General features: G+C 67.9%; 112 protein-coding genes and 1 tRNA gene (1 of these 113 only partly in view). 49 read left to right on the top strand and 64 right to left on the bottom strand.

Annotated features, from left to right (window positions below; all coding sequences use genetic code 11):
- Positions 1-149: 149 nt before the first annotated feature.
- Positions 150-788, top strand: coding sequence for a hypothetical protein (locus A4F85_RS30670; RefSeq protein ID WP_156517033.1), 639 nt, complete (start codon positions 150-152; stop codon positions 786-788).
- A 28-nt stretch (positions 789-816) separates the two neighbouring features.
- Here A4F85_RS30670 and A4F85_RS31185 read toward each other — a convergent pair whose 3' ends face one another.
- Positions 817-999, bottom strand: coding sequence for a hypothetical protein (locus tag A4F85_RS31185; protein WP_231890616.1), 183 nt, complete (start codon positions 997-999; stop codon positions 817-819).
- Positions 1,000-1,187: 188 nt separating this feature from the next.
- On the opposite strand from A4F85_RS31185, the gene A4F85_RS31180 reads away from it, so the two are divergent.
- Positions 1,188-1,406 (top strand): hypothetical protein, encoded by a 219-nt coding sequence (locus tag A4F85_RS31180; RefSeq protein ID WP_231890566.1) that lies wholly within the window; start codon positions 1,188-1,190, stop codon positions 1,404-1,406.
- A 12-nt stretch (positions 1,407-1,418) separates the two neighbouring features.
- Here the strand turns inward: A4F85_RS31180 and A4F85_RS16105 are convergent, their stop codons facing one another.
- Complete coding sequence (locus A4F85_RS16105; protein WP_063327143.1) at positions 1,419-2,078, bottom strand: hypothetical protein; 660 nt, start codon at positions 2,076-2,078, stop codon at positions 1,419-1,421.
- A gap of 223 nt (positions 2,079-2,301) precedes the next feature.
- On the opposite strand from A4F85_RS16105, the gene A4F85_RS16100 reads away from it, so the two are divergent.
- The 3 genes from A4F85_RS16100 (at position 2,302) to vapC (ending at position 3,542) form a co-directional block, all read left to right on the top strand.
- On the top strand, positions 2,302-2,754 hold the full coding sequence (locus A4F85_RS16100; protein WP_231890565.1) for a helix-turn-helix domain-containing protein: 453 nt from the start codon (positions 2,302-2,304) through the stop codon (positions 2,752-2,754).
- 156 nt (positions 2,755-2,910) lie between these two features.
- Positions 2,911-3,144 (top strand): antitoxin, encoded by a 234-nt coding sequence (locus A4F85_RS16095; protein WP_043824440.1) that lies wholly within the window; start codon positions 2,911-2,913, stop codon positions 3,142-3,144.
- On the top strand, positions 3,141-3,542 hold the full coding sequence (gene vapC / locus A4F85_RS16090; RefSeq protein ID WP_063327141.1) for a type II toxin-antitoxin system tRNA(fMet)-specific endonuclease VapC: 402 nt from the start codon (positions 3,141-3,143) through the stop codon (positions 3,540-3,542). Before A4F85_RS16095 ends, vapC begins: the two co-directional genes overlap by 4 nt.
- A gap of 290 nt (positions 3,543-3,832) precedes the next feature.
- Here the strand turns inward: vapC and A4F85_RS16085 are convergent.
- The 6 genes from A4F85_RS16085 to A4F85_RS16060 all read right to left on the bottom strand — a co-directional run bounded on the left by A4F85_RS16085 (position 3,833) and on the right by A4F85_RS16060 (position 13,033).
- Positions 3,833-3,907: transfer RNA gene (locus A4F85_RS16085), tRNA-Arg, on the bottom strand.
- A gap of 78 nt (positions 3,908-3,985) precedes the next feature.
- Positions 3,986-8,308 carry a translocation/assembly module TamB domain-containing protein gene (locus A4F85_RS16080; RefSeq protein ID WP_063327140.1) on the bottom strand — a complete coding sequence of 1,441 codons (4,323 nt, stop codon included), beginning with the start codon at positions 8,306-8,308 and terminating at the stop codon, positions 3,986-3,988.
- 2 nt (positions 8,309-8,310) lie between these two features.
- Entirely contained in the window at positions 8,311-10,233 is a 1,923-nt protein-coding gene (locus A4F85_RS16075) for an autotransporter assembly complex protein TamA (protein ID WP_197485495.1), read from the bottom strand.
- Positions 10,234-10,237: 4 nt separating this feature from the next.
- Positions 10,238-11,425 carry a vWA domain-containing protein gene (locus A4F85_RS16070; protein ID WP_063327138.1) on the bottom strand — a complete coding sequence of 396 codons (1,188 nt, stop codon included), beginning with the start codon at positions 11,423-11,425 and terminating at the stop codon, positions 10,238-10,240.
- Positions 11,426-11,456: 31 nt separating this feature from the next.
- Positions 11,457-12,167, bottom strand: a complete 711-nt coding sequence (locus A4F85_RS16065) for a GNAT family N-acetyltransferase (protein WP_063327137.1) — start codon at positions 12,165-12,167, stop codon at positions 11,457-11,459.
- A gap of 11 nt (positions 12,168-12,178) precedes the next feature.
- Positions 12,179-13,033, bottom strand: coding sequence for an AAA family ATPase (locus A4F85_RS16060; protein WP_012203589.1), 855 nt, complete (start codon positions 13,031-13,033; stop codon positions 12,179-12,181).
- A gap of 116 nt (positions 13,034-13,149) precedes the next feature.
- Here A4F85_RS16060 and A4F85_RS16055 point away from each other — a divergent pair, with 116 nt between their 5' ends.
- A complete protein-coding gene (locus A4F85_RS16055; RefSeq protein WP_012203590.1) occupies positions 13,150-13,824 on the top strand; it encodes a c-type cytochrome in 675 nt (224 codons plus the stop codon).
- A 92-nt stretch (positions 13,825-13,916) separates the two neighbouring features.
- Here the strand turns inward: A4F85_RS16055 and A4F85_RS16050 are convergent, their stop codons facing one another.
- Positions 13,917-14,375, bottom strand: coding sequence for a DUF1841 family protein (locus A4F85_RS16050; protein WP_012203591.1), 459 nt, complete (start codon positions 14,373-14,375; stop codon positions 13,917-13,919).
- Positions 14,376-14,453: 78 nt separating this feature from the next.
- Complete coding sequence (locus A4F85_RS16045; RefSeq protein WP_012203592.1) at positions 14,454-15,053, bottom strand: short chain dehydrogenase; 600 nt, start codon at positions 15,051-15,053, stop codon at positions 14,454-14,456.
- A gap of 106 nt (positions 15,054-15,159) precedes the next feature.
- Between A4F85_RS16045 and A4F85_RS16040 the strand changes: the two genes are divergently transcribed.
- Positions 15,160-16,050, top strand: coding sequence for a LysR family transcriptional regulator (locus A4F85_RS16040; RefSeq protein WP_012203593.1), 891 nt, complete (start codon positions 15,160-15,162; stop codon positions 16,048-16,050).
- A 10-nt stretch (positions 16,051-16,060) separates the two neighbouring features.
- Here the strand turns inward: A4F85_RS16040 and kefC are convergent, their stop codons facing one another.
- Complete coding sequence (gene kefC / locus A4F85_RS16035) at positions 16,061-17,941, bottom strand: glutathione-regulated potassium-efflux system protein KefC (RefSeq protein WP_063327136.1); 1,881 nt, start codon at positions 17,939-17,941, stop codon at positions 16,061-16,063.
- Positions 17,942-18,238: 297 nt separating this feature from the next.
- On the opposite strand from kefC, the gene A4F85_RS16030 reads away from it, so the two are divergent.
- Together A4F85_RS16030 and A4F85_RS16025 are read left to right on the top strand one after the other, a co-directional pair.
- Positions 18,239-18,868 (top strand): LysE family transporter, encoded by a 630-nt coding sequence (locus tag A4F85_RS16030; RefSeq protein ID WP_012203595.1) that lies wholly within the window; start codon positions 18,239-18,241, stop codon positions 18,866-18,868.
- A gap of 76 nt (positions 18,869-18,944) precedes the next feature.
- Entirely contained in the window at positions 18,945-19,409 is a 465-nt protein-coding gene (locus A4F85_RS16025; RefSeq protein ID WP_034390662.1) for a MaoC family dehydratase, read from the top strand.
- Between the two features lie 156 nt (positions 19,410-19,565).
- Here the strand turns inward: A4F85_RS16025 and A4F85_RS16020 are convergent, their stop codons facing one another.
- From A4F85_RS16020 to A4F85_RS16010, 3 genes are all read right to left on the bottom strand, one after another.
- Positions 19,566-19,871: a DUF4148 domain-containing protein gene (locus tag A4F85_RS16020; RefSeq protein WP_013803990.1), complete on the bottom strand. Its 306-nt coding sequence runs from the start codon at positions 19,869-19,871 to the stop codon at positions 19,566-19,568.
- Positions 19,872-20,054: 183 nt separating this feature from the next.
- Entirely contained in the window at positions 20,055-20,552 is a 498-nt protein-coding gene (gene trmL, locus A4F85_RS16015; RefSeq protein WP_043824427.1) for a tRNA (uridine(34)/cytosine(34)/5-carboxymethylaminomethyluridine(34)-2'-O)-methyltransferase TrmL, read from the bottom strand.
- A 52-nt stretch (positions 20,553-20,604) separates the two neighbouring features.
- Entirely contained in the window at positions 20,605-21,339 is a 735-nt protein-coding gene (locus A4F85_RS16010; protein ID WP_012203599.1) for a ComF family protein, read from the bottom strand.
- A gap of 89 nt (positions 21,340-21,428) precedes the next feature.
- Here A4F85_RS16010 and A4F85_RS16005 point away from each other — a divergent pair, with 89 nt between their 5' ends.
- The 7 genes from A4F85_RS16005 to A4F85_RS15980 all read left to right on the top strand — a co-directional run bounded on the left by A4F85_RS16005 (position 21,429) and on the right by A4F85_RS15980 (position 27,820).
- Positions 21,429-22,331, top strand: coding sequence for a class I SAM-dependent methyltransferase (locus A4F85_RS16005; protein ID WP_012203600.1), 903 nt, complete (start codon positions 21,429-21,431; stop codon positions 22,329-22,331).
- Positions 22,332-22,995: 664 nt separating this feature from the next.
- Positions 22,996-24,177, top strand: coding sequence for a cytochrome c oxidase subunit II (coxB, locus tag A4F85_RS16000; protein ID WP_013803986.1), 1,182 nt, complete (start codon positions 22,996-22,998; stop codon positions 24,175-24,177).
- Positions 24,178-24,212: 35 nt separating this feature from the next.
- Positions 24,213-25,883, top strand: a complete 1,671-nt coding sequence (gene ctaD, locus A4F85_RS15995) for a cytochrome c oxidase subunit I (RefSeq protein ID WP_012203603.1) — start codon at positions 24,213-24,215, stop codon at positions 25,881-25,883.
- Between the two features lie 23 nt (positions 25,884-25,906).
- Positions 25,907-26,014 (top strand): cytochrome oxidase small assembly protein, encoded by a 108-nt coding sequence (locus A4F85_RS31175; protein WP_012203604.1) that lies wholly within the window; start codon positions 25,907-25,909, stop codon positions 26,012-26,014.
- Between the two features lie 24 nt (positions 26,015-26,038).
- Positions 26,039-26,659 carry a cytochrome c oxidase assembly protein gene (locus tag A4F85_RS15990; protein ID WP_082848220.1) on the top strand — a complete coding sequence of 207 codons (621 nt, stop codon included), beginning with the start codon at positions 26,039-26,041 and terminating at the stop codon, positions 26,657-26,659.
- Positions 26,656-26,868, top strand: a complete 213-nt coding sequence (locus A4F85_RS15985; protein WP_013803984.1) for a DUF2970 domain-containing protein — start codon at positions 26,656-26,658, stop codon at positions 26,866-26,868. Before A4F85_RS15990 ends, A4F85_RS15985 begins: the two co-directional genes overlap by 4 nt.
- Positions 26,869-26,938: 70 nt before the next feature.
- Positions 26,939-27,820: a cytochrome c oxidase subunit 3 gene (locus A4F85_RS15980; protein WP_013803983.1), complete on the top strand. Its 882-nt coding sequence runs from the start codon at positions 26,939-26,941 to the stop codon at positions 27,818-27,820.
- A 70-nt stretch (positions 27,821-27,890) separates the two neighbouring features.
- On the opposite strand, the gene A4F85_RS15975 is transcribed toward A4F85_RS15980, so the two are convergent.
- A complete protein-coding gene (locus A4F85_RS15975) occupies positions 27,891-28,133 on the bottom strand; it encodes a twin transmembrane helix small protein (RefSeq protein ID WP_013803982.1) in 243 nt (80 codons plus the stop codon).
- A 29-nt stretch (positions 28,134-28,162) separates the two neighbouring features.
- Here A4F85_RS15975 and A4F85_RS15970 point away from each other — a divergent pair, with 29 nt between their 5' ends.
- From A4F85_RS15970 to A4F85_RS15950, 5 genes are all read left to right on the top strand, one after another.
- Positions 28,163-28,936 (top strand): SURF1 family protein, encoded by a 774-nt coding sequence (locus A4F85_RS15970; protein WP_063327135.1) that lies wholly within the window; start codon positions 28,163-28,165, stop codon positions 28,934-28,936.
- A complete protein-coding gene (locus tag A4F85_RS15965; protein WP_063328002.1) occupies positions 28,923-29,612 on the top strand; it encodes an SCO family protein in 690 nt (229 codons plus the stop codon). The genes A4F85_RS15970 and A4F85_RS15965 overlap by 14 nt, the downstream gene beginning before the upstream one ends.
- Before the next feature lie 178 nt (positions 29,613-29,790).
- A complete protein-coding gene (locus tag A4F85_RS15960) occupies positions 29,791-30,405 on the top strand; it encodes an SCO family protein (RefSeq protein ID WP_063327134.1) in 615 nt (204 codons plus the stop codon).
- A gap of 161 nt (positions 30,406-30,566) precedes the next feature.
- On the top strand, positions 30,567-32,144 hold the full coding sequence (locus A4F85_RS15955; protein ID WP_063327133.1) for a methyl-accepting chemotaxis protein: 1,578 nt from the start codon (positions 30,567-30,569) through the stop codon (positions 32,142-32,144).
- 17 nt (positions 32,145-32,161) lie between these two features.
- The gene (locus A4F85_RS15950) at positions 32,162-33,898 is read left to right on the top strand and encodes a putative bifunctional diguanylate cyclase/phosphodiesterase (RefSeq protein ID WP_231890564.1); all 1,737 of its coding nucleotides are present in this window, start codon (positions 32,162-32,164) and stop codon (positions 33,896-33,898) included.
- A 16-nt stretch (positions 33,899-33,914) separates the two neighbouring features.
- Here A4F85_RS15950 and A4F85_RS15945 read toward each other — a convergent pair whose 3' ends face one another.
- From A4F85_RS15945 to A4F85_RS15900, 10 genes are all read right to left on the bottom strand, one after another.
- Entirely contained in the window at positions 33,915-34,223 is a 309-nt protein-coding gene (locus tag A4F85_RS15945) for an addiction module antidote protein (protein WP_063327131.1), read from the bottom strand.
- Complete coding sequence (locus A4F85_RS15940; RefSeq protein ID WP_063327130.1) at positions 34,220-34,516, bottom strand: type II toxin-antitoxin system RelE/ParE family toxin; 297 nt, start codon at positions 34,514-34,516, stop codon at positions 34,220-34,222. Before A4F85_RS15940 ends, A4F85_RS15945 begins: the two co-directional genes overlap by 4 nt.
- 47 nt (positions 34,517-34,563) lie before the next feature.
- A complete protein-coding gene (locus A4F85_RS15935) occupies positions 34,564-35,247 on the bottom strand; it encodes a Crp/Fnr family transcriptional regulator (RefSeq protein ID WP_063327129.1) in 684 nt (227 codons plus the stop codon).
- A gap of 235 nt (positions 35,248-35,482) precedes the next feature.
- The gene (locus A4F85_RS15930) at positions 35,483-36,487 is read right to left on the bottom strand and encodes a DUF6999 family protein (RefSeq protein WP_063327128.1); all 1,005 of its coding nucleotides are present in this window, start codon (positions 36,485-36,487) and stop codon (positions 35,483-35,485) included.
- Positions 36,487-38,439: a StlD/DarB family beta-ketosynthase gene (locus A4F85_RS15925; protein WP_063327127.1), complete on the bottom strand. Its 1,953-nt coding sequence runs from the start codon at positions 38,437-38,439 to the stop codon at positions 36,487-36,489. Before A4F85_RS15925 ends, A4F85_RS15930 begins: the two co-directional genes overlap by 1 nt.
- Before the next feature lie 15 nt (positions 38,440-38,454).
- Positions 38,455-39,390 (bottom strand): fatty acid desaturase, encoded by a 936-nt coding sequence (locus A4F85_RS15920; protein ID WP_063327126.1) that lies wholly within the window; start codon positions 39,388-39,390, stop codon positions 38,455-38,457.
- On the bottom strand, positions 39,387-40,133 hold the full coding sequence (locus tag A4F85_RS15915; RefSeq protein ID WP_063327125.1) for a sterol desaturase family protein: 747 nt from the start codon (positions 40,131-40,133) through the stop codon (positions 39,387-39,389). Before A4F85_RS15915 ends, A4F85_RS15920 begins: the two co-directional genes overlap by 4 nt.
- Positions 40,134-40,152: 19 nt before the next feature.
- A complete protein-coding gene (locus tag A4F85_RS15910; protein ID WP_034390683.1) occupies positions 40,153-41,145 on the bottom strand; it encodes a Bug family tripartite tricarboxylate transporter substrate binding protein in 993 nt (330 codons plus the stop codon).
- 97 nt (positions 41,146-41,242) lie between these two features.
- Positions 41,243-42,187: an RNA polymerase sigma factor RpoH gene (gene rpoH / locus A4F85_RS15905; protein WP_012203622.1), complete on the bottom strand. Its 945-nt coding sequence runs from the start codon at positions 42,185-42,187 to the stop codon at positions 41,243-41,245.
- Between the two features lie 186 nt (positions 42,188-42,373).
- Positions 42,374-43,162, bottom strand: coding sequence for an IclR family transcriptional regulator (locus A4F85_RS15900; RefSeq protein WP_063327124.1), 789 nt, complete (start codon positions 43,160-43,162; stop codon positions 42,374-42,376).
- A gap of 276 nt (positions 43,163-43,438) precedes the next feature.
- Here A4F85_RS15900 and A4F85_RS15895 point away from each other — a divergent pair, with 276 nt between their 5' ends.
- From A4F85_RS15895 to A4F85_RS15880, 4 genes are all read left to right on the top strand, one after another.
- Entirely contained in the window at positions 43,439-44,416 is a 978-nt protein-coding gene (locus A4F85_RS15895; protein ID WP_063327123.1) for a tripartite tricarboxylate transporter substrate binding protein, read from the top strand.
- A 33-nt stretch (positions 44,417-44,449) separates the two neighbouring features.
- A complete protein-coding gene (locus A4F85_RS15890) occupies positions 44,450-45,241 on the top strand; it encodes an enoyl-CoA hydratase/isomerase family protein (RefSeq protein WP_043824655.1) in 792 nt (263 codons plus the stop codon).
- Positions 45,242-45,245: 4 nt separating this feature from the next.
- Positions 45,246-47,348, top strand: a complete 2,103-nt coding sequence (locus A4F85_RS15885; RefSeq protein WP_063327122.1) for an acetate--CoA ligase family protein — start codon at positions 45,246-45,248, stop codon at positions 47,346-47,348.
- A 71-nt stretch (positions 47,349-47,419) separates the two neighbouring features.
- A complete protein-coding gene (locus tag A4F85_RS15880) occupies positions 47,420-48,757 on the top strand; it encodes an MmgE/PrpD family protein (RefSeq protein ID WP_063327121.1) in 1,338 nt (445 codons plus the stop codon).
- A gap of 35 nt (positions 48,758-48,792) precedes the next feature.
- Here the strand turns inward: A4F85_RS15880 and acs are convergent, their stop codons facing one another.
- From acs to A4F85_RS15760, 24 genes are all read right to left on the bottom strand, one after another.
- Positions 48,793-50,763 (bottom strand): acetate--CoA ligase, encoded by a 1,971-nt coding sequence (acs, locus tag A4F85_RS15875; RefSeq protein WP_063327120.1) that lies wholly within the window; start codon positions 50,761-50,763, stop codon positions 48,793-48,795.
- A 77-nt stretch (positions 50,764-50,840) separates the two neighbouring features.
- Positions 50,841-51,752: an acyltransferase domain-containing protein gene (locus A4F85_RS15870; RefSeq protein ID WP_063327119.1), complete on the bottom strand. Its 912-nt coding sequence runs from the start codon at positions 51,750-51,752 to the stop codon at positions 50,841-50,843.
- Positions 51,749-52,609, bottom strand: coding sequence for a triphosphoribosyl-dephospho-CoA synthase MdcB (gene mdcB / locus A4F85_RS15865; RefSeq protein WP_063327118.1), 861 nt, complete (start codon positions 52,607-52,609; stop codon positions 51,749-51,751). The genes A4F85_RS15870 and mdcB overlap by 4 nt, the downstream gene beginning before the upstream one ends.
- A complete protein-coding gene (gene mdcG / locus A4F85_RS15860; RefSeq protein ID WP_231890563.1) occupies positions 52,606-53,316 on the bottom strand; it encodes a malonate decarboxylase holo-[acyl-carrier-protein] synthase in 711 nt (236 codons plus the stop codon). The genes mdcB and mdcG overlap by 4 nt, the downstream gene beginning before the upstream one ends.
- Before the next feature lie 14 nt (positions 53,317-53,330).
- Positions 53,331-54,032: a biotin-independent malonate decarboxylase subunit gamma gene (locus A4F85_RS15855; RefSeq protein ID WP_063327116.1), complete on the bottom strand. Its 702-nt coding sequence runs from the start codon at positions 54,030-54,032 to the stop codon at positions 53,331-53,333.
- A 5-nt stretch (positions 54,033-54,037) separates the two neighbouring features.
- Positions 54,038-54,955 (bottom strand): biotin-independent malonate decarboxylase subunit beta, encoded by a 918-nt coding sequence (locus tag A4F85_RS15850; protein ID WP_063327115.1) that lies wholly within the window; start codon positions 54,953-54,955, stop codon positions 54,038-54,040.
- A complete protein-coding gene (mdcC, locus tag A4F85_RS15845) occupies positions 54,952-55,284 on the bottom strand; it encodes a malonate decarboxylase acyl carrier protein (RefSeq protein ID WP_063327114.1) in 333 nt (110 codons plus the stop codon). The genes A4F85_RS15850 and mdcC overlap by 4 nt, the downstream gene beginning before the upstream one ends.
- A gap of 10 nt (positions 55,285-55,294) precedes the next feature.
- Positions 55,295-56,977, bottom strand: coding sequence for a malonate decarboxylase subunit alpha (mdcA, locus tag A4F85_RS15840; RefSeq protein WP_034390705.1), 1,683 nt, complete (start codon positions 56,975-56,977; stop codon positions 55,295-55,297).
- A gap of 64 nt (positions 56,978-57,041) precedes the next feature.
- Complete coding sequence (locus A4F85_RS15835) at positions 57,042-58,415, bottom strand: SLC13 family permease (RefSeq protein ID WP_012203696.1); 1,374 nt, start codon at positions 58,413-58,415, stop codon at positions 57,042-57,044.
- A gap of 167 nt (positions 58,416-58,582) precedes the next feature.
- Positions 58,583-59,497 (bottom strand): LysR family transcriptional regulator, encoded by a 915-nt coding sequence (locus tag A4F85_RS15830; protein ID WP_012203697.1) that lies wholly within the window; start codon positions 59,495-59,497, stop codon positions 58,583-58,585.
- Positions 59,498-59,598: 101 nt separating this feature from the next.
- A complete protein-coding gene (gene ssuD / locus A4F85_RS15825; protein ID WP_012203698.1) occupies positions 59,599-60,753 on the bottom strand; it encodes an FMNH2-dependent alkanesulfonate monooxygenase in 1,155 nt (384 codons plus the stop codon).
- Positions 60,750-61,910 (bottom strand): sigma 54-interacting transcriptional regulator, encoded by a 1,161-nt coding sequence (locus A4F85_RS15820; RefSeq protein ID WP_063327113.1) that lies wholly within the window; start codon positions 61,908-61,910, stop codon positions 60,750-60,752. Before A4F85_RS15820 ends, ssuD begins: the two co-directional genes overlap by 4 nt.
- A gap of 9 nt (positions 61,911-61,919) precedes the next feature.
- On the bottom strand, positions 61,920-63,101 hold the full coding sequence (locus tag A4F85_RS15815) for an acyl-CoA dehydrogenase family protein (RefSeq protein WP_063327112.1): 1,182 nt from the start codon (positions 63,099-63,101) through the stop codon (positions 61,920-61,922).
- On the bottom strand, positions 63,098-63,727 hold the full coding sequence (msuE, locus tag A4F85_RS15810; protein ID WP_012203701.1) for an FMN reductase: 630 nt from the start codon (positions 63,725-63,727) through the stop codon (positions 63,098-63,100). Before msuE ends, A4F85_RS15815 begins: the two co-directional genes overlap by 4 nt.
- A gap of 271 nt (positions 63,728-63,998) precedes the next feature.
- Complete coding sequence (locus A4F85_RS15805; RefSeq protein ID WP_063327111.1) at positions 63,999-65,309, bottom strand: acyl-CoA dehydrogenase family protein; 1,311 nt, start codon at positions 65,307-65,309, stop codon at positions 63,999-64,001.
- An 88-nt stretch (positions 65,310-65,397) separates the two neighbouring features.
- On the bottom strand, positions 65,398-66,762 hold the full coding sequence (locus A4F85_RS15800) for an LLM class flavin-dependent oxidoreductase (RefSeq protein ID WP_063327110.1): 1,365 nt from the start codon (positions 66,760-66,762) through the stop codon (positions 65,398-65,400).
- 25 nt (positions 66,763-66,787) lie between these two features.
- Positions 66,788-67,612 (bottom strand): MetQ/NlpA family ABC transporter substrate-binding protein, encoded by an 825-nt coding sequence (locus A4F85_RS15795; RefSeq protein WP_012203704.1) that lies wholly within the window; start codon positions 67,610-67,612, stop codon positions 66,788-66,790.
- A gap of 25 nt (positions 67,613-67,637) precedes the next feature.
- Positions 67,638-68,915: an SfnB family sulfur acquisition oxidoreductase gene (locus A4F85_RS15790; protein WP_063328001.1), complete on the bottom strand. Its 1,278-nt coding sequence runs from the start codon at positions 68,913-68,915 to the stop codon at positions 67,638-67,640.
- 5 nt (positions 68,916-68,920) lie between these two features.
- Positions 68,921-70,213 (bottom strand): SfnB family sulfur acquisition oxidoreductase, encoded by a 1,293-nt coding sequence (locus A4F85_RS15785; RefSeq protein WP_063327109.1) that lies wholly within the window; start codon positions 70,211-70,213, stop codon positions 68,921-68,923.
- Between the two features lie 83 nt (positions 70,214-70,296).
- Complete coding sequence (locus tag A4F85_RS15780) at positions 70,297-70,959, bottom strand: methionine ABC transporter permease (RefSeq protein WP_012203707.1); 663 nt, start codon at positions 70,957-70,959, stop codon at positions 70,297-70,299.
- Positions 70,931-72,124, bottom strand: a complete 1,194-nt coding sequence (locus tag A4F85_RS15775) for a methionine ABC transporter ATP-binding protein (RefSeq protein WP_063327108.1) — start codon at positions 72,122-72,124, stop codon at positions 70,931-70,933. Before A4F85_RS15775 ends, A4F85_RS15780 begins: the two co-directional genes overlap by 29 nt.
- Before the next feature lie 23 nt (positions 72,125-72,147).
- Positions 72,148-72,954 carry a MetQ/NlpA family ABC transporter substrate-binding protein gene (locus tag A4F85_RS15770; protein ID WP_013803953.1) on the bottom strand — a complete coding sequence of 269 codons (807 nt, stop codon included), beginning with the start codon at positions 72,952-72,954 and terminating at the stop codon, positions 72,148-72,150.
- A gap of 47 nt (positions 72,955-73,001) precedes the next feature.
- Positions 73,002-73,817, bottom strand: a complete 816-nt coding sequence (locus tag A4F85_RS15765; RefSeq protein WP_016449091.1) for a MetQ/NlpA family ABC transporter substrate-binding protein — start codon at positions 73,815-73,817, stop codon at positions 73,002-73,004.
- Between the two features lie 267 nt (positions 73,818-74,084).
- Positions 74,085-74,657: a MarR family winged helix-turn-helix transcriptional regulator gene (locus A4F85_RS15760; RefSeq protein ID WP_016454129.1), complete on the bottom strand. Its 573-nt coding sequence runs from the start codon at positions 74,655-74,657 to the stop codon at positions 74,085-74,087.
- 152 nt (positions 74,658-74,809) lie between these two features.
- Here A4F85_RS15760 and A4F85_RS15755 point away from each other — a divergent pair, with 152 nt between their 5' ends.
- From A4F85_RS15755 to A4F85_RS15740, 4 genes are all read left to right on the top strand, one after another.
- Positions 74,810-75,268: a VOC family protein gene (locus A4F85_RS15755; RefSeq protein WP_012203712.1), complete on the top strand. Its 459-nt coding sequence runs from the start codon at positions 74,810-74,812 to the stop codon at positions 75,266-75,268.
- Between the two features lie 39 nt (positions 75,269-75,307).
- Positions 75,308-75,994: a flavin reductase family protein gene (locus A4F85_RS15750; RefSeq protein WP_046986902.1), complete on the top strand. Its 687-nt coding sequence runs from the start codon at positions 75,308-75,310 to the stop codon at positions 75,992-75,994.
- A 10-nt stretch (positions 75,995-76,004) separates the two neighbouring features.
- The gene (hpaH, locus tag A4F85_RS15745) at positions 76,005-76,808 is read left to right on the top strand and encodes a 2-oxo-hept-4-ene-1,7-dioate hydratase (protein WP_063328000.1); all 804 of its coding nucleotides are present in this window, start codon (positions 76,005-76,007) and stop codon (positions 76,806-76,808) included.
- 138 nt (positions 76,809-76,946) lie between these two features.
- The gene (locus A4F85_RS15740) at positions 76,947-77,717 is read left to right on the top strand and encodes an SDR family oxidoreductase (protein ID WP_013803947.1); all 771 of its coding nucleotides are present in this window, start codon (positions 76,947-76,949) and stop codon (positions 77,715-77,717) included.
- A gap of 18 nt (positions 77,718-77,735) precedes the next feature.
- On the opposite strand, the gene A4F85_RS15735 is transcribed toward A4F85_RS15740, so the two are convergent.
- Positions 77,736-78,743 carry an AraC family transcriptional regulator gene (locus A4F85_RS15735; protein ID WP_063327999.1) on the bottom strand — a complete coding sequence of 336 codons (1,008 nt, stop codon included), beginning with the start codon at positions 78,741-78,743 and terminating at the stop codon, positions 77,736-77,738.
- Positions 78,744-78,935: 192 nt separating this feature from the next.
- Between A4F85_RS15735 and A4F85_RS15730 the strand changes: the two genes are divergently transcribed.
- The 8 genes from A4F85_RS15730 to cutA all read left to right on the top strand — a co-directional run bounded on the left by A4F85_RS15730 (position 78,936) and on the right by cutA (position 85,913).
- Positions 78,936-79,727 (top strand): SDR family oxidoreductase, encoded by a 792-nt coding sequence (locus A4F85_RS15730; RefSeq protein ID WP_063327107.1) that lies wholly within the window; start codon positions 78,936-78,938, stop codon positions 79,725-79,727.
- Between the two features lie 36 nt (positions 79,728-79,763).
- The gene (locus A4F85_RS15725) at positions 79,764-81,059 is read left to right on the top strand and encodes a styrene monooxygenase/indole monooxygenase family protein (RefSeq protein WP_063327106.1); all 1,296 of its coding nucleotides are present in this window, start codon (positions 79,764-79,766) and stop codon (positions 81,057-81,059) included.
- Positions 81,060-81,073: 14 nt separating this feature from the next.
- A complete protein-coding gene (locus A4F85_RS15720; protein WP_047472692.1) occupies positions 81,074-81,601 on the top strand; it encodes a flavin reductase family protein in 528 nt (175 codons plus the stop codon).
- Positions 81,602-81,660: 59 nt separating this feature from the next.
- Positions 81,661-82,896 (top strand): dienelactone hydrolase family protein, encoded by a 1,236-nt coding sequence (locus tag A4F85_RS15715; RefSeq protein WP_013803943.1) that lies wholly within the window; start codon positions 81,661-81,663, stop codon positions 82,894-82,896.
- 150 nt (positions 82,897-83,046) lie between these two features.
- Complete coding sequence (locus A4F85_RS15710) at positions 83,047-83,592, top strand: MarR family winged helix-turn-helix transcriptional regulator (RefSeq protein ID WP_016454136.1); 546 nt, start codon at positions 83,047-83,049, stop codon at positions 83,590-83,592.
- Positions 83,585-84,418 carry a class II aldolase/adducin family protein gene (locus A4F85_RS15705; RefSeq protein WP_269447122.1) on the top strand — a complete coding sequence of 278 codons (834 nt, stop codon included), beginning with the start codon at positions 83,585-83,587 and terminating at the stop codon, positions 84,416-84,418. Before A4F85_RS15710 ends, A4F85_RS15705 begins: the two co-directional genes overlap by 8 nt.
- An 18-nt stretch (positions 84,419-84,436) precedes the next feature.
- Positions 84,437-85,462: a 2-dehydropantoate 2-reductase gene (locus A4F85_RS15700; protein ID WP_063327104.1), complete on the top strand. Its 1,026-nt coding sequence runs from the start codon at positions 84,437-84,439 to the stop codon at positions 85,460-85,462.
- Positions 85,463-85,514: 52 nt separating this feature from the next.
- On the top strand, positions 85,515-85,913 hold the full coding sequence (gene cutA / locus A4F85_RS15695; protein WP_013803939.1) for a divalent-cation tolerance protein CutA: 399 nt from the start codon (positions 85,515-85,517) through the stop codon (positions 85,911-85,913).
- On the opposite strand, the gene A4F85_RS15690 is transcribed toward cutA, so the two are convergent.
- On the bottom strand, positions 85,900-86,889 hold the full coding sequence (locus A4F85_RS15690; protein WP_063327103.1) for a Bug family tripartite tricarboxylate transporter substrate binding protein: 990 nt from the start codon (positions 86,887-86,889) through the stop codon (positions 85,900-85,902). The genes cutA and A4F85_RS15690 overlap by 14 nt on opposite strands.
- A 237-nt stretch (positions 86,890-87,126) precedes the next feature.
- The gene (gene ftsY, locus A4F85_RS15685) at positions 87,127-88,347 is read right to left on the bottom strand and encodes a signal recognition particle-docking protein FtsY (protein ID WP_013803937.1); all 1,221 of its coding nucleotides are present in this window, start codon (positions 88,345-88,347) and stop codon (positions 87,127-87,129) included.
- A 28-nt stretch (positions 88,348-88,375) separates the two neighbouring features.
- Here ftsY and A4F85_RS15680 point away from each other — a divergent pair, with 28 nt between their 5' ends.
- The 4 genes from A4F85_RS15680 (at position 88,376) to coaD (ending at position 92,581) form a co-directional block, all read left to right on the top strand.
- Positions 88,376-89,854, top strand: coding sequence for a M16 family metallopeptidase (locus A4F85_RS15680; protein WP_013803936.1), 1,479 nt, complete (start codon positions 88,376-88,378; stop codon positions 89,852-89,854).
- 26 nt (positions 89,855-89,880) lie between these two features.
- Positions 89,881-91,242, top strand: coding sequence for a M16 family metallopeptidase (locus A4F85_RS15675; protein ID WP_013803935.1), 1,362 nt, complete (start codon positions 89,881-89,883; stop codon positions 91,240-91,242).
- Positions 91,239-91,949 carry a 16S rRNA (guanine(966)-N(2))-methyltransferase RsmD gene (gene rsmD / locus A4F85_RS15670; RefSeq protein WP_012203729.1) on the top strand — a complete coding sequence of 237 codons (711 nt, stop codon included), beginning with the start codon at positions 91,239-91,241 and terminating at the stop codon, positions 91,947-91,949. Before A4F85_RS15675 ends, rsmD begins: the two co-directional genes overlap by 4 nt.
- A gap of 131 nt (positions 91,950-92,080) precedes the next feature.
- Positions 92,081-92,581 (top strand): pantetheine-phosphate adenylyltransferase, encoded by a 501-nt coding sequence (coaD, locus tag A4F85_RS15665; RefSeq protein WP_013803934.1) that lies wholly within the window; start codon positions 92,081-92,083, stop codon positions 92,579-92,581.
- Between the two features lie 91 nt (positions 92,582-92,672).
- Here coaD and A4F85_RS15660 read toward each other — a convergent pair whose 3' ends face one another.
- From A4F85_RS15660 to A4F85_RS15645, 5 genes are all read right to left on the bottom strand, one after another.
- Positions 92,673-93,794: a zinc-binding metallopeptidase family protein gene (locus tag A4F85_RS15660; protein WP_043824679.1), complete on the bottom strand. Its 1,122-nt coding sequence runs from the start codon at positions 93,792-93,794 to the stop codon at positions 92,673-92,675.
- Positions 93,795-93,966: 172 nt separating this feature from the next.
- A complete protein-coding gene (locus A4F85_RS15655) occupies positions 93,967-94,287 on the bottom strand; it encodes a BON domain-containing protein (RefSeq protein WP_013803932.1) in 321 nt (106 codons plus the stop codon).
- 72 nt (positions 94,288-94,359) lie between these two features.
- Positions 94,360-94,749: a hypothetical protein gene (locus A4F85_RS15650; protein WP_013803931.1), complete on the bottom strand. Its 390-nt coding sequence runs from the start codon at positions 94,747-94,749 to the stop codon at positions 94,360-94,362.
- Positions 94,750-94,861: 112 nt separating this feature from the next.
- Positions 94,862-95,023, bottom strand: coding sequence for a DUF1328 domain-containing protein (locus A4F85_RS29760; RefSeq protein WP_013803930.1), 162 nt, complete (start codon positions 95,021-95,023; stop codon positions 94,862-94,864).
- 360 nt (positions 95,024-95,383) lie between these two features.
- Positions 95,384-96,763 (bottom strand): sensor histidine kinase, encoded by a 1,380-nt coding sequence (locus tag A4F85_RS15645; RefSeq protein ID WP_013803929.1) that lies wholly within the window; start codon positions 96,761-96,763, stop codon positions 95,384-95,386.
- Between the two features lie 143 nt (positions 96,764-96,906).
- On the opposite strand from A4F85_RS15645, the gene A4F85_RS15640 reads away from it, so the two are divergent.
- Positions 96,907-97,539, top strand: a complete 633-nt coding sequence (locus A4F85_RS15640) for a response regulator (protein ID WP_012203736.1) — start codon at positions 96,907-96,909, stop codon at positions 97,537-97,539.
- An 88-nt stretch (positions 97,540-97,627) separates the two neighbouring features.
- Here the strand turns inward: A4F85_RS15640 and A4F85_RS15635 are convergent, their stop codons facing one another.
- The 4 genes from A4F85_RS15635 to gpmA all read right to left on the bottom strand — a co-directional run bounded on the left by A4F85_RS15635 (position 97,628) and on the right by gpmA (position 101,276).
- Positions 97,628-98,026 (bottom strand): response regulator, encoded by a 399-nt coding sequence (locus A4F85_RS15635; RefSeq protein ID WP_013803928.1) that lies wholly within the window; start codon positions 98,024-98,026, stop codon positions 97,628-97,630.
- A gap of 119 nt (positions 98,027-98,145) precedes the next feature.
- On the bottom strand, positions 98,146-98,898 hold the full coding sequence (locus A4F85_RS15630) for a HesA/MoeB/ThiF family protein (protein WP_063327102.1): 753 nt from the start codon (positions 98,896-98,898) through the stop codon (positions 98,146-98,148).
- Between the two features lie 76 nt (positions 98,899-98,974).
- Positions 98,975-100,411, bottom strand: coding sequence for a S41 family peptidase (locus A4F85_RS15625; RefSeq protein ID WP_013803927.1), 1,437 nt, complete (start codon positions 100,409-100,411; stop codon positions 98,975-98,977).
- 121 nt (positions 100,412-100,532) lie between these two features.
- The gene (gene gpmA, locus A4F85_RS15620; RefSeq protein ID WP_034390756.1) at positions 100,533-101,276 is read right to left on the bottom strand and encodes a 2,3-diphosphoglycerate-dependent phosphoglycerate mutase; all 744 of its coding nucleotides are present in this window, start codon (positions 101,274-101,276) and stop codon (positions 100,533-100,535) included.
- 98 nt (positions 101,277-101,374) lie between these two features.
- Here gpmA and A4F85_RS15615 point away from each other — a divergent pair, with 98 nt between their 5' ends.
- The 4 genes from A4F85_RS15615 (at position 101,375) to A4F85_RS15600 (ending at position 103,844) form a co-directional block, all read left to right on the top strand.
- Positions 101,375-101,782, top strand: a complete 408-nt coding sequence (locus A4F85_RS15615; protein ID WP_013803926.1) for a rhodanese-like domain-containing protein — start codon at positions 101,375-101,377, stop codon at positions 101,780-101,782.
- Between the two features lie 88 nt (positions 101,783-101,870).
- Positions 101,871-102,128, top strand: a complete 258-nt coding sequence (gene grxC / locus A4F85_RS15610; RefSeq protein WP_034390758.1) for a glutaredoxin 3 — start codon at positions 101,871-101,873, stop codon at positions 102,126-102,128.
- A 129-nt stretch (positions 102,129-102,257) separates the two neighbouring features.
- Positions 102,258-102,713 (top strand): protein-export chaperone SecB, encoded by a 456-nt coding sequence (secB, locus tag A4F85_RS15605; RefSeq protein ID WP_013803924.1) that lies wholly within the window; start codon positions 102,258-102,260, stop codon positions 102,711-102,713.
- A 120-nt stretch (positions 102,714-102,833) separates the two neighbouring features.
- Positions 102,834-103,844, top strand: coding sequence for an NAD(P)H-dependent glycerol-3-phosphate dehydrogenase (locus tag A4F85_RS15600; RefSeq protein WP_013803923.1), 1,011 nt, complete (start codon positions 102,834-102,836; stop codon positions 103,842-103,844).
- A gap of 178 nt (positions 103,845-104,022) precedes the next feature.
- Here the strand turns inward: A4F85_RS15600 and lysA are convergent, their stop codons facing one another.
- Positions 104,023-105,276, bottom strand: coding sequence for a diaminopimelate decarboxylase (gene lysA, locus A4F85_RS15595; protein WP_061288232.1), 1,254 nt, complete (start codon positions 105,274-105,276; stop codon positions 104,023-104,025).
- Positions 105,277-105,378: 102 nt separating this feature from the next.
- Between lysA and A4F85_RS15590 the strand changes: the two genes are divergently transcribed.
- Positions 105,379-106,308 carry a LysR family transcriptional regulator gene (locus A4F85_RS15590; RefSeq protein WP_063327101.1) on the top strand — a complete coding sequence of 310 codons (930 nt, stop codon included), beginning with the start codon at positions 105,379-105,381 and terminating at the stop codon, positions 106,306-106,308.
- A gap of 12 nt (positions 106,309-106,320) precedes the next feature.
- Here the strand turns inward: A4F85_RS15590 and A4F85_RS15585 are convergent, their stop codons facing one another.
- A complete protein-coding gene (locus A4F85_RS15585; protein WP_082848279.1) occupies positions 106,321-107,277 on the bottom strand; it encodes a LysR family transcriptional regulator in 957 nt (318 codons plus the stop codon).
- Positions 107,278-107,405: 128 nt separating this feature from the next.
- Here A4F85_RS15585 and A4F85_RS15580 point away from each other — a divergent pair, with 128 nt between their 5' ends.
- The gene (locus tag A4F85_RS15580; protein WP_231890562.1) at positions 107,406-108,377 is read left to right on the top strand and encodes a Bug family tripartite tricarboxylate transporter substrate binding protein; all 972 of its coding nucleotides are present in this window, start codon (positions 107,406-107,408) and stop codon (positions 108,375-108,377) included.
- Between the two features lie 8 nt (positions 108,378-108,385).
- Positions 108,386-109,579 (top strand): M20 aminoacylase family protein, encoded by a 1,194-nt coding sequence (locus A4F85_RS15575; protein ID WP_063327100.1) that lies wholly within the window; start codon positions 108,386-108,388, stop codon positions 109,577-109,579.
- Here the strand turns inward: A4F85_RS15575 and A4F85_RS29755 are convergent.
- On the bottom strand, positions 109,564-109,697 hold the 3' portion of the coding sequence (locus A4F85_RS29755) for a DUF3079 domain-containing protein (protein WP_082848219.1). It continues 82 nt past the right edge of the window; only the last 134 of its 216 coding nucleotides appear in the window; its start codon lies beyond the right edge, outside the window; the stop codon is at positions 109,564-109,566. The genes A4F85_RS15575 and A4F85_RS29755 overlap by 16 nt on opposite strands.

The raw sequence follows: 109,697 nt of genomic DNA, 5'->3' as shown, positions 1-109,697 counted from the left end.
CCGATTGCTTGGCCCATTTTCCCTCTTGAAGGCTGATGGGCTCATGTTTAGCCACCCTGCGGTAAAGCAGTTCATTTAAATAAGAATTTTTTATTTCTGTGGGCTGATAGGCGATATTTCATGTTTGTTAATATTTCTTGGAGGATATTATGAAAGGTTTGCTTGCTTTTTTCTTGGCACTATTGAGTGCGATTTTTCCCGGTGCCGTCCTTGCAAATGACGAGGTCGTGCAGGTGAAAATATCAACCAATTTCAAAGGTGAGGTGGTGAAGAGAAGTGCCGTCGTAGGTTTGGGAGAATCGATAAAGCTCACATCCAGTCAAGGGGGAATGATTGTCGCCATAGAATATGTAATAAGAACTATTCAAGTGAATGGTCTTAAAAATTACAGCATATCTGCGACTTTATATTCGGGTGTGGAGAGCGCTGAAGCCTGGTTGTCCAGGCGTGATGTTTTTGCGGTTGTTGAAAAATCAGTTCCTGCCTTTTTCAAGTTGGATGATTCATCTGACGAGATGCAGGTCGAGGTGACCATCGCTGATATCCGTGAAGAAGAGGAATATTTGAAAAATATGCCTAGAAAAATCTGCGATTTGAGCTTGGAAAGTCCTAAACTTCTGAAGTCTCAGACCGCATCAGGAACTTATGGCTGTTGTGATATCCGCTGCCAATCAGTTAATGGAGCTTGTTGTGGCGCAATTATGTGCTGTCTCAGGGATCCAGATAGCTATCCTGCGTGGCAGCATGATATTGCTAATGATTGCTGCTGTTATCCACCTCAGTATTAAGTAAAGATAGTTTGAAAAAATCCACTATCTAGTTGCAAACCGTCAAGAGGTTATTTGCAAATTTGAACCTGGACATCGAAGCGATGTGAACGATACCGCTGTGCGACCTGTGCCTGTGGTAGTAGTGCTGACAGCTCGCCAGGGCATTGGCTCGCTCGGCTGAGTTCTGATACGTCCACCCATAGGCCCACTCGCGCAGCGCCGATTGGATGAACCGCTCGGCCTTGCCATTGGTTACGGCCGATACGGCTTGGTGAACTTGTGCGGCGCACCCAAGTCTATACAGGCCGCAGGAAAATCCTTGGACCAGAAAGCTGCGCCGTTGTCAATTAGCAATCGTTTGAGGAGCACTCCCAGTTGCACCTAGTGCGCCGTGCTGTACTGGAACGCGATGGTTTCGTGCTTCTTCTCGTCTGGATGTATGGCGGTGCGGGCGATGCGCGCGTGGGCGTCGATAGCCACGAACAACGTCTCCCGGCCTGCTCCATTGAACGAGTCGCGCTGGTTGTCAGTCACTCGGTGTCTGGCCCTGACGATGCGCCTGAAGCGCAGGACACGCGCCTGAGCGAGGTGCGCGAAGCCGTGTTGAGGCTGGAGAACGTCGTCGTCCAGAGCTGAGCTGCGCCCCGCTCATCCCAGGCGGCCCATGCCGCCTTCAAAGACATCGCGCACGTCACGAAGGGTCTGCGAGCCCCATTCATCACGGTGCTCGCCATGCAGGGCGGCTGCCACGTAAACGATCTCCGACAACTGCGAGATGCGTGCCGCCATGCCGTGCGCCACGATATGGCTCTCCGTGTTCTGGTGGTCGCCCATTTGCATCAACACCTGCGCCAACTGCTGGACCTCGTAGTTGGCCTCGCGGGCCAGTTCGCGCCACTGCGATGGCGTTGCGCCGGTGTCCAGCCTGGCTTGCAATTCATACAGCGTGGTGCGCGGAAACACGATCCCGTCCACCGGCGTCTCTGATATCTGCGCCAGCGCCTGGGCCGCTTCTGCCAGCAGGCGAGTGCGTGGGCCGGACTCCGCATCGCCGGGCACCAGCCGCGCCGAATTGATGCAGGCGGCCACATCAAACGCCGTGTTCTGCAGATCGCACGTCGAGCCGGGCTGCGCCGCGTGGCGTGCCACATCGCTGGCAATGCGCAGCAGGCGGTCGGATTCCCCGCTGTGCCGGTGCGTCTCGTCGGTCATCGCGGCCTGCTTGAGTGCTTCAGCGGCCTGCAGGAACAGCGCGCGGTCCGCCTTGGCGAGCTTCTTGCGCGATGGTTTTGCGGCAGCGTGCTTCATGGACCTCCTTCGAGCAACGTACAGGGCGCAGCAAAGGAGCCGCCTGAGTGGTCAGGTAGTATTTGGCGCTTGTAGTGACAACGCTCCATAGACTATCAAACAAAAATTTGATCGTCAATAGTTTATATAAAAAATGTTTGACTTCTCTGCGCGCCTGACGGAGGAAAGAAATAGGCTGGGCCTTAGCCAAGAGGCGTTTGGCGCTATCGCGGGAGTGTCAAAGATGTCCCAACTCAACTATGAGAAGGGCGTCAGAAAGCCAGATGCGGGTTATCTCATGGCTGTCGCCGAGCAGGGCGTGGACGTCGCCTACCTGCTAACAGGTCAACGTTTGTTTGACCCGAACGCCATCCAGCATGAGTGCCCTGAACCCACCCTCGCCGCCCGTCTGCAACAGGAACGCCAGCGCCTGAACCTCAGCGAAGCCGAACTGGCCCGCAAGGCCGGCCAAGCCAAACAGCTCCTGCAGCAATTCGAGTCCGGCGCCCTCGTCCCCGACGCCACGGCGCTGCAGCAACTGCACCTTGCCGGCGTCGATATCGGCTACGTGCTGCTGTCCCTGCGCTCCCATGCGCCCGACGCCGATGTGCAGGCACTGCTGGCGCATTACGGCAAGGCGACGGACGCTGGGCGTGCGCTGGTGCGAGGGGTGGCGGAGCTGGCCGGGCGGGGGTGAGGCTGGAGGCCTTCAACGCTCCCGGCCTGCGCGGCACATATCTGAAAAGCGTCAATAGCTACTGAATGAATAGCAAAATTGCAGCGCACACAAGCCGTGCTGGACAGAGTGAAAAGCGGTAGCTACCATTGGTGGCTACCAGTCAAGGAGCCCGCCATGGACACCGCACGCCTTTTCCAATCCGGCCGCAGTCAAGCCGTGCGGCTGCCCAAGGAATACCGTTTCACGGGCACTGAAGTCGTGGTGAAGCACTTCGGCAACGGCGTGTTGCTGCTGCCCGCAGACGACCCTTGGCAAACACTGCAAGCCGGGCTGGCTGAGTTTGAACCGGGCTTTGTGCTCGAGCGCGAGCAGCCTGATGCCCAGCAGCGGGACGAGATCAGCCCATGATCCTGCTCGACACCAACATCTGCATCTACATCATCAATGCCAAGCCCCCGGAGGTGCTGGCCCGCTTTCAGCAGTACCGCATGGGCGAGGTGGGATTGTGCAGCGTGGTTGCTGCCGAACTGGCCTTTGGCGTGGCCAAAAGCGGCTCGGCCCGTAACCGCCAGGCCCTGGAGATGTTTCTCGCCCCGCTCACCATCCTCCCGTTTGACGAGGCGGCCGTGTGGGCCTATGGCGACCTGCGTGCCGATCTGGAGCGTCGAGGCAGTCCCATAGGCGCGTTTGACACCATGATCGCTGCCCACGCCCTCAGTCAGCGGGCCCTGCTGGTCACCAACAACACCCGCGAATTCGCCAAGGTGCCCGGCCTGCAGTTGGACAACTGGGCTGTCGCTACCTGATTCCCTGGGTAAATCCGATCCTAGTGCTTGCTGTATGAGCGCAAGCAGCTATCAAATGTGAAGTAATCGATATCTTTTCATCGAAACCCGGCTACCCAGTTCGCGCCTCTGGACAGCGCCTGCATGCATGCTGGCTGGCCAGCTCGCACTGACCCTGGACCGAACGCAAAAAGCCCCTCGGCACCTTTCTGATGCCGAGGGGCTTTTCTTGTTTCTACGCCACCTGTGTCCCCGGCATGTCCCCGGGAGCCAAGTGCAATTCGCAAGCCATTGATACAGAAGCAATTCAATGGTCCCTCCGACAGGAATCGAACCTGTATCTGGCGCTTAGGAGGCGCCCGTTCTATCCATTGAACTACGGAGAGGAGCAAACGGCGATTGTAAACCCACGCCGGACCCGCCCCGCGCACCGCCGGGAGGGCGGCATGCGGGGCGCTGGGGCGTCAGTCCTTGCGCACGGTGTAGATGAGGTCCAGCGCGCTGGTTTCCCCGGTCTGGCCGCGCAGGGTGAGGCGGCGCGAGAGGTCGTAGAAGATGTACAGCGTGCCCATGGCCCCCGAGAGGCTTTGCTCGTAGGTGACGTAGAGATCGCTGGACAGGCGCTTGCCCAGGGTGAGGGCGGCGCCGGTGGAGCCTTCGCCGCCCGGTCCCTTGAAGCCGATTTCGTCCAGGCCCAGGTTGCTGGCGATCTTGCCGCTGTTGTTGCGCCCGCCGCTGAGCAGGGACAGCGCGGCCTGCTGGAGCAGGGCGCTTTCGGCGCCGCCCGTGGCGGGGTCACGGCCCATGACCACCCAGGAGAGCTTTTCGGCATCGGGCATTTCGGGGTCGGAGTACAGGCGCACGCGCGGGGCGTTGGCCGTGCCCTGCACCTGCACGCCTGCGCGCACGGCGATGTTCGGGCGCAGCGCCAGGATGTCCAGCGAGGGGTTGGCGTAGGGGCCGTTGAAGCGGATGAGGCCGGTCTCCACGTCCAGCGACTGGCCCCAGGCGCGGTAGCGGCCCTGCACGGTGCGGATCTCGCCCGTGATGCGCGGCGGGCCGCCCGCCACGGTGGGACCCTGCACTTCCAGCGCGCCTTCCAGGCGGGTGGTTATGCCGTAGCCCTGCAGCGCGAAGTCGCGGCCCAGGTCGAGCTTGACGAGGATGTCGGGCAGCTTGATGGTTTCCGCGCGGGCCTGGGCCTTGCGGTCGGCCTGCTGCTGTTTGCGCGCCGCTTCCTGCTCGGCCTTGCGCGAGGCGGCCGAGTGCACGACCACGTCGGAGTCCAGCGAGGGGGCGGATTCCTCGGGCAGGATGATGGTGGCGCGGTCGGTGGTGAGGTCGCCGCGCAGCGTGAACTGCCCTTGCTCCAGCTTGGCCTGCAGGCCACCGGAGATGCTGACCTGGCGGTCTGCGCGCACCAGCACCTGCAGCCTGGTGGCCTGGGCGCGCAGGTCCATGCTCAGGCCGGAGTTGCTGCCATCGGCGTTGGGCGGGTCCCAGCGCACGAAGCCCGAGCCTGTGAGTTCGCCGCCTTCGCGCGGGGCCGTGGTGAGGTTGCCGCTGTAGCCCAGGATGCGCGCATTGCTGCCGCGCCCGCCCTGCATGCGCAGTTCGGTCAGGTCCAGCCGGTTGCCTTGCAGGCGGGCGCGCAGCACGCCGTTTTGCAGGTCGATGCCGTCCAGCGCGGACAGGATGCTCAGGCCGTCGGCCGAGAGATTGCCCTGCCACTGCGGGTTCTGGCGGTCGCCGCTGATCTCGGCCTTGGCCTGCAGCGAGCCGGTGACGCGCCAGCCGGGCGGGGCGAACAGCGCCCAGATGCCGATGTCGGGCATGCGGGCGTCGATCTGGCCGGACAGCGGGGCCTTCTCGGGCCAGGTCCAGGTGCCGTCCTGCTGGGCCAGGCGCGTGCCCAGTTGGGCGGTCAGGGTGCCGGCGCGTTCGCTGTCCCAGTCGAGCTTGGCCTGCACGTCGTCGCCCTGGGCGCGCACGCTCAGGCGGGCCTGCTTGATGTGGGCGCGCATGCCGGCGCCGCGCACGGTATGCGTGCGCACTTCACCGGGCTTGCTGGAGCGCGGGCCGGTGGTGTGGATGACGGTGGTGCCCGAGCCGTCTTCCACGGCCAGGCGCAGGTCGCCGGCGGCACGCTCGACCAGCAGTTCGGCCTTGAGCGCGGGGCCGGTGGTGTCCAGGTCCCAGCGGGCGTTGAAGCTCAGGTCGCCGCTCAGGCCCATGGCGGCCAGCGGGGGCTCCTCGGCCATGGAAAGGGCATCGACCCAGGCCAGCGGCAGGGCCTGCGCGCGGCCGGTGCTGCGCAGGGCCCAGCGGCCGTCGCCGCCCTGGGTGGCGCGGGTGTCGTCCCAGGCCAGCAGCACGGGCTGCGGCGCCTCGGCATTGGCGCGGCGCTGGGCCAGCGTGGGCGGCGTGACCTGCAGGCTGCCGGTCGACGCCGTGAAGGTGGTGGACAGGACGGTACGGCCCGTGGTGCGCTGGGCGATCTGCACGGGCTGCTTGCCTGCCAGTTGCACCTGCCATGGGCCGGGCAGGTCCTGGCCCGGATTCAACCGGGCCTGCAGTTTGTCGATGCTGGCCTGCCAGTCCAGGGGCGCGGCACCGCGCGCTGTGGCAAGGCCGGCCTGCAGGGCCGTGTCGATCTGCGCGGTCTGCGTGCCGCGCTTCGCCTGGCCGGTGAGGGTCAGGCTGGCCTGCTCGGGCGAGCCCTTGAGGGCCAGGCGCAGCTCGGGCAGCTCCAGCGCCTGCTCGGGCGGCGTGTTGGCGGGCAGGTAGCGCAGCTTGGCGGCCTGCAGGTCGGCCTGCAGTTGCAGGCCGCTGGCGGGAAGCGGGTCGCCCACGGCGGCCTTCATGCGCTTTTGCAGGGCGCCCCATCCGCCGCGCCAGCTGGCATCCAGCTGGGCCTGGCCTTCGATCAGGGCACCGGCCAGCGGGTCCTTCATGCCGGGCAGCTTGCGCAGCCACTGCGTGAGGGCGGTGAGTGACGACAGCTTGAGCTGGCTGCTGCCCTGGCCTGCGGCGGGGCTGATGTGGCCGTCCAGCGAGAGCTCGGCGCCGGGCAGCTCGGCCTTCAGCACGGTCTGCAGTTTTTGCTGTTCGGTGTCGAACTGCAGGCTGCGGCTGCGCACCGAGGCCTGCAGCGCATCAAGCTGCAGGTTCTCCAGCGACAGCACGGGCTGGGCCCAGCGGCCCTTGGTGGCGAGTTTCTCGATGCGCAGGGGCTGGCGCTTGCCACCTGCGGGCGCGGCTGCGGCCTGGATGTCCACGCTGAAGTCCACCTGCTGCTCGGCCGTGGTGCTGGCGCGCAGCTCGCCCTGCAGCGGTGCGGCTTCCAGAATGCTGTAGAGCGCGGCGGGATCCAGGCGCTGGACCTTGGCCTGGCCTTCGAAGACCTTGGTGGCGGGCTCGAAGCGGCCCTGGGCGTCGATGCTGCCCGAGCCTATGGCGATCTGCGCCTGCTCCAGCAGCCACTGCTGGCCGTCATAGCGCACCGCAGCCTCGATCTGGTCCAGCGGCAGGCGCTGGCGGTCCCAGGGGCCGGGCATGGCGTTGTTCAGGCGTGTCGTCAGCTGCCAGGCGGTGGTGGCGATGGCCGAGCCTGGTGCCTGGTCCGATGCCTGTTCTGTGGCGGGTGCCTGGGCTGTATCAGCTGCCTTGCCATCCGGCCCGGCCTGCAATTCGCCGCTGATACGGGTGCGCGGTCCCTGGGGCCAGAAGGCGGCGATGTCGATCTGGCTGAGCTGGGCGCGCGCGGTCTGCAGCGGCTGGGGCTGCCAGGGCCGGATGCTGGCCTCGATGTCCGCATGCATGGGTTCGGACACGGGGGCGGCTTCCTTGCGCTCCCTGGCCTTGCCGTTCTTGCCATCGGCCTTGGCGGATTTCTGTACGGCGGGAGGGGCAGGCGTTTCCTCGGACACCGTCCCGGGCTTGGCATCAACCTGGAGCTTGATGCCCAGTTGCGCAGCGGCGGTGGCCAGGGTGCCGTCGATCTGTGCCTTGGCCTGCACGGCCAGCGGTGCAGGTTTGGGGGCCTTGGCCGTGGAGGCCTCGTCGTCCGAAGCCAGGGCCGGCGCCTGCAGGTCGCCCTGCAGCTCGGCCTGGATGGCCATGGGCGCACGGGCCTGCAGGCGCAGCCTGGCCTGGTAGTTGCCATCGGCCCATTGCAGGTCGCGCACGTCCAGCTGGTGCTCGCTGCCGTCGTAGACGTAGTGGCCTTGCAGGCCCAGCACCTCGGCCTGGGGCGGGCCTTGCCAGACGATGCGCTCCACATGGAAGGGCACGTCGATCTTCACGGGCAGCACGAGCTGCTGCAGTGGCTCGACGGGTTTCTTGTCCTCGGGGTCGGGGGTGCTGGCAATGCTCAGCTCGGCGATGCGCACTTCGCCCAGGCGCACGGTGCGCGACAGCAGGGGGCGCAATTGCCAGCCGATGGTGGCGTCGCGCAGCTCCACCTTCATGGTGGGGCTTTGCCATTGCAGCCAGCCGATGCGCCCGCCCTGGCGCACGGTGCCGGTGACTTCCTTGGCCTGCAGGCTCTGGCCTGCGGGCAGCCAGCCGGCCACACGCTGCAGGGTGTAGGCCAGCGAATCGGCACGGCCGGCCCACCACCATGCGGAACCCAGCAGGGCGGCCAGCAGCAGGACCAGGACCAGGAAGAACCAGAGCAGGGCGCGCAGCCAGCGGCGGCGCCGGGGCGCAGGCGAGGAAGGGGACGCCTGGGGGCTTTGATCTGGCGCGGCGGAGGAGGCAGGGGTATTCAAGCGGGAATCCACCATGGTCAGAAGTTGAAGCCCAGGCGCAGGTGCAGGCGCAGCTGTTTTTCCTGGGCGCCCCAGGCGATGTCGGCCTGCACGGGTCCCACGGGGCTGCGCCAGCGCAGGCCGGTGCCCACGCCCACGCGCATGTACATGGAGTCGGGCGCATCGCCCACGGTGCCGGCGTCCAGGAAGACGGCGTGCTCCCAGTCCTGTGTGTTGCCCTTGATGACGATGGGCCGCTGCCACTCGATGCTGCCCACGGCCATGTAGCGCCCGCCGATGACCTTGCCGCTGTCGGTGCGCGCACCGATGCTCTGGTAGCCGTAGCCGCGCACGGTGTTGTCGCCGCCGGTGATGAACAGCTGGGTGACAGGCAGGTCGGCATCCTTGCGGGCCAGCACGGCGCCCCCGGAGGCGCGCAGCGCCAGGCGGCTGCGGCGCTTGGTCTCGGGATCGACCTCGCCGATGGGAATCAGGCTGAGCCAGCGGCCGGAGACGCGGCCGAACGGCGTGCGCTGGGGCGTGAGCGTGGTGCCCGCGCCGACTTCCCAGGCAAAGCCGAAGCCCGAGGAGGGCGCCAGCGTGCTGTCGAAGTAGCGCCCGGTCCAGCCGTAGTTGGCCGTGACCGACGAGCTGGAGGGCGGCGCGCCCTCGCCCTGGGTCTTGGCGTAGTCGTACTGCAGGTAGTAGTTGCGGTCGATGTGGTCTTCGGACTTGGTGCGGCCGGCGCGCAGCTGCAGGCTGTTGACATCGAAGTCGCCCGAGGGCGCGCGCTCGGCCTTGGCCGTGGTGAACCAGCGCCACAGGGTTTCATCGGGCAGGGCGGTCCACTGCGTGGAGATCAGCGGGTTCTTGCGGTCGAAGCGCATGCGCGTGACGGCGCGCCAGCCCAGCCAGGGCAGGCGGTTGTGGATGTGGTCCACGCTCAGGCGCGGGCCGGTGTCGGTGCTCATGCCCACGCCGAAGACCCATTTCTGCATCTGGGCCTCGCGCACCTGGGCGATGACGGGCGTGGTGACCTGGGCGCCCTTGCGCTTGAGGGCCTCTTCATCCTCGGCGGCGCTTTCTCCCTGCTGGGGTACGTTGGCCAGCGTGAGGAAGACGGAGTCGTAGTAGCCGCTGCTGGCCAGGCGCAGCTGGGCGTCGACCAGGGCGGTCTGGTCGTATTCCTCGCCCTCGGGCAGGCGTGCGATGCGGGCCGTGCCCACGGGGTCGTAGCGCTGGGCGCCTTCGATGCGCAGCGGGCCGAAGGTGTAGGCCGGGCCGGGCGCATAGGCCACGCTGACATCGGCCTCATGCGTGTCGGCGTCGATGTCGGCCAGGCTGGAGTCGATGCGCGCCAGCGGGTAGCGGCGCGACTGCAGCGTGCGCAGGCCCTGGCTCTTGGCCTGGCTCCAGTTGGCCTGGCTGAAGCGCTGGCCGGGCTGCAGCGGCCAGTCCTCTTCGATGGTGGCGCGCTGGGAGGCGCCGTCGGGATCATCGGCATTGACGCCCGCAAAGCGCACCTGGCTGCGCGCAATGGTGGCGGGCTCGCCCGGGTCCACCTTGACGGTGACCTGCAGCGGGGCCTCTTCGGATTCGGGCGTTTCCTTGATCTCCACCGTGACCGTGGGGCTGAAGTAGCCCAGCGTGCCGATCAGGTCGCGCACGTTGGCGTCGGTGGCGCCCAGCAGCCGCGTGAGCTCGCGCCGCTGCAGATCGCTCTGGTAGCGGTAGCGGCGCAGTTCGAGGTGCTTTTCCAGCAGCTCGCGCACTTCCTTGGGCGCATCGACGACGAGCGAGAAGGCCGGGTCGCCGGTCGCTGCAATCAGCGACGGGTCCGTGTCCTTGTCATCATTCTTGGACGGCAGGAGGCTGCAGCCACCGAGCATCAGGGCTGCACTCAACAGAAACAAAAACGCCGGCCCTTGGGCCGGCGCTGTCGCGGGGGGGAGCTTGGGCATCGGCCTATTTTGACAGCAGGCGCATGGCGTCTTCCAGACCTTTGAGTGTCAAAGGGTACATGCGGTTGCCCGTGAGCTGCTGGATGATGCTGATGCTCTGGCGGTACTGCCAGACGCCAGGCGGCTCGGGGTTGATCCAGGCAAAGCGCGGGAAGGCATGCGTCAGGCGCTGCAGCCATTCGGCGCCGGGCTCCTCGTTCATGTACTCCACGCTGCCGCCGGGCTGCAGGATCTCGTAGGGGCTCATGGTGGCGTCGCCCACGAAGATCAGCTTGTAGTCCTTGTTGTACTTGCGGATGATGTCCCAGGTCGGAAACTTCTCGGCGAAGCGGCGGCGGTTGTTCTTCCACATGAAGTCGTAGACGCAGTTGTGGAAGTAGTAGAACTCCAGGTGCTTGAACTCGCTCTTGACGGCGGAGAACAGCTCTTCCACGCGCTGCACATGCTCGTCCATGGTGCCGCCCACGTCCATGAGCAGCAGCACCTTCACGTTGTTGTGGCGCTCCGGGATCATCTTGATGTCCAGGTAGCCCGCGTTGGCGGCCGTGCTGCGGATGGTGTCGGGCAGGTCCAGCTCCAGCTCGCCGCCTTCGCGGGCGAACTTGCGCAGCCGGCGCAGCGCGACCTTGATGTTGCGCGTTCCCAGCTCCTGCGTGTCGTCGTAGTCGCGGTAGGCGCGCTGCTCCCAGACCTTGACGGCGCTCTTGTTGCGGCCCGGCCCGCCGATGCGCACGCCGGCCGGGTTGTAGCCGCCGTGGCCGAAGGGGCTGGTGCCGCCCGTGCCTATCCACTTGTTGCCGCCTTCGTGCCGCTCCTTTTGCTCTTCGAGCCGCTTCTTGAGCGTCTCCATCAGCTCGTCCCAGCCCATGGCCTCGATGGCGGCCTTTTCCTCGGGCGAGAGCTCGCGCTCCAGCAGCTTCTTCAGCCAGTCCTGGGGAATTTCGCGCGTGAGGTCGGCCACCATCTCCACGCCCTTGAAGTAGGCGGCAAAGGCGCGGTCGTACTTGTCGTAGTGCTTCTCGTCCTTGACCAGCACGGTGCGGCCCAGGTGGTAGAAGTCGTCCAGGCTCCAGGCGTCCTCGCTCTTGGGGCCGACCACGCCGGCCTGCAGTGCCTCCAGCAGGGTCAGGAACTCCTTGACCGAGACGGGCAGCTTGGCCGCGCGCATGGTGTAGAAGAAGTCGATCAGCATGGCATCTCCCGAAGGCCCGGCGTACGCGCCCTCATGTGCGCGCCACGGCGGTGCTGCCGTCCGAATGGCGCTGCAGCTGGTCCAGCAGCTGGGCGCGCGACTCGGGCCATTCGCCGCTGCGCAGGCTGTACATCACGGTGTCGCGGATGGTGCCGTCGCGGCGCAGCGCGTGGCCGCGGATCACGCCGTCCTTCTTGGCGCCCAGGCGCTCGATGGCGCGCTGGCTGGCGAAGTTGAAGCAGTCCGTGCGCCAGCCCACCACATGGCAGGCCAGCGTGTCGAACGCATGGCCCATGAGCATGAGTTTGGCCGAGGTGTTGACATGGGTGCGCTGCACGCTGCGCGCGTACCAGGTGTAGCCGATCTCCACGCGGCGCACCTCGGGCAGGATGTCGTGGTAGCTGCTGGTGCCCAGCACCTTGCCGCTGTCGTCGTCCAGCACGGCAAACGCGAAGCGCTTGCCCAGGCTGCGCTGCTCCAGCGCGGCCTCTATATAAGCGCGCACATCACCGGGCTCGGGCGCCGAGGTCACGCGGATGCGCCACAGCTGGCCGTCCTGCACGGCCTCGCGCAGCCCGGCTTCATGGGCGAGGGCCAGGGGCTCCAGCCGCACGCCGTTGAAGCGCATGACCACGGGTCGCACAAAGCCCTGGTGCGCCACCGCGCCGGCCACGGGAATGGTCGTCACCTGGCCGGTGAGGGCCGGCACGCCCGTGTCGTTGGTGTGTTCTGGATGGGGCATGGGCGCAGGCCTCAGCGGTTGCGCTGGTTCATGAAGACCAGCTTCTCGAACAGGCTCACATCCTGCTCGTTCTTGAGCAGTGCGCCCACCAGCGGCGGCACGGCGACCTTGCCCTCGGCGGTCTGCAGCGATTCCACGGGAATGTCCTCGGCCACCAGCAGCTTGAGCCAGTCGATCAGCTCGCTGGTGGAGGGCTTCTTCTTGAGGCCGGGCAGGTTGCGCACGTCGTAGAACACCTTCATCGCGGCGGTCAGCAGCTCGCCCTGCAGCTTGGGGAAGTGCACGGCCACGATCTGGCGCATGGTGTCGGCGTCGGGGAACTTGATGTAGTGGAAGAAGCAGCGGCGCAGGAAGGCGTCGGGCAGCTCCTTTTCGTTGTTGGAGGTGATGAACACCAGCGGCCGGTGCTTGGCGCGGATCATCTCGCGCGTCTCGTAGCAGTAGAACTCCATGCGGTCGATCTCGCGCAGCAGGTCGTTCGGGAATTCGATGTCGGCCTTGTCGATCTCGTCGATCAGCAGGGCCACGGGCCGGTCTGCCGTGAAGGCCTGCCACAGCACGCCCTTGATGATGTAGTTGTGGATGTCCTTGACGCGCTCGCCGCCGTCGATGTCGGACAGTTGCGAGTCGCGCAGGCGGCTGACGGCGTCGTATTCATACAGCCCCTGCTGCGCCTTGGTGGTGGACTTGATGTGCCACTGCAGCAGCGGCATGTCCAGCGCTGCGGCCACTTCCTCGGCCAGCATGGTCTTGCCCGTGCCGGGCTCTCCCTTGACCAGCAGCGGGCGCTGCAAGGTGGCTGCGGCATTCACCGCGAGCATCAAATCCTGGGTGGCGACGTAGTTCTCGGAACCTTGAAATTTCATGGGCGGTATCAGCGTAAGTATTGATGGGGACGCTTGACGGTGACTGCCATAATCGTTCGCGCTACCCGCTCAGCAGTAGGCATCCGTCAGAACTCTTGAAGGATTGTGCGCGCAAAATGATAAAAACTTTGACCACGGTATTGGCGCTGACTGTCGCATCTGTGACCCCTGTGGCACAGGCCCAGCAAAGCAAAGGTGACGCAAAGGCAGGGGAGGGGAAGATCGCCATGTGCATTGGCTGCCATGGCATCCAGGGCTACCAGGCCAGCTTCCCCGAGGTGTACAAGGTCCCCAAGATTTCAGGACAGGGCGCACCCTACATCGTGGCCGCGCTGCAGGCCTACCAGAAGGGCGAGCGCAAGCACCCCACCATGCGCGGCATCGCCGATCCGCTGACCGAGCAGGACATGGCCGACGTGGCCGCCTACTACGCCGAGCATGGCGTGGCCAAGGCCGCCGACGCCAAGGTCCGCGAGCCCAGCACCCAGGTTGCTGCGCTGCTGCAAAAAGGGGCCTGCGTCTCCTGCCACGGCCAGGGTTTTTCCAAACCCATCGACCCCAGCTATCCGAAGGTGGCGGGCCAGTATGCGGACTATCTGTACTCTGCCCTCAAGTCCTACAAGACCGAAGGCAACCCCCACATCGGCCGCAGCAACGGCGTGATGGCCGGCATTGCCAAGCAGTTCACCAACAGCGAACTCAAGGCGCTGGCCAACTACATCGGCAGCCTCGATGGCGAGCTGCAGACCCTGCCCCAGCCCCATTTCCGCCTCGGCCAGAAATCGCAGTAGGTCGCGCCTTTCCTCCAAAGCAAAAGCCCGCAATTGCGGGCTTTTTTCGGGCTTTGTTTCGGGCTTTGTCTTGAGGCGCTGAACGGCCCGGACTATGCGCCGCCCGTGGCCTTGGCGCCGTCGCTGGTGGCGCGGCGCTGCACGGCGGCAATGTAGGCCTCGCCATCCGGTGGGCGGCCCGAGCGCTGGCTTTCCCAGAGCATCTGCCCCAGGCATTCCATGGTGGCGTGGTGGGCGTCGTGCAGCGAGTCCAGGCGGCGGCTGAGCAGCTCCACGGCCTGGCGTATGCCGCGCGGCTGGTCGATGCTGCACTGCTCGCTGATGGACAGGTGCATGGACAGGTGCAGGAAAGGATTGGTCACGCCGGGCGTGGCGTCGTAGTCGCGCAGCAAGGCGGCGTCCACGTCGGCGAGATCATCGAAATACTCGGGATGCTCGGCAATCCAGAGGCTGGCCAGCGTCTCTATGGCCTCCATCGGCGCGCCGTTCAGCATCTTGGTGCGCACGCCGCAGAAAAAGCGCCGCACATCGGCTTGGGTGGGGTTGAACATGGTGGCGCGCAGCGTAGCACGCAGCCCTTTTGGGCGGGCACGCAAGGACTTTGCCGAGGGCCCGCCGCAAGACAGGGATCAGAGCACTTCGAAGACCCTGCCGGTCTGGGCGCCTTCCACGCTGCGTTGGTAGGCCAGGGCCACGCGCGCGGCGGGCACGGTCTCGAAGCCGGGGAAGACCGAGCCATAGGCCTGGGCCGATTCGGTCAGCAGGGTGGGGCTCACGGCATTGATGCGCAGGCCGCGCTGCAGTTCGACCGCAGCGCCGGTGACGAAGCCGTGGAGGGCGGCATTCACCGTCGATGCATTGGCGCCGTGGCGGATGGGCTCGGTGGCGGCGACGCCGCTGGTCAGCGTGATGGAGCCGCCGTCGCGCAGCCAGCGCTGGCCCAGCAGGGCGAGCCGCACCTGGCCCAGCAGCTTGTCCTGCAGGCCGGAGTTGAACTGCTCGGCCGTCATCTCGGACAGCGGGCCGAAGTGCAGCTTGCCGGCCGTGCTGACGATGGCGTCCACCTGACCGGCGGCTTCGAACATTTTCTGCAGCGTCTCGGGCTGCGTGAAGTCGGCGCGCAGGTCGCCGCTGTTGCGGCCCACGGTGACGATCTCATGGCGCGGGGCCAGCAGGGCGTGGACAGCGCGGCCAATGGTGCCGGTGGCACCGATGAGCAGGATCTTCATGCGGTTTTCTTTCGGAAGGAGTGAACAGGCCTCCAGTGTTTTGCAAATCGCTCATGCCATAAAGTAGCGAAATCTTTTTGTACTACTAAGCATTGGTTAGCAATCCATGGACAAGCTGCGCAATATGGAGGTCTTCATGGCCGTGGTCGAGGACGGCAGCTTTGCCCAGGCCGCGCGGCGCCTGGATATCTCGGCCGTGATGGTGGGCAAGCATGTGCAGCAACTGGAAGCCCACCTGGGCGCGCGCCTGCTGCAGCGCACCACGCGGCGCCACAGCCTGACCGAGGTGGGCCGCAGCTTCTACGAGGACAGCCGCCAGGTCTTCGAGCAGTTGCGCTGGGCCGAGTCTGCCGTGGAGCGCAGCCGCAGTGCCCCGCAGGGCCTGCTGCGCATCAGCGCGCCGACCACGCTGGGCAACCATGTGATCGCGCCGCTGGTGGCCGACTACCAGCTGGCCAATCCGCTGGTGCGCGTGGACCTGCAACTGAGCGACAGCATGGCCGACCTGGTGGGCGAGAACATCGACGTGGCCGTGCGCATCGGCCCCGTGGGCGGCGAAGGCCTGGTGGCGCGGCCGCTGCAGCCCTATCGCATGGTGATCGCGGCGGCGCCCTCGTACCTGCGGCGGCGCGGGCATCCGCGTGGCGTGGACGATCTGGCGCGCCATGACTGCCTGAGCTACGCGGTCTGGCAGCGCCGCTCGGAATGGATTCTGCGCGGCGACGGCTCGGGTTCGGTGCAGTGGCCCGAAGACGCCCGCCTGCGCTGCAACAGCGGCGATGGATTGCGCCATGCGGCGCTGCGCGGCCTGGGCCTGATCCTGCAGCCCGAGGTGCTGCTGGCCGCCGACATGGCCGCGGGCCGGCTGGTGCCCGTGCTGCAGGACTGCGTGCCACTGCCGCGCCCGGTGCACCTGGTCTATCTGCCGGACCGCCGCCAGCTGCCCAAGCTGGCGCAGTTCGTGGACCACATGGTGCGGGCGCTGGGCGCGGCCTGAGGCCCGGTTTTCAGGGGCCGGGCGGCGGCGCTTCCTGCGGCGCCTGGTCCTTCTCCTGCTGCGCCTGGGCCTCCTGCCGCTCCTTGGCCATCTGCTCGACCAGCTGCTGGCGGCCCTGCTTGGCCACGGCAATGAGCTGGGCCTGGTCCTTGTGGTGGGGGTACATGCGCTCGATCAGCTCCAGGTTGTGCTCCCGAAAGCGCGTGGTGGTGCGCTGGGCCTCGGCAGGGCTGTGGCCCGCAAGTTCCAGCACGGTGCGCGCCGACACCAGGCTGGACTCGAAGACTTCGCGCTCGACATGGTGCACGCCCAGGTCGCGCAACTGGTACCAGTGGGCCATGTCGCGCGCGCGGGCCACGATCTCCAGGTGCGGAAAGCGCTTGCGCACGCGGGCGGCGATCTTCAGCGATTGCTCGGAAGAGTCCACGGCAATGACCAGCACCCGCGCCTTGTCCGCGCCGGCAATGCGCAGCAGGTCCATGCGCGTGGCATCGCCGAAGAACACGCGGTAGCCGAAGGTGTGGGCCACTTCCAGCATCTCCACGCTGTGGTCGAGGATGGTGGCCGGCACGCCCTGGGTCAGCAGCACGCGTGCCACGATCTGGCCGTAGCGGCCAAAGCCCGCAATGATGATTTGCGCGTCCTGCGGCTCCGATATTTCATGGGGCCTGGCAGTCTGGCCCGCGCCGTCGACCTGGCAATCCTTCATGTCGGCAAAGCGCTTGAGCAGCAGCTTGTCCATCAGCACCAGCACCAGCGGGCCGATCAGCATGGACAGGGCCACGGCGGCCACCAGCATGGACGAGATGCTGTGGTGGAACACCTTGTACTGCGCCGCCGTCTGGAACACCACGAAGGCGAACTCCCCGCCCTGGGCCAGCAGCAGGGCGAACACCGGGCGCTCGCGCCAGGGCAGCTTCAGCACGCGGGCCAGGGTGTAGAGCACGGCGCCCTTGAGCGCCAGAAAGCCCAGCACCATGGCCGCCATGGCCCAGGGCGCGCGCAGCAGCACGCCGAAGTCGATGCTCATGCCCACGGCCATGAAGAACAGGCCCAGCAGCAGGCCCTTGAAGGGCTCGATGTTGGTCTCCAGCTCGCTGCGGTACTCGCTGTCGGCCAGCAGCACGCCGGCCAGGAAGGCGCCCAGCGCCATGGACAGGCCCACCTGCACCATCAGCATGGCAATGCCCACCACCAGCAGCAGCGAGGTGGCGGTGAAGATCTCGGGCGTGCGGCTGCGCGCGATCCAGCGCAGCAGGGGGCGCAGCAGCAGGCGGCCGCCCACCACCACGGCGGCGATGGTGCCCACGGTCTTGAGCACCTGCAGCCACAGGTGGCTGTCGGTGTGCGTGGCATTGGCGGCCTTGACCGCGCCCAGGATGGGGATCAGCGCCAGGATGGGAATGGCGGCCACGTCCTGGAACAGCAGGATGGAGAAGCCGGCCTGGCCGCTGGGCGTGCGCATGAGGTTGCGCTCGGCCATGACCTGCAGGCAGATGGCCGTGGACGACAGGGCCAGGCCCATGCCCGCGATCAGGCTCACGCGCCAGGAAAAGCCGAAGGCCCAGGCCGCCAGGAACAGCACGCCCGTGCAGGCCAGCATCTGCGCCAGCCCCCATCCCAGGATGGGCCGGCGCAGCTCCCACAGGCGGCTGGGCTGCAGCTCCAGCCCGATCACGAAGAGCATCAGCACCACGCCGAACTCGGCGAAATGAAGAATGTCATCCACATTGCTGACAAGCGACAGTCCCCAGGGGCCCATGGCAATGCCGGCACCCAGGTAGCCAATGATGGCGCCCAGGCCCAGGGCACGCGCAATGGGCACGGCCAGCACGGCGGCGGTGAGATAGAGAAAGCCGTAGGTCAGCCAGATGGGGGCGCTGTGTTCCATGGGAGCTTGGGATCTTGGAGTTGGTGTTTACCCTGGGGCAATTGATTGTGTCACTCTCACAGCCGGGTCAGCTTTCTGACAGGGTTAAAAATGCCCCCCACGCTCCCCTTGCTGCGCAAGGTCCGCTGCCCCTGGCCGGGCGCCCCCCGAGGGGGCCGTTTTCATCTTGGGGCGGCCCGGCGATGAAAAATGCCACCGAATGCTTCACCGCCCCATCCGGCTTTGCTGCGGCAGTGCGCCACATCGGCTGCACAGTTTTAAGATGCCGGCCTGCTCCGTATTTTTAAGGTGTTTGGCATGGATTGGCACACTTGGATCGCTTACTTTGTGGCCTGCTGGATCATTGCGGTCTCCCCGGGCTCGGGCGCCGTGCTGTCCATGAGCCATGGCCTGTCGTATGGCGTGCGCAAGAGCAGCGCCACCATCTTCGGGCTGCAGCTGGGGCTGCTGACCATCTTGCTGATCGCCGGTGCGGGCGTGGGCTCGCTGCTGCTGGCCTCCGAATGGGCGTTCAACGCCGTGAAGATCGTCGGCGCCTGCTATCTGATCTACCTGGGCATCAGCCAATGGCGCTCGGGTGCCGCACCCCTGGCCACCCAGGAATCCATGCCCGAGCTCAGCGTGCGTCGCCGCGTGCTCACGGGCTTCCTGACCAATGCCACCAATCCCAAGGGCATCATCTTCATGGTGGCCGTGCTGCCCCAGTTCATGACCACCAGCCGCCCGCTGTGGCTGCAGTTGCTGATCCTGGCCGCCACCATGCTGGCCGTGGACACCATGGTCATGCACGGCTATGCGGCCAGCGCCAGCGCCCTGCGCGGCTTCATGCGCAGCGCGCGTGCGGTGCGCAGCCAGAACCGGGTCTTTGGCGCACTGCTGATGGCCGTGGGCACAGGCCTGTTCTTTGTTCAGCGCGCGTCCAGGTGACATCCACCCTGGACTAACCCTAGCCTGTCGCGCGCCCGACATGGAGCGCGCGGCACCGGCCCCTACCATTTGGGGCATGAAAACCTTCCATTCCTATTCCGAAGTGCGTGCCTGCGTGGGGCAGGAAGTCGCCGTCAGCGACTGGATCACCATCACCCAGCAGCAGGTGCAGCTGTTCGCCGATGCCACGGGCGACCAGCAATGGATCCATGTGGACCCCGAGCGCGCGTCCAAGGGCCCCTTCGGCGCGCCGATTGCGCACGGCTTTCTGACGCTGTCGCTGATCCCCCAGTTTTTCCAGAACTGCTTTCACATCGAAGGCGCGCAAATGGGCGTGAACTACGGCCTGAACCGCGTGCGCTTCACCTCTCCCGTGCCCGTGGGCAGCCGCCTGCGTGCGCGCCTGACGCTGCAGGCCGCCGAGCCCATCGAGCCCGGTGGGCTGCAGATGACCTGGCTGGTGACCGTGGAGCGCGAAGGCGCCGACAAGCCCGCCTGCGTGGCCGAGTCCGTGGCCCGCAACTACGGCGCCAAGGCCTGAATCAGAACTGACCCCCACGCGACCCTTGCTACGCAAGGTCCGCTGCCCCCCAAGGGGGCGCTTTTCATCTTGGGGCGGCCCGGCGATGAAAAAAGCCCGCAGGGGGCACCTGCGGGCTGGCTGCGTGGTGGCAGCGGTTGCGGGGGGGGCTGAGGCTCAGGCGCCGAAGTTCAGCTGGCCCGAACGCTCGGCGGCGGCGGCTTCGCGGCGCACTTCATCGCGGCTCACGGTGGCGGTGGCAGTGTTCTGGATGGGCAGGTAGCCTTCTGCGACGGAGGGCATGGTGCCATTGGCCTGGGCGGCCTTGAGGTCGGCCATGACCTGGGCACGTGTCAGCGTGCTTTGGGTCTTCACTTCGGGCGGGTAGCTGCTGTTGTCGGCGTAGTCGAAGCCGGCAGCCTGGGCGGCGATGGCGGAGATGGAGAGGGCGGCCAGGACGGCAAAACGGCGGGTGTTCTTCATGATTCAAGTCCTTTGTTTTGTTTCTGGGACAGGGCGTTCTTTGCGGAAATCGCTTGGTAACGTAGAGCCCATGACTCAAATGTAGGACGGCTTGGAATCGGGAAAAACCCTTGGATTGGCAATGCGCTTTTTCAGCTGTTGAAACAATCGGCCGGGAACTTTCCGCCCGGTCCGGCCGATCGCTCAGGCCGCGCCGGCTGCTCCCTCGGCCAGGGCAGCGCCCACGAATTGCTGCTGGCGCCAGGCTTCGAACACGGTCACGGCCACGGCATTGGACAGGTTCAGGCTGCGCTGCTGCGGCAGCATGGGCAGGCGCAGGCGCTGCTGCGGCGGGAACTGCTCGCGCACCTCGGCGGGCAGGCCCTTGCTTTCGGAGCCGAACACCAGCCAGTCGCCAGGCTGGAAACCGATGGCGTGGGCGGGGCTGCTGCTGTGCGTGGTCATGGCGAACATGCGCTGGCGGTCCGGCTGGCAGTCCTGCAGGAAGGCCTGCCAGTCGGCATGGCGGCGCACGGGCGCGTACTCGTGGTAGTCGAGGCCGGCGCGGCGCATCAGGCGGTCTTCCATGGAAAAGCCCAGCGGCTCGATCAGGTGCAGGCTGCAGCCGGTGTTGGCGGCCAGACGGATCACATTGCCGGTATTGGGCGGGATCTCCGGCGCGACGAGAACGATATGGAACATGGCCCGTATTGTCTCGCGGCGGCCTATGCCCCCGGGCCCCGAACCCCCACGATCAGGGCGTGCGCGCCAGCACCAGGGCGCTGACCTCGGCCGCGCCTGCACGCCGCAGGCAGGTGGCCAGCGCATGCAGGCTGGCACCTGTGGTCATCACATCGTCGATCAGCAGGACCCTGCGGCCGCGCACATGGGGCAGTTGCGCCGGCGGCACCGCGAAGACCCCGCGCAGCTGGCGCAGGCGCAGGGCGCGCGGCAGGTCATGCTGGGCCTGTGCCGTGTGGGCGCGCTGCACGGCCTGGTGCCGCAGCTTGCCGCGGGTGGATGGGCCGGACAGCGCACGGGCCAGCACCAGGGCCTGGTGAAAGCCGCGTTCGCGCAGGCGCTGGGCAGACAGGGGCATGGGCAGCAGCAGATCGCATTGCTCTAGCTGCTCGCGCGCCCCGTGCTGCTCCAGCAGCAGGGCGGCCAGGCTGCGTGCCAGGCCGGTGTCTCCCCGGAATTTGAAGTCGCCGATCACCGTGTGCCAGGGATAGGCGTAGTCCAGCGCGGCAAGGCAGTGCGTCAGTGGCGGAGGCTTGACCAGGCAGGCGCCGCAGACCTGCTGGCCCCCGCTGGCGCCGTGCCCCGCTGGCAGCGGCATGGCACAAAGCCCGCAGCGCGGCAGCGGCCTGGCCCAGCGCAAGCGGCAGTCCTGGCACAGGCGCTGCGCCGGCCAGCGGCGGCAGACAGCGCACTGGCTGGGCAGGCCGGCATGCCAGTGCGAAAGCCATGACGCAGGCAGGTTGGGCATGGAGTCAATATACTCGCGCCGCGTCCGCCACCCCTTTGCTCCGGGGCCGGGCGCCTGTCTTTCGAGGAGCCCGGATTCCCCGCCCAGCCATGTCCCACGAATTGCCCCCCACCATCGATCCGGCCGCCGCATTGCGCTGGCAGCAGGCCGCGCCTGCGGCCTCGCCGTGGCTGCATGAGGAGGTGGCGCGCCGCATGCAGGAGCGGCTGGACTGGATCGTCAAGCCGCCCCAGCGCTGGTGCCACTGGCAGCCCGTGCGCGGCGGCCTGCAGGCCCATGCGCTGCTGCGCCAGCGCTATGCGCAGTCCGAATGCCTGGTCTATGAAGCCTCGCCGCTGCATGAGGCCGCCGCCCGCGAGCAGCTGGGCGCGCGCTGGTGGCAGCCCGCGCGCTGGACCGGGGGCGCCACGCGCTTCGGCGAACCCGAGCCTGCCGGCGTGGACATGCTGTGGGCCAACATGGCTCTGCACCAGCAGGCCGACCCGCAGGCGCTGATCACGCGCTGGCATCAGGCGCTGTCCGTGGACGGCTATGTGATGTTCTCCTGCCTGGGGCCCGATACGCTGCGCGAGCTGCACGCCATCTACGCCCAGCTGGGCTGGCCGCCCGCCGGCCAGGCCTTCACCGACATGCATGACTGGGGCGACATGCTGGTGCACGCAGGCTTCAGCGAGCCGGTGATGGACATGGAGCACATCACGCTGACCTTTGCCACGCCCGAGCGGCTGCTGCAGGAGCTGCGCGAGCTGGGCCGCAACTTCCATCCGCAGCGCTTTGCCGCGCTGCGCGGCCGCCGCTGGCAGCAGCGCCTGCACGATGCCCTGCGCGAGCGCCTGGCCGGCCCCGACGGGCAGCTGGCGCTGACCTTCGAGATCGTCTACGGCCACGCCTACAAGCCGCAGCCGCGCGTGCGCCTGGAGTCCAGCAGCGCCGTATCGCTGGAGGACATGCGCAGCATGCTGCGCCAGCCGCGCAACACGGGTTTGCGATAGCCCCAATGTCGCTTTCCGGTCATTGATCGAAAACAAAAACGTCTACACTTTTCCCGAGCTGACAGAGACAACAGCTTTTCCCTGGGCTCGCTTTCCCGGGCCGGGAAAAGACCAGCGGTCCGCAGGCCGAAAGGGGAGACGATTTGGTGTTTCGTTTTGCCACGGGAACGAGAACGGGCCGACCCATCCAGGAGCGGCCTGCCCACGAGTTTGATCATCACCGGCTGCAGCAGTGCCTGTTCCTCTGGGAGCGGGCACTGGTCTTTCTGTCCCTGCTGTCCCCTCTTCTGCGTCGCATGCCGGGCCGCATGCGCCCCCTTTTCCAATCCGCTCCCGGCCCCCATGGCACATATGCCCTGAATGGCCGGCGTGCGCGCATTCTTCCGTCCACCTTGCTGCTGTCCTCCGAATTCATGCGCCTGCAGGCGCAGGCGGGGATGGCTGTACGCCCGAATCCTGGTCCCACGTCCGAGCTGCCGTTGATGCCGGCTGGCACGCTATTGGTGATTGCGCGCAGGCACATCTGCGGCGCTTTCATGCATGCTCGGACAGTTGAGGCCGGGAGTTGCCCTTTGGGCAGGCGTTGAACGGTCTGGCTGCGCGGCCCCCACGCCGGCGCAGCGGAGCGAGTGGATAACCCGAGGCTTAGATGTAAGTGAAAACTATGAAAAGCATTTCCACCAAGCTGGTTCTCTGGGGCTTGATGAGTGTGGCAGGGGGAGGCTCCCTTGCGCATGCGACGACAGATCTGCCAGGCGGCCCGGCCGTCAATCAGCTCAACCTTCATCCGGCGGTCACGCGCATCGCGCATGAGCAGCATTACCTGCACTGGATGATGCTGATCATCTGCACGGTGATCTTCATCGGCGTGTTCGCCGTGATGTTCTATTCGATCTGGAAGCACCGCAAATCGCGCGGCGCCAAGGCGGCGAACTTCCACGAATCGGCCACGGTCGAGGTGGTATGGACCATCGTGCCCTTCATCATCGTCGTGCTCATGGCGCTGCCGGCCACCAAGGTGCTGGTGGCGCAGAAGGACACCACCAATGCCGATGTCACCATCAAGGCCACGGGCTACCAGTGGAAATGGGGCTACGACTACATCAACGGCGAAGGCGAGGGCCTGAGCTTCATCTCCACGCTGGACAGCAGCCACCGCGCGCTGTCCGACAGCGGCGATGTCTCCAAGGCACCCAACGACTACCTGCTCAAGGTGGACAACCCGCTGGTCGTGCCCGTGGACCGCAAGGTGCGCATCATCACCACGGCCAATGACGTGATCCACTCCTTCATGGTGCCTTCCTTCGGCATCAAGCAGGATGCGATCCCGGGCTTTGTGCGCGACACCTGGTTCCGTGCCGAAAAGACCGGCGACTACTACGGCCAGTGCGCCGAGCTGTGCGGCAAGGAGCATGCCTACATGCCCATCCACGTGAAGGTGCTGTCGAGCGACGGCTACAAGGCCTGGGTGGACGAGCAAAAGAAGATCGCCGCCGCCAAGAAGGACGATCCCAGCAAGGTCTGGAGCCTGCCCGACCTGATGGCACGCGGCGAGAAGGTCTATGCGGCCAACTGCGCGGCCTGCCACCAGGCCAACGGCAAGGGCGCCGGTCCCATCAAGCCGCTGGACGGCAGTCCCATCGTCCTGGGTCCCACGGCCGAGATGATGCATGTGGTGCTGGAAGGCCGTGCCAACGGCGCCATGCCCGCCTGGAAACAGCTGAGCGATACCGAGCTGGCCGCCGTGGTCACCTTTGCCAAGAACCACTGGTCCAACAAGACCGGCCAGCTGGTGCAGCCGGCCGAGTTCGTGGCCGCCCGCACCGGCAAGTTCCCCGGCCAGTGAGCCCGCAAGACAGATGAGCGATTGGAGATAACAGCATGAGCGCCGTACTTCCCCCCATCCACAGCCCTGCGGGCGAGGGCCACGAACATGCGCATGAGCACGAGCATGGACACGGGCATGACGACCATCACCACCACGCCACGCCCACGGGCTGGCGCCGCTGGATGTTCGCCACCAACCACAAGGACATCGGCACGCTGTACCTGCTGTTCTCGTTCACCATGCTGATGGTGGGCGGGGTGCTGGCGCTGCTGATCCGCGCCGAGCTGTTCCAGCCCGGGCTGCAGATCGTCAACCCCGAGCTGTTCAACCAGCTGACCACCATGCACGGCCTGATCATGGTGTTCGGCGCCATCATGCCGGCCTTCGTGGGCTTTGCGAACTGGATGCTGCCGCTGCAGATCGGCGCCTCCGACATGGCCTTCGCGCGCATGAACAACTTCAGCTTCTGGCTGCTGATCCCGGCCGGCCTGATGCTGGTGGGCTCGTTCTTCATGCCCGGCGGCGCCCCCGCCGCAGGCTGGACGCTGTATGCGCCGCTGACGCTGCAGATGGGCCCGTCCATGGACACCTCCATCCTGGCCATGCACATCATGGGCGCCAGCTCCATCATGGGCGCCATCAACATCATCGTCACCGTGCTCAACATGCGCGCGCCCGGCATGACGCTGATGAAGATGCCCATGTTCGCCTGGACCTGGCTGATCACGGCCTACCTGCTGATCGCCGTCATGCCCGTGCTGGCCGGCGCCATCACCATGACGCTGACGGACCGCCATTTCGGCACCAGCTTCTTCAACCCCGCAGGCGGCGGCGACCCGGTGATGTACCAGCACATCTTCTGGTTCTTCGGCCACCCCGAGGTCTACATCATGATCTTGCCGGCCTTCGGCATCATCAGCCAGATCGTGCCGGCCTTCAGCCGCAAGAAGCTGTTCGGCTATGCCTCCATGGTGTATGCGACCTCGTCCATCGCCATCCTGTCCTTCATCGTGTGGGCGCACCACATGTTCACGACCGGCATGCCCGTCACGGGCCAGCTGTTCTTCATGTACGCCACCATGCTGATCTCGGTGCCCACGGCCGTGAAGATCTTCAACTGGGTGGCCACCATGTGGCGCGGCTCCATGACCTTCGAGACGCCCATGCTGTTCTCGGTGGGCTTCATCTTCGTGTTCACCATGGGCGGCTTCACGGGCCTGATCCTGTCGATGGCGCCCATCGACATCCAGCTGCAGGACACCTACTACGTGGTGGCCCACTTCCACTACGTGCTGGTGGCCGGATCGCTGTTCTCCATGTTCGCGGCCTACTACTACTGGGCACCCAAGTGGACCGGCGTGATGTATTCGGAGACGCGCGGCCAGATCCACTTCTGGGGCTCGCTGATCTTCTTCAACGTCACCTTCTTCCCCATGCACTTCCTCGGCCTGGCCGGCATGCCGCGCCGCTATGCCGACTACCCCATGCAGTTCGCCGACTTCAACATGGTGGCCTCGCTGGGCGCGCTGGGCTTTGGCCTGATGCAGGTGTATTTCTTCCTCTTTGTCGTCGTGCCCGCCATGCGCGGCAAGGGCGAGAAGGCGCCGCAAAAGCCCTGGGAGGCCGCCGAGGGCCTGGAGTGGGAAGTGCCTTCGCCGGCGCCGTTCCATACCTTCGAGACGCCGCCCAAGCTCGATGCCACCGCCACCCGCATCATCGGTTGATGCAAGCCCCGAGGGAGATGCACATGGACGCACAGCAACGAAAAGCCAACCTGAGGCTGGCGCTGATCCTGGTATCGGTGGCGCTGGTCTTTCTGGCCGGCTTCGTGATCAAGATCACCGTGCTCCATTGAGGGCAGGCAACAGGAGGGACGTCCGTGAGCGTGCGCAGTGAAAACGCGAAGATGGTGGGCAAGCTGGCCGTGGTGGCGCTGGGCATGTTTGCCTTCGGCTACGTGCTGATTCCCATCTACAAGCACATCTGCGAGCTCACGGGCATCAACATCCTGTCGCTGTCCGAGCGCCAGGTGCCGGGCAACGGCACGGCCGGGCGCGATGTGAAGCTGCCCGCCAACTCGCAGGTGGACAAGAGCCGCACCATCACCGTGGAGTTCGACGCCAATGCGCGCGGGCCCTGGGACTTCAAGCCGGCGCAGCGCTCCATCCAGGTCCATCCGGGCGAGCTGGCCACGGTCATGTACGAGTTCCAGAATGTGCAGAACCGCCGCATGGCGGCCCAGGCGATACCGAGCTATGCGCCGCGCCAGGCGGCCGCGCATTTCAACAAGCTGGAGTGCTTTTGTTTTTCGCAGTACACGCTGGAGCCCGGAGAAAAGCGCGAGTGGCCGGTGGCCTTCGTGATCGATCCGCGCATCTCCAAGGATGTGACCACGATCACGCTGTCCTATACCTTCTTCGAGGTGGGCGGCAGGACGCCGGCCGCACCCACGGGCGAGGCGCCGGTGGCGGCGGGGCCGAAGCAGGAGCCCGCCTCATGAATGCGCCGCAGCCACGGGAGCCGCGCCGCCCGCCCAGCGTGTGGCGCACGGTGCGCGCCGTGGCCTGGTCGCTCTTCGGCGTGCGCAGGGGAAGCGAGTACCAGCAGGACGGGGAGCGCATCACGCCGCTGCATGTGATTGCAGTGGGGCTGGCGGCCATCTTCGTGCTGGTGCTGGGATTGATCGCGCTGGTCAAGCTCGTGGTCTGAGCGGCGCGGCCATCGGGGACAGAGAGTGATAGACGGGAAACCGAGAACCAAGAATTTCAGGAGCTGAGCAATGAGTGCAACCACCCACGGCAAAACGCCTTACTACTACGTGCCGGCCGAGTCCAGCCACCCCGTCATGGCGGCGGCGGGGCTGTTCTTCGTGATTCTGGGCGCGGGCAACTGGATCAATGGGCATGAATGGGGCATGTACAGCCTGGGCCTTGGCCTGGTCTGGTGGCTGGCCGTGCTCTTTTTCTGGTTCCGGGAAGCCGCGCATGAAAGCGAGTCGGGCAAGTACGGGCGCAAGATCGATCTGTCCTTCCGCTGGAGCATGAGCTGGTTCATCTTCTCCGAGGTGATGTTCTTCGGCGCCTTCTTCACCGCCCTGTGGTGGGCGCGCTCGCATTCGGTGCCCGCGCTGGGCAGCCTGGACAACGCTTTGCTGTGGCCCGACTTCAAGGCCGTCTGGCCCAGCATGGCAGCGGGTGCCACGGCCTCGCCGGCCAACAGCGTCGAGCCCTTCCAGACCGTGGGCCCGTTCTGGCTGCCCACCATCAACACGGCGCTGCTGCTGACCTCGGGCGTGACGCTCACCATCGCCCACCATGCGCTGCAGGCCGGCCACCGCGCCCGCACCATCGCCTTCATGTGGATGACGGTGATCCTGGGCTTCGTCTTCCTGTGCGTGCAGGGCTACGAGTACTACCACCTGTACACCGAGCTGAACCTCAAGCTGTCCTCGGGCGTGTTCGGCTCGACCTTCTTCCTTCTCACGGGATTCCACGGCTTCCACGTCTTCGTGGGCATGCTGATGCTGTTCTTCATTACCATGCGCCTGCACGCGGGGCACTTCACCTCCGAGCGGCATTTCGGCTTCGAGGGCGCGGCCTGGTACTGGCACTTCGTGGACGTGGTCTGGCTGTTCCTCTACGTCCTTGTGTACTGGATGTGAGGGCCTGCCCGCCCCATGCAAAAAGAAGCGCCTGGGCGCTTCTTTTGGTTTGCGGGGGCAGGGGGCTTGTCTATTGCCCGGCGGTCCAGCCGGTGGGATGGATGTAGCCCAGCTTGGCGGCCAGCAGCACGCACAGGAACAGCGTGATGGACAGGCCCACGCGCAGCGCCAGTGCGCGGAACATGGCGCGGCTGCGGCGCCTGTCGTCGCCCGGACCCTCCTGGTCTTCGGGATTGCGGCGCATCATGAAGAACAAGGCGCTGCCCAGACTGGCGACAATGGCCAGCAGGGCGAGAACGATCACGAATTTCATGGGTGGATTATCCGGTGCGTGTTTCCAGAATGCCAGACCGCTGGCGGTTTGTACTGATCACCTTGGCCGCGCTGATCGGCGTGGCCATCACACTGTCCCTGGGCCGCTGGCAACTGCAGCGCGCGGCCTACAAGCAGCAATTGTTCGATGCCGTGCAGCGCCAGCAGGGCCTGCCGCCGTTGGACAACGCGCAGCTGGCGCCCATGCAACCCGGTGCTGCCCTGAACACCGAGGCGGCGCCCTGGCTGCACCGGCCCGTGCGACTGCAGGGCCACTGGATTGCCGGGCAATCGCTGTACCTGGACAACCGCCAGATGCAGGGCCAGCCGGGCTTCTTTGTGCTCACGCCGCTGCGGCTGACCGCGCCGCATGAGGATGTGGTGATTGCCGTGCAGCGCGGCTGGGTGCCGCGCAACTTCCTGGACCGCACGGCCTTGCCCGAGGTGCAGACGCCCGAAGGCCTGGTGACCGTTGAGGGGCGCATGGAGGCCGCGCCGTCCCGGCTCTATGAATTCAGCCGTGCAGGGGCAGACCCTGATGGGCAAAAGTCGCGCATCCGACAGAATGTGGACATTGCCGAATGGGCCGTGGCCTCCGGGCTGCCGCTGCGCGAATGGAGCCTGCTGCAGACCGGCGAAGCCAGCGAAGGCCTGCGGCGCGACTGGCCCGTTGTGACGGCCGGTGTCGAGAAACACCATGGCTATGCGTTCCAATGGTTTGGACTTGCGGCCCTGATCACGCTTTTGTATGTCTGGTTCCAAATCGTCCGACGCTTTGTCCGCCCGCGCCATGCCCGCTCCTGAGACTCCCCTGGAGATGACTGTCCATGGCCTGCCACCCTTGCAGCCGGGCCTTGCCGGCGCGCAACGCACGCGCAGCGGCCGCTGGAAGATGCTGGCCGTGTTCGCGGTCTGCGCCGCGCCCGTGGTGGCCTCCTATTTCACCTACTACGTGCTGCGGCCTGGCCAGCAGCGCAGCTTTGGCGAGCTGATCGCGGCCCAGCCGGCCCTGCCTTCGGCCACGGCCACCACGCTGGACGGCGCGCCGCTGCCGCTGCAGTCGCTCAAGGGCCAGTGGCTGCTTCTCAGCGTGGCGGGCGGTGCCTGCGGCAGCGCCTGCGAAAGCCATCTCTATCTGCAGCGCCAGCTGCGCGAGACACTGGGCCGCGAAAAGGACCGGCTGGACCGGGTCTGGCTCATCTCCGACGACGCACCCGTGCCCGCGCACCTGCGCCCCGCGCTGGCCCAGGCCACGGTGCTGCGCGTGCCCGAGGCCGTGCTGCGCGGCTGGCTGCAGCCGGCGCCCGGCCATGCGCTGCAGGACCACCTGTACGTGGTGGACCCGCAGGGCCACTGGATGATGCGCATGCCCGCTGGCCTGGGCATGGCCGATGCCGGCAAGGCCAAGCGCGACCTGGACCGGCTGCTGCGTGCATCGGCCTCCTGGGACACGGCAGGGCGCCCGGGCGATGGCGAGTAAGGCTGGCCAGTAGGCCCTGGCAGGCCCCGCAGCGCCGGGGTCTTGCGGTTATGGGTTATGGTTTGCGGCTGTGCGAAAGCGCCTTCAGCGGACGCTTTCGCCTTTTCCCTTTCCAGCCCGGGCCGGCGCGCAGCCTTTGCGGCCACGCAGCCTGCGGCAACTACCTTGTTGAGGAAGCATGAACAAACGGACAGCGCTGCGCGTTCTGGGCTTGACCGCCATGGCATGGGGCGCCCTGGCGCTGAGCGGATGCTCGCGCGAGGCAAAGACCAGTTTCCAGGGCGTCGATGTCACGGGCGCCGAGTACGCCAAGGACATTCCCCTGCGCGATGTGGCCGGCAAGCAGCGCAGCATCAAGGACTTTGCGGGCAAGGTCGTCGTGGTCTTCTTCGGCTACACGCAATGCCCCGATGTCTGCCCCACCACCCTGCAGGAGCTGGTCGAGGTCAAGCAGCAGCTGGGCGCCGATGGCGACAGGCTGCAGGGCGTCTTCGTCACCCTGGACCCCGAGCGCGACACGCCCGAGGTGCTCAAGGCCTACCTGGGCAACTTCGACCCCGGCTTCGTCGGCCTGCACGGCACGCCGGACGAGACGGCGGCCGTGGCCAAGGACTTCAAGCTCTTCTACAAGAAAGTGCCCGGCAAGACCGAAGGCACCTACACGCTGGACCATTCGGCCGGCAGCTATGTCTATGACACGGCCGGCCGCCTGCGCGTGTATGAGCGATACGGCGGCGGCCCGCAGGTGCTGGGCGCCGACGTCAAGGCCCTGCTGCAGGAAAAGCGTTCCTGATCCTGCGTGCGCCGCAGCCAATGTGACCCCCGTCACATTGACTGCGTTTAGGTGCGCTGCAGCACACCATCCCTGATGTGCATCGCCTCAGGACTGCTTAGAGTGGGCCCCGCCTGGGGGTGTCATGCCGACGCCCCGCCCATCTCCGAGAGACCTGATCCATGCGGCGAAACGTGTACGTCACCCAGCGTGAGTACCCTCTGAGCGAAGGAGAGACGCTTCTTTCCGTCACCGACCTGAAGGGGCGCATCGTCTATGCCAACGATGCCTTCATCCGCGTCAGCGGCTTCGAGGCCGCCGAGCTCTACGGCAAGGCCCACAGCATCGTGCGCCATCCCGACATGCCGGCTGCCGCCTTTGCCGACATGTGGTCCACCATCCAGCGCGGGCTGCCCTGGAGCGCCCTGGTCAAGAACCGGCGCAAGAATGGCGACCACTACTGGGTGCGCGCCAACGCCAGTCCCATACGCCATGCGGGCGCCGTGGTCGGCTACCTGTCCGTGCGCACCCGGCCCGAGCCGCGCGAGGTGCAGCAGCATGCGGCGCTCTATGAACAGATCAATGCCGGCGTGCGCTCGCTTGGCCTGCACCGGGGCTTTCCCGTGGGGCGCGGCGCCGTGGGCGCGCTGCAGCGGTGGTGGCGCTTTCGGCCACTGGCCTGGCGCGTGCAGGCCGTGGTGGCCGGCCTGTGGCTGCTGGGGTCGGCCGGGTTGTGGTCTTTCGCGCTGCAGGCATCGGCCGTGCCGCTGGCGCAGGTCTGGCCGGCCTGGCTGATCTGGAGCCTGGCCTGCGTGGCGTCCGGGCAATGGCTGCGCAGCCGGCTGCTCATGCCCCTGGCGGCGCTGCGCGGCCAGGCACAGGCCGTGGCCAGCGGGCAGCAGACCGATGCACGGTTCCTGCAGCGCACGGACGAGATCGGTGCCATCGGCAGCGCCGTGCGGCAGACTGGGCTCAACCTGGTCTCCCTGGTCGGCGACATCCAGGGCAAGAGCGACCAGGTGCGCCGCTGCGCGCTGGCCGTGCAGCAGGGCAGTACCGAACTGAGCGACCGCACCGAAGCCGCGGCCGCCAGCCTGGAGCAATCGGCCCAGGCCATGCAGGCCCTGGCCAGCGCCATCGAGCGCAGCAGCGCCCAGGCCGGCGAGGCCGCCGCCCGCGCGCGGCACGGCGTGGACATGGCAGGGCAGAGCAGCCGCATGGTCGTGCAACTGGACCAGGGCATGCGCGGCGTGGCCCAGACCAGCGACCAGGTGGGGCAGATCAGCTCGCTCATCGACGGCATCGCCTTCCAGACCAACCTGCTGGCGCTCAACGCCGCCGTGGAGGCCGCACGCGCGGGGGAACACGGCAAGGGCTTTGCCGTGGTGGCCGACGAGGTGCGGGGCCTGTCCCAGCGCAGCGCCCACGCCGCGCGCCAGATCAAGGCGTTGATCGAGGCATCGCAGCAGCAGGTGGCGCAAAGCTGCGCCATGGCGCGTGAAGTGGGCGAGGCCATGCTGGCCGTGCAGGCCGATATGCGCGAGCAACTGGTGCTGGCCGAAGGCATGCAGGCCGCCAGCCAGGCCCAGGCCGGCGGCGTGCAGCAGGTGCAGGCCGCCGTGCAGCAGCTCGAACAGATGACCCAGCACAATGCCGCCCTGGCGCGCGACACCATCGGGCACGCACAGCTGCTGGCCGGACAGGCGCAGGCGCTGGAGGCTGCGGCATCGGTCTTTCACGGCAGCGGGGCGTCCGCATGATGGCGGCGGGCTGGGGCATGGTTGCCTGCGATCCCGCCGCACCGGGCGAGGCGCTGGACGAAGACCTCAAGCGCGTGGCCATGGAGGCCGCGCCCGACGGAATCCTGCTTGTGGACCGCAGCGGCCGCATCCTGCTGGCCAATCCCGCCATGCAGGCCATGAGCGGCTATGGCGCCGCCGAATTGCTGGGCCACTCGCTGCACATGCTGCTGCCGGCCGAGGCGCAGGCGGCCCACGGGCCGCAACTGCAGTCCTACTTCGCCCAGCCCGCGCGCCGGCCCATGGGCCAGGGGCGCGATCTGTGGCTGCTGCGCAAGGACGGCAAGCGCCTGTCGGTGGACATCGCCCTGGGCCACTCGCCGCACGGCAGCGGCGTGGCCGTGGCCTTTGTGCGCGACCTGTCGCAGCTGCGCCAGATGGAAGCCTGCATGCACTACCACGCCACCCACGACACGTTGACCGGCCTGCTCAACCGCTGGCAGTTCGGGCTGCAGGTGGAACAGGCGATCTCGCAAGCGCAGGCGCAGTCTGAATCGGGCGCCGGCCCCGCGTCCTTTGCGCTGCTGCTGCTCGACCTCGACAACTTCAAGGCCATCAACGACGGTTACGGCCACGACGTGGGCGACCAGGTCCTCAAGGAGGTGGCGCGCCGCATGCAGGTCGCGCTGGGCGGCTCGGCCACGCTGGCGCGCATGGGCGGTGACGAGTTCACCGCCCTGCTGCAGCCCTGCAACGAGCCCGATCTGCGCCAGCGCATCGACGCGCTGCTGCACGAGCTGTGCCGGCCCTGCACCATAGGGCACTACGCGCTGAACTTCGGTGCCAGCGTGGGCGCAGCCTTCTATCCGCAGGACGCGGGCGATGCGGCCACCCTCATGCGCTATGCCGACATGGCCATGTACGACGCCAAGCAGCGCAGCCGCTCCTCCTATGCGCGCTATGCCAGCGCCATGGGCGAGGCCATGGCCGAGAAAGTGCTGCTGCACGAACGCCTCAAGCGTGCCTTGGACCGGGGTCTGCTGAGCCTGCACTTCCAGCCCCAGGTGCAGGTGCTGGGCGGCCAGGTCCAGGGCGTGGAAGCCCTGCTGCGCTGGAACGACGAGCAGATGGGCTGGGTCTCGCCCGAACGCTTCGTGCCCGTGGCCGAATCCACGGGCCTGATCCTGGCCCTGGGGGAGTGGGTGATCGATGCTGCCTGCCGCCAGGCCGGCGACTGGCTGCGCGCAGGCATGCCGCTGCGCGTGGCGGTCAACCTCTCGGCCCAGCAGCTGCGCCAGGCCGACCTGCAGCAGCGCCTCATGGCCAGCCTGGCCCGGCATGGCGTGCCGCCGCACCTGCTGGAGCTGGAAGTCACCGAGTCCGCCGCCATGACCGACCCTCTGCAGGCGCGCGAGCTGCTGGGCAGCCTGCTGGCGGCCGGCGTCTGCGTGGTGCTGGACGACTTCGGCACCGGCTACTCCTCGCTGGCCCACCTGCGCGATCTGCCCGTCTCGCGCGTGAAGATAGACCGCACCTTCATCGGCCCCATGCTCGACAGCCCGGCCGACGCCAAGATCGTCAAGGCCGTGATCGCGCTGGCCCGCACCCTGGGCCTGCAGGTGGTTGCCGAAGGCGTGGAAACCGCCGAGCAGCTGCGCCTGCTGCGCATCCTGGACTGCGACGCCTACCAGGGCTGGCTCTTCGCCCGCGCCATGCCGGCCGAGCAGATTCCGCCTCTGTTGCAAAGGCCTGCAGAGGCGGTGTTGGTGCAGTAAGCGGGTGGTCCGAGTGTCAGGCTGCTGGCTGCTGCGATGCGGCAGGAGCGATGGTGAGCCTGAAGCCCATGGCCTGAATCACCTTGAACAGCGTCTCGGAACTGGGCGCCCGTTCGCCAGACAGGCTTTTGTAGAGGCTTTCCCGAGAAAGTCCGGTGTCGCGAGCGAGCTGAGTCATGCCGCGCGCGCGTGCGATGTCGCCCAGCGCCGCAGCCAGTTCGGCCGGATCGTTGTCTTCCAGCGCCTGGCGCAGGTACTCCACGATTTCCTCTTCGGTGCCGAGGTAGTTGGCCATGTCGAATGGCCGCATCTTGATGTTGCTCATAGCTTGATCTCCCTGGCCATCGCCCTGGCCGCAGCAATGCCCTGTGCCTGGCTGGACTTGTCTCCGCCGCCAAGCATCACGATCAGAACATGATCGCGTTGGATGTAGTACATGCGCCAACCTGGCCCGAAAAACTCGCGCATCTCCCATAGGCCCTCGCCAACGGATTTCACGTCTCCCAGGTTTCCGCGCATGGCTTTGCCCAGGCGACGACGCAGGCGGATACGAGTTGGCATGTCACGAATGCTGTCTACCCAATCAGCAAACGCCTCGGTTTCGATGACGCTGTACATGGTTGGATTGTAGCCAGTTGGCTACAAAAGAAGCCTGGTATGGGTGTTCAGCCTCCCATCCCCTGGTACTCCAAATCCTTCACCCCACCCCCACTGATCCTCGACAACACCGCAGGCTGCAGCACGCAGTGCCATCGGTCGGGCCGCTCCAGTGCGCCGAGCTGCACCAGGCGCACAAGGCTGCGCGCGATGGTTTCGCGCGTGGTGGCAAGCAGGGCGGCCAATGCGCCCTGGCTGGGCAGGCGCACGAGCAGGCTTGACTGCAGCGCGGCCAGTTGCATCAGGGTGGCGGCCAGCTGGCGCAGCACGCCGGGGATGCGGACGATGTGGGCCCATTCCGCCAGAAGGGCGTTGTTGCAGGTGTAGCTGGTGGCCAGCGCGCGCACGAAGGCGGCATCGACCAGGCCGCGGCGCGTGATGGTGGCGATGTCCACGCAGCAGATGCGCCCCGGGCCCAAAGCCTCGAAGTGCATGGCCGAGGGCTGCTGCAGCCAGCCCGGGCTGCCCAGCGCGTGGCCGTTGCCGAACAGCGCCACGGGCCGCTGCACGCCGTCGCCGCCACGGCGGATGGCCAGGACGAAGCCGATCTTGATCACCTGGAATTCATGGGCGACGCTGCCCTGCGCCTGGAGCTTCTGGCCCTTGGCCAGGCCGCGTTCGCGGATGTGCGGCAGCCATTGCTGGAATGCGGGCGCGGGCAATTGGCCCAGCAGGCAATGGGACGAACGCATGCATTCGCTGCAGCGAACCGCTGAAGGCGTGGAGGACGACGATGGCATGGGGCACGCAGGCTAGGATGCGCCGCAGCCTGGGCGGGCAGACAGCCACCCAGGGCACCGGCAGTGGACCCGGGCGGCGCGCCCCGGGAGAAGCCGTGCAGGCTAGCGGGCTATGCCGTTGAATGCAACGCGATGTAACGCGTTTCGCGCGGGATGGCGGCCATCTGCCGCTGTTTCTTGACCTGGGTCAGACGGCTGCGGTGCTGTCGGCGTTGTTGGCGCTGCCGCTGCTGTCACTGCTGCCACTGCTGCCACTGCTGCCACTGCTGCCACTGCCGTGGGCGCGGGCCGCCTCGCGCATGCGTGCCAGCTCGCGGGCGGGCAGCGGGATGTCGCCGCTGGCAACCTTCATTAGCAGGCAGTGCAGCATTTCGGTGGACAGGCCGTGCAGCACCAGGCGGTGGCCGGCACGCAGGGTGGACAGGGGCACCAGCGGGTGCTTGTTGTTGAGCATGACCAGGTGCTCGGGCGAGGCGAGGATCTTGGCCGCATAGATGGCCACGGTCTCGTCCAGCTGCAGCGAGTTGCTGGCGCGCCAGAAGTCGTTGTCGGTCAGCAGCAGCTGGTAGACGGGCGTGTAGACCTCGATGGCGCTTTGCAGGTCCAGCAGGTTCAGGCGCCCGCGCGGCATGTCCTCAAGGCGCAGGGGCGGGTTGCGCAGCATGGCGAAGTCGGGCTCGGCCACGGGCTGCAGTTCCTGGCCTGCGGCGCGCAGCGCGTTGTTCAGGCGGATGACGAAGTTGAACAGGTTCAGGTCGTGCCTGAGGAACAGGTCGTCCTTGATGTCGTCGATGCTGTCCGGCTCCAGCGGTGTGGTGGACACGGGCGTGGGCGCGTTGGCCGCGACAAAGGCCAGGATCTGCGAGCCCAGGTGGAAATGGCGCAGGATGAGCCAGTTGGCCTCGGGCGAGACGAAGCGGTTCATGCTGAAGGCCAGCAGCCGGTGCAGCAGCCTGGAGTGCGCCCAGTTGCGCGGCAGCAGCACCTTGAGGATCTGGATGAGCACGATGCTGGTGCGTGCCAGCGGCCGCAGGAAGGGCAGCAGGTATTGGCGCGAGCCGCTGCTGCAGTCACGCAGCCAGGCGGCCTTGACGTCGTCGGGCAGCGGCGTGCTCTGGTCCAGGTACAGCGCGCGCCAGGGGCTGGGGTCGCGCTCGTCGTGGGGCGGTTCGATGAAGTCTGGTGGTTGCATCAGTGCTCCTCGGGCAGGACATGCTCGAACTGCATCAGGTACAGCGCCGCCGTGTGGCGCGCGGTGCGCACGATGGCCTGCGCCGCCGTGCCCCCGCTGCCGTCTGTGCCGTCCAGCGCCATCACCATCTGCACGGCCATGAGCCAGCGCTCCAGGTGGTGTTCGTCGTTGGCGCCGTGGTATTCCAGGAAGCGGAAGGCATCGGGCGGCAGCGGCAGGCTGGCGCGCAGCAGTGGCAGCAGGCTGGGCACGATGCGCTGGCCCGTGCCTTCGATGATGTAGATGGCGCCCAGCAGGCCGACCGGATTGGGCGTGGCGGCCAGGCCGTGCAGATAGGCGTTGAGCGCCTCGCCGCCGGGGTTGCGGCGCAGGCGGGTGAGGTCGGTCTCGGTGCCGCCGGCCTTGAGGTAGTCCTCGTGCAGGATGCGGAAGTCGTTCTGCTCCTCGCCCGCATGCACGTCGATCAGCGCGGCCAGCGCCGCGTGCTCGCCGGTCAGCGAGGCAGCGCCCTCGCGCATCCACAGGCTGCCCTCGCGCACCTGGGGAACCCAGTGGCTCATCCAGCGCACGTAGTCCGCCGTCTGCAGCCTGCCTGTGCGTATGAGCTGCAGCAGCGGCGTGCGCCACACGCGCGAGCGGTAGTCCTGCCAGAGGCTGGCCAGTTCGGTCAGCAGCGGCGCCAGCGTGGCCGGGGCCTGGTTCGGGTCGTGGGGCGGGGCGATGGTGGAGACATCGGGCAGCAGGTCCGGGGCAGCGGGAGCTTCGGCGGTGGCACTGCGTGCTGTGGCCTTGGCCGGGGTGGCGGCGGGAGCCTGGGCTGCATCCTCCACTTCCAGCAGCATGTAGCCGGCCGTGAAGCGGCCCGATTCGGGAATGAAGCACAGCACGGTGTCGCCGTGCTTCAGGCGTGCCGACTCCGTGCGCAGGAACTCGGACAGCATCACGAAGATGGAAGCCGCGCCCGTGTTGCCGCGCCAGGCCAGGTTGCTCCACCAGCGCTCGCGCGGGATACCGAGCTGGGCCTTGCCCAGCAGCTCATCGACCACGGGGATGAAGCGCTCGGACGAGTAGTGGCACAGGAAATGGTCGATGCCGCGCTCGGGCACCCAGCCCGTGTGCGCCAGGTGGGCGTATTCGTGGATGCAGACATCGAACAGGTGCGGCAGCAGGCGGATGTCCTGGCGCAGCGACAGCGCGCCTGCGGCCTCGGCATCGCCCCAGGCGGCAAAGTCCAGGTGGCTGGTGGCGCGGTCGGGCGTCAGGCCCAGTTGCATGCAGACCGGGTAGTCGCCGGCAAAGCTGCGCAGGTGCGTCCAGCGCAGCTTCAGGCGCAGGCCCGGCGCCTGGGGCAGGGCCTGCGGGCCGCCCAGCAGCACGGCGCCTGCGCCATCGGACAGCATCCAGCGCAGGAAGTGGGCGTCGAAGTCCGTGTTGTATCCCTGGGCCGCGAAGCGCGAGCGCTTGAACAGGCGCGAGGGCATTTCGCTGGCCACGGCCAGGGCCAGCGAGTCGGGCGCACGGTCCACGGCCTGGGCCGCCGCCTGCAGCGCGCCCACGCTGGCGGCGCAGACGCCGTGCACGGACAGGGTCTCCATGGGCGGCGCGGCCATCTCGCCCTGGATCATGTTGGCAAAGCCGGGCATGAGCGCATCGCCGCCCGACGAGCCGCTGGCCAGGAAGCCGACATCGCCCAGCGCACGCCCGGCCTGTGCCAGGCAGTCATGGATGGCCTGGGCGGCCATGGCCGTGTTGCTGTGGACGGTGCGGCCTTCGGCGTCTATGGCGTAGTGGCGCTGGACAATGCCGTTCTCGGCCAGGATGCGGCGCTTGAGGCGCTCGGATAGGCGGTTGAGCGGCGCCACGTAGGCATCCATGCCTGCGTTGTCCACGGGTTCACCGGGCAGGAACATGCCTGCGGCATGCAGATAGACGTTGGAATAGGCGACGGGCATGGGTTCAGGGTCGTATCAGTCGTATGTTCCGGGAGGCATTTGCGCACGCGTGCGCGCCGGCGGCCAGACCGTGCCGAGCACGAAGACGCGGGCCATGTAGGGTAGCAGTCCGCCTTCGTTGAGCGCAGGTGCCACGCGCTGGCGGTAGTGTTCGCTGTGCAGGCGCGTGAGCTCGGACCAGTGGGCCTGGGGCCGCTCGTGGTGGGCCGTGTGCAGGCCGATGTTGAACAGCAGCGGATTGACCCAGCCCTCGAAATTGCGCGCGTAGTTCAGTGGCGTGACGCTGTCCATCCGCTGGCTGCGCGTCAGCGGCCGGCCATCGGCATGGGCGTGCTGCAGGTAGTTGGTGGCTAGCAGCCAGTGCAGGCCATGCAACTGGGGAACGATCACCAGCAGCAAGGCCTTTTGCCAATCCAGCGACAGCAGCAGTGCCCAGCTGCCCAGCCACAGCAGGTATTGGCCCATGCAGTAGCGAAAGGCGCCGGGCCAATGCCGCCGCAACTGGCCCAGCCAGCGCAGGAACAGCGGGTACAGCACCCAGCCGGCCTGCAGCGGGTGGAGCAGGTAGCCCAGCAGATGGTTGTGGTCGCCGCCGAAGCGGTAGGTGCGTGCCATGTCGCGCGGGCCGTGGCGGAAGCGGTGGTGGTTGGCCACATGGGCGGGCCAGAACACAAAGGTCGGGTGGCCCTGCAGCAGGGTCAGCCAGTAGTCGGTGAAGCGGTTGGCCCAGCGCCCGCGCCACATGCGCAAATGCGTGTGGTTGTGGTGGATGACGCCCACGCCCAGCGTGAGGAAAAGCTCAATCCCGTAGAGCCACAGGTTCCAGCCATGCTGCCACTGCCACCACACGATCAGCGGCAGCGCCACCAGATAGGCCAGCGACTGCAGGTCGCGCCAGTGGCGCAGCCGGGGCAGCCGTGGCTGGACGTGGCGAGCAGGCGGTCGGCTCATTCCGTCCTGGGCCGGGCCGTGGCGGGCAGTGCCACGCGCGTGCGCATCAGCCGGTCCATGAAGGCCAGCGCAAAGCCGTAGTTGCCATTGGGCCGGGCATGGTGCAGATGGTGGCGCCGGCTGGCGGCCAGCGCATGCGTGTCGGACACCCCGGGAAAGAAGTCATAGTTGGAGTGGCCTATGACGTTCAGCAGCAGGCTGAGTACCGGCACCGAGGCCAGCGACCAGAAACTGAAGTCATGCACCACCATGGGCAGCAGGATGACGTTGCCCAGCATCAGCGCCTCGATGGGATGGAAGCTGTAGGTGGACCACGGCGTGGTGACGATGGAGCGGTGGTGGTCGCCATGAAAGCGCCCCAGCAGCCGCGTATGCAGCAGGCGGTGGTTGATCCAGAAATGCACATCGTTCCAGATCAGCAGCACCGCGATTTCGATGGCAATGCGCCAGGGGCCTGCATCGGGCTCCAGCCGCGCCCAACCCAATTGCAGAAGGCCCCAGGGCACGATCATGCCGATGCCGAAGATCAGCACCGAATGCAGCGACTGGCGCCATTCGCGGCGCAACTGGTCGGGCTTGAGCGGGCGCGTGTCCAGCACGCGGCCCACGCCGCGCCGCTGCAGCCAGCGCGTGAGCGCCATCATGCCCCAGCCGCCGGCCGTGTACAGCACGCCGAAGAAGAGCAGGCCCCAGGCCATGACCTGCCAGGCGTTGAGTTCGGTGAAGGCTTGGGCAGCGGTCATGGCAGTGTGATCGAGCACGTCATTGCGCGTGGATTCCCTGTTCGCGGATGATGCGGCCCAGTGCCGTCACGTCCTGGCGTATGCGCAGGGCCAGGCCCTCGGGCGAGCTGCCGACAGCCTGCCAGCCCTGGGCGGCCAGGCGTGCACGCATCTCGGGCGAGCGCACGATCTCGCTGACCGCTTCGGCCAGCTTCTGCACATGGGCGGCGGGCATGGCCTTGGGCGCGGCCACGGCGTTCCAGATCTCCAGATCGAAATCCCCCACGCCCAGCTCCTTGAGGCTGGGCAGTCCCGGCGCCAGCGGGCTGCGCGCGGCCGAGGTCACGGCCACGCCGCGCAGCTTGCCGGCCTGCACCTGGGCCATGGCCAGCGCGGGCGGCAGCATGGACAGCTGCAGGTCGCCGCCCTGGATGGCGTTGAACACCTGCGGATAGCCGGGGTAGGGAATGTGTTCGGGCCTGAGCGCGGAGCGGCTCTTGAGCAGCTCCATGCCCAGGTGGCCCACCGTGCCCACGCCTGGGGAACCGTAGCTCCAGCGGCTGCCGGCCTGGGCCGCGGCCTCCAGGAAAGCCCGGCCCTCGGGCGCGCCAGCCGGAGCCACCAGCACCAGGGGCGCCACGCCGATCAGGCTGACGGGCTGCAGGTCCTTCACAGGGTCGTAGCGCACCGCGGGGTTGAGCAGGCGGGCAATCGTCAGGTTGCCGTTGATCATCACGCTGAAGGTATGGCCGTCGCGCGCACGGGCCACCTGCTCGCCTGCGATGTTGCCGCCGGCGCCCACCTTGTTCTCGACGATGACGGGCTGGCCCAGGCGCTTTTCCAGCGGCTCGGCCAGTGCGCGCGCCGTGAGGTCCGGGGAAGATCCTGCGGGAAAGCCGACGATCAGGTGCAGCGGCTTGCTGGGCCAGTTATCGCCCGCTACGGCAGCGCAAGGCAGCAGGGCCGAAGCCAGGGCGGTGGCCAAGGCATTGGCGAAGAGGCGGCGTAGTGGCGAGATGGCGCTGGCGGGCATGGGGTACGTGGGGGCCGCAAAGGCTGCGGGCAATAAAAAACCCGGAGATTATCCGGGTTTGTCGTGAAGCGGCCTGTCAGCCCAGGCCGTCAGGCCATCAGGCGAACTCGGCCAGGGCCTTCTTCATCTTCTTCATGGCAGCCACCTCGATCTGGCGGATGCGCTCGGCGCTGACACCGTAGACGGCGGCCAGCTCATGCAGCGTCATGCCGCCCGAGCCGTCGTCGTTGACCTTGAGCCAGCGCTCCTCGACGATGCGGCGGCTGCGGTCGTCCAGCGAATCCAGTGCCATGGCAATGCCGTCGGTGGCCAGGTGGTCGCGCTGGCGCGACTCGATCATTGCCGTGGGTTCGTGGGCGCCATCGGCCAGGTAGGCGATGGGGCCGAAGGCCTGCTCGCCGTCGTCGCTGGGCGAGGGGTCCAGCAGCACGTCGCCACCGGCCAGGCGCGTTTCCATCTCCATGACTTCTTCGCGCTTGACGTTGAGCTTCTCGGCCACGGCGTCGATCTCGCCCGAGGTCAGCGTGTCACGCAGCATGGCGCCGTCCTCGGCCATGGCGGCGTCGGACTTCAGGCCCTGCTTCATCGAGCGCAGGTTGAAGAACAGCTTGCGCTGGGCCTTGGTCGTGGCGACCTTGACCATGCGCCAGTTCTTGAGGATGTACTCGTGGATCTCGGCCTTGATCCAGTGCATGGCGTAGCTCACCAGGCGCACGTTCTGATCGGGGTCGAAGCGCTTGACGGCCTTCATCAGGCCCACGTTGCCTTCCTGGATCAGGTCACCGTGGGGCAGGCCGTAGCCCAGGTACTGGCGCGAGATGGACACCACCAGGCGCAGGTGGGACATCACCAGACGCCCTGCGGCGTCCAGATCGCTGTGTTCTTTGAGCTTGCGGGCGTAGTCCTGCTCTTCCTCAAGGGTGAGCATGGGCAGGCGGTTGACCGCGGAAATGTAGGCATCCAGATTGCCCAGAGGCGGCACCAGGGCCCAGGGGTTAGCGGGTGCCAAGGTGGTCGCAATGGAGCCGGAGGCGTTTGTCATTGCAGAGTTCCTTTCTTCCATTCCTTCATATTAGCACTCGTTATGACCGAGTGCTAAAGCCAAAGTTCCGTGGGTTTTTCAGACGGTTGCACTCATTTTTGGAGTGCCAAAAGTCGTTTGTGCCTAGTCTGAGCGATTTTTGGAAACCCTGCTTGCCAGCGGTGGGCGCATATTGCTGGGAGAGCATTACAGTTTTTCCAGCAGGCTTTCAATCTGCCGGCCCAGTTGCAGCAAGGCCGGGTGCAGCTCCTGCACGATGGCCGGCAAAGGCTCCGTGGTGGAGACGCTGCAGTTCAGGACATAGATGGCATCGGGTGTCACCAGCGGCGTGGCCAGTGCAACCACTTCCGGCTGCCACGATGCGGCGCAGAAGCCTTGGCTTTTCACGGACTTGATCGCCGCCTGGATCTGCTGCTCCAGCGCAGGCCATTGGGCGCCCCTCTTGAGCCTGAAGCTGTCGAGCAAGGCCTTGCGCCTGGCCGATGGCGCCGCTGCCAGGTAGGCGCGCCCCAGCGACGTCAGTTCCATGGGAACGCGCTGGCCCGAGACCACATGCCTGAGCACGATCCGGCGGTTGTAGCGGATGGATTCCAGGTAGACCATCTCGTCCCGGTCGGGACATGCCAGGCCCACGTTGATCCGGCGTGTCTCGGCGAGGGTGCGCATCAGGGGCGCCGCAATCGACAGCACCGTCGAGCCCGTGCGCATGGCGTGCGCCAGGCTCAAGACCGCCGGGGCCAGGCGAAAGGCCCGGCTTGGTTGGTCGGCCTGCAGCATGCCGCAGCCCACCAGGGTCTGCGTCAGCCGGGTGACCGTGGCCTTGGACAGGCCGGTGCGTTCCGCCAGGTCGCTGTTGCCCAGCAGTTCCGAGCCGGGCCTGAACGCACGGAGTATTTCGACGCCTCTTTCCAGGGAGCGGTTGCTCGGGGACTGTCCCGGCTTGTCATGGAGGATGGGGGATCGCCTGTTCGTCATGCTGCTGCCGCTGGTGGGAGGGCGCGCTTGCCCCGATGTCGAAAGCTGTGTTCTTCCTGCCCGGGTACGGGCGCCTGATGGAAGCCAAGTATTCCACCGAATGCAAGGGAAATGCAGCCGCAGGCTCTGACGCGCTCGCTTTGGAATTTCACTGGTTGGAATATGGGGGGTCACAAGTGCAGTGCGTTTCCCTAAGCTTTCACAAGCCAGTCGCCAACGTCATCGCAACGCTGGCGCAGTGACCGGACCTCTGTCCATAGAACCAGGAGACACACCATGCCCAGTTTCGCCGCCCGCCGTTGTGCAAGGGCCATTGCGTTCATTGCCGTGCTCGCGACTGTCTGCAGCGCAGCATCTGCAGCCTTCCCGGAAAAGCCCGTGCGCCTCGTCGTGCCCTTTGCGCCAGGCGGTGGAACGGACCTGATCGCCCGCACGCTGGGGGCCGAGATGGCCAAGGACCTGGGCCAGCCCGTCATCGTGGACAACAAGCCCGGTGCCGGCACGATCATCGGCACCGACAACGTTGCCAAGAGTGCGCCGGACGGTTACTCCGTGGTCGTGGCTTCGTTCGCGCACGCCGTCAATCCGGCGTTGCAGGCCAAGCTGCCGTACGGGAGCAACAAGGCCTTTGCTCCGGTGATCCTGATCGGCCGCGGCCCCAACGTGCTGGTGGTGCCCGCCGCCAGCCCCTACAAGACGGTGGCGGACGTGATGGCCGCCGCCAAGGCCAGTCCCGACAAGCTGACCTATGCCTCGCAGGGCGCCGGGACTTCGGCGCATCTGGCCGGGGAGCTGTTTGCCAACCTTGCCAAGGTCCGGCTCACCCATGTGCCCTACCGCGGCGCAGGCCCGGCGCTCACCGATCTCATGGGCGGGCAGGTGGACATGATGTTTGCCACGGCGGCGGCGGTATCCACCTTCATCGACAACGGCAAGCTGCGCGTGCTGGGGGTCACCACGGCCGAGCCGTCTGCGGCCTTCAAGAACGTGCCACCCATCGCCGTCACCGTCCCGGGCTACCGCGTCGAGAGCTGGTACGGCCTGTACGCGCCGGCAGCCACACCTGCCGCCGTGATCGACCGCCTGAACGCCGCAGCCCGCAAGGCGGCCCGCTCGCCGGAGTTCGTTCGCAAGCTGGAGCACGAGGGCCTGATGGTCAATGCCGGACCTGCGGCGGAACTGGACACCTATGTGCATGCCGAGGAAAAGCGCTGGGCGCAGATCGTCAAGCAAAACAACATCCATCCCGATTGATCGCACTGGCTGCGATCGTTTTCAAAGCACGCCATGAACTACGAACTGATCCAACTGAATGTCGCCGATGCGGTGGCAACCGTGACCCTGAACCGCCCCGACAAGCGCAACGCCATGAGTGACGACATGCGCACCGAGTTCATCGATGCCCTGGAGCGCGTGGCGGCAGACAAGGCCATCAAGGCCCTGGTGCTGACGGGCGCGGGCAAGGGATTCTGCGCAGGCGGTGACATCGCCGGAATGCAAAGGCGCATGAATGCTCCCGCGGGCGAGGTGGGCTTCAACGGCTGGCAGCGTCAGCAGCGCGTGCACCATGTCCAGGCCCTGCTGCACACCATGCCCAAGCCCGTGATCGCCGCCGTCAACGGCGCGGCCTCGGGCCTGGGGGCAGACACGGCGCTGGCCTGCGACTTCGTGATCGCCAGCGAATGGGCCAGCTTCGCGTGGAGCTATGTGCTGCGCGGCATCATCCCGGACGGCGGCGGCATGTACTTCCTGCCGCGCCGCGTGGGCCTGGCCAAGGCCAAGGAGCTGATATTCACGGGCCGCCAGGTCAAGCTGCCGGAAGCCCTGGCGCTGGGCATCGTGGACCGCCAGGCCAGTGCCGAGACCTTGGTGGCAGACGCCCAGGCCTGGGCACGCGAGCTGTCCTCGGCTTCTTCCACCGCGCTGGCATTGACCAAGACCATCCTGAACCAGAGCTTCGAGCTGTCTTCGCACGATGTCTTCGCCCAGGGCAGCCAGGCCCAGGGCATCTGCTACACCAGCAGTGAACACCGCGCATCGGTGGAGGCCTTCCTGGCCAAGACGGCCGGCAAGGAGTGATGCCATGAGCGAAGCCATTGCCAAGCTGCTTTCGCCGCGCAGCGTCGCCGTCATAGGCGCCTCTGCCGACCTGAAAAAGACCACGGGCCGCCCGGTGGCCTACCTGCAAAAGCACGGGTTTGCCGGCCGCATTCTTCCCGTCAATCCGCGCGTGGAGCGCATCGGCGAGCTGACCTGCTACCCCGACATCGCTTCGCTGCCCGAAGTACCCGACGTGGCCGTAGTGCTGCTGGGCGCCGAGCGTGCGCACCAGGCCGTCAGGGGGCTGTCGGCGCTGGGCTGCGCGGCAGCCATCGTGCTGGCCAGCGGCTATACGGAAACGGGCGAGGACGGGGCGCACCGCCAGCGGCAGCTGATCGAGGCGGCGGGCAGCATGCGCCTGCTGGGGCCCAACACCATCGGGCTGGTCAACCTGACCGACCGGATCGTGTTGTCGCCCTCGGGCGCGCTGGAGATGGACGAGTTCCCCGTCGGAGGCATCGGCGTCGTCTCGCAAAGCGGCGGCATCCTGGGTTCGCTGCTGTCGCGCGCCGCCGCGCGTGGCATCGGCCTGTCCAAGCTCATCTCCACCAGCAACGAAGTGGATCTGGAACTGGCTGACTTCATAGACCACCTGGCCGATGACCCGGCCACCAAGGTGATCGCGCTGTATGTGGAGACGGTGCGCCATCCCGCCAGGTTCCGTGCCGCCTGCCTGAAGGCCGCGCGTGCCGGCAAGCCCGTGGTGGCCTTCAAGATCGGCCGCTCCGAGGCCGGCGCCAAGGCCGCCGTATCGCACACAGGCGCCATGGCCGGTGCGGATCGCATGTACGACGCGCTGTTCCGGCAGGTCGGCGTGATCCGTGCGCAAAGCTTTGCCGACCTGCTGGACGTGCCCGCTGCGCTGGCCACGGGCCGCAGGCTGCGCGGCAAGCGCATCGCCATCCTGACGTCCACCGGCGGTGCGGGCACCCTGGTGTCGGACGATCTGGGCGTGGCCGGATTCGACACGCCGGCCCCTGACCAGGCGACGGCCGACGCACTGCGCGCGCTGCAGACCGGCAGCGAGGCCGTGCTGGACCGCAACCCCATCGACGTGACCCTGGCGGGCCTGCGTCCCGACCTGCTGCGCGGCGCCATCAATGCCTTGCTGGCAAGCCCCAGCTACGACGCGCTGGTGATCATCGTCGGCTCCTCCAGCCTGGCCATGCCCGAGCTGCTGGCCGGTGCCATCCAGGACTGCCTGCCTCACTCCGACAAGCCGGTGCTGGCCTACGTCAGCCCGCATGCGCCGGAGATCGGCGCGCTGCTCACGCAACGCGGCGTGCCGGCCTTCGCTGCGGCGGAAAGCTGCACGGCCGCGCTGGCGGGCATGCTGCGCGTCAATGGCTTCCAGGGTGCGCCTTCCGAGCTGGTCGTCGGCAAGGACACCCTGCAGGAACCGGATCTGCCCGTTGGCTGCCTCGATGAAGCGCAGGCCAAGGCCGTTTTCCGCCGTTTCGGCGTGCCGTGCGCGGCCGAGCGTGTGGTGCGCACCGCCGAAGAGGCCGAAGCCGCCGCGCGCGAACTGGGCGGCCGGGTGGTGCTCAAGATCCTTTCGTCCCGGATCACGCACAAGAGCGATGTGGGCGGTGTCGCCGTCGGCCTGACTGCGCAAACCATAGGTGCCCGGTTGGGCGCGATGGTGGACGACGTGCAGGCCAGGGCGGGCGTGCGCCCGGACCGGTTCCTGGTGCAGCAGATGGTGGCCGGCGGCACCGAGCTGATTCTTGGCCTGCACAAGGATGCGCTGGGCACCGCCGTGATGCTGGGCATGGGAGGCGTGACGGCCGAGCTGTTCCAGGACACCACGCTGCGGTTGCTGCCGGACGACGGCTCTCAGCTGGGTGTGCTGAGCCTGTCTGACGCCCTGGAGATGGCCAGGGAGCTCAAGACCTGGCCGCTGCTGGACGGCTTTCGCGGCCGGCCCAGGGCCGATGTCGATGCGCTGGCCCATGCCATCGTCGCGTTCTCTGCAATGGCCGCCCGGCTGGGCGACCGCGTGATCGAAGCGGAGATCAACCCGGTGTTCGTGCTGCCGCAGGGCCAGGGCGTTTGCGCTGCCGATGGTGTGCTGGTTCTGGCCTGAGGGCGCCAGGTACTGCACATTTCTTCCAGAAAAAGACGGCCTCATTGAGGGCCAATCCAAGGAGACCACGCATGCATGCGACCGAAGTGTTCGGGCAGTTTGCCGCTCAATACCACCGTACCGAGCTTCCCGAAGCCGTCATCCACCATGCCAAGCGTGCCGTGATCGACTGGTATGCCGCTTTGTTCCCGGGGCTGGGCGCGGCCCCTCTTGCACAGTTGGAGCAGGTGCTTGCCGAGGACCTGGACCGCGGCTCCTGCCGGCTTGGAAACGGCCGCATGGCCACGGCGCGGGCGGCGGCACTGTTCAACGGTTCGGCGGCCCATGCCGCCGAGGTGGACGACAGCTTCCGCGATGCCATGTACCACCCCGGGGCCGCAACCATTGCGGCGGCGTTGGCGGCAAGCCAGCAGGCAGGGGCCAGTGGCCTGGACTTCCTGCATGCCGTGGTGCTGGGCTATGAGGTCTCCACCCGCATCGGCGTGACCCTGGGCCGGGCCCACTACCGCTTCTGGCACAACACCGGCACCGTGGGCGTCTTCGGGGCAGCGGCAGCCGCAGGGTATGCGCTGCGGCTGGATGCAGGGCAATTTGCCCATGCACTGGCCACGGCGGCCACCTTCTCTGCCGGGTTGCAGCAGGCATTTCGCATGGATTCGATGTCCAAGCCCCTGCATGCCGGGCGCGCAGCGGAGGCCGGCCTGCTGGCCGCGCAGCTTGCGCACCAGGGGGTGACGGGATCGCTGGACGTGCTGGATGGAGAACTGGGCCTGGGCCGCGCAGTCAGCGATGGACCCGACTGGTCAGACATCGGTGCGACGTTGGGCAGCGACTTTCACATCACCCGGCTCACCTTCAAGAACCACGTCGGCTGCGGCCATACGTTCGCCGCCATCGACGCCGCGCTGGCCTTGCGCAGCCAGCATGCCCTGCGGGCGGACGACATCTGCAGCGTGGCCGTGGCCACCTATGGCCCGGCCCTGGATATCGCCTGCTACACCGATCCTGCGACGGAAAACGAAGCCCGCTTCAGTCTTCGTTTCGTGGTGGCCACGGCCCTGGTCCATGGCAGCGTGCGGCTTTCGGCGTACACCCCGGAGCGCCTGGCCGATCCCGCTGTTCGCGCAATGCTCGAGCGCGTCCAGGTGGCCGTGGACCCGCAGATCGACCGGGCCTTCCCTGGCAAGAGATCGGCGCGCGTGGAAATCGTCACCAGGGATGGCCGCCGCCATGTCTGGTTCCAGCCGGACCGCAAGGGCGATCCCGAGCTGCCTCTGTCGGATGGAGAGCTGGAGGACAAGTTCATCGAGCTTGCCGCGCCCGTCGCCGGCGAGGGACGTGCCCGGCAGCTGCTTTCCAACATCTGGGAGCTTGAACGGGCGGGCTGCCTTGCAGGCCTCGCGGCCTGACAGGGCTGCATCGCTTGTGGATTGCAGCCTGGCCTTCAGCAGGCCTGTGACAGCTGCTCCAGGATCGCCGGGTTCTCCAGGGTGGAGGTGTCCTGCACGATGGGCTCGCCGCGTGCAATGCTGCGCAGCAATCGCCGCATGATCTTGCCGCTGCGGGTCTTGGGCAGGTTGTCCCCGAACCGGATATCCCTGGGCTTGGCGATCGGTCCGATCTCCTTGGCCACCCACTCCCGCAGCAGCCGGGCGATGTCGGCGGCCTCGGCGCCGCTGGGCCGCGAACGCTTGAGGACGACGAAGGCGCATATGGCCTCTCCCGTCGTGTCATCGGGCCGCCCCACGACGGCGGCCTCCGCCACCAGGTCGGTCATGGCCACCAGGGCGGACTCGATCTCCATCGTGCCCATGCGGTGGCCGCTGACGTTGAGCACATCGTCGATGCGGCCGGTGATGGTGAAGTAGCCGGTGCGCGCATCGCGGACCGCGCCGTCTCCCGCCAGGTAGTAGCGGCCCTTGAATTCTTCGGGAAAGTAGCTGGCGACAAACCGCTCGGGATGGCCCCAGATGTTCCTGATCATGGAGGGCCAGGGGCGCTTGATCACCAGGATGCCGCTGTCGCCCCAGGGCAGCTCGTTGCCGGTCTCGTCCACCACGGCGGCGGCAATGCCCGGGAAGGCCAGCGTGCAGGAGCCGGGCACGAGGTCCGTGGCTCCGGGCAGCGGCGTGATCATGTGCCCGCCCGTCTCCGTCTGCCAGAACGTATCGACGATGGGGCAGCGGCCCCCGCCCACCTGCTCGTGGTACCAGTGCCAGGCGGCGGGATTGATCGGCTCGCCCACGGACCCCAGGATGCGCAGGCTGCCCAGGTCGTAGCGCGCGGGATGCACCTGCGCATCGGCGTCGGCAGCCTTGATCAGCGAGCGAATGGCCGTGGGCGCCGTGTAGAAGACCGTCACCCCATGGGCCTCGATCATTTTCCAGAAGCGTCCCGCGTCCGGGTAGGTGGGCACGCCCTCGAACACCACCTGCGTGGCGCCCAGCGCCAGCGGGCCGTAGGCGATATAGGTATGGCCGGTCACCCATCCGATGTCCGCCGTACACCAGAAGACATCGGCGGGCTGCAGGTCGAAGGTCCAGGCGCAGGTCACGGCGGCATGCAGCAGATAGCCTCCGGTGGCGTGCTGGACGCCCTTGGGGGTTCCGGTGGAGCCCGAGGTGTAGAGCAGGAACAGCGGATGCTCGGCCTGCACCCATTCCGGTTCGCAGACATCGCTCTGGGCTGCAGTGATTTCTTCAAGCCACAGGTCTCGGGGCTGGTGCATGGTGATGGCGCCGCCCGTGCGCCGTGCCACCAGCACGTGGCGGACCTGCTCGCAGCCGGGCTGGGCCAGGGCCTCGTCCACGATGCTCTTGAGGGGCAATTGCCGTCCTCCCCGCACTTGCTGGTCTGCCGTGATGACGGCGCAGGCCCCCGTGTCCGCGATGCGGTCGCGCAGCGCCGTGGCGGAGAAGCCGCCGAACACCACGCAGTGAATGGCGCCTATGCGTGCACAGGCCTGCATGGCGGCCACGCCGTCAATCGACATGGCCATGTAGATGACGACGCGGTCGCCCTTGCCGACACCCAGGCTGCGCAGGGCGTTGGCCAGGCGATTGACCCGGACAAGAAGCTGCGCATAGGTCACCTGCGTCACCGCGCCGTCATCGGCTTCGAAGATGAGGGCCGTGCGCTCGCCCAGCCCCCGCTGGATGTTGCGCTCCAGGCAGTTCCAGCTGGCGTTGAGCGTGCCGTCATTGAACCATTCGTAGAACGGGGCGCGGCTTTCATCGAGCACGCGCGTGAACGGGCGCTTCCACGCGACGAACTCGCGCGCGAGCCGGCCCCAGAACGCCTGGGGATCGGCGTCCGCCTCTGCGACGAGCCGGTCGTAGGCGGCGCGCCCGCTCACGCGCGCATTGCGGGCCAGCTCTGCAGATGGGGGATAGGACGGTGCAAGGTCTTGGCTCATGGTGGTTGTCTCCTGGGTCTAGAAATCAAGGGGGTCACGAAGCCGGCGCAAAGGCTCAGGCGCAAGGCCCCGGGGCGTCAGTCCCCGCAGTGCCGGCCTATCCAGCCGGCAATGGCCGCCGCGCTGCGGAAGTCGTCGCAGGAGCGGGCCGGAATGTCCGGATGGCGCTGGTTCCACAGGCGTGCCAGCGCTTGGCCGGGGCCGATTTCCAGAACGCACCGCACCTGGCGTGCGGCAATGCTGTCCATGCAGTCGTCCCAGTGCACCGTGCCCGCTATCTGCTCGGACAGCGCCGTCCGGGCGCCTGCGGCGTCACGCACCCGCCGGGCCGTGTTGCTGAACAGCGCCACGGCGGGCGCGTGCACGGCCACCTGGCCCAGGTCCTGTGCGAAGGCCTGTGCGGCCTGTCGCATCCACGGGGTGTGGGACGCCACCTGCACGCGCAGCCGGGTGGCATGCGCGCCCTGGCGGGCCGCCAGCGCCTGCGCCTGCTCCAGCGCCGCATGGGGGCCGCCCAGGATGAGGTTCTCGGGGCCGTTGCGTATGGCCACGGCCAGCCCGGTCGTCTCCAGCAGGGCGGCCATGCGTGCGGGCGGCAGGCCGCTGACGGCCAGCAGCCCGCCGCCGGGCATCTGCTGGGCGCAGCGGTCCATGGCCGCCGCGCGGCGCGCGGCCAGGGCGACGATGTCGCAGGCATCCAGCGCGCCCGCGGCACCGAATGCGGGCAGTTCCCCCACGCTGTAGCCCGCCACGGCCGAAGGCGCGGGCAGTTGCGGGGACAGCTGCATCCACGCGGCCATGGCCAGGCCCGCCAGCAGGGGCTGGGCCACGGCGTTGGACTCGGCCCACGGCGCATCGGCCAACCTGTCGCGCCAGTGCGAAACCTGCAGCTGTTCGCAGACTGCCTGTGTCCATGCATCGTCCGCCAGCCAGGCAAGCATGGCGGGATGCTGCGTACCCTGGCCTGAAAACAGCAGTGCAAAGCTCATGGCCGCTCGCAGACACGCAGCACCCAGCAGGCCGCCGCCAGGGTATCGGCCGCGCCGCCCGGCGAAAGGCGGCGCGCCACGAAATCGTCGCAAATGGCCTGCGCCCTGGACAGGCCGTCGGGATGCGCGCATCCGCCTGCCTGGAGAAAGCGCCGCGCGGCATCCTGGCCATGGCGCAGCCCCTGCATGCCCGCGCGGTGGGCGAGGTTGCAGTCGTCCAGCACCGCCATGATGTGGAACAGGGCCTCCAGCCGCGCCAAGGGAGCGGGCAGCCCGCTGGCATGCGCTCTGGCCAGCGCCGGCACGGCGGTCTCGAACAGGACGGGGAAGCCCAGGGCCGCCTCCTGCGAGGCGCCCCGCAGGCCGTGGCGGCGCGCGGCGATGCCGCCGGGCAGGGCGGAGGCCCGCAGGCTGCGCTGCTGCAGCGCTTCCCCCCAGTGGCGGCACAGGGCCTCGCGCAGCCATGCGGCGCCGGGAAGGCAGGCCTGCTCGGCCAGCACCGCGCCGCCGGCCGCGCACAGCAGGCCCAGCATGAAGACGGCGCCACGGTGGGTGTTGATGCCGCCGGTGGCGGCCAGCATGCGCTGCTCCGCCTCGATGCCCAGGCGCTCCAGCACGGGAAACGATGCGCCCTGGCTGCCTGCCTGGGCCATTTTGGGGAAGTAGCTGCGCAGCGCGAACAGGCTGCGCATGAAGCTGTGGGCATCCATGTCGTCATGGCTGCCGCGGTCCACCAGGGTCACCAGGCCGGGCTTGGGTGTCAGCGACAGCTCGTCGTAGAGGGCCAGCGTGGCCGCGCGGCCGATATGCCCGGTCGATGGCAAGGTCCGGGCCGGGTGGAGAAGGGCAGGTTTCATGCAGGAACTCCAGGCGCCGCAGCCGACGCACACCAGTCATGGTCTTCACGCAGTGCCACCCCGTGCAGGCCCTTGACCAGGACCGATCGCACCTTGCCTGCACGCCAGGCGGCCCATTCGCGCCAGACCACGGCCCAGCCGCCGGGAAACACCAGCTCGGCATCCACGCGCGGGCCTTCCTGCGGCATGGCCTGCAGCAGGCTGGCCAGCCGATCGCCCTGGTCGGCGCCATCGACCGGCACCCAGAGGTCGATGTCCGAGCCGGGCCGCAGATAGGGCAGGCCCGTGATGCACTGCCACCCGTGGCTGCCGAAGACAAAGCCCGTCGCACCTGCAGCGCGAAGGCACTGCTGCAAGGCGCCGTATGTGGCGAGGGGCGAGGCCGAGTGCGAGGCCGAGTACGAGATCGTGTGCGAGGCCATCAGCTCGTCCAGCGAGGGAAATTCGCGGGTGCCGATGGCCGCGCCGCGCGCCACATCGAAGCCCATGCGCCGCCGCTGCCAGCGCCCGGGCGCAGGCAGGCCCAGCGCCATCAGGCCAGCGGCGGCATGGTCGGCCGACTGCCGCGCGACCACCAGCGGCAGTGCATGGTCGCGCCAGTGCGTGAGGATCTCGCGCGCCTGCGCATCCCAGGGGCGTTCCAGCAGGTCCGCCCAGGCCTGCGGGCCCAGGTCCACCAGCTGGTGGCGGTGCAGGGTGTCCAGCATGCTGCGGCTTGCCTTCATCCAGCGGCCAGGACGCGCTGCACCACCTCGGCGGCCAGCTTGCGGCCGCCGCGCTCGGCGCCGTCCAGTGCGCGCATGTCCTCGCGCGGGCTGTGGGCCAGGGCGTCGCGCAGCGCCGCCTGCAGGTCGCCTTGCCACAGGCCGCGCACGCCGCCCATGGCCACGTAGTTGCCCACGCCGGGCGCGAACACCGGGTTGGACTCGGACAGGGCATTGAGCAGGGACTCGGGCAGCTTGGTGATGCGCGACATGGCGGGGATGCGCATCACGCGGATCTCGGCCTCGGGCAGGGCGTAGCAGGCATCGGCGATCAGGCCCGAGGTGATGAAGCCGCCCGACAGCGCCTGGTCATAGACCAGGCCGATGACGCGGTGGCCCCGGCGCCGTGCCAGGTCGATGCAGGTGCCCAGGTGGGCCATGGCACGGTTGATGCCCAGCAGCTCGTCATGGCGGCGCAGTTGCTGGCCCTGCGTGTCGATCAGCAGCACGATGGGGCGGCCAGCGTGCGCGCCGACCGTCTCCAGCACCACCCGGGCCTGGGCCAGGGCCAGCCGCACGCCGATGGGCGCGTGGCCCGTGGTGCCGACGATGGCGAGGGGCTGGCCATCGAACACGGCGTGGCCTTCGAGGAAATCGCCGTTGGCGTGAATCTGGTGGCCCGGGCCGAACAGGTGCTCGGCAAGTGTGTTCCATTGCATGGCGGCTACTCCTGTGAAATGCCCGTGGCGGGCGTCGTGCGCAAGGCACGCACGGCGGCGGCGTCCAGGTCGGGCACGCGCCAGGCGTCGGGCACGCCCAGGGCCTGCCACAGGCGCATGGCCTCGTCCTGCGGGCCGATGGCGCTGCCCGCCTTGAGGGCGTCCAGGGTGTCCAGCCGCGCGCGCAGCAGCGCATGCTCCTGCAGCAGCCCTTCAAGACTCACCGGGCGGGAGTGGTCCAGCGCGGCGATGGCGGCGGCGCGGAAGGCCTCGACATCGTCGGCCACCAGCGCATCGCAGTCGCCGCACAGCCAGCGGTGCTTGCCGCCGGTGGTGCGCCAGACCAGGGCGCGGTCGCGCGCATCGAATTCATCGACGCCGTGCGAGGCCTCGATCACCTCCGGTCCCGACATGGCCAGGCGGCCGATGTCGCTCATCACCACCTGGTCGGCGCAGCGCGCCACGATGCCCATGCCGCCGAAGCAGCCGTTGGCCCCGCCGATGAGGACCACCACAGGGATGCCCGAGGCGCGCACGTCCAGCAGGGCGCGCATGACCTCCGACACCGCGATCAGCCCGGCATTGGCCTCATGCAGCCGAACGCCGCCCGACTCGGCCAGCAGCAGCACGGCCGCGGGCCGCTCCAGCAGGGCGCGGCGCAGCAGGCCCACGAGCTTGGCGCCATGCACCTCGCCCACGCCCCCTCCCATGAATTCGCCCTCCTGCGCGGCCACGAACACCGTGCGCCCGCCCAGCAGGCCCCGGCCGATGGCCACGCCGTCGTCAAAGGCGCTGGGCACGCCCAGCTGTGCCAGATGCGGGCTGGTCAGACGCTCGGAGGGCGGCAGCCATTCATGGAAGCTGCCGGCATCCAGCAGCTTCGCCAGGCGCTCGCGCGCCGTGCATTCCGCGTAGCTGATCATGGCCGGCCTCCCTGCAGTTCGGCCAGGGCCTGGTCCAGCCGCAGGCTGACCACGGCCGGCGTGGCCCCCATGTCGTTGATGGACACGCGCACGCCGCTCACGGGGTGGCGTTCGCGGAAATCCTCCACCACGGCCTGCCAGATGGCGCCGAAGCCGTGTGCCGAGGTCTGCACCTGCACTTCGCAGCCATCGCCGCCCGTGCTCTCCAGCATCACCTCCAGATTGCCCGAGCCGACCACGCCGACCAGGACGGGGGCAAAGGCGCCGGCCGGCCGGCCGCCTGCGAAGCAATAGCTCAGGGACTCCAGCCCTGCGGGTATCTCGCTCATATCGTCTCTCCTACCAGTTCCTGAATCGGCGGGGAGGCTGGTACAGCCCGCCCGAGGCCTGGGCCAGATCGCGCATGCTGCGCGCGGCCAGCAGATTGCGCGTGGCCTGGCGCGGGTCGATGCCCAGGTCCTGCGGACGGCGGATCACCCCGCGGTCGCGCAGGTTCTCCACCATGCGACGGTCGCGCGCCAGGCCCACGGCCGTGTAGCCGGCCACGCCGCGGATGGCCTGCTCGCGCTCTTCGTCGCTGCGGCACAGCAGCAGGTTGGCAATGCCTTCCTCCGTCAGGATGTGGGTCACGTCCTCGCCGTAGATCATGATGGGCGGCAGGTCCATGCCGGCCTGCTCCTGCAGCGTCCAGGCATCGAGCCGCTCCACGAAGGCGGGCTGCATGTGCTCGCGGAAGGTCTCCACCATCTGCACCACCAGCTTTTGCCCGCGTGGCGTGCCTGCCGCGCCGCTGCGGCCCGCCCGCGCCTCGCGCCCGGCCTTGAGCCAGGCGGCGCTGGCATGGCGCCGGCCGCGCGCGTCCGCGCCCATGTTGGGGGCGCCGCCGAAGCCGGCAATGCGCCCCAGCGTCGCGGTGGAGCTGTTGCCGTCCAGGTCGATCTGCAGCGTCGAGCCGATGAACAGGTCGCAGGCATAGTGGCCCGCCGCCTGGCAGAAGGCGCGGTTGCTGCGCAGGCTGCCGTCGGCGCCGGTGAAGAACACGTCCGAGCGCGCCCGGATGTAGTCCTCCATGCCCAGCTCGGAGCCGAACGAATGGATGGACTCCACCCAGCCGGCCTCGATGGCCGGTATCAGCGCCGGATGCGGGTTCAGCGCCCAGTGCCGCGCAATGCGGCCCTTCAGCCCCAGCGATTCGCCGTAGGTCGGCAGCAGCAGCTCGATGGCCGCCGTGTCGAAGCCGATGCCATGGTTCAGGCGCTGGACCTCGTACTCGGCATAGATGCCCTTGATGGCCATCATGGCCATCAGCACCTGGATTTCGCTGATCTGGGCCGGGTCGCGCGTGAACAGCGGCTCGATGACGTTGGGCCGGGGCGCCTGCACGACGAAATGCACCCAGTCCGAGGGAATGTCCACGCGCGGCAGCGCCGTGGTGGTGCCATCCACCATCTCGTTGACCTGGGCGATGACGATGCCGCCCGAAAAGGCCGTGGCCTCGACGATGGCCGGCGTGTCCTCGGTGTTGGGGCCGGTGTACAGGTTGCCCTGGGCATCGGCCGCGTGGGCCGCCACCAGGGCCACCTTGGGCGTCAGGTCCACGAAGTAGCGCGCGAACAGCTCCAGGTAGGTGTGGATGGCCCCGATCTCCAGCTGCCGGGCAGAGACCAGCTTGGCCAGCCGCGCCCCTTGCGGGCCGGAGAAGCTGAAGTCCAGCCGCCGCGCGATGCCGTTTTCAAACACATCCAGGTGCTCCGGCAGCGCCAGCACCGACTGCACCATGTGCAGGTCGTGCACCTGCTGCGGATCGAGCTGGACCAGGGCGCGGGCCAGGAAGTCGGCCTGCTTCTGGTTGTTGCCTTCGAGGCAGACGCGGTCGCCGGGCGCCAGCACGGCGTGCAGCAGCTCGGTGATGGCGCCGGCATCGACGCGCTTGCCGGCCAGGCGCGGCCCGAGGGCGGCCTGGGCGCGCGCCAGCCTGGCGGCGCGCTCCCCGGCTTTGAGGTTCCAGGAGGGGTCAGTCATGGGATATCAGGGGTTGGCGTGACATGGAGGGGGCAGGGGGCGGGCGTCCCGTCGAAGTGCCTGGCTAGAGGACCACGAACAGCAGCCACACGAGCAGCGGCGCCACCAGGGTGACAAGGCCGCCGTAGACCATCAGCTGGCGGAAGAAGCGGTCGCGGTCCACGCCCTTGGCATTGGCCAGGACGAGGGCGCCGTTGGTCGAGAAGGGGCTGACATCCACGATGGTCGAGGACACGGCCATGGCCGCGATGAAGCCGACGGCGCTCACATCGGAGCCACCCTGCAGGAAGGGCACGGCCAGCGGAATCAGCGAGCCCAGCACCGCCGTCGAGGAGGCGAAGGCCGACACCACGGCGCCCACGAAGCACAGCAGCAAGGCCGCCACCAGGGGCGAGGTCAGCTGCGCCACGCTGTGGCCTACGAAGTCGATGGTGCCCATCTTGTCCATCACGCCCACATAGGTGCTGACACCCACGATGAGCATGATCTCGGGCCAGGACACCTGGCCCAGCGCGCGTTTTTGCAGGTTGGGCGCCATCAGCGTCAGCACCAGGCCGATGGTGATGGAGACAAAGCCGATGTCCTGCTTGAAGAACAGGGTGAGGACCGCGAGCGCCAGCAGGCCGACCACGGTGGCCACCTGGTAGCTGCGCGATTGCGGGGCGGCGTCCTGTTCAGGGGCGGCGCGCATCAGCGAGTCGCTGGAGCGTGCAGCCGTGTTGCGCTCCTCGGACAGGGCCTCGCCTTCGGCGTCGCCATACACCTGGGCGCCGCCCTGGGCATGCGAGACGCGCGGCGTGGCGGGCACGCTGCCATCGGCATCGGCCTTCATGCGCATCAGCCGGGCGCCGCCCATCAGGAAGAACAGCAGCACGGCCACGGCCAGGTTGACCCCCATGCTGGCCAGCATGGTGGCCATCTCGTTGAGCGGCAGGCCCGCCTTGGCCACGATCTTGTTGGTGATGCCGCCGTAGATGCTGATGGGCGAGAAGCCGCCGCCCTGCGCGCCATGGATCACCAGCAGACCCATCATCAGCGGATTGATGCCGTACTTGGCGGCAAAGCCCAGGGCAATGGGCGCGATGATGGCCACGGCCGCAGGGCTGACGGCGCCCACCGCCGTCAGCAGGGCCGCAATGAAGAACATGATCCACGGTATGGCGGCAATGCGCCCGCGCACGGCGCGCACCGCCATGCGGACCAGCCAGTCGATGGTTCCGTTGTTCTGCGCCAGCGCGAACAGGTAGGTGATGCCCGCCAGCGTCAGAAACAGGTCGGCGGGAAAGCCGCCAATGATGGCCTTGGTCCCCATGCCGGCCACCAGGGTGCCGACCAGGAAGGCCCCGACAAAGGCCAGCAGGCCCATGTTGATGGGCAGTGCCGTCGCCAGGACGAACATGCCTATCAACGCGCCAATCGATATCCAATGGGAATTCATGCGATGTCTCCGGTTTTTTATGCGCCTGCAATACGTGTGCATGCTGGTATGCACGGTACGCGGCGGCCCGGAGCGCATCAATAAAGCGCGAGCGCCAACAATTACGCAGAGAGAAACAATGAAGGGTTAACCCGGCGAAGCGGGGCTGTCGCCCCCGGCACGGCGGGTCAGCCGAGCTGCCCGTCCGCGAGCCGGCACACGCTGAGCAGGGCCAGCAGGTTGGGGTCGCGTTCGCGGGAGCGCAAAAAGGTCAGCACGATGGTCTGGCGCATCAGGTACCTGGCCTGCAGCGGTATCAGCTGCACCTTCTGCGGCATCACGCCGCGCACCCGCCCGGGCAGCAGCGTGTAGCCGACGCCGCCGCTGACCAGGTTCATCAGCGAGAAGATGTCATCCGTCTTCATCACCACGTTGGGCGTGAAGCCGGCCACCCGGAAGGACTCGATGAAGCCGCCATAGGTCGCAAAGCCTTCGCCCAGGCTCACGAAGTTCTCGCGCGCCATGGCGCCCAGATCGACCTCGGCCAGATGCGCATAGGGCGAGCCCACGGGCGCGGCAAAGAAAATGTCGTCCTCGAACAGCAGCTGCGTCTGCATGTCGGCGGCGTTGTCCGGCATGGCCATCAGCGCCGCGTCCAGCGTTCCGTTGCGCAGCCGCTCCAGCAGGCCGGCGTTCGAGCCCAGCACCAGTTCGGTCTGCAGATCGGGGCGGCGCAGCTTCAGCGCCATCACCAGCGCCGGCACGGTGCGGTTGGTCAGGGAGTACAGCGAGCCGATGCGGATGCGGTCCGCCGAGTAGCCTGCCACCTCGCGCGTGGCGCGTATGCCCTCGGACATGGTGGCCAGCACTTCCCTGGCGACATCGGCCAGGGTCTGCGCTGCCTCGGTGGGCTTGAGGTTGCGCCCCTCGTGCCGGAACAGGGCGCAGCGCATGCCGGCCTCCAGCGCGTGCAGGGCGCGGTGCACGCTGACCGAGCTGGTCTCCAGCCGTTCCGCCGTCTTGGCGAGATTGCCTGTCTCCAGGAAGGCGAGCAGCACCTCGAGTCTGCGGAAGGTTATTTCGTCATCGATTCTCAGGCTCATGGCAACGTCACGCTCTCATCGTGGGGGACGGGCGGATTGTGGCGTTGATCGCGTTGCGTGCACAGACTCCGGTCTGTCCGGGGGCCGGGGCCCCGGGCGGCTCACGATGCGGATTGGCTGCGCTGGATGCTGCGGATGTCGAAGGCGCCGCCGGTCTGGGCCTGGTCGCTGGTGGTGACGGCCCGCTTGCCGAGCAGGGGGAAGACCAGCTCGGCAAAGCGGATGGATTCCTCCAGGTGCGGGTAGCCCGAGAGCACGAAGCTGTCCGCGCCCAGCGCGGCGTACTCGCGCAGGCGCTCGGCCACGGTGGCGGCATCGCCGACCAGGGCCGTGCCCGCGCCGCCGCGCACCAGGCCCACGCCGGCCCAGAGGTTGGGCGCCACCTCCAGCCGGTCGCGCCGCCCGCCGTGCAGCGCGGCCATGCGCGACTGGCCCACGGAGTCCATGCGCGCATAGCCGGCCTGGGCGCGGGCGATGTCCTCGTCGGTGAGCTTGCTGATCAGGCGCTCGGCATCGGCCCAGGCCTCCTCGTTGGTCTCGCGCACGATGACGTGCAGCCGCACGCCCAGGCGGACCTGGCGGCCCTGCTGCGCGGCGCGGCGGCGGATGTCGGCGAACTTTTCGGCCACGGCGGCGGGGGGCTCGCCCCAGGTGAGGTAGGCGTCCACCTGGCGCGCGGCCAGGTCGTGGGCGGCGTCCGAGGAGCCGCCGAAGTACAGCGGCGGATGCGGCTTTTGCACCGGGGGAAAGAAGTTGCGGCCCTGCTTGACCTTGAAGTATTTGCCGTCGAAATCCACGGCCTCGCCGGCGAGCAGGCGGCGCCAGATGGTGAGGAACTCATCGGCATAGGCATAGCGTTCGTCGTGGGCCAGGAAGATGCCGTCGGCCTCCAGCTCGGTGGCATCGCCCCCTGGCACCACGTTGAGCAGCAGGCGCCCGCCCAGGGCCTGGTCCAGCGTGGCGGCCTGGCGCGCGCTGGACACGGGCGCGCCCAGCGAGGTGCGCAGGGCCACCAGCAGCTTGATGCGCTGCGTGACGGGCACCAGGCTGGAGGCGACCACCCAGGGGTCCAGGCAGGAACTGCCGGTGGGAATCAGCAGGCCGTCGTAGCCCAGCTCCTCGGCCGTGACGGCGATCTGGCGCATGTAGGCGTTGGTGGGGGCGCGGCCGAAGTCGGAGGTGCCGAGGTAGCGCGTGTCGCCCGAGGTGGGCAGGAACCAGAAGATGTCTGGCGATGCGTGGGGGTCTTGGCTCATGGGATCTCCGGGGACGATGGAAAAGACGGTGGCGCGGCCTCGCCCGGCACCTGGCCCAGGCGCTGCAGCCGCGCGCGCACCACGCTGCGGCTGATGCCCAGCTGGCGCGCGGTCTGCACCTGGTTGCCGCGGTTGCGCTGCCAGGCCTTGAGCAGCAGGGCGCCCAGCACGTGCTGCTCCAGGCCTTCGGCATGCACGTCGCACAGGCTGTCCAGCGCTTCGCCCAGGGCCAGTTCGGCGGCGGCGGCCTGGGCGCCGTGTTCGGCCTCGCGTGTGGGGACGGGATCGGGCTCGCCCTGGCTGCTGGCGATGTGCAGGTCGCCCGCGCCGATGTGCATGCCCTGGGTCAGCAGCAGGCTGCGGTGGATGACGTTCTCCAGCTCGCGGCTGTTGCCGGGCCAGTCGTGTTCCAGCAGCTTGCGCTGCGCGTCCTGGCTCAGTGCCATGGGCGCGTAGCGCATGCGCTGGCAGTAGCTCGCGATGAAGTGGCGCGCCAGCGGCAGGATGTCGGCCGGGCGCTGGCGCAGCGGCAGCACGGTGAGGGTGACGACATCGAGCAGGTAGTACAGGTCTTCGCGAAAGCGCCGCGCCGCCACCTTGGTGTGCAGCGGCGCGCTGCTGGCCGCGAGCACGCGCACATCGGCCGGCGTGCGCTGGCTGGCGCCGATGCGGGTGACCGCCTTGTCCTGCAGCACGCGCACCAGCTTGCTCTGGATGTGCAGGGGCAGGTCGTCGATCTCGTCCAGCAGCAGGGTGCCGCCGTGGGCGTCCTCGAAGCGGCCGGGCAGGTTGCCGAAGGCACCCGTCAGCGCACCGCTTTCGTGGCCGAAGAGCTCGGCGTTGATCAGGGCCTCGGACAGCGCGCCGCAGTTGACGGCGACAAAGGGGCCGTGGCGGCGCGGGCTCAGGCGGTGGATGTGGCGGGCCACCATTTCCTTGTCGGCGCCGCTGTCGCCCAGGATGAGGACGCCGGCCTCGCTGGCGGCCACCTGTCCCATGGTCTTGAGCAGGGCCTGCGAGGCCGGGTCTTGCAGTATCCAGGGCGCGGGCGCGGCGCCGTCATCGTGCGCGGCAGAGGCTGCGGGCGCGGGCGCAGGTACGGGCACAGGTGTTGCCGAGGACTTGCCGGGCGGCCAGGTGGGCAGACGGGTGTTCATGGCGCGGCGTCACGAGTAGAAGCTGGGCTGCGGATGGGTTCCGTTGAGCACCCAGTCGCCCAGCTCCTGCAGCTTGTAGTGCAGCGGGTCGTGCAGCGTCTGCGTGCGCAGGTTGCGCCAGAAGCGGTCAAAGCGCAGCGCCGCGTGCGTGGCGCGCGCGCCCGTGGCCTCGAAGATGCGGCTGGACAGGTCCAGCCCCGAGCGCGTGGTGGCAATCTTGGCGGCCGTCACGGCCACGGCGACTTCGCCGCGCTCGTGGGCGGTCAGCGCCGGGCCCCGGCGCCAGGCGGCGTCAAAGCGCTGCGCGGCCTGCAGGGTCAGCAGGCGCGCGCCTTCCAGCGCGGCCCACAGCTCGCCATACAGCACCTGGATGTGGGGGTCTGCGCCGGCCGCATCGGCAGGGGACTTGAACCAGGGCCGCGCCTCGTTCAGCGTGTAGCCGCGCGCCTGCTCCAGCGCGCCCTGGGCAATGCCCAGGAACAGATGGGCCAGGATGAGCTGGGCCAGCAGCGGGCGCAGCGCGGCATGCGGCGTGGACAGCGGGCCGGGGTCCAGCAGCAGCTCGGCCGCCTCCACGCGCACGCGCTCGAACAGGGCCGAGCCGCTGTCGGTCTGGCGCTGGCCCATGTTGTCCCAGTCGCGCAGCAAGGTGATGCCCGTGCGCTCCGTGGGCACCACGCCGATCAGCAGCTGGCCGCTGTCGGCATCGATGGCCGAGGCCACCAGCATCTGCGAGTCCAGCGCGCCCGAGGTAAAGCTCTTCTTGCCCGAGAACTCCCAGTGGCCGGGCTGGCGCGTGGCCGTGGTGCGGCGGTCCAGAGGGTTCAGCGTATTGCCCCAGAACCAGCGGTGGCGCGCCGTCTGCAGCAGCCAGGGCTGCCACTGGGCGGGCTGGCCGAACAGCTGCACGGTGGCCAGGTGCAGGTGCTGGAAGCCGTAGACATGGGCCAGCGAGCCGTCTGCCGTGGCCAGGATGCGCACCGTCTCCAGCGTCTGCACCCAGTCCGCGCCCAGGCCGCCCAGATCGCGCGGAATGCTCAGTGCCAGCAGGCCGCTGGCGCGCAGCGCATCGCGCTCGGCCTTGGGCGTGCCGCCTGCGGCATCGCGCCGGGCCGCCGTGGCGGCAAGGCGCTGCGCCAGATCCTGCGCAGTGGCTATCGGGTCCGCAGGGACGGCCTCTGCCTGGCTCACGCGGGCTGCCCGGCCAGAGCCAGGTCGGCGGCTTCGGGAACGGGCCGCTGTGCCTCGGCCTGGGCCTGGGCCTGCACCAGCTGCTGCAGCGCACCGCGCAGCACCGGGGCCGACAGCTGCACGGTCAGCTCGATGCGCTGGCGCAGCGATTCGCTGTGGACCTGGCCGTCCTGGATGTCCTCGGGCGTGGAGTACACGCCAATGGGCAGGGTGAGGGCCGAGAAAAAGCCGAACAGCGGGCGCAGCTGGTGGTCCAGGATGAGGGCGTGACGCGGGCTGCCGCCGGTGGCGGCCAGCAGCACGGGCGTGCCCTGCAGCGCGTCCAGGTCGATGAGGTCGAACAGGTGCTTGAGCAGGCCCGGCAGGCTGGCGCGGAAGACCGGCGCGCCGACGATGAGGAAGTCGGCCTGCTCGATGGCTTCGATGGCCTGCAGCGTGGCCGGCGGCAGGTCGTTCTTGGACAGGGCCGCGCCCAGATGGGGCTGCAGGTCCAGCAGGTCGATGACCTGTGCCTGCAGCGGCAGCTCCTGGCCCAGGCGGGCATGCAGGGCGTCCAGCAGGACACGGGTGCGGGAGGGGCGGCTCAGGCTGCCATTGACGATGACAGTCTTCAGCGATCGGCTCATGGAAACTCCTTGGCGTGGGTTCCAGGAGGCAGCGCGGCATGCGGTTTGCGAAGACTGCCAGCCCGGATGAGGTGGGATGGATGCCTTCATTACAGGGCCGAACGCCGGTATGGCGAAAGAAACTTAACGCATTTGCTTATCGGTTTGGGTGCCTTGGCAAGTGCTTGTTTCTGAAGGGAATTTTGTGGCGCATGGCATGTGCTAATGCGTTCTGGCGATATGCGCACGGCCGCTGCGCTCGTCCCTGCGCAGCGCGGCCGCGCAAGGGCCTTCAGCCCGCCACTGCCGCCACGCCCGCCACGCCCACGTGCCAGTAGTAGATGGGGTCGGCGCCGTTGAGCAGGATGTCGCCCGCCGAGCGGGCCTTGTACAGCACGGGGTTGTGCGAGGCCAGGGTGCGCGCATTGCGCCAGTGGCGGTCCAGTGCCAGGTCTTCGGACAGGGCGCTGGAGCCGCCCACCTCGAACAGCCGCGCGGCCGCCTGCAGCACGGGATCGACCACGGCCACCTGGGCCTGGGCCGTGCGCAGCTCCAGGGCATGCAGCTGCTGCAGCGGCACCTCGCGCCCGGCCTCGCGCTCGCGCGCGATGCGGCCCAGTTCGGCGGCCACGTCGGCCACGGCCAGGCCTGCGATGTAGGCCGTGCCGGCCAGTTGGCCGACGATGTGCTGCACCAGCGGATCGTCCTTGGGCAGGGTGGCGCTGCCGTGGCTGAACACGCGGCGGCGCGCCTGCACATAGGCGATGGCATCGCGCTGCAAGGCCCGGGCAATGCCGGCCAGGGTGGCCAGGTGGGCCAGCTGGAAATAGGCCACCAGGGGCGTGGGCTGGGCGCGCGGGAAGCGGATCACGGCGTCGTCGGGCACGCGCACCTGGCTGAGCACGGTGGTGCCCGAGCCGGTCAGGCGCTGGCCAAAGCCGCGCCAGTCATCGAAGCGCTGCACGCCGGCCTCCGAGGTGGGCACGACGGCGTGCACGGTCTGGTCTTCCTTGCCCGGCTCCACCGCGCGCGCCACCACGGTCACCCAGTCGGCATACAGCGTGCCCGTGCTGTAGAACTTGCGCCCGTCCAGCCGCCACCAGCCGGGCTGCGCATCGGGCACCAGGGTGGTCTGCAGCGTGCCCAGGGTGCCTGCGCCCACCTCGGTGGTGGCATTGCCGAACACGGCGCCGCGCGCGGCCAGCGGCAGCCAGCGGGCCTGAGTGGCGGCATCGCGGTCGATGAGCACGCGGTCCAGAAAGCCGAAGTGCGGGCGCAGGATCTGGGCGACGTTGGAGTCGGCCTCGGCCAGCTCGGTCCACAGCGCGAACAGCTGCTCCACGCTGGCGCCGGCCCCGCCAAGGCGGCGCGGCACGCGCAGCGCGGTGAAGCCGCTGTCACGCAGCCAGGCGATGGGTTCATGGGCCAGGCTGCGCGTGCGTTCGCGCTCGGCCGCACCCTGGGCGATGCGGTCGAACACCGGGCGAAAGCGCGCCTGCAGGGATGGCAGCGAGGGCGCGTCGGGATCGGCCGTGCCGTCTGTGGTTGGGCCGGGCGCCGCGTAGGCCGCAGGCTCGGTGGCGCAGGGGAGGGTGGTGGTCATGGCTTTGCAAATTCAAAGGCCCGCCAACCCGGCCTGCCTGCAAGGCAGGGCCGGGCCACGGGCCGGTGGGGGAGGGTGGCTAAGGACTTCAACGCCGCCAGCGCGCGGCGGCGTGGCTGGCGGGCAGGCGGTCGCCCTGGCCGAACAGGCGCTGGCGCAGCGTGGCGTCCTCGCCGTAGCTGGTGCGGTAGCGGCCCCGGTTCTGCAGCTCGGGCACGACCAGGCGGGCGAAGTCTTCCCAGGTCTCGGGCGCGACGATGCGCGTCAGGTTGAAGCCGTCGATCTCGCCCACGTCGATCCAGCGCTCCAGCTCGTCGGCCACCTGGGCCGGGTCGCCCACGATGGTGGCGTAGCGGCTGCCCAGCGTGAACTGCTCCAGCAGCTTGCGCCGCGTGGTCCAGCCCTGCTTCTGCGCGGCCTGGGCCGCCGACTGGATGGCGTTGGTGTTGCCGAAGGAGATGGGGTCGTCCAGCCCGTACTGCGCAAAGTCCACGCCGGTGCTGGCGGCAAAGTGGGCCAGCCCGCTTTCCGCGCTGGCGTGGGCCAGGTAGTCGGCGTATTTCTCGCGCGCCTCGGCCTCGGTGCGGCCGGGCACCACGGCCACGCCGGCGTAGATCTTGATGTCCTCGGGGCGCCGGCCCGCGTCCACGGCGGCCTGGCGCAGCTGGCGCGAGGCCTCGCGCGCGGCCTCGGGCGTGCGCGCGCCGATGAAGATGCCCTCGGCATGCCGGCCCGCAAAGCGCAGCCCGCGCGGCGAGGTGCCGGCCTGGAACAGCACGGGCGTGCGCTGGGGCGAGGGCGCGCTCATGTGGATGGCGTTGGCGCGGTAGAACGGCCCCTCGTGCACCACAGGGTGCACCTTGCCGGGCAGGGCGTGGATGCGCCGCGCCTTGTCGGCGATCACGGCGCCCTCTTCCCAGCTGCCTTCCCAGAGCTTGTAGGAAAGCTCCAGGAAGTCGTCGGCCCGGTCGTAGCGGCTGTCGTGCTCGGCCAGGCCGTTCTGGCCCAGTCCGCGCGCGCCGCTGTCCACATAGCCGGTGACGATGTTCCAGCCGATGCGGCCGTTGGTCAGCTGGTCCAGCGTGGTCACGTCGCGCGCGAAGGTATAGGGCTGGTGCGCGCCCACGGTGGCCGTGAGGCCGAAACCGATGTGCCGCGTCACCGCCGCCATGGCCGAGACCAGCAGCCAGGGGTTGTTGACGGGCAGCTGTATGCCTTCGCGCAGGGTCAGGTCCACGCCGCCCTGGTAGACGTCGTAGTAGCCGATCACATCGGCGATGAAGATGCCGTCGAACAGGCCTTCCTCCAGCACCCTGGCGATGTGGGTCCAGTAGGCCAGCGTGCCGTACTCGGTGGAGCGGTCGCGCGGATGGGTCCACAGGCCGTGGTGTATGTGGCCCACGCAGTTCATGTTGAAGGCGTTGACGTGGATGTGGCGCTTGGCTTGCGTCATGGGGCGGGTCCTGCAGTCCGTTGCGTCAGTTCTTCAACCAGGCCAGGCGGTAGAGCTTCTGGTCGTTCAGGTAGAAGGCGTGGATGGTCTTGCGCACCACGTCGGAGTTTTTGTAGATGTCCAGGAAGCGGGCGATGCGCGGGTCGGCCGCGCGGTCGCTGCGGGCCACGAACTGGATGGCCCAGGAGTCGTCCTCGTAGCTGGTGTAGGCCAGGCCCTTGCTGGCATCGAAGGCCTTGGAGGCGATGATGAAATACGGAAATCCCTGGGCCAGGTCCACGTCGGGCGTGGTGCGCGCCAGCTGCGGGCCCTCGATCTCCACGAACTGCAGCTTCCTGGGGTTGGAGACGATGTCCGCCTGGGTGCCCAGCAGCCCGGTGTCGGGGCGCAGCGTGATCAGGCCCGCGTGCTGCAGCAGGCGCAGGCCGCGGCCCACGTTGACGGGGTCGCTGGCAATGGCCACCTTGGCGCCCGTGGGCAGGTCGGCCAGGGATTTGTGGCGCGTGGAGTACAGGCCCAGATAGGACAGGATGCCCGCCTGCACGCTGGTGAACTTGAAGCCCTTGCTGCGCGCTGCATTGGCCAGGTAGTTGCTGTTCTGGTAGTAGTTGAGGTCGATGTCGCCCGCGTCCAGCGCCACGTTGGGCGTGGCCCAGTCGGTGAATTCCACCACCTGCACGTCCAGGCCCTGCTTCTTGGCTTCCTTGGCGGCGGCTTCCACCGAGTCCGCGAAGATGCCCGGCACCACGCCGATCTTCAGGGGCGCGGCCAGGGCGCTGCCCGCGAGCAGGGCAGCGCCCAGGAAGGCGGCCAGCCGGGGCCAGAGGGTGGGGGAGGTCGTTGTCATCATTGCATTCCTGTGTCGTTGATAAAGGTCAGAGCGCGCCATGGCGCGGCGGGCGTATGCCGTTGAGCACGTAGTTGCCCACGGCGTGGTATTTCCAGCGCACGGGGTCGTGCAGGGTGTGGGTGCGCGCGTTGCGCCAGAAGCGGTCCAGGCCCTGTCCCGCCAGGGTGGAGGCCGTGCCCGCCAGCTCGAACAGCTTGCTGCCCGCCAGCAGGCTGGCGCTGGTGCTCAGCGCCTTGGCCTGGGCCACGGCCACCGAGGCGGCGGCCACGCTGTCGTCCGTGGGCGCGCGCTGGGCGGCGTCCACGGCCAGGGCCGCGCGGGCCACGAGGGCATCGGCGGCGCGCAGGCGCACGTGGACATTGCCCAGTTGCTGCAGCAGCAGCGGGTCCTGCGTGGCGCTGGCCACGCCCGCGTCCACCCAGGGCCGCGCATGCTCGCGGATGAAGGGCAGGGCGGCCTGCAGCGCGCCGTGGCCAATGCCCGCGTCCAGGGCGGCATGGATGATCTGGGCGAAGGGGCCGATGGTGGTGGGCCGCTCGAAGGAACTGGTGAAGGGCACCACCCATTCGGGCTCCACGCGCACGCGGTCGAACTGCACCGAGCCGCTGCCCGTCACGCGCTGGCCGAAGCCGTCCCAGTCGTCGGTGACGGTGACGCCGGCCGCATCGCGCGGGATGAAGACCAGATACATGCGCTCGCCTTGCCCCGGCGCCTCTTCCTGCGCGCTGACCAGGGTGGGAATCCAGTGCGCGAACAGGGCGCCCGTGCAATAGAACTTGCGCCCCTGCACGAACCAGCCGCCGCTCTCGCGCAGCAGCCGCGTGCGGCGCTGGAAGTCGCGGTGGCCGATCTCGGCCAGCGCATTGCCCAGGCGCTCGCCGCGCAGCACACGGTCATAGAAGAAGGCCTTTTGCGCGGGCGATCCGCCCACGCGCAGCACTTCCAGCGAGTAGTAGTGGTTCTGCGGAATGTGGCCGAAGTTGCCATCGGCCGCCGCGATCAGGGCAATGGCCCGGGTCAGCGTGGCCGTGGACACGCCCGCGCCGCCGTACTCCCGGGGAATGGTGATGCCCCACAGGCCGCTCTGGCTGAACTGCTCCACCTCCTGCCAGGGCAGCAGGCGGTCGCGGTCGCGCGCCAGCGCGCCGGGGGCGATGAGGGCGGCAAAACTGCGGGCCGCCTCCAGCGCCTCGGCCTCGCTGCCGATGATGTGGGCGGGCCGGGCTGGAGGCGCGGCGGGCGCGGGCTGGCTGCCCGGTGTGGAGGCCAGGGCCTGCAGCTCTTGGGTCGATGTCTGTGTCATGGCGGTCAGTTCCACTGGTGGCGGCGCGGCAGGGCGCCGTTGAGCAGGTAGTTGCCCAGCAGGTGGTATTTCCAGCGCACGGGGTCGTGCAGCGTGTGCACGCGGGCGTTGCGCCAGTGGCGGTCCAGGCGGTGGGCAGCGCGGCTGGCCGAGGAGCCGGCCAGCGCGAACAGGTGCTCGCCGGCCTGCAGCGCGGCCTCGGTGGTGAGGATCTTGGCCTCGGCCACGGCCACCGAGGCCTGGGCGGTGGCCTGCTCGTCCACCGCGCCACCAGCCGCTGCAGCAAGCGCATCCAGCGTGCGCGCGGCCTCCAGCAGCACGGCATGGGCTGCGTCCACCTCGATCTGCAGCTGGCCGACCTCGTGGATGAGGTGGGGATCGTCGCTGGCACGCGCCACGCCGGAGTCCATCCAGGGCCGGCTCTTGTCGCGCACGAAGTCCACCGCGTCGCGCAGCGCACCCTGGGCAATGCCCGCGTCGATGGAGGCCTGGATCAGCTGCGACACCGGGCCGGACAGCGAGGGCGTGGCCTCGAACTGCCAGGCAGGCACCACGTCCTCGGGCTGTACCTGCACCTGGTCCAACTGCACGCTGCCGCTGGCCGTGGTGCGCTGGCCGAAGGAGTCCCAGTCGTCGAACACGGTCACGCCCGGCGCATCGCGCCGCACCCAGACCTGCACGATGCGGCCTTCCTCGTCCTGGGCACGGAAGGGCACCCAGTGCGCGAAGGCCGAGCCCGTGGAGTAAAAGCGCGTGCCGCTGACGCGCAGGCCGCCATCGGCATCGCGCGACAGGCGCGCCGTGGCCTCCAGCACATGCGCGGCGCGCCCCTTGCGCTCCGGCCCGGCATTGCCCAGGCGGTGGCCGGCCAGCACGTCGGCGAACCAGCGGCGCTTCTGGGACTCGCTGCCCATGTCCCGCAGGTTCTGCAGCACGGCGAAATGGTTCTGCGGAATCTGGCCCAGCGAAGGGTCGGCCGCGCACAGCGTGACGAAGACCTGGGCCAGCGTCTCGTACGAGGCGCCCAGGCCGCCGTAGGCGCGGGGCACGGTGATGGCGCCCAGCCCGCTGGCCGTGTGGCGCTCGATTTCCTGCCAGGGCAGGCGCCGCTCATGGTCGCGGGCGGCTGCGTCCACGCGCCATTCATCGGCCAGGGCCTGGGCGGCCTGCAGAGCCTCGGCCTCGCTGGTGATGCGGTGCGGGGTGGAGGGCGGCAGGGGCAGGCGCCGCAGCGCCCCGCCCGGGGTGTGGTGTGTGTTGCCGGGCAAGGCTGCGCCCAGGGCATCCGGTGTGGTCATTCCGTGCCTCGTTGCTGAGTCGGTGGGGAGAGGGCCGCCAGGCGGCGGCCCCGGAGGGAAAGGCGTGGTGCCTGTTTTCAGCGTCAGCGGCTGCGCAGCCGGCGCACGTAGCGGTCGCCCAGCACCTGGACCACGGTGACCAGCGCGATCAGCACGGCAATCACCAGCAGCATCACCTGGGTGTCGAAGCGCTGGTAGCCGTAGCGGATGGCCAGGTCGCCCAGGCCGCCCGCGCCCACAGCGCCGGCCATGGCCGAGGAACTGATCAGCGCCACCAGGGTGATGGTGAAGCCGCCCACGATGCCGGGCAGGGCCTCGGGCAGGTAGACGTGGCGCACGATGTCCCACTTGCGGCAGCCCATGGCCTGGGCGGCTTCGATGAGGCCGGGATCGACCTCGCGCAGGCTGACCTCGACGATGCGCGCGAAGAACGGCGTCGCGCTGATGGCCAGCGGCACGATGGCCGCCCACACGCCGATGGTGGTGCCCGTCACCAGCCGCGTGAACGGGATCAGCGCCACCAGCAGCACGATGAAGGGCGTGGCACGGAAGCCGTTGATCACGCTGCCCAGCGCACGGTGCGTGCGAGGCGAGGCCAGGAAGCCGCCGGGCGCGGTGACGATGAGCAGCACCGCCAGCGGAATGCCCGCCGCCAGCGCGATGCCGCCCGAGACGCCGACCATCATCAGCGTGTCGGCCAGCGCGTTGCCGTAGCGCTCAATGGGAATGGACAGATTCAGCGACATATCCGAGATCCTTGATGTCATGCGCAATGGCCGCCGGGCCCTGCGTCAATGTGTGCCAGTCATGCGCGGCCGTGCCGCCGCCCAGCGCGATCAGCAGCTGCCCCTGGGCATGGCCCTGGATGCGGTCCACGCCGCCATGCAGCAGGCGCACCCGGCCGCCCAGGGCCTGGGCGATGCGCGGGAAGTCGGGCTCCAGCCCGTCCTCGCCGCGGTAGGTCAGCTGCAGGATGCGTTCGTGGCGGCCTGCGGGCGCGGTGCTCAGCAGGCGCTGGCGCAGGTCGTCGGGCAGGCCGTGCTGCAGCGGTGCCAGCAGGGCGCGCGTGGCCGGGTGCTGCGGGTTGCCGAAGACCTTCCAGACCTCGCCCAGCTCGGCGATGCGGCCCTGCTCCAGCACCAGCACGCGGTCGGCGATCTCGCGGATCACGCTCATCTCGTGCGTGATCAGGACGATGGTAATGCCCAGCTTGCGGTTGATGGTGCGCAGCAGCTCCAGGATGGACTGCGTGGTCTCGGGGTCCAGGGCCGAGGTGGCCTCGTCGCACAGCAGGATCTCGGGGTCGGTGGCCAGGGCGCGGGCAATGCCCACGCGCTGCTTTTGCCCGCCCGACAGCCGGCTCGGATAGGTGCCAGCCTTCTCCTGCAGGCCCACCAGGGCCAGCAGCTCATTGACCCGCGCATTGATGCGTGCGCGCGGCAGGCCCGCCACCTGCAGGGGCAGGGCCACGTTGTCATGCACCGTCTTGGCCGACAGCAGGTTGAAGTGCTGGAAGATCATGCCGATGCGCCGGCGCAGCTGCACCAGTTGCGATTCGTCCAGCGTGCCGATGTCCACGCCGTCGACCCGCACCTGGCCGCTGCTGGGCTGCTCCAGCCGGTTGATGGTGCGCAGCAGGCTGGACTTGCCCGCGCCGCTGCGCCCGATGATGCCGAAGATGCTGCCCGGCGCGATCTCCAGGCTGATCGCGTCCAGCGCCTGTACGGGCCCGGCCGAAGACTGGTAGGTCTTGGCCACGCCGCTGAAGGCCACGGCGCCGGGTCCACGGATGGATTCCCGCGTGGTGCCGGCCGCTGCCGATGAGCGCCTGCCCGCGTCATGGGCCGGCCTGTCCGCCTCGTGGGCCGGCCTGTCCGCCAGGGGCTGCCTGGCTGCAATGCTGGTTGACATGGCTGAAGTCCTCCCCGCGCCGCTCAGGGCTTGACCCAGGCCAGGTTGTACAGGCGCTTGTCGTTGGAGAAGGCGCGCTGGGCCTCGGCCTTCACCGCATCGGAGTTCTGGTAGATGCGGATGAACTTCTGCACCACGGGGTCCTGCGTGCGGTTGGCCTTGACCACGAACTGGATGGAAAAGCGCGCATCCTCGATGCCCGAATATGCAAGCCCGCTGGACGGATCGAAGGCCTTGGCCGCCACGATGAAGTGCGGGTAGCCCTGGGCGATGTCCACGTCGCCCGTGATGCGCACCAGCTGCGGCCCCTCGACCTCGACGAAGCTGAGCTTCTTGGGGTTCTCGACGATGTCGTCCAGGCTGCCCAGGTAGCCCACGCCGGGCTTGAGCTTGATCAGCCCCACCTTCTGCAGCAAGAGCAGGCCGCGGCCCTGGTTCACGGGGTCGTTGGCAATGCCCACCTTGCCGCCCTGCGGCACCTGGGCGATGGCCTTGTGCTTGAGCGAGTACAGGCCCACGTTGGCCAGGATGCCCGTGCCCGCGCTGGCCAGCTTGTAGCCATTCTTCTGGATGGCGTTGTCCAGGAAGGGCTGGTGCTGGAAGTAGTTGATGTCCAGGTCGCCCGAGTCCACGGCCACGTTGGGCGTGGTCCAGTCGGTGAACTCCACCACCTGCACATCGATGCCCTGGGCCTTGGCCTCCTTGGCGGCCACGGCCACCGAGTCGGCGTAGGCGCCGGGCACCACGCCGATGCGCAGCTTGTCGGCAGCGTGGGCGGAGAACAGGGCCAGGGCGGCCAGCGGGGCGATCAGGGCACGGGAAAGCTTCATCGGGATCTCCGGAAAAAAAGGTTCGAAAAAGGCATGAAGGGGCCGCGTCACGGCTTGCGCCACGGCAGGCTGTACAGCCTGTCGTTGGCGGCGAATGACTTGTGGATCTGCGCCTGCACGGCGCCCGAGGTCTGGTAGATGCGCACGAACTGCGCAATGCGCGGGTCCCGGGCGTTGTCCTGGCGCGAGACGAAGCGGATGGCGTAGTACAGGTCGTCAATGCCCGAATACAGCAGCGCATTGCCGGCCACCTGCGGCCGCCCGGCGTTGACGAAGTGGGCCGGGTAGCCCTGGGCCAGGTCCACATCGTCCAGCGCGCGCACCAGCTGCGGCCCTTCGATCTCGACAAAGCGCAGCCTGCGCGGGTTGGACACGATGTCGTCCAGCCCCGCGCGCGGGCCCTTGCCTTCGCGCAGCTGGATCAGGCCGGCCTTCTCCAGCAGCAGCAGGCCGCGCCCCTGGTTGACGGGGTCATTGGCCACGCCCACGCGCGCACCCTCCTTCAGGTCGGCAAAGCGCTGGGTCTTGAGCGAGTACAGGCCGATGTTGGGCAGCAGGCCCGTGGCCACGCTGGTGAAGGCATAGCCGCGCTCGCGGATGGCGTTGTCCAGGAAGGCCTGGTGCTGGAAGTAGTTGAGGTCGATGTCGCCGGCCGCCAGCGCCGTGTTGGGCGTGGTCCAGTCGGTGAACTCGATGACCTGCACGTCCAGCCCCTGGGCGCGCGCCTCCTTGGCGGCGACCTCCACGGAGTCGGCCAGCGAACCGGGCGTGACGCCTATCTTCAGCGCGGCGGCCGCCGCAAGGCCGGGCAGCGCCAGCGTGGCGGCAAGCGACCAGAGCAATGTGTTTCTGCGCGTGGGCAAGGCGTGGTTCCTCCAGCTCGGCCAGGCCCGGCGCCGGCGCCCACATGGCGCCTGCCGGCATGGCCTCTGAAGGCATTGCAACACCCGGCCCCGGCGCGCACCACGACGGAATTCACATTTCCTTATAGCGAGCCATGCGCGGCGCAAGGCATTGATCGCAAAGGAAATTTTGCACAAGCAAGATTGAGCTTATGCCCGCGCGAAATATGGCACCGTGCCGGCTGCGCAGGCTTGCGGCAGCCAGGGCAGCCTGCCGCGCTCCCAGGATCAAGCGCCCTGTTGCGCCTTCATCCTCGTCCAGGCCTTGAAGAGGATGGACTGCAGGCTGGCGCGCTCGCCCTCGTCCAGGTAGTCGACCAGGGACTCGCACATGCGCCAGAAGGCCGGCAGCGCGCGGGCCAGCACCTCGCGGCCCTGGTCGGTGAGCGCCAGGTCGAAGCTGCGGCGGTCTTCCTGGCTGAGGCTGCGCGCCAGCAGCGAGCGCTTTTCCAGCCAATCCAGCAGGCCCGTCACCGACGAGCGCGTCACGCCGACGTAGCTGGCGATATAGGACGGTGTGACCACCGTGTCGCCCAGCAGCCCGCGCTCGGCCAGGCCGAAGATCATGAGCACGTCGAGCTTGCTCTCGGACAGGCCGAACGCCTGCAGCGACGCGTTGGCGCGCTGCTCCACATCGTCGGCCAGCCACAGCAGCAGCAGGCCCAGGCCGGCGGCCGGCGTGTCGGTGCCGGGCTGCGCGGTCTCGGCCATCAGGGCCAGGTGCGGGCGCAGCGCTTCGGGGGCGTTGGCGAGGGGGGTGGAATCGGGGGCCGGTGCGGCAGCGGTCTTGCGCGGACTCATGGGAGTGGATGGAAGCGGGTGAAACCGGGTCGAAGCCGGGTTGAAGCCGGTAGAAGAAAGGGCGGTTGATTTTACGGCTTTCATATATTACGCTTTGTGTATAGTACGTTAAGCGTATTATTTGGCGGCACACAAATCTGCAAGGACATCCCATGCCCATCAAAGTTCTGGAACTCCACCATGTCGGATTCGGCGTCAACCACGCCCAGGCCGACGCCATGCTCGACTTCTACCGCGAAGTGCTGAACCTGCCCCAGGACGCCGCGCGCTGGAAGATCCCCGGCATCTACGGCTCCTGGATCAACCTGCCCAACGGCAGCCAATTGCACATCCTCGGCAGCGAGGGTCCGTCGCGCTATGCGCAGGGCCCGGGCAAGGACCCCGTGTCCAACCACATCGCGCTGGCCGTGGACGACATCCTCGGCGCCGAGCAGGAGCTGCAGGCGCGCGGCGTCGATTACTTCACGCTGGACAACGTGGCATCGCCCAGCCTCAAGCAGCTGTTCCTGCGCGACCCGGCCGGCAACCTGGTGGAACTGCACCAGTCCAATGCGCGCGCCCCGGGCATCGCCCAGGCCGAGCAGGACGCGGCGCGCGCCGGCAACGAGTGACGCGACGCCCTTCCTTTTTCCCTTCCCCTCCGGATTCCCATGTACTTTGAAATGCAATCGCTCAACAGCGAACAGCGCAGCAACATCCTGCACTCCCTGGTTCTGCCCCGTCCCATCGCCTGGATCAGCTCGGTGGACGGGGACGGCACGGTCAACGTCGCGCCGTTTTCCTTCTTCAACGCCATGTCGGGCGATCCGCCGCTGCTGTGCGTGTGCATAGGCTCGCGCCAGGGCGTGCTCAAGGACACGGCGCGCAACATCGCGGCCACGGGCGAGTTCGTGGTGAACCTGGTGTCCGAGCCGCTGGCGCGCCGCATGGCGGTGACGGCCATAGAGTTCGGCGCGCAGGTGGACGAGTCGGCCCAGGCCGGCCTGGTCCTGGGCGATGCACGGCGGGTGAAGGCGCCGCGCATCGTGGACAGCCCTGCGTCCTTCGAGTGCCGCGTGCGCCAGATCATCGATATCGACGGCGTGCGCAGCCTGGTGCTGGCCGACGTGCTGGCCGCCCATGTCATGGATGCGGCCGTGGTCGATGGCGAGCTCATGTACTTCGACCCCGCGCCCATGGAGCTGATCGCGCGGCTGCAGAACCCCGGCTGGTATGGCCGCGTGGGCGATGCCTTCCAGATGCCCACGCCTTCGGTGGCGCAGTGGGATGCCATGCAGCGCCAGGGCGTGTCCGACGGCTACCTGGCCTGGGCCGACGATGGCCCCGCCGCGCGCTGAAGGGCCGCCCATGCTTGCGCAACACACCATAGACAGCCTGGCGGCCGAGCTGCACGCCAGCGAAAAAAGCCGGGTGCAGGTCCGGCACTTTTCCCGCCGCCATCCGGACATGACGGTGCAGGACGGCTACGCCATCTCGCGCGCCTGGATGCGGCTCAAGCGCGCCGAGGGCCGCACGGTCAGGGGCCACAAGATCGGCCTGACCTCGCGTGCCATGCAGCAGGCCGTGCAGATCACCGAGCCCGACTACGGCACCCTGCTGGACGACATGTTCTTCGAGCCCGGCGGCGACATTCCCTTTGCGCGCTTCATCGCTCCGCGCGTGGAGGTGGAGCTGGCCTTCGTGCTGGGCCGCACGCTCAAGGGGCCTGGCGTCACCCTGTGCGATGTGCTGGCCGCCACCGACTGGGTGGTGCCCGCCGTGGAAATCATCGACGCCCGCATCGAGCAAAAGGACCGCGATACCCAGGCCATGCGCACGGTGCGCGACACCATCGCCGACAACGCGGCCAATGCCGGCATCGTCATGGGCGGGCGGCCCGTGCGCCCCGACGCGGTGGACCTGCGCTGGGTGTCGGCGCTGCTGCAGCGCAACGGCGTGATCGAGGAATCCGGCGTGGCGGCCGCCGTGCTCAACCATCCGGCCACGGGCGTGGCCTGGCTGGCCAACCGGCTCGCGCAATGGGATGAGCAGCTGGACGCAGGCCAGGTGGTGCTGGCCGGCTCGTTCACGCGGCCCGTCACGGCCCAGGTCGGCGACAGCTTCCATGTGGACTACGGGCCGCTGGGCTCCATTGCCTGGCGCTTTGCCTGAGCTTCGTCCGCAGTGTGGCGATGGTGTCGCCTGCGGCACAGTCCGCAGGCCCCGCGCGTCGCCGACAATGCAGCGGCGCCGCCCGCCACCGGTGCGCGGGCGGCGGCTGCAACACATGCACTACAGGATGGACAAGCAATGGAGATGAAGAACGCAAAGACGGCCGTGGTCACGGGCGGAGGAACCGGCGTGGGCAAGGCCGTGGCGCTGGCCCTGGCGGGCGCCGGCTACCAGGTGGTGGTGGCAGGCCGCCGCCAGGCGCCGCTGGATGAGACCTGCGCCGAGGCCCAGGCAAAGTACGGCGCGGGCGAGCGCATGCTGGGCATTGCCACCGATGTCAGCGATCCGGCTGCCGTGGAGCAGCTGTTCGCGCGCACGGTGCAGCGCTTCGGTCGCGTGGACCTGCTGTTCAACAACGCGGGCCGGGGCAATCCGCCCGGCTCCTTCCTGGACTGGACGCCCGAGCAGTGGCGCGAGGTGGTCGATGTCAACCTCAACGGCATGTTCTATTGCCTGCAGCAGGCCTTCCGCACCATGCGCGACCAGTCGCCGCGCGGCGGCCGCATCATCAACAACGGCTCCATCTCCGCGCATGCGCCGCGCCCCAATTCCAGTGCCTACACGGCCACCAAGCATGCCGTCATGGGCCTGACCAAGACCGCTGCGCTGGACGGCCGTGCCTACGACATCGCCGTGGGCCAGATCGACATCGGCAATGCCATGACCGAGCTGGCATCGCGCATGGCCAAGGGCGTGCCCCAGGCCAATGGCGAGATCGCGGTGGAGCCGCTGATCGACGCGGATGTGGTGGGCCAGTCCGTGCTCTACATGGCCAGCCTGCCGCTGGAGGCCAACGTGCTGTTCCACACGGTGATGGCGACCAAGATGCCCTTCGTGGGCCGGGGCTGAACCGGCAAGGGCAGGCCCTCAGGCCTGCACGCGGCGGCTCGCCGTCTCGGACGGGAGCTCGCCGAAGCGGCTGCGGTACTGGGCCGCGAAGTGGCCCAGGTGCAGGAAGCCGTATTTCTGCGCCACGTCGCGCACGCCGGAGCCGGCTGCGACGCCCGGGCCCTTGGCTGCCTGGAGTTCGGCGCGCACCCGGTCCAGCCGCAGCTGGCGCAGGAAATCCATGGGCCCCATGCCTGCGTGCTGGCGGAAGGCGGCCTGCAGCGTGCGCGCGCTGCAGCCGGCCTCGCGGCAGACATCGGCCAGCGACAGGGGCTGGTCGGCATGGGCCTGCATGTACTCCTGGGCCTTGCGCACGCCGCGCGGCAGCAGGCTGCGCCGGCTGTCCCCGGCCAGTGCGCGGCTGTGGCTGTGTGTGGCCGACATCAGCAGGCTGGTCAGCAGGTATTCCTCCGCATGCTGGGCCAGTGCCTGCGTGGCCTGCAGGGCGTTGCCCGCATCCAGCGTGTGCCGCAGGCAGTCGATGAAATGCACCAGCGGTGCCAGCGCCGGCTGGTCCAGCGGCACGCCCAGATCGAACACCAGGGGCCGGCCTGCGGACGCCTGCAGCAGCGCCTCCAGCCGCGCCACCAGGGCGGGGCGGGCCATGCGCACGATCAGGTGCGGGCTGTCGTCGGCCCAGCGCATGGACAGCGGCTCGGTCGGCGAGGGCAGGGAGGCCAGGCGCGGCGTGGCATCCACCTGCTGCGCGCCGCAGCGGATCTCGGCACTGCCGCGCAGGGGAATCTGCAGCAGGAAGAAGTCCCGCAGGTAGCCGGGCTCGATGTGCACGCCGGGACCGTACTGCACATAGTTCAGGCTGACGTTGCGGGAAAGCGGCGCGCTGTGGTGGCAGGCGTCCAGCTCGGCGCGCGGGCGCAGCATGCCCAGGCCATGCGGACAGAAGACGCGCGCCACGCTTTCGCGGGCCTCGTCCATGTCGTGGCTCTCGAAAAGCCGGTAGCGCTGCAGCGGCAGCGGTGTGTGCATGGCGTGTTCCATAGGCTGGGCAGAACGTAGCAAAAACCACCCGCTCCCACAATTCGGACCATTCCCCGGGAGCCGATTTCTGCGCGCCAGGGACAGTGCCTGCGCTTGCCGGATGCCTGCGCGGCCCGGCCCCCCGTAACGTGTGCTGCACAGGCCAGCCCGGCCTGGCATCCACATGGGAGAACAAGCGTCATGTTCAAGGGACTCGAAGGCAAAAGCGCCATCGTCACCGGCGGCTCCACCCTGATAGGCGCCGGCGTGGTGCGTGCGCTGCACGCGGCCGGCGTGAAGGTGGTCATTGCCGACATCGATGCCGACAACGGCCAGGTGCTGGCCGATGCGCTGGGCGAGGGCGCGCATTTCGTGCGCACCGACATCACCGACGACGCGCAGGTCGCTGCCTGCGTTCAGCAGGCATGCAGCAGGCACGGCGGCGTGCACATCCTGGTCAACCTGGCCTGCTCCTATGTGGATGAGGGCCTGCAGTCGCCGCGCGCGGACTGGCTGGCCTCGTTCAACGTGAACGTGGCCAGCGCCGTGGCCATGCTGCAGGCCGTGCACCCGCACATGGTGGCCGCCGGTGGCGGGGCCGTGGTGAATTTCACCAGCATCTCTTCGGAAGCGGCGCAGACCGGGCGCTGGCTCTACCCGGCCAGCAAGGCGGCCATGAAGCAGCTCACGCGCAGCATGGCCATGGACCTGGCGGCCGATGGCATCCGCGTCAACAGCGTCTGCCCGGGCTGGACCTGGTCGGCGGTGATGGACCGGCTCAGTGGCGGCGACCGCGCCAAGACCGACCGCGTGGCCGCGCCCTTTCACCTGCTGGGCCGCGTGGGCGATCCGCACGAGGTGGCGCAGGTGGTGCTGTTCCTGTGCTCGGACCATGCCAGCTTCGTGACGGGGGCCGACTACGCGGTGGACGGCGGCTACGGCGCCATGGGGCCCGAGCGCGCCGTGGCCGCCATTCCCCAATTGATGGACTAGCACGCAGTACGGACACGGAGCCGCAAGGAGACAGCCATGAAGAAAATCGCCATCGTCGGAGCCGGCCAGTCGGGCCTGCAACTGGGCCTGGGCCTGCTGGCCGCGGGCCATCAGGTCACGATACTGAGCAACCGCACGGCGCAGGACATCGCCCAGGGCCGGGTCATGTCCAGCCAGTGCATGTTCGACAGCGCGCTGCAGATAGAGCGCGGCCTGGGCCTGGACCACTGGTCGCGCGAATGCCCGGTGGTCGAGGGCATCAGCCTGTGCGTGCCACAGCCGGCGCAGCAGGGCGGGAAATCGGTCGACAAGGCCATCGACTGGGCGGCGCGTCTGAACGCGGGCGCGCAGTCCGTGGACCAGCGCCTGAAGATCCCCGCATGGATGGACGACTTCCGCCGCCAGGGCGGCGAGCTGGTGCTCAAGGACGCGGGCATCGCCGAGCTGGAGGAATGCACGCGCAGCCATGACCTGACCCTGGTCGCCAGCGGCAAGGGCGAGATATCGAGGCTGTTCGAGCGCGATGCCCACCGCTCGCGCTTCGACCAGCCCCAGCGCGCGCTGGCGCTGACCTATGTGACGGGCATGAAGCCGCGCGAGCCGTTCTCCGCCGTGTCCTTCAACCTGCTGCCGGGCGTGGGCGAGTACTTCGTGTTCCCGGCGCTGACGACCACGGGGCCCTGCGAGATCATGGTGTTCGAGGGCGTGCCCGGCGGCCCCATGGACTGCTGGGGCGATGTGAAGACACCCGAGCAGCACCTGGAGCGCAGCCGCTGGATCCTCGACACCTTCGTGCCCTGGGAGGCCGAGCGCTGCCGCGACATTGCGCTGACCGATGACAACGGCATCCTCGCGGGCCGCTTCGCCCCCACGGTGCGCAAGCCCGTGGCCACGCTGCCGTCGGGGCGCAAGGTGCTGGGCATGGGCGACGTGGTGGTGCTCAACGACCCCATCACGGGCCAGGGCTCCAACAACGCGGCCAAGTGCGCCGACACCTATCTGCGCAGCATCCTGGCGCGCGGCCATGGCGACGGAAATCGTGACGCAAATGGCGCATTCGACGCCGCCTGGATGCAGCAGACCTTCGACCGCTACTGGTTCGGCTATGCGCAATGGGTCACGCAGTGGACCAACATGCTGCTGGCGCCACCGCCACCCCATGTGCTCAAGCTGCTGGCCAGCGCGGGCACGCTGGCACCGCTGGCCAGCGCCTTTGCCAACGGCTTCGACGACCCGCGCACCTTCTTCCCCTGGTTCGCGGACGCGGGCGAGGCGGACCACTACATCGACAGCTGCGCGGCCATCGCCGCCATGGCAGCCGTCCCCGCCTAGCCGCAGAGGCCGCCATGAGCACATGCGACACCCCGGCCCCCGCCACGGCCTGCTCCTTCGATCCGCGCGAGCTGCGCAAGGCCTTCGGCCAGTTCACCACGGGCGTGACCGTCATCACCACGCGCGCGCCGGACGGGCGGCGCGTGGGCATGACGGCCAACTCGTTCTCCTCGGTCTCGCTGGACCCGCCGCTGGTGCTGTGGAGCCTGGCGCGCCAGGCGCCCAGCGTCTGCGATTTCCAGGGCGCCAGCCACTTCGCCATCCACGTGCTGGCTGCGGGCCAGCACCTTCTGTCGCGGCGCTTTTCCACGCCGCAGCAAGACAAGTTCGTCGGCCTGGACTGCGCGGAAGGCCCGGCCGGCGTGCCCCTGATCGATGGCGTGCTGGCCCGCTTCGTCTGCCGCAACGTCCGGCAATACGATGGCGGCGACCACCTCATCTTCATCGGCCAGGTCGAGCGCTGCGAACGCTTCGACGGCGAGCCCCTGGCCTTTCACGCGGGCTACTATCAGGTGACGGTGCGGCACCCCGAATGCGTATGACGGGTCATGAAAAAAGCGGCACCGCAGCTTTCCCCACCCTTTGAAACGGAGACAGACCCATGCAGCAGAAAGAACCCCCGGCAAGCCGCCATGTGCGCATCAACGCGCTGGACGGCAGCGGCAGCTTCAACGCCTACCTGGCCGTGCCGGCCTCGGGCAGCGGCCCTGGCCTGGTGCTGGCGCAGGAGATCTTCGGCGTCAACGCCACCATGCGCGAGGTGGCCGACTACTACGCCGAAGAAGGTTACGTGGTGCTGGTGCCCGACCTGTTCTGGCGCCAGCAGCCCGATGTGGAGCTGGGCTACACGCCGGCGGACTGGGAGCGCGCCTTCGGCCTCTATAAGGGATTCGACGAGGCCCTGGGCGTGCAGGACATCCAGGCCTGCCTGAACGCCCTGCGCCAGCGCCCCGAGGTCACGGACGGCAAGGCCGGCGTGCTGGGCTTTTGCCTGGGCGGCAAGCTGGCCTACCTGGCCGCCTGCCGCACCGATGCCGATGCGGTGGTCGGCTACTACGGCGTGGGAATCGAGGCGGCGCTGGACGAGGCCGAGCGCATCCGCTGCCCGCTCACCCTGCATGTGGCTGAGCTCGACGCCTTCTGCCCGCCCGAGGCGCGCCAGCGCATCGTCCAGGCGCTGGGCGGGCGTCCCGGCGTGGCCGTGCATGTCTATCCGGGCGTGGACCATGCCTTCGCGCGCAAGGGCGGCGATCATTTCCACCGCGCCTCGGCCCTGATGGCGCACGAACGCAGCATTGCCACGCTCAAGTCCGCCATCGGCCCGCACTTCGACCTGGCCGCGCTGTGGGACAAGCACTGCGAGTACGAATTCGCCACGCGCAACGTGGACGACACCATGGCCACCATGGTGGCCGAGCCCTATGTGAACCACATCCCCACCATGACCGGCGGCGTGGGCTTCAGCAACCTGCACGCCTTCTATACGAACCACTTCGTCAACAGCAATCCGCCCGATACGTCGCTGACGCCGATTTCACGCACGGTGGGGGCCTCGCAGGTGGTGGACGAGATGCTGTTCTGCTTCACGCACACCACCGAGATCCCGTGGATGCTGCCCGGCGTGCGGCCCACGGGGCGGCGCGTGGAGATCCCGCTGCTGGCCGTGGTCAAGTTCCGGGGCGACAAGCTCTACCACGAGCACATCTACTGGGACCAGGCCAGCGTGCTGGTGCAGGTGGGCCTGCTGGACCCGGCGCTGCTGCCCGTGGCGGGCGTGGAGACGGCCCGCAAGCTGCTGGACGAGACACTGCCCTCCAACGAACTGCTCAAGCGCTGAGCGCGGCGCGGGCGCATGGGTTTCACCCTGCGCCCGATGGCGGCCTGCAGGCCGCCAGGGCTCTCAGGGTTGCCACCAATGTTGATATGTCAACATTGGTGGATCATGCGGCCATCGCAATCGCCATCGCCGCCCGGTTCCATCCGCCCAATGCCCCGCCCACGCACATCCACGATCCCTGCCGCCGATGCCGCCACCGGCCCTGCACCGGACACGCAGGTCTGCAGCCAGACGCTGGCGCTGGAGGACTTCATCACCTTCCGCCTGGGCGCGCTGTCCAATGCGCTGCAGACCCAGGTGACGCGCCACTACATCGCGCCGGCATCGCCCGTGGGGCTGACCGAGTGGCGGCTCATGGGCCAGATCCAGCGCCATGGTGAACTGCACGCCAGCGCGCTGTCGCGCCTGAGCCTGATGGACAAGGCCCAGATCAGCCGCGCGCTGCAGCCGCTGATTGACCGGGGCTGGGTGCTGCGCCGCGCCGATCCGCAGCACGCGCGGCGCCACCTGCTGCAGCTGAGCGAAGCAGGGCAGGCGCTCTTCGACGAGGTGCTGTCCCGCGCACGCCCCTACCAGGCGGCCCTGCTCAATGCGCTGACGGCCGATGAGCGCGCCATGCTCGACCGCATCCTGGACAAGCTGGGCCGTGCCTCCCAAGCGCTGGACCAGGGGCTGGACCAGGGGCTGGATGCCTGATTTCCCCACAAGCCACTGCACAACCCACCTCAAGACCCACCTCAGAACCCACCCCACGAGCCACACCATGAATTGCTCCATGCACCCTGATGAGCGGGCCGCCCGCATCGAACTGGCCGCCTGCTACCGCGTCTTCGCCATGCTGGGCTGGGACGAACTGATCTACAACCACATCACGGTGCGCCTGCCCGACAGCGTGACGGGCGGTGAAAAGCAGTTCCTGATCAACCCCTTCGGCCTGCACTACGAAGAGGTCACGGCCAGCAACCTGGTGCGCATCAACGTGCGCGGCGAGGTGCTGGACGGCTCGCGGCATCCGGTGAATCCGGCCGGCTTCGTGGTGCATGCGGCCATCCACGACGGACTGCCGGGCGCGCACTGCGTGATGCACACGCACACCACCTCGGGCATGGGCGTGGCCTGCCTGGAGCAGGGCCTGTCGCAAAGCAACTTCTACAGCGCCCAGCTGCACGGCATGGTGGCCTACCACGACTTCGAGGGCATCACCATCCATGCCGACGAAGGGCCGCGCCTGCTGGCCAGCATCGGCCGCCGCAAGGCCGTGATCCTGCGCAACCACGGCCTGCTCAGCTGGGGCAGCGATCTGCCCCAGGCCTTCGTGGTGCTGTGGACGCTGCAACGCGCCTGCGACGTGCAGATGGCCACCCTGTCCATGGGCGCGCCGCGCATGGTCTCCGACGCCATGGCCCAGCGCTGCAATGAGGACTCGCTGACCTTCAACGCCAGCCACGGCGGTGCCCGCGATGTGTTCGACCACCTGGTGCGCCGCGTGAACCGGCGCGACAGCAGCTATCTCGATCTTTGAACCCGGAACTTCCCGCGCATGACCATGGAACAGACACGCATTTCATTCGACAAGGCCTGCATCTTCGGCGCCGGTGCCATCGGCGGCTGGATGGGCGCGGCCCTGGCCCGCGCCGGCTGCCAGCTCAGCGCCGTGGCGCGCGGCGCCGCGCTGCAGGCCCTGCGCACCCAGGGCCTGACCCTGGTGCACGGCGAGCAGCGCGAGCACTTCGCGCTGCGTGCCGAACAGGACCCGGCCGCCCTGGGCGTGCAGGACCTGGTCATCATCTCCGTCAAGGCGCCGGGCATGCCCGATGTGGCCGAGCGCATCGGCCCGCTGATCGGCCCGCAGACCGTGGTGCTCACGGCCATGAACGGCGTGCCCTGGTGGTTCCTGCACGGCGGTGTCGATGCCAGCGTGCGCGGCAAGCAGCTGAAAGCCGTGGACCCTGAAGGCCGCATTGCGCGGGCCATACCGCTGGGCCAGGTGCTGGGCTCGGTGGTCCATGCCAGCTGCTCCAACGATGCGCCCGGCGTGGTGCGCCGTCACTTCGGCAACAGCCTCATCCTGGGCGAGCCCCTGGCCACAGGGCCCGGCCAGCCGCCCACGCCGCGCCTGGCGGCACTGGCCCAACTGCTGCAGCGTGGCGGCATCGAGGCCAAGGTCTCCGACAACATCCAGCGCGACGCCTGGTACAAGCTCTGGGGCAACATGACCGTCAACCCCGTCAGCGCGCTGACGGGCGCCACCTCGGACCGCATCCTGGGCGACGACCTGGTGCGCGGCCTGATCACGCGCGTGATGCTGGAGGCCAAGGAGATCGGCGCACGCATCGGCCTGCCCATCAACGAATCGCCCGAAGACCGCCATGCGGTCACGCTCAAGCTGGGCGCCTTCAAGACCTCCATGCTGCAGGACGTGGAAGCGGGCAAGCCCGTGGAACTCGACGCCCTGGTGGGCGCGGTGCGCGAAATGGGCCAGCTGTGCGGCGTGGATACCCCGTTCACCGATGCGCTGCTGGGCCTGGCGCGGCTGCAGGCGCGGCAAAAGGGGCTGATGGCCTGACGCCGCAAGGGCCAGTACCGGCCTGCAGCGCGCAACCGTAGACTACGCCTCCATGACTTCCGCCAAGAACCCCGCCTCGCCCTGGTCCACGCTGTGCGTGGTGGCCACCACCGTCCCCAGCGCCGAGGAGGCCGCCCATCTGGCGCGCAGCCTGGTGCAGCAGCAGGCCGCAGCCTGCGTGCAGGTGGAGCCCATCACCTCGCACTACGTGTGGGAGGGCGAGATGCACGCCACGCCCGAGTGGCGGCTGGTCTGCAAGACCTTGCCCGACGTGCTGGAGCGCCTTGCCCGGCTGCTGCGCGCCGGGCACAGCTACAGCGTGCCGCAGATCACCATGCGAACCGAGCGCTGCATGGCCGACTATGCGCAGTGGCTGCGCTCCCAGGTCTCGACCCGGGACGTGGCGGACACTGCAGACATGGCCGCCGCGCCCCGCATCACTGCGGCGTGACGTTGGCGGCCTTGATCACGGGCACCCAGGTCGCTGTCTCCTTGCGGATCAGCTCGCCGAAGGCGCTGCCCGTGACCACCCACGGCTCGATCCCCTGCAGGTCCAGCTGCCTGACCACGGCCGGCGTGTTGAAGATCTCCTGAATATCCTTTTCCAGCTGCTTGAGCACGGCCGGCGGCGTCTTCTTTGGCGCCATCACGCCGTACCAGGACGAGATGGCAATGCCCGGCACGCCCGCCTGGGCCAGCGTGGGCACATCAGGCAGGTACTTGCTGCGCGCCGGGTCGGTCACGGCCAGCGCGCGCAGCTTGCCCGACTGCACATGCGGCAGCAGCGCGGGCACATTGCCCACGATCATCGGCACCGTGCCGCCCAGCACATCGTTGAGGCCGGGCGCCGTGCCCTTGTAGGCCACGTGCAGGATGTCGGCACCGGTCTGCTGCTTGAACAGCTCGCCGGCCAGATGCAGGCTGGAGCCCACGCCGGGCGAGGCATAGCTGATGGTGGCCGGCTTGGCCTTGGACAGGGCCACCAGCTCCTGCACCGTTTTGGCGGGCACGCCAGGGTGCACGGCGATCACATTGGCCGCCTTGGCCAGCGATGCCACGGGCGCGAAGTCCGCCTCCACGCTGTAGCCGGGCCTGGCCAGCAGCGTGGGATTGATGGTCAGGTTGCCCTGGGGCACGACCAGCAGCGTATGGCCGTCCGGCGCGGCGCGCTTGACCATATCGATGCCGATATTGCCGTTGGCCCCGGGCTTGTTCTCCACCACCGAGGTCTGCTTGTAGCGCTCGGCCAACCCCGTGGACAGCAGGCGGGCCAGCGCATCGACCGGGCCTCCGGGCGGAAAGGGCGCGACGATGGTGAAAGGCGTGGCGGCCAGTTGCTGCTGCGCGGCGGCATCCTGGGCCAGGGCGCTCTGGCATGCGGCTGCGGCCAGCAGGGCGGCAGCGCCGAGCAAGGTGGGGGCTTTCATGGGGAACTCCGGGGAACAAGGCAAGGCAGGTACAAGCAAAAGAAATGCCTGAGGGCTATCGATTGTTTCTTGTATAAAACAACGTTCTTCTTATAAATCAATGCAAGCATAAAACCTGCGACTTGATTCGAATCAAGGGAAAACCCTTGCCTGCATGCCTGGGCCTTCGCTGCGCTCGCATGCCCATGAAAAAAGGAGCGCAGCGCGCTCCTTTGGGTGGTGGTGTGCCGGGTGGCCTCAGGACAGCAGCGCCTGCGCGAATTCCCGGGCGTTGAAGGTTTCCAGGTCCTCGACCTTTTCGCCCACGCCGATGAAGTACACGGGGATCGGCCGTTCCTGGGCAATGGCAGCCAGCACGCCGCCCTTGGCCGTGCCGTCGAGCTTGGTGACGATCAGGCCCGTGAGCTGCAGCGCATCGTCGAAGGCGCGCACCTGGGCCAGCGCGTTCTGGCCGGTGTTGCCGTCGATGACCAGCAGCACCTCGTGCGGTGCCGTGGCGTCGGCCTTGCTGACCACGCGGCGGATCTTGCGCAGCTCTTCCATCAGGTGCAGCTGGGTGGGCAGGCGGCCTGCCGTGTCCACCAGCACCACATCCTTCTTGCGCGCGCGGCCGGCGGTGACGGCGTCAAAGCTCACGGCTGCAGGATCGCCCCCTTCCTGGCTGACGATCTCCACCGTGTTGCGGTTGGCCCAGACGCCAAGCTGCTCGCGCGCGGCGGCACGGAAGGTGTCGGCGGCGGCCAGCAGCACGCTCTGGCCTTCGTCGGCCAGGTGACGGGTCAGCTTGCCGATGGAGGTGGTCTTGCCCGCGCCGTTGACGCCCGCCACCATGATCACGGTGGGCTGGTGCTCGCCGATGACCAGCGGCTTTTCCAGCGGGCGCAGCAGGTCGGCCAGGGCATCGGCCAGCAGCGCCTTGACGGCGGCGGGGTCGGTGGCCTTGGCCTCCTTGACGCGGCGGCGCAGGTCGGCGAGCAGGTGCTCGGTGGCCTTGACGCCGGTGTCGGCCATCAGCAGGGCGTCTTCCAGTTCCTCGTACAGCGCATCGTTGATCTGCGTGCCCGTGAAGACCGTGGCAATGCTGCTGCCGGTCTTGCGCAGGCCGGTCTTGAGGCGCTGCATCCAGTTCTGACGGCTGGCACCCTCGGCCTCGGGCTTGGCCGTGGGCTCGGGCGCGGCAATGAAGTCCGCAGGCGCGATGGTGGACGCGGGTGCAGCAGCTGGGGCAGGCGGGGTCTCGGGGGGCGCGGCATCGCCCTTGCCGCCGCCAAAGGGCTTGCGCCACCAGGCACTGCCGGTGTCGGCGGCCGGGGCTGCTGGTGCGGCCGGTGGTAGGGCAGGGGGGCTGTCCTGCGGTGGGGTTGCGGGAATGCCGGCCTTTTCAGGCGCGGCGCTGCTGTCCGTCGGGGAAATCTCGGCGGCGGAGGGGGTGGGCTTTTTCTTGAAAAAACTGAACATCGGCAGGTTCTTAGAATCACAGCATTCTATGAAACATGCACTCACCCTCCTGGGCTTAATGGCCTGCATGGGCACCGGGGCTGCTTTGGCAGCCCCGGATGCATCCTCTTCCATCCCTTCATCGCTGCTGCAGACGGTGGCCAGCCAGGCCGCCGGCGGCACGCGCACCGCCACTTCGGCACAGCAATTCACCTTGAAGAACGGCATGCAGCTCATCGTGCAGCCCGACCGGCGCGCGCCCACGGCCGTGCACATGGTCTGGGTGCGCGTGGGCTCCGTGGACGAGGTCGATGGCACCTCGGGCGTGGCACACGCGCTCGAACACATGATGTTCAAGGGCTCGCGCAAGGTGGCTCCCGGCGAGTTCTCGCGCCGCGTGGCCGCGCTGGGCGGGCAGGAGAACGCCTTCACCAGCCGCGACTACACCGGCTACTACCAGCAGATTCCGTCCAGCCGCCTGGAAGACGTGATGAAGCTCGAATCCGACCGCTTCGCCAACAACCACTGGCCCGACAGCGAGTTCAAGAAAGAGATCGAGGTCATCAAGGAAGAGCGCCGCATGCGCACCGAGGACCAGCCGCGCGCCGTGCTCATGGAGCAGTTGATGGCGGCGACCTTCGTGGCCTCGCCCTACCACCGCCCCGTGATCGGCTGGATGAGCGACCTGGACGCGCTGACGCCCGGCGACGTGCGCGACTTCCACGGCCGCTGGTATGTGCCCGGCAATGCCACCATCGTCATTGCCGGCGATGTGGACGTGGCCAAGGTCCGCGCCTGGGCCGAGAAGTACTACGGCAGCATTCCCGCACGCGCCCTGCCGGTGCGCAAGCCGCGCACCGAGCCCGCGCAGATCGGCATCCGCCGCATCGAGGTCAAGCAGCCGGCCGAGCAGGCCCTGGTGGCCCTGGCCTTCCGCGCGCCCTCGCTGACGCGCGTCAGCGACCTGCAGGCCGACGACCGGGATGCGCTGGCGCTGCTGGTTCTGTCGGCCGTGCTGGACGGCTATGACGGCGCCCGCCTGGAGCGCGCCCTGGTGCAGGGCGAAGGCCGGGTGGCCGACGGCGCGGGCAGCTCCATGTCCCTGATGGGCCGTGGCCCCGGCCTGTTCATGCTGACGGGCGTGCCCGCCACGGGCAAGACTGCCGCCGAGGTCGAGGCGGCGTTGCGCGCCGAAGTGGCCAAGGTCGCCAAGGATGGTGTGGAGCCCGCCGAGCTGGAGCGCGTGAAGACGCAGTGGATGGCCTCCAATGTCTACGAGCGCGATTCGGTCATGGGCCAGGCCCAGAGCCTGGGCAATTACTGGATACAGGGCATGCCGCTGGATGCGGAAGACCAGCTGCTGACCCAGCTGCGCACCATCACGCCCGATGACGTCAAGCGTGTGGCTGCCAAGTACTTTGGCGATGACCAGCTCACGGTGGGCACCCTGGTGCCGCAACCCCTGCCCGAAGGCGGCAAGCCCCGTCGCCCCGATGCGGGTGCCGGCATCGGCGGACCCCTGCATTGATGCCCCCGAAGCACGCTGGAGTGAAGATGAAGAACATGAAAAAAATGGTGGCCAGCACGGTGCTGGCAGGCGTGGGCCTGGGCTTTGGTGCCACGTCCGCATGGGCCCTGCTGCCCATCCAGCACTGGACCCAGCCCAGCGGGGCGCAGGTCTGGCTGGTGGACAGCCCGGGCATTCCCATGGTCGATGTGCAGATGGACTTCGATGCCGGCAGCCGGCGCGATCCCGCCAGCCAGGTCGGCCTGGCCAGCGCCGTGGCGTTGATGGCCTCCAAGGGCGTGACCGCCCAGGGCGATGCGCCTGCGCTGGACGAGAACGGCCTGGGCCAGGCCTGGGCCGATCTGGGCGCCAGCTTTGGCGCCCAGGCGGGCCGCGACAGCTTCAGCTACGGGCTGCGCTCCCTGACCGAGCCTGCGCTGCTGCAGCGCGCCGTAGCGCTGGCGGCGCGCCAGATCGCCAACCCCAGCTGGCCGCAGGACGTGTGGCTGCGCGAGCGCGAGCGCTGGACCGCGGCCATCAAGGAATCGGACACGCGCCCCGGCACGGTGGCCGGCAAGGCCCTGAGCCAGGGCGTGTTCGGCACCCATCCCTACGGCGCACGCGCCACGGGCGAGAGCCTCGCGCACATCGACCTGTCCGACATGCAGTCCTTCCACCGCCGCCTGATCGCGGCCTGCCGCGCCAAGGTCAGCATCGTCGGTGCGGTCAGCCGTGAACAGGCCGACCAGCTGGTGCAGCAACTGCTGGCTCCGCTGCAGGCGGCGCAGGGCCAGGACGCCAGTGCCTGCGCGCCTCTGCCCGACGTGCCCAAGGTGCAGGCGCTCAAGGCGCCGGTCAACGAGAACATCCCCTTCGCCTCGGCCCAGGCGCAGGTGCTGATCGCCCAGCCCGGCATTGCACGCAACAGCCCGGACTTCATGGCCGTGCTGGTGGGCAACCACATCCTGGGTGGCGGCGGCTTCACCTCGCGGCTGACCGAGGAAGTGCGCGAAAAGCGCGGCCTGAGCTACAGCGTCTACAGCGATTTCTCGCCGGGCCTGGACGCAGGCGCCTTCACGATCGCCCTGCAGACGCGCCCCGACCAGGCAGCCGAGGCCCTGAAGGTGTCGCAGGACACGCTGCGCCGCTTCGTGGCCGAAGGCCCGACCGAGAAGGAGCTCAAGGCCGCCAAGGACAACCTGATCGGCGGCTTTGCGCTGCGCATCGACAGCAACCGCAAGCTGCTGGGCAATGTGTCCAACATCGCCTGGAACGGCTTGCCGCTGGACTACCTGGAGCACTGGACCGAGCGCGTGCAGGCGCTCACCGTGCGTGATGTGCGCGAGGCCATGCAGCGCATGCTGCAGCCCGAGCGCATGGTGACCGTCGTCGTGGGAGGCAAACAATGAGCCGCAACAGCATCAAAATTCATACCCCTGCTGGCAAGCGCTGGCTGGAAAAGGCTACGGCCGAGGCCGCAGCACCCAAGGCAGCTGCCGCAGCGCCTGCTGCCGCCAAGGCGAAAGCCGGACGGCCGGCGCCGGTGGGCGCAGGCGAGGTCCGCATCATCGGCGGCCAATGGCGCCGCACGCGGCTGCCCGTGGCGCAGCACCCGGGCCTGCGGCCCACGCCGGATCGCGTGCGCGAGACCCTGTTCAACTGGCTGGGCCAGGACCTGACGGGCTGGCACTGCCTGGATGCCTTCGCGGGCACGGGCGCGCTGGGCTTCGAGGCCGCATCGCGCGGCGCGACCAACGTGCTGATGAACGAGCAGGACGCTACCCTGGTCCAGCAGTTGCAGCGCCTGCGCGAGCGCCTGGACGCCCAGTCCGTGCGCGTGCTGCGCGGCGATGGCATCGGCTGCCTGCGCCAGGTGGCGCCGGGCACGCTGGACCTGGTGCTGATCGATCCGCCCTTCGACCATGCCGATCTGTTCGAGCCTGCGCTGAAGGCCGCCGCGCAGGCGGTGTCCGCCACGGGCTATGTCTATCTGGAGGCGCCCCAGGCCTGGACCGAGGAGCAACTGGCCGAGGCCGGTGGCCTGCAGCTGTTCCGCCATCTGAAGGCGGGCGCCGTCCACGCCCATCTGCTGCGCAAGGCACCGCAGGACGAGTAAAGGGCGCTGCGGCGGCCGCGTTCCCTGGCAGGAGCGCGGCTGTCGCACAGCCGACCGGCCATGCTGCAGCGCAATGCATAATGCGCCATCCGTGCCCGACAGGGCACGCGCAGCCAATGAAAGCGACCGCCATGAGCCACGACGTGATTGCCGTCTATCCCGGAACTTTCGATCCGATCACGCTGGGTCATGAAGACGTGGTGCGCCGCGCGACCCAGCTGTTCAGCCACGTCATCGTCGCCGTGGCGGCGGGCCACCACAAGAAGACCATGTTCAATCTTGAGGAGCGCATGCAGATGGTGCGCGAGGCCGTGTCCATCTATCCCCATGTCCAGGTCGAGAGCTTTCATGGCCTGCTGCGCGACTTCGTGGTCGAGCGCGGCGGCAAGGCCATGGTGCGCGGCCTGCGTGCGGTCACCGACTTCGACTACGAGTTCCAGCTCGCCGGCATGAACCGCACGCTGATGCCCGAGGTGGAGACCGTCTTCCTCACGCCCAGCGACCGCTACCAGTTCATCAGCAGCACCTTCGTGCGCGAGATCGCCACGCTGGATGGCGAGATCGACAAGTTCGTCTCTCCCAGCGTGCGTACCCGCCTTCTGCAGAAGGTTCAGGCCAATCGTGGGTCGTGATCGCACGAGCTGATCGCGCGCCTTGATCCCCTGACCGCCTGGCTGTCCTGAGGCCCGGCAAGGGCGGCCAGGGCCCTCTCGAAGTTCCTTCTTAGAAGGCAGCCTGCCGCGTGGCGCTCGCATTCACGGCGGCGTGCACGAATTCCAGCTTGCGCCTGGCCCCGGCCGAAAGGGCGAACGGATAGGCATCGCCATGGCCCAGGCTGCGGTTGAGGCTGTTGGTCAGCAGCGTCAGCGGCACCCACTGGTCCAGCATGGTGCCGAAGTCCGGCCGTGCATGGACCGCGAAAGGGTCCTGCACACACAGCGCGGGCTGCGTGACCGAACCTGTACTTGTCCCTGAGCCTCCAGGCATGGTGATGCAGGTGCCATAGCTGGCCGCAGTCTCCAGCAGATCCACCATGTGCAGGTAATGGGCCCAGCTTTCGGCCCAGTCTTCCCACGGGTGGGAGGTGGCATAGGCGCTGACGAAGTTGTCGCGCCACTGCTCATCCATCGGGTCGCGCGCATAGTAGTTCTGCAGGGCCTGGCCATAGTCCTGGCGCTCGTCGCCGAACAGGCGGCGGAATTCCTCGATACGGCCTGCGCCCACCACCAGCCTGTCCCAGAAGAAGTGGCCGGATTCATGGCGCAGATGGCCCACCAGCGTCCGGTAGGGCTCGTGCAGGGCCTGGCGGCGCCGGGCACGCTCGGCATCGTCGGCCTCCACCACGTTCAGCGTGATGGTGCCGTTGGCATGGCCGGTCATCACGGGCGCCTGCCCCGGCAGGTCGGCCAGCAGCTCGAAGCGCGGCCCATCCTCTCCAGGCCGGGGACCCAGGCCCAGGCGGGCCAGCGTGTAGAACAGCTGGCGCTTGGCGGCCTCGATCCGGGTCCAGCGCAGCGCATTGGACGGGTCTGACAGATCGGGCAGCCAGCGTGTCTGGCGGCAGGACTCGCACAGCGCATGGGGATCGTCTGCGGGCAGGGCGAAGTTGCACTGTCCCACGGGACCCCGGTGGCTGCACATCTTGTAGAGCCGGCCTGGCGGCTTGCCGCTCGTCAGCGAGGACAGGCTCTCCCACAGCACGCTGTCCCGCGTGCCGGAAACCGGGCGCAGGCAGGCCACATGCAGTCGCTCGGGCAGGAAGGCCAGGGTGGCGCCGCAGTGCACGCATTGAACGCTGTCGAAGAAGACCGGGTGGCCACAGGCATCGCAGTTGAAGACTCGCATGTCGGTCACTTTACGCCGGATGTCCGGCGCACGGTGGAAAGGGGTCGTACCTGCCCTCGGCTGCAATGGTCGGCAATCCTCGCGGCGGACCGTGCGGCAGTTGGAGCCCTGGATGAAAAAAGGCCGGAAGTCTCCGGCCTTGTACTTGGATCAGCCCCCGCAGGGGCCTGCATTAGGGACGAACCACGATGCTGTTGCGCACTTCACGCACGTTCTTGGTGGTGCGGGCGATCTCGGCGGCGCGGGCCTTTTCCGATTCGGACTTGGCAAAGCCCGACAGCTGCACCGTGCCGTTCAGGGTCTCGACGCTGATGGAAGTGGCCGAGACACTCTTGTCCTCTGCCATCTTGGCCTTCACCGCAGTGGTGATGCCGGCGTCATCCACATACGAACCCACGGACTGCTGGTCGCGGGCCACGGAGCAGGCGGTGGTACCGAGCACGGTGGCACCGGCGACGAGAGCGAAAGCGATGGCACGGGTGTACTTTTGCATGATCAGTTCTTTCCTGGACAAGAAGATTGAGAGTAACGGGACTCGAGGGAACTCAGGGGACTCGGCGGCAGCTCACTTGCGCGAGCGGGAACTCATGAAGAACGCGGTGGCCAGGGCAGCGCCCGTGGCTGCAGCCAGCAGGATGGAGCGGCCAGGCTGTTCGATGACGTAGCGCGTGGTGGCTTCCGTGGCCGATTGCAGCTGGCGGCGGGCGCGGTCGGAGCTGTCGGCACAGAAGTTGATGCCGCGTGTGGCCAGTTCCTGGGCACGTGCTGCGAGGTCATCGATGACGGGGTTCAGTTCACGCTCGATGGACTGGACACCTTCCTCGGCCTTGTCCAGCGCATTCGCTGCAGTGCGGCGTGTCGTGTTGACGGCTTCCTTGGCGGCATCCGCGACATCCTGGGCAACGTCCTTGGCGGTATCGGCGGCTTTGTTCACGGCTTTCTCGGCTTGGCTCATTGGTTCTATCTCCTCAAAACTGGCATGAATGCGAAAGGCGGTCGGGCTGCCGGGCTGGCTGCCCGCGGCAAGCGGGCTTGGGCTGGCAGGGGGGCTGAAGGCGGCGCCGCCGCTACTTCTTGATCAGGCTCATCACAAAGGTGACGACAGCCATGATCACGAAAATATAGAACAGGATCTTGGCGATGCCTACAGCACCTGCCGCAATACCACCAAAACCGAATATGGCGGCTACCAGGGCGATGACGAAGAACACGATGGCGTAGTGCAGCATGTAAAACTCCTTGGGTTGTTCGTTTCCAAGAAACGGCACGGGGCGGATGGGCCAAGTGCTGTTTGCATGGGTTCGACTGTACTGAGCCGCCAAAGGTGCATCTGACGGTGGCCGGCGTGGCATGGCGTCAGGGTTAGGCGGGGGGGTGATGTAGGAATGCTCCGGCTGCACAGGGCTTGCAGCCGCCGCTGGCTGCAGCCATTCGGGGGCGCGCATGGAAAATGGCCCCCACGCTACCCTTGCTGCGCAAGGTCCGCTGCCCCCCGAGGGGGCTGCTTTTCATCTGGGGGCGGCCCGGCGATGAAAAAAGCCCCTGGCGCGTGGGCGCGCAGGGGCTTTTGCATGGCGGGTGCTGCCGCTTCAGGCGGTGGCGACCGTACCGGCGCTTTTGTCCGTGGAGATCGGCGCCAGCGGGATGACGGCGGAGATCGCCGTGCCCTTGCCCAGTTCGGACGAGACGGTCAGGCGGCCGCCTGCGGCCTCCACGCGGTGGCGCATGCCGGCCAGCCCGTGGGAGTTGGGGCGCATGGCCGAGGTCTCGAAGCCTTCGCCGTCGTCCTGGATCTGCACCGTCACATAGGTCGGATAGTTGTGCACGGAGACCAGGACATGGCTGGCCTTGGCATATTTGCCGATGTTGGTCAGCGACTCCTGGACGATGCGGTAGACCGTGAGCTGGGTGGATTCCGGCAGCTCCACCTGCTCCAGGTTGGCCGTGACTTCGATGCCGCTGCGCTCGCCGAACTCGCGCGCCAGGATTTCCAGCGCCGTCGTCAGGCCCAGGTTGGACAGGGAGGAGGGGCGCAGGTCCTCGATGATGCGGCGCTTGAGGGCGATGCCGCTGTTGAGCGTCTCCACCAGATGGCTGACGCGTTCGCCCACGTCCGGCGCGCTGAGGTCGATCTTGGATTTGAGGCGAGCCACGTCGAGCTTGGCCGCCGTCAGCAGCGAGCCCAGCTCGTCGTGCAGTTCGCGCGCCAGGTGGCCGCGCTCGTCCTCGCGCACCTGCTGCAAGTGGTTGGCCAGCTCCGTCAGCGTGGCCGTGCGCTCGCGCACCAGGGCTTCGAGGCGGTTGCGCTCGTCGCGCTGGATCTCCTGCTCGCGCTGGTGGGCCTGCTGCAGCGCGTGGGCCTGGCGCAGGTACATGAAAAAGCCCAGCACGCCCAGGGCCGTGACCGTGGCGATGCCTATGCGTGACAGCGACAGTGTGTGCTCGATGTCCTGCAGGTTCTTGGCCGAGCGCTGGTCTATGCCTGACAGCAGCTTGCCCGTGTAGTCGCGGATGGCGTCCATGTTCTCCATGCCCACGTCGGTGAACATGACGAAGCGCCAGGCCTCCTCGTTGCCCTGGCGGTACAGGCGCAGGCTGAGTTCCATCTCGCTCATCTTGCGTTCGACCTGGCGCGCCAGCGGCGTGAAGATCGCCAGCTCCTGCGGGTCGTAGATGAAGATCTGGCGCAGCTCGTCCATGTTGTAGTTGATGGCCGTGATCGCCTTGCTGTAGGGCTCCAGGTAGCGCTCCTCGCCCGTGAGCAGGTAGCCGCGCAGGCCGGTCTCCGCATCCAGCATCAGCCGCAGCAGCTGGCTGATCTCCGAGCGGGTGTTCTGGGTCTGGGTCATGGCCTCCAGCGCCTTGGTGGAGCGCTTGTAGCTGGCCTCGTTAATGCTCACCAGCAGCACGGCCGCGACGATGGCGAATGCCAGGCTGATCGCAATTCTTCGGAAATTTATCCAACGCATAAGCATCCTCTCACCTACAAGATCTTCGCCGATATTCTGCATAATTCGTGTTATCGGCTGCCGGGGCAGTTCCTGCGCCGGCCGTTACCATATATTGTTTGCACGACCAGCGATCCCGCTGGTCCCCCGAAAAAGAGGTATTCATGATCAGAATTGGCATTGTGGACGACCATGCAATTGTGCGCTCGGGCCTGCGTCAGTTTCTCTCGGAACACGTGGACCTGCGTGTAGTCGGTGAGGCCGCCAATGGCCGCGAGGCCATCGATCTGGTGCGTGCCCACGAGATCGACGTGCTGTTGATGGACCTGTCCATGCCGGGCCAAAGCGGTATCGACGCGCTGGCCATGCTGCGCGCCAAGGCGCCGGACATGGGTATCCTGATCCTGAGCGGCTATCCCGAGGAGCACTACGCGATCAACCTGATCCGCCAAGGCGCGAGTGGCTACCTGAACAAGGAATGCGATCCCCAGGAGATTGCCGAAGCGATCCGCACCGTGGCCCTGGGCCGCCGCTACCTGACGCCGGCCGTGGCCGACCTGCTGGCCCAGCAGCTCAACCGCAAGGATGACGCGCCAGCGCATGAACAGCTGTCAGAGCGTGAGTTCCAGGTCTTCCTCAAGCTCGCGCGTGGCGAAACCGCAGGTGATATTGCAAAGTCGCTTTCACTGAGCGTAAAGACGGTCAGCACCTATCGCACGCGACTCATGGAGAAAATGGGATTGTCGTCCAACAGCGATCTGACGTATTACGCACTGAAGAACAGGCTGATCGATTGATTTTCAGTCAATAGAAAATACGGGCTGCACGATTATCAAGTCGTGCAGCCTTTTTCTTTGGTGAAAAATCAAATGCAGTGCTTTGGGTTCAGGCTGTTTTGAGTTGGTTGAGTGACGCCGCATCGATATTCATGCAATAGTCCATGAGTGCGTCGATTTCATTGGACTTGTCGAAGACGGCATCCACGCCGAGCTGGGCGCAGCGGCTGCGGATGTCGGGGGTGGCATAGTTGCTGAGCACCACGATCTTCTGGTGCGGCTGGCGCTCGCGGCAGGCAGTAAGCACACCCAGGCCGCTGCCCTGGCGCAGGAACAGGTCGACGATGGCGAGATCCCATGCGTCGGGGTTCTGCTGAAGCCAGTCCGTCCCCGCGCTCTCCGTCTCCGCGATGCCCACGGCCTCGACATCGGCCAGTTCTTCGAGCGTGGCGATCAGGTTCTCGCGGATCGTAGGGTTGTCTTCAACAAGATAGGTGCGCAATTTCACGGCTGTATCCAATAGGGACGCGGATGGCAATCGGAGTCCGGTGGAGCCCGGCCTCCATTGTCCTGCGCGACAGCGGGCGATTGTGCCAGTGAGGGATCGGCGTCGGGGTCAGCCGATTCCTACGCCTTGTTACCGCAAACGGGACATTCCGGTACACGAGTGGTTTGCATGCTACTCCAATCCAGGCTGCGGCTGTCGAACATGGTCAGGCGGTTTGTTGCAGGCCTGCCAAATCCCGCGATCAGCTTGAGGGCTTCCGCCGCCTGCAGCGTGCCCATGACGCCCACCACGGGCGCGAAGACGCCCATGGTCGAGCACTGCACTTCCTCGAACTGCGCATCGGGCGGGAACACGCAGGCATAGCAGGCGCAGTTCTCGTCGCGCGGGTCCATGACCATGAGCTGGCCGTCCAGCCGGATGGCCGCCCCCGCCACCAGGGGCACCTTGTGCCGCACGCAGGCCGCGTTGATCATGTGGCGCGTGCGGTAGTTGTCCGTGCAGTCCAGCACCAGGCTGGCCTGGGGCACGAGCTCGTCGAGCAGGGCGTCGTCGGCGCGCTGCTGGCGGCAGTCGATGCGGATGCCGGGGTTGATGGCGTGCACGGCCGTGCGTATGGATTCCACCTTGGGCTGGCCCACGCGGTCCGTGGTGTGGGCGATCTGGCGCTGCAGGTTGGTCATGTCCACCGCATCGTCGTCCACCAGGGTGATGCGGCCTATGCCGGCCGAGCCCAGGTACAGCGCGGCGGGCGCGCCCAGGCCGCCTGCGCCGATGATGAGCACATGCGCTGCCAGGATGCGCTCCTGGCCCTCGATGCCGATTTCGTCGAGAAGGATGTGGCGCGAGTAGCGCAGCAGTTGATCGTCGTTCATTCGCGTCTCCAGACGTGAAAAAGCCGGGCGCAAGGCCCGGCTTGGTGCAGGCGCGGACCCGGTCCGCGCCGCGCTGTCAGTTTTCCTTCTTCTCGGGCTCGCGCTCGGTCAGGGTCTTGCTGACCATGACGGGCTGGCCCTTGAGGCGGTTGAGCGCCTGCTGCAGCTGGAAGTCCTTTTCGGTGCCGAACTCGGGCAGGCGGCGCTCGGCCGGCGGCTTCTTGGCTTCCTCTTCCAGGCGCTTGCGGGCTTCCTCGCGGGCCTTCTCGCGCACCTCGTCCTTGACCTCGGCACCCTGTCCGCTGGACAGGTGCTTTTCCAGGTCGGCCTCGCGCATGCGCAGGGCGGCGAACAGGTCACCTTCGGGCGTCTCATCCACCATCACGTCGGGCACGATGCCCTTGGCCTGGATGGACTTGCCGCTGGGCGTGTAGTAGCGCGCCGTGGTCAGCTTCAGGCCCGTATCGGGGCCCAGGGGGCGCACGGTCTGCACGGAGCCCTTGCCGAAGGTCTGGCTGCCCATGATGATGGCGCGCTTGTGGTCCTGCAGTGCGCCGGCCACGATCTCGCTGGCCGAGGCCGAGCCTTCGTTGACCAGGACCACCAGCGGCAGCTTCTTGAGCGAGGCGGGCAGGCGCTGCAGTGGGTCACCCATGCCGCGGCGGGCATAGAAGCTGGGCGATGCCTTGTAGGTTTCCTTGCTCTCGGCCAGTTGGCCGTTGGTGGAGACCACGGTCACATCCGGCGGCAGGAAGGCTGCCGAGATGGCGACGGCAGCGTCCAGCAGGCCGCCCGGGTCGTTGCGCAGGTCCAGCACCAGGCCCTTCATGTTGGGGTCCTGCTTGTACAGTTCCTCGACCTTGCGCACGAAGTCGTCCACCGTGCGTTCCTGGAACTGGCTCAGACGGATCCAGCCGTAGCCGGGCTCGATCACCTTGCCCTTGACGGACTGCGTCTTGATTTCCTCGCGCGTGATGGTCACGGGGAAGCTGCGGCTTTCATCCTTGCGCAGGATGGTCAGCTGCACCTTGGTGTTGGGCTCGCCGCGCATGCGCTTGACGGCGTCGTTGAGCGACAGGCCCTTGACGGCCGTGTCGTCGATCTTGGTGATCAGGTCGCCCGTCTTGAGGCCGGCGCGGAAGGCGGGGGAGCCTTCGATGGGCGAGACGACCTTGATCAGGCCGTCTTCCTGCGTGATCTCGATGCCCACGCCGACGAAGCGGCCCGAGGTGCCCTCGCGGAATTCCTTGTAGGACTTCTTGTCGAAGTACTGCGAATGCGGATCGAGGCTGGACACCATGCCGGAGATGGCATCGGTGATCAGCTTCTTGTCATCGACCGACTCGACATAGTCGGTCTTGATCAGGCCGAAGACGGCGGACAGCTGCTGGATCTCCTCCAGCGGCAGCGGGGTCATGGCACCGCGGGCCACGGTCTGCAAGGAAACCGTGGTCAGTGCTCCGGCGATTACGCCTACGGAAACCCAGCCGGCAATTTTGATTTTCTGGCCCATATCACCCCTTTAACCGCGTCAATATACACCCGCTTGGAAAGGCAAGCGCCCGCGTGGTTCCCTAAAAACGGCGCAGCAAGCGCAATTTCCGCAGCAGGCGCTCACCTCAAGCGGGCCCGGCTCAGGCCTTGCCCTGTGCGGCCACGGCGGCTGCAGCCTTGGCGGCAGCTTCTGCATCGCCCAGGTAATAGTGGCGAATGGGCTTGAGATCGGCATCCAGCTCATAGACCAGCGGAATGCCATTGGGCACGTTGACGCCGACGATGGCGTCATCCGAGATGCCGTCCAGGTACTTGATCAGCGCGCGGATGGAGTTGCCGTGGGCCGCGACCACGACGCGCTTGCCGGACAGGATGGCGGGCGCGATGGACTCGTTCCAGAACGGCAGCACGCGGGCCACCGTGTCCTTCAGGCATTCGGTCAGCGGCACCTGGCTGGGGTCCAGCTGTGCGTAGCGCACGTCGCTGCGCTCGCTGCGCGGGTCTTGCGGCTCCAGGGCCGGCGGGGGCGTGTCGTAGCTGCGGCGCCACACCAGCACCTGGGCGTCGCCGTATTGCTTGGCCATGTCCGCCTTGTTCAGGCCCTGCAGGCCGCCGTAGTGGCGCTCGTTCAGGCGCCAGCTGTGCTGCACGGGCAGCCAGGTGCGGTCCATTTCGTCCAGCGTGTGCCACAGCGTGCGCGTGGCGCGCTTGAGCACGCTGGTGTAGGCCAGGTCGAAGTCATAGCCTTCGGCCTTGAGCAGGCGGCCGGCGTTCTTGGCCTGCTCGACGCCGGTGGCGGTCAGGTCCACATCGGTCCAGCCGGTGAAGCGGTTTTCGAGGTTCCAGGTGGATTCACCGTGGCGGATCAGCACGAGCTTGTACATGGCGGCTTTCTAAGTCTCTCGATGCGACAAAGCTGGGCTGTCGCGGGGGCAAAAGCCAGCATTCTAGAATTGACAGGTTTGCCAACCCAAGGAATGACGTGAAATTCATCATCGATAACTGGTATTTGATCCTGATCGCGCTGGCTTCCGGCGTGATGCTGCTGCTGCCCCTGGTGCGCGGCGCAGGCGGCGGCTCGCTGACGGCGGCGCAGGCCGTGCAACTGATCAACCGCCAAAAGGCCGTGGTCATCGATGTCTGCGAGCCCGAAGAGTACGCGGCCGCCCATGCCAACGGCGCCAAGAATGTGCCGCTGAGCCAGTTCGAGGAAAAGCTGCCCACCACCGTGAAGAACAAGGCGCTGCCGCTGGTGCTGATCTGCACCAAGGGCAACCGCGCCTCCCGTGCCGAAGGCATTGCGAAGAAGCTGGGCTACGAAAAGGCCCAGGCCCTGGCCGGTGGCCTGAAGGCCTGGCGCGATGCCGGCATGCCGGTTGAAAAGGCCTGAGACGCCCCCATCTGACGGCGATGGAAGCCGCTGCTCCGCGCCCTGGGCGCCAGCCGGCGGCACGCCGCAAACTCGAAGAAAGACGCACATGCAAGCCGTGAAGATGTACACCACCGCTGTCTGCCCCTATTGCATCCGGGCCAAGCAGATCCTCAAGTCCAAGGGCGTGGAGCAGATCGAAGAGATCCGCATCGACACCGATCCGGCCGCGCGCGACGTGATGATGCAGAGCACGGGCCGCCGCACGGTGCCCCAGATCTTCATCGGCGACCACCATGTGGGCGGCTGCGACGACCTGATGGCGCTGGACGCCGACGGCGGTCTGGTGCCTCTGCTGCAAAGCTGAAACACGGGCACTGCATAATGCTGGCCCAGGTGCCCGCTGCGCAAGCTCTTGGCAGCGGGCATTTTGTTGGTGATTTTTTTGATGCCCTGGTCACCGCACCAGGGTTTTTTGCCCAGAAAGACTGATTCCATGGCCGAACAGGACACTCCCGTCTTCCAGATCCAGCGCGTCTACCTCAAGGACCTGTCGCTGGAGCAGCCCAATTCGCCCGCCATCCTGCTGGAGCAGGAGCAGCCCAGCGTGGACATCCAGCTTGGCGTCGAGGCGACTCCCGTGGCCGAAGGCATCTACGAAGTGGCCGTGACCGCCACCGTGCAGACCAAGATCCAGGACAAGACCGTTTTCCTGGTCGAGGCCAAGCAGGCCGGCATCTTCGAGATCCGCAACGTGCCCGAAGACCAGATGGGTGGCGTGATCGGCATTGCCTGCCCTCAGATCATCTATCCCTACCTGCGCGGCAACGTGGCTGACGTGGTCACCCGCGCCGGCTTCCCGCCCGTGCACCTGGCCGAGATCAACTTCCAGGCCATGTACGAGCAGCAGCAGGCAGCCGCCCAGGCGGACGGCAACTCGCTGCCGCAGTAAGCCGGTCCATTCCCGGACGATGTGATTTGCGCCCAGGCGCGTCTCATCGCTGTGGTACAAGAAAAGAGGCCCGAGGGCCTCTTTTTTTCATCAACGTCGCTTCTTCAACGTCGAGCAGATATGAACATTGTGGTGATTGGCGCAGGCGCCTGGGGCACGGCGCTGGCGATGAGCGCGGCCTCGCGCGGTGACGGGCGTGTCGTGACCCTTTGGGCGCGCGACGCCGCTCAGGCGCAGGCCATGCACGGCAGCGGCGAGAACGCACGCTACCTGCCGGGCGTGGCACTGCCTGCCGCGCTGCAGGTGGTGCATGGCGAGATCGACGGCCATCTGGCGGCTGCCGACCTGATCGTGATCGGCACGCCCATGGCTGCCCTGCGCGAATGGCTGGGCCGGCTGCAGCATGTGCCCGCACCCGTGGCCTGGCTGTGCAAGGGCTTCGAGGCCGTGCCCGCAGGCGCTTCGGCCGCGGCCCATGGACTGATGGCGCACGAGGTCTGCGCCGAGGTGGCGCCCGATCTGCTGTGCGGCGTGCTCAGCGGCCCCAGCTTCGCGGCCGAGGTGGCACGCCACCAGCCCACGGCCCTGGTGGCGGCCAGCCGCCATGCCCAGGTCAATGACGCCCTGGTGGCCGCCTTCCACGGCGGCGCCATGCGCGTCTATGCCAATGCCGACATCGTGGGCGTGGAGGTGGGCGGCGCCGTGAAGAACGTGCTGGCCATTGCCACCGGCCTGTGCGACGGCCTGCAGCTGGGCCTGAACGCCCGCGCTGCGCTGATCACGCGCGGCCTGGCCGAGATGACGCGACTGGGCCTGGCCCTGGGCGCGCGCACCGAGACCTTCATGGGCCTGTCCGGCCTGGGAGATCTGGTGCTGACGGCCACGGGCGACCTGTCGCGCAACCGCAAGGTGGGCCTGCTGCTGGCCCAGGGACGCACGCTGGAGCAGGCCGTGGCTTCGCTGGGCCATGTGGCCGAGGGCGTGTACAGCGCGCGCACCGTGCTGGCGCGCGCGCGGCTGCTGAATGTGGAGATGCCCATCACCGAAACCGTGGTCGAGCTGCTGGACGGCCGGCTGCAAGCGGCCGAGGCCGTGCAGCACCTGATGGCGCGCGATCCGCGCGGCGAGTGATTCTTCGGTGTCCATGAAAAATGGCCCACACGCTTCCCTTGCTGCGCAAGGTCCACTGCCCCCCGAGGGGGCCGCTTTTCATCTTGGGGCGGCCCGGCGATGAAAAAGCCCCGGAGCTGGAAGGCCCCGGGGCTTTTTTGCGTCAGAAATCCTGGCGCCTGGCGCGCTACATGCCCAGTTACAGGCCCAGCTCCAGACCCAGCAGTTCCTCCACCGTCTGGCGGCGGCGGATCAGGCGCGCGCTGTCGCCATCGACCAGCACCTCGGCGGCCAGCGGGCGCGTGTTGTAGTTGCTGGACATGGAGCTGCCATAGGCCCCCGTGTCATGGATGACCAGCAGGTCGCCCACCGAGGCGCCGGCCAGCGCGCGCGGCAGCACCACGCCGCCGTCGCCCTGGGTGAACACGTCGCCCGATTCGCACAGCGGGCCGGCGACCACGGCATCGCGCAGGGGCATGGCCTGGCCGTCGCGGCGCAGCACTTCCATGCCGTGCCAGCTGCCGTACATGGAAGGGCGCATCAGCTCGTTGAAGCCCGTATCGACCAGCACGAAATGGTTGCTGCCCGCATTCTTGGTGGCGCGCACCTGGCCCAGCAGCACGCCCGACTCGGCCACCAGGAAGCGGCCCGGCTCGATCTCCAGGCCCAGCGCGTGGCCCACGATGGCCTCGGCGTCCTTGCGTGCCGCATCCCACAGGCCGTGGTAGTGGGCGGTGTCGATGGTGGCGTCGCCATCGCGGTAGGGAATGGACAGGCCGCCGCCGGCCGAGATGGCCTGCAGGTCATGGCCTGCCTGGCGGGTGGCGCGCACCAGCTCGACCATGGCGCCGCAGACCTGCTGCAGGTGGCCGTAGTCCACGCCCGAGCCGATGTGCATGTGCAGGCCGGCCAGCTTCAGGCCGCCGTCGCGGATGGCCTGCAGCGCCGCCAGCAGGTCGCTGTGCCAGATGCCGTGCTTGCTGTGCTCGCCGCCCGTGTTGGTCTTGTTGCTGTGGCCGTGGCCGAAGCCGGGGTTGATGCGCAGCCACACGGGATGGCCGGGCGAGGCCTGGGCCAGCTGGTGCAGCATGTCGATGGAGCCGGCGTTCACGGGCACCTTGTGCTCGGCCACGCAGGCCAGCGTGGCCTCGTCCATCACGTCGGCGGTGAACACGATGTCGCTGTGCAGGTCGTCGCCATGGCCGGCTGCGTAGCCGGCGGCCAGGGCGCGCAGGATTTCGCCGCGCGAGACGGCGTCCACCTTCACGCCCTGCTCGCGCATCAGCCGCAGGATGTGGATGTTGGAGCAGGCCTTCTGCGCAAAGCGGATGGTGTCGAAGGCCTTGAGCTGGGCGATGCGTGCGCGAATGGTGGCGGCGTCATAGACCCACAGCGGCGTGCCGTGCTGGTCGGCCAGGGCCCAGAGCTGGGCGGGCGAGAAGGGATTGGACATGGTGTCTCTTTCAGGGGAACTGCCGCGCATGATGGCGGATGGGAGTCATTCAGTCCAATGCTTGTTCTTATGGTGTCTATTTGATTTGGATATGCTCCTGCCATGCAAGACCCCGCGCCGCCGCACACGTCTCCCGAACCCCGCATCTCCCACCGCCACCTGGAGGTGTTTCGCGCGCTCATGCTCAGCGGCAGCGCCACGGCGGCGGCGCAGATGCTGTTCAGCTCCCAGCCCACCGTCAGCCGCGAACTGGCGCGGATGGAGAGCCTGCTGGGCTATGCGCTGTTCGAGCGCGCCCAGGGCCGGCTGCGGCCCACGGCACGCGCCCTCTCGCTGTGGGCCGAGGTGCAGCGCAGCTGGCAGGGGCTGGACCGCGTGGTCGAGCATGCGCTGGCCCTGGCGCGGCCGCACCAGGCGCGCATCAACGTGCTGTGCCTGCCCGCCCTCAGCCATGCGCTGCTGCCCGCAGCGCTGGCGCGCCTGCATGCGGAGCATGGCCCAGTGGCCGTCAGCGTGGCCACGCAGGAGGCGCCGCTGCTGCAGGAGTGGATGGCCGCCCAGCGCTACGACCTGGGCCTGGCCGAGCTGGCCGAGGCGCCTCCGGGCACGCGCGCCCTTGCGCTGCCCGCCATGGACGAGGTGGCCGTGCTGCCCGCAGGCCATGCGCTGGCCGCAAGGCCGGTGCTGGAGGTGGCTGACTTTGCCGGGGAAAGCTTTGTCAGCCTGGCGCGCGACGATCCCTATCGCCAGCAGATCGATGCCGTGTTCGAGCAGGCCGGCGTGCAGCGCCAGCTGCACCTGGAGACCCACAGCGCCGTGGCGGTCTGCGCCATGGTCCAGCATGGCCTGGGCGTGGCCATCGTCAATCCGCTGACGGCGCGTGCCTGCGCGGGGCCGCAGCTGGTGGTGCGGCCGCTGGCGTTTTCCATTCCCTTCCAGGTCCATGCGCTGCTGCCGCTGCACCGGCCGGCCGTGGCCGAGGTGCAGTGGCTGGTGGACGCGCTCGCCGCCGAGGTGGCCGCGGTCGGCTGAAGGCGGCAGTGCCTAGGCCGAAGGGGTGCGCACCATGTCGGCGGGAACGATGGCCTGGGCGCTGCGCTCCAGGCGCTGGCGCAGCCACCGGTGGGCGCTGTCCTCATGGCTGCGCGCATGCCAGACCAGCTCCACGGGGAAGGACGGAAAGGCAAACGGCAGCGGGCTGATGGCCAGGCCGAACAGCGGCGCATAGTGGCGTGCCACGATGGCCGGCACCGTGGTCAGCAACGGTGCGCGTGCCACGGTGGCGAACAGCGTGAGGAAGTTGGATGCCGCGAGCACCGGGTTGATGGCCACACCTGCCGCCTCCAGCGCATCTTCCAGGTAGCCGTACAGGCTGTCCTTGGCCGAGATCATGGCGTGGCGGCCGGCCTGGTACTGCGCCAGGCTCAGCGGCGCGGCAAACGGCAGCAGGGCCGGGTGGTAGCAGCAAACCACACCCAGGTCGAACAGCATCTGCCGGCGGTGCCAGCCGCTGCCGCCGGGCAGGTAGCCGATGGCCAGGTCGATCTGCTCGGCATCCAGCGCGTCGAAGGCCCGCTCGCGGCTGGTGGGGCTGAGCAGCAGCTTCACGCGCGGTGCGGACACGGCCAGGTCGGCAAACAGCTCGGAGACCAGCAGCGATTCGGACTGGATGGAGATGCCGATGCGGAAGGTGTGTTCATCGGTGGCCGGATCGAAGCTGCGGCGCGACAGCAGCAGCCTCTGCGAGGCCTCCAGCAGCTCGCGCACCGGGGCGTGCAGTTCGCGGGCCATCAGCGTGGGCTCCATGTGGTAGCCCACGCGCACGAACAGTTCATCGTCCATCAGCAGGCGCAGCGTGGACAGCGCATGGCTCATGGCCGGTTGCTTGATGCGCAGGCAGGCGGCGGCACGCGTCACGCTGCGCTCCTGCATCAGCGCGTCGAAAGCCAGCAGCAGGTTCAGGTCGAAGGAGCGCAGATTGAAATGATCGATGCGAGACATCATTCATATCGATTTGTTGAATCAAGACCCGAAACCTACACTGAATTTCAATTTCACGCGGCCAGTCAGGCACAGGGCGGCCCGGTCCGGAAAGACGCCATTCAAGAGCCATACGAGGAAACATGATCGTGATACACCCCCGCCTCATCCTGCCGGCCCTGGGCTGCGCGCTGGCTACCGCCGCAGGCGCGCAGGAGCCGCGCTTTCCCATGCAGCCCATACAGATCATCGTCGGCTTCACGCCGGGCGGCTCGGCCGACACCACGGCCCGCCTGGTCGGCGACGGGCTGGGCCGCGAGCTGGGCCAGGCCGTCATCGTGGTGAACAAGCCGGGGGCCGGCACCAACATCGCGGCGCAGTTCGTCGCCAAGGCGCCTGCCGATGGCCATACGCTGCTGTTCGGCGGGACCTCGCTGGTCTACAGCCCGGGCTTGCTGTACCCCTCGATGAAGGCCAATCTGGCCAGGGACTTCGCGCCCGTGGGCGGCCTGGTCAAGGTGCCCAACATCCTGGTCGTTCGGCAGGACTCGCCGCTGCGCGATGTCCGCCAGCTCGTGGCGCAGGCCAAGTCCCGGCCCGGCGGAGTCAACTACGGGTCCACGGGCGCCGGCGTGAGCCCGCAGATCGCCATGGAGATGCTCAGTGCCAGCGCAGGCATGCGCATGACCCATGTGCCGTACAAGGGCACGGCCCCCATGCTCACGGGCATCCTGGCCGGGGATGTGGATGTGGCCTTCGACATCGCCTCGTCCTCGGGCCCCATGATCCAGGCCGGCAAGATGCGCGGCCTGGCCGTCTCGGGGGCCACGCGGCTCAAGAACCTGCCCCAGATCCCGACGATCGCCGAATCCGGCTACCCGGGCTTCGACGTCACTTCCTGGTACGGACTGGTCGCGCCCCAGGGAACGCCCGAGGCCGTCATCCACAAACTCAACGCTGCCCTGCAAAAAGTGCTGGCACAGCCGGACATCCAGACCACGCTGGCGGCCACCGGCAACGAAGTCATGCCGGGAACGCCGGCCGATTTCCAGGCCTTCCTGGCGGCCGAGCACCGCAAATGGAACGATGCCGTCAGGCAGCTGGACCTGCGCCCCGAGTGAGCCCAAGCATGAACCAGACCGCAAGACACCAGAAACTGGCCGAGCTGGCCGGGGACATGCCCGAGATCCGGGCCATCCGCCACCGCATCCATAGCCATCCCGAGATCGCATTCGAGGAGCGCAGCACGGCTGCGCTGGTCGCCGAAAAGCTGGCCGAATGGGGCTTCGAGGTGGCCACCGGCGTGGGTACCACGGGCGTGGTCGGCACGCTGAGCGCGGGCACGGGCGGCCGCCGCATCGGCCTGCGCGCCGACATGGACGCCCTGTCCATGCAGGAAAAGACCGGCCTGCCCTATGCGAGCCGCATCGAGGGCAAGATGCACGCCTGCGGCCACGATGGCCACACCGCCATGCTGCTGGGCGCTGCCCGGTACCTGGCCAGGACGCGCAATTTCTCGGGCACGCTGCACCTGTACTTCCAGCCGGCCGAGGAGCGCGGCCATGACAGCGGGGCCGAGCGCATGATCGCCGACGGCCTGTTCGAGCGCTTTCCCTGCGATGCCGTGTTCGGCATGCACAACCATCCGGGCGCGGAGCTGGGGCACTTCATGATGCGCAAGGGTGCCTTTCAGCCGGCGACGGACAAGATCGCCATCCGCGTCATCGGCAAGGGCGGGCATGTGGCGCGCCCCCATCTCACGGTGGACCCGTCCGTGGTCTCGGCCAGCATCGTGATGGCGCTGCAAAGCATCGTCTCGCGCAATGTCGATCCCATGCAGACGGCGGTGCTGTCCGTGTGCTCGCTGCAATCGGGGGGCTTCTACGGCGTCATTCCCGACGAGGCGCGCATCGAGCTGAGCGTGCGCTGCTTCGATCCCGGCGTGAGGGTGCAGCTGCGCGAGCGCATCGAGGCCATTGCCCAGGGGCAGGCGCAAAGCTATGGCGCCAGCGTGCAGATCGAGCACCAGCAGGGCTATCCGGTGCTGGTGAACACCGGGCGCGAGGTCGATTTCGCCGTGGAGGTTGCGCGCGAGCTGGTGGGGCCGCAGTGCGTGGATCCGGACTTCGGCCCGATCACGCCGGGCGAGGATTTCGCCTTCATGCTGGAGCGCCGGCCGGGCTGCTACCTGCGCCTGGGCAATGGCCTGTTCAGCGAGCACTGCCACCCCGTGCACCACCCGCGCTACGACTTCAACGACGACAACCTGCTGACCGGTGCCGCGTACTGGAGCCTGCTGGTGGAGCGCTATCTGGTGGACTGAGGCCGGGGTTCGGCGGCGGGCTCGGGGGCCAGGCACGGGCCCGGACCCCACTGCATCCAGTCGTCGCCAAAGATCTCCACCGGGTGCTGTGTGCGGTCCGATCCGTTGCCGCAGGCCA

This window comes from Delftia sp. GW456-R20, assembly GCF_001622915.1.
Taxonomy (GTDB): Bacteria; Pseudomonadota; Gammaproteobacteria; order Burkholderiales; family Burkholderiaceae_C; genus Comamonas; species Comamonas acidovorans.
The sequence above is the reverse complement of the archived record's forward strand: the minus strand, read 5'-3'. Positions and strand labels throughout refer to the sequence as shown.

Bases quoted from the DNA above. Each gene is read 5' to 3' on its own strand.
- A4F85_RS30670 (WP_156517033.1), top strand. From the start codon at position 150: ATGAAAGGTTTGCTTGCTTTTTTCTTGGCACTATTGAGTGCGATTTTT.
- A4F85_RS16105 (WP_063327143.1), bottom strand. From the start codon at position 2,078: ATGAAGCACGCTGCCGCAAAACCATCGCGCAAGAAGCTCGCCAAGGCG.
- A4F85_RS16100 (WP_231890565.1), top strand. From the start codon at position 2,302: ATGTCCCAACTCAACTATGAGAAGGGCGTCAGAAAGCCAGATGCGGGT.
- A4F85_RS16095 (WP_043824440.1), top strand. From the start codon at position 2,911: ATGGACACCGCACGCCTTTTCCAATCCGGCCGCAGTCAAGCCGTGCGG.
- vapC (WP_063327141.1), top strand. From the start codon at position 3,141: ATGATCCTGCTCGACACCAACATCTGCATCTACATCATCAATGCCAAG.
- A4F85_RS16080 (WP_063327140.1), bottom strand. From the start codon at position 8,308: ATGGTGGATTCCCGCTTGAATACCCCTGCCTCCTCCGCCGCGCCAGAT.
- A4F85_RS16075 (WP_197485495.1), bottom strand. From the start codon at position 10,233: ATGCCCAAGCTCCCCCCCGCGACAGCGCCGGCCCAAGGGCCGGCGTTT.
- A4F85_RS16070 (WP_063327138.1), bottom strand. From the start codon at position 11,425: ATGCTGATCGACTTCTTCTACACCATGCGCGCGGCCAAGCTGCCCGTC.
- A4F85_RS16065 (WP_063327137.1), bottom strand. From the start codon at position 12,167: ATGCCCCATCCAGAACACACCAACGACACGGGCGTGCCGGCCCTCACC.
- A4F85_RS16060 (WP_012203589.1), bottom strand. From the start codon at position 13,033: ATGAAATTTCAAGGTTCCGAGAACTACGTCGCCACCCAGGATTTGATG.
- A4F85_RS16055 (WP_012203590.1), top strand. From the start codon at position 13,150: ATGATAAAAACTTTGACCACGGTATTGGCGCTGACTGTCGCATCTGTG.
- A4F85_RS16050 (WP_012203591.1), bottom strand. From the start codon at position 14,375: ATGTTCAACCCCACCCAAGCCGATGTGCGGCGCTTTTTCTGCGGCGTG.
- A4F85_RS16045 (WP_012203592.1), bottom strand. From the start codon at position 15,053: ATGAAGATCCTGCTCATCGGTGCCACCGGCACCATTGGCCGCGCTGTC.
- A4F85_RS16040 (WP_012203593.1), top strand. From the start codon at position 15,160: ATGGACAAGCTGCGCAATATGGAGGTCTTCATGGCCGTGGTCGAGGAC.
- kefC (WP_063327136.1), bottom strand. From the start codon at position 17,941: ATGGAACACAGCGCCCCCATCTGGCTGACCTACGGCTTTCTCTATCTC.
- A4F85_RS16030 (WP_012203595.1), top strand. From the start codon at position 18,239: ATGGATTGGCACACTTGGATCGCTTACTTTGTGGCCTGCTGGATCATT.
- A4F85_RS16025 (WP_034390662.1), top strand. From the start codon at position 18,945: ATGAAAACCTTCCATTCCTATTCCGAAGTGCGTGCCTGCGTGGGGCAG.
- A4F85_RS16020 (WP_013803990.1), bottom strand. From the start codon at position 19,871: ATGAAGAACACCCGCCGTTTTGCCGTCCTGGCCGCCCTCTCCATCTCC.
- trmL (WP_043824427.1), bottom strand. From the start codon at position 20,552: ATGTTCCATATCGTTCTCGTCGCGCCGGAGATCCCGCCCAATACCGGC.
- A4F85_RS16010 (WP_012203599.1), bottom strand. From the start codon at position 21,339: ATGCCCAACCTGCCTGCGTCATGGCTTTCGCACTGGCATGCCGGCCTG.
- A4F85_RS16005 (WP_012203600.1), top strand. From the start codon at position 21,429: ATGTCCCACGAATTGCCCCCCACCATCGATCCGGCCGCCGCATTGCGC.
- coxB (WP_013803986.1), top strand. From the start codon at position 22,996: ATGAAAAGCATTTCCACCAAGCTGGTTCTCTGGGGCTTGATGAGTGTG.
- ctaD (WP_012203603.1), top strand. From the start codon at position 24,213: ATGAGCGCCGTACTTCCCCCCATCCACAGCCCTGCGGGCGAGGGCCAC.
- A4F85_RS31175 (WP_012203604.1), top strand. From the start codon at position 25,907: ATGGACGCACAGCAACGAAAAGCCAACCTGAGGCTGGCGCTGATCCTG.
- A4F85_RS15985 (WP_013803984.1), top strand. From the start codon at position 26,656: ATGAATGCGCCGCAGCCACGGGAGCCGCGCCGCCCGCCCAGCGTGTGG.
- A4F85_RS15980 (WP_013803983.1), top strand. From the start codon at position 26,939: ATGAGTGCAACCACCCACGGCAAAACGCCTTACTACTACGTGCCGGCC.
- A4F85_RS15975 (WP_013803982.1), bottom strand. From the start codon at position 28,133: ATGAAATTCGTGATCGTTCTCGCCCTGCTGGCCATTGTCGCCAGTCTG.
- A4F85_RS15970 (WP_063327135.1), top strand. From the start codon at position 28,163: ATGCCAGACCGCTGGCGGTTTGTACTGATCACCTTGGCCGCGCTGATC.
- A4F85_RS15965 (WP_063328002.1), top strand. From the start codon at position 28,923: ATGCCCGCTCCTGAGACTCCCCTGGAGATGACTGTCCATGGCCTGCCA.
- A4F85_RS15960 (WP_063327134.1), top strand. From the start codon at position 29,791: ATGAACAAACGGACAGCGCTGCGCGTTCTGGGCTTGACCGCCATGGCA.
- A4F85_RS15955 (WP_063327133.1), top strand. From the start codon at position 30,567: ATGCGGCGAAACGTGTACGTCACCCAGCGTGAGTACCCTCTGAGCGAA.
- A4F85_RS15950 (WP_231890564.1), top strand. From the start codon at position 32,162: ATGGTTGCCTGCGATCCCGCCGCACCGGGCGAGGCGCTGGACGAAGAC.
- A4F85_RS15945 (WP_063327131.1), bottom strand. From the start codon at position 34,223: ATGAGCAACATCAAGATGCGGCCATTCGACATGGCCAACTACCTCGGC.
- A4F85_RS15940 (WP_063327130.1), bottom strand. From the start codon at position 34,516: ATGTACAGCGTCATCGAAACCGAGGCGTTTGCTGATTGGGTAGACAGC.
- A4F85_RS15935 (WP_063327129.1), bottom strand. From the start codon at position 35,247: ATGCGTTCGTCCCATTGCCTGCTGGGCCAATTGCCCGCGCCCGCATTC.
- A4F85_RS15930 (WP_063327128.1), bottom strand. From the start codon at position 36,487: ATGCAACCACCAGACTTCATCGAACCGCCCCACGACGAGCGCGACCCC.
- A4F85_RS15925 (WP_063327127.1), bottom strand. From the start codon at position 38,439: ATGCCCGTCGCCTATTCCAACGTCTATCTGCATGCCGCAGGCATGTTC.
- A4F85_RS15920 (WP_063327126.1), bottom strand. From the start codon at position 39,390: ATGAGCCGACCGCCTGCTCGCCACGTCCAGCCACGGCTGCCCCGGCTG.
- A4F85_RS15915 (WP_063327125.1), bottom strand. From the start codon at position 40,133: ATGACCGCTGCCCAAGCCTTCACCGAACTCAACGCCTGGCAGGTCATG.
- A4F85_RS15910 (WP_034390683.1), bottom strand. From the start codon at position 41,145: ATGCCCGCCAGCGCCATCTCGCCACTACGCCGCCTCTTCGCCAATGCC.
- rpoH (WP_012203622.1), bottom strand. From the start codon at position 42,187: ATGACAAACGCCTCCGGCTCCATTGCGACCACCTTGGCACCCGCTAAC.
- A4F85_RS15900 (WP_063327124.1), bottom strand. From the start codon at position 43,162: ATGACGAACAGGCGATCCCCCATCCTCCATGACAAGCCGGGACAGTCC.
- A4F85_RS15895 (WP_063327123.1), top strand. From the start codon at position 43,439: ATGCCCAGTTTCGCCGCCCGCCGTTGTGCAAGGGCCATTGCGTTCATT.
- A4F85_RS15890 (WP_043824655.1), top strand. From the start codon at position 44,450: ATGAACTACGAACTGATCCAACTGAATGTCGCCGATGCGGTGGCAACC.
- A4F85_RS15885 (WP_063327122.1), top strand. From the start codon at position 45,246: ATGAGCGAAGCCATTGCCAAGCTGCTTTCGCCGCGCAGCGTCGCCGTC.
- A4F85_RS15880 (WP_063327121.1), top strand. From the start codon at position 47,420: ATGCATGCGACCGAAGTGTTCGGGCAGTTTGCCGCTCAATACCACCGT.
- acs (WP_063327120.1), bottom strand. From the start codon at position 50,763: ATGAGCCAAGACCTTGCACCGTCCTATCCCCCATCTGCAGAGCTGGCC.
- A4F85_RS15870 (WP_063327119.1), bottom strand. From the start codon at position 51,752: ATGAGCTTTGCACTGCTGTTTTCAGGCCAGGGTACGCAGCATCCCGCC.
- mdcB (WP_063327118.1), bottom strand. From the start codon at position 52,609: ATGAAACCTGCCCTTCTCCACCCGGCCCGGACCTTGCCATCGACCGGG.
- mdcG (WP_231890563.1), bottom strand. From the start codon at position 53,316: ATGCTGGACACCCTGCACCGCCACCAGCTGGTGGACCTGGGCCCGCAG.
- A4F85_RS15855 (WP_063327116.1), bottom strand. From the start codon at position 54,032: ATGCAATGGAACACACTTGCCGAGCACCTGTTCGGCCCGGGCCACCAG.
- A4F85_RS15850 (WP_063327115.1), bottom strand. From the start codon at position 54,955: ATGATCAGCTACGCGGAATGCACGGCGCGCGAGCGCCTGGCGAAGCTG.
- mdcC (WP_063327114.1), bottom strand. From the start codon at position 55,284: ATGAGCGAGATACCCGCAGGGCTGGAGTCCCTGAGCTATTGCTTCGCA.
- mdcA (WP_034390705.1), bottom strand. From the start codon at position 56,977: ATGACTGACCCCTCCTGGAACCTCAAAGCCGGGGAGCGCGCCGCCAGG.
- A4F85_RS15835 (WP_012203696.1), bottom strand. From the start codon at position 58,415: ATGAATTCCCATTGGATATCGATTGGCGCGTTGATAGGCATGTTCGTC.
- A4F85_RS15830 (WP_012203697.1), bottom strand. From the start codon at position 59,497: ATGAGCCTGAGAATCGATGACGAAATAACCTTCCGCAGACTCGAGGTG.
- ssuD (WP_012203698.1), bottom strand. From the start codon at position 60,753: ATGAGCCAAGACCCCCACGCATCGCCAGACATCTTCTGGTTCCTGCCC.
- A4F85_RS15820 (WP_063327113.1), bottom strand. From the start codon at position 61,910: ATGAACACCCGTCTGCCCACCTGGCCGCCCGGCAAGTCCTCGGCAACA.
- msuE (WP_012203701.1), bottom strand. From the start codon at position 63,727: ATGAGCCGATCGCTGAAGACTGTCATCGTCAATGGCAGCCTGAGCCGC.
- A4F85_RS15805 (WP_063327111.1), bottom strand. From the start codon at position 65,309: ATGACCACCACCCTCCCCTGCGCCACCGAGCCTGCGGCCTACGCGGCG.
- A4F85_RS15800 (WP_063327110.1), bottom strand. From the start codon at position 66,762: ATGACGCAAGCCAAGCGCCACATCCACGTCAACGCCTTCAACATGAAC.
- A4F85_RS15795 (WP_012203704.1), bottom strand. From the start codon at position 67,612: ATGATGACAACGACCTCCCCCACCCTCTGGCCCCGGCTGGCCGCCTTC.
- A4F85_RS15790 (WP_063328001.1), bottom strand. From the start codon at position 68,915: ATGACACAGACATCGACCCAAGAGCTGCAGGCCCTGGCCTCCACACCG.
- A4F85_RS15785 (WP_063327109.1), bottom strand. From the start codon at position 70,213: ATGACCACACCGGATGCCCTGGGCGCAGCCTTGCCCGGCAACACACAC.
- A4F85_RS15780 (WP_012203707.1), bottom strand. From the start codon at position 70,959: ATGTCGCTGAATCTGTCCATTCCCATTGAGCGCTACGGCAACGCGCTG.
- A4F85_RS15775 (WP_063327108.1), bottom strand. From the start codon at position 72,124: ATGTCAACCAGCATTGCAGCCAGGCAGCCCCTGGCGGACAGGCCGGCC.
- A4F85_RS15770 (WP_013803953.1), bottom strand. From the start codon at position 72,954: ATGAAGCTTTCCCGTGCCCTGATCGCCCCGCTGGCCGCCCTGGCCCTG.
- A4F85_RS15760 (WP_016454129.1), bottom strand. From the start codon at position 74,657: ATGAGTCCGCGCAAGACCGCTGCCGCACCGGCCCCCGATTCCACCCCC.
- A4F85_RS15755 (WP_012203712.1), top strand. From the start codon at position 74,810: ATGCCCATCAAAGTTCTGGAACTCCACCATGTCGGATTCGGCGTCAAC.
- A4F85_RS15750 (WP_046986902.1), top strand. From the start codon at position 75,308: ATGTACTTTGAAATGCAATCGCTCAACAGCGAACAGCGCAGCAACATC.
- hpaH (WP_063328000.1), top strand. From the start codon at position 76,005: ATGCTTGCGCAACACACCATAGACAGCCTGGCGGCCGAGCTGCACGCC.
- A4F85_RS15740 (WP_013803947.1), top strand. From the start codon at position 76,947: ATGGAGATGAAGAACGCAAAGACGGCCGTGGTCACGGGCGGAGGAACC.
- A4F85_RS15735 (WP_063327999.1), bottom strand. From the start codon at position 78,743: ATGCACACACCGCTGCCGCTGCAGCGCTACCGGCTTTTCGAGAGCCAC.
- A4F85_RS15730 (WP_063327107.1), top strand. From the start codon at position 78,936: ATGTTCAAGGGACTCGAAGGCAAAAGCGCCATCGTCACCGGCGGCTCC.
- A4F85_RS15725 (WP_063327106.1), top strand. From the start codon at position 79,764: ATGAAGAAAATCGCCATCGTCGGAGCCGGCCAGTCGGGCCTGCAACTG.
- A4F85_RS15720 (WP_047472692.1), top strand. From the start codon at position 81,074: ATGAGCACATGCGACACCCCGGCCCCCGCCACGGCCTGCTCCTTCGAT.
- A4F85_RS15715 (WP_013803943.1), top strand. From the start codon at position 81,661: ATGCAGCAGAAAGAACCCCCGGCAAGCCGCCATGTGCGCATCAACGCG.
- A4F85_RS15710 (WP_016454136.1), top strand. From the start codon at position 83,047: ATGCCCCGCCCACGCACATCCACGATCCCTGCCGCCGATGCCGCCACC.
- A4F85_RS15705 (WP_269447122.1), top strand. From the start codon at position 83,585: ATGCCTGATTTCCCCACAAGCCACTGCACAACCCACCTCAAGACCCAC.
- A4F85_RS15700 (WP_063327104.1), top strand. From the start codon at position 84,437: ATGACCATGGAACAGACACGCATTTCATTCGACAAGGCCTGCATCTTC.
- cutA (WP_013803939.1), top strand. From the start codon at position 85,515: ATGACTTCCGCCAAGAACCCCGCCTCGCCCTGGTCCACGCTGTGCGTG.
- A4F85_RS15690 (WP_063327103.1), bottom strand. From the start codon at position 86,889: ATGAAAGCCCCCACCTTGCTCGGCGCTGCCGCCCTGCTGGCCGCAGCC.
- ftsY (WP_013803937.1), bottom strand. From the start codon at position 88,347: ATGTTCAGTTTTTTCAAGAAAAAGCCCACCCCCTCCGCCGCCGAGATT.
- A4F85_RS15680 (WP_013803936.1), top strand. From the start codon at position 88,376: ATGAAACATGCACTCACCCTCCTGGGCTTAATGGCCTGCATGGGCACC.
- A4F85_RS15675 (WP_013803935.1), top strand. From the start codon at position 89,881: ATGAAGAACATGAAAAAAATGGTGGCCAGCACGGTGCTGGCAGGCGTG.
- rsmD (WP_012203729.1), top strand. From the start codon at position 91,239: ATGAGCCGCAACAGCATCAAAATTCATACCCCTGCTGGCAAGCGCTGG.
- coaD (WP_013803934.1), top strand. From the start codon at position 92,081: ATGAGCCACGACGTGATTGCCGTCTATCCCGGAACTTTCGATCCGATC.
- A4F85_RS15660 (WP_043824679.1), bottom strand. From the start codon at position 93,794: ATGCGAGTCTTCAACTGCGATGCCTGTGGCCACCCGGTCTTCTTCGAC.
- A4F85_RS15655 (WP_013803932.1), bottom strand. From the start codon at position 94,287: ATGCAAAAGTACACCCGTGCCATCGCTTTCGCTCTCGTCGCCGGTGCC.
- A4F85_RS15650 (WP_013803931.1), bottom strand. From the start codon at position 94,749: ATGAGCCAAGCCGAGAAAGCCGTGAACAAAGCCGCCGATACCGCCAAG.
- A4F85_RS29760 (WP_013803930.1), bottom strand. From the start codon at position 95,023: ATGCTGCACTACGCCATCGTGTTCTTCGTCATCGCCCTGGTAGCCGCC.
- A4F85_RS15645 (WP_013803929.1), bottom strand. From the start codon at position 96,763: ATGCGTTGGATAAATTTCCGAAGAATTGCGATCAGCCTGGCATTCGCC.
- A4F85_RS15640 (WP_012203736.1), top strand. From the start codon at position 96,907: ATGATCAGAATTGGCATTGTGGACGACCATGCAATTGTGCGCTCGGGC.
- A4F85_RS15630 (WP_063327102.1), bottom strand. From the start codon at position 98,898: ATGAACGACGATCAACTGCTGCGCTACTCGCGCCACATCCTTCTCGAC.
- A4F85_RS15625 (WP_013803927.1), bottom strand. From the start codon at position 100,411: ATGGGCCAGAAAATCAAAATTGCCGGCTGGGTTTCCGTAGGCGTAATC.
- gpmA (WP_034390756.1), bottom strand. From the start codon at position 101,276: ATGTACAAGCTCGTGCTGATCCGCCACGGTGAATCCACCTGGAACCTC.
- grxC (WP_034390758.1), top strand. From the start codon at position 101,871: ATGCAAGCCGTGAAGATGTACACCACCGCTGTCTGCCCCTATTGCATC.
- secB (WP_013803924.1), top strand. From the start codon at position 102,258: ATGGCCGAACAGGACACTCCCGTCTTCCAGATCCAGCGCGTCTACCTC.
- A4F85_RS15600 (WP_013803923.1), top strand. From the start codon at position 102,834: ATGAACATTGTGGTGATTGGCGCAGGCGCCTGGGGCACGGCGCTGGCG.
- lysA (WP_061288232.1), bottom strand. From the start codon at position 105,276: ATGTCCAATCCCTTCTCGCCCGCCCAGCTCTGGGCCCTGGCCGACCAG.
- A4F85_RS15590 (WP_063327101.1), top strand. From the start codon at position 105,379: ATGCAAGACCCCGCGCCGCCGCACACGTCTCCCGAACCCCGCATCTCC.
- A4F85_RS15585 (WP_082848279.1), bottom strand. From the start codon at position 107,277: ATGTCTCGCATCGATCATTTCAATCTGCGCTCCTTCGACCTGAACCTG.
- A4F85_RS15575 (WP_063327100.1), top strand. From the start codon at position 108,386: ATGAACCAGACCGCAAGACACCAGAAACTGGCCGAGCTGGCCGGGGAC.